Source organism: Leptospira broomii serovar Hurstbridge str. 5399 (genome assembly GCF_000243715.2).
GTDB classification, from domain to species: domain Bacteria; phylum Spirochaetota; class Leptospiria; order Leptospirales; family Leptospiraceae; genus Leptospira_B; species Leptospira_B broomii.
In genome coordinates, this window is sequence record NZ_AHMO02000011.1 from 401,630 (window position 1) to 516,972 (window position 115,343).

The following is a 115,343-nucleotide window of genomic DNA, read 5'->3' on the forward strand; positions in this document are numbered from 1 at the left end:
GATAACCGTATATCTGATGGCGAAAAACCGAATCCGCAAATCTTGCCGCAGTCTCGCGAACCCCGATTACTAGAACCCTTCTAAGATTATAACCTTTACGACGCAGATATCTTAGTAATTGCCTCGTAATGAAATGTAGAAAGCTAGTGGAAAAAATATTCGTTACGGCGAATGCTAAAACGAAATATCGGGAAAACCGTTCGCTTCCCAAATCTCCCCTGAAAAAGAAGAGAAGTGAGAGAACCAAAAGTAGATTCAGGAAGACTCCGCCAAAGATCGTCAGGAACTCGTCCGCAAAGGAAAGACCCCTACGAGGATGATATAAATCTATGGAAAGATAAACCAAGACCTGTGAAAGCGAAAGAAGTAATGAAAGTATAATATAGCTTTCCGTTTCGACGTACGCGCGGTCGGATCCGGTCGGATCTAAAATGTAAAATCGAAGAATGAACGCGAAAAGACAGCTCCCTAGGGAGAAAATTACGTCCAAAAAAACGAACAATAATTTGAAGGTTTGACTTCTTTCTTTCAACATACTTTACTCCGAATCGACCCCGTCCAAATAACCGGCTCTCAATGGTCGTTTTCTGAACCTGTAAATTCGCATTCTCGTCAATTGAGACGTATCCTCCGTACCGATCGTTAGGTCCGTCAAAGAAATGGAAAAGAAGATGGATTGATCGTAAAAAGTGACTTGGCTGGCGGCGTTAGTTCCTCCCGGAACCGAACGCAAATCACTACTTACGCCGAGTTTGAAATTCATCGTATGCAAATTATATTTCAGTACTCCCATTACTCGATTTATATTCAGAGCGGTATTTCTTTGAGCTTGGGTTCCGTTGATTCCCGTGCCATTAACTAAATCCTGAGCGATACTTGTAGAATTCATATTCATTGAGGTAAACGGAGCCGTAGGATCCTGACTGACTATATATCGTTGGTAATAGTAGTTATCGGTTTGATTCGTGTATCTCCAAGGTTCCGTTACTCGGGAATCTAACTCTGCTTCGAACCCCAATTCCCTGGTAATGTCTATATTGGCCTTTATAAAGAATCGATAACTGTCGATCATCTCCGCATAATATACATGGTACCAGGTACCGCCAGCTTCAAATTCCCGGATATAGCGCAAAAACGGAAGACGAAATCCGCCTAATTTATAAGAGACGGTCAGGTTATTCGAAAGAGGCCGATGCAACGGTGTATGATAAACGAAGTCATTATTAAAGAAAAGTCCGGTGTAAAAACTCCTTTTTCTCTCCAGCAAACTCCGTTTACGGCGACTAACCCCTTCTAAGAAATCAAAGTAACCGGCAAAACGGAATACCGTATAATACCATCTTTCCTGACTCGTCGGTTGAGGTTGATATCCTGAGGAAAAATTACGAAGATCCCGTACGGTCTTAAGAGAGATTTCGAAATTTTCCAATGCATAGCTTTCCAAAGAAAGTTCGAGCTCGTGCTGGCGATTCCTCATCAATACCGGGTCCTGCAAATCAGGCTTTTCAGCTTCCAATTTACGATAGGTCGTATTGAAAAAGAATACCGGAGCTCCTACACGTAAATTAGTATTCGTTCGAATGTACTGGTAACTATCGCGGGCTAAGCTTCTCTCTAATGCGGTAAATGTCGTCTGCGAAGTTTGGCTATTGGATGGTAACGCTGCGGATTGTTTTTTTGCTCCGTAATAAACATTCGGCGCCAAAGAAACGTAACTTCCGAAATTCATCGAAGTTCGAAAACCGGTTTCTCCCTGAATGAAAGTTTGGGTCCTTAAAAGATTCTCCTTATAGTCTCCGTTAGGGTCTTGATAATTTCCGTCGGGAGTCGGGATCTTCAGATTTTGTCGAACCGGAGCGCCGTAAAAGCGAAGTAAGGTGCTTGTTAAATATGTATCCCAATAAACGGGCGTCTCGAAATAAGGAAGCCTTCCTATCTCCGAGTTATTCTTAATCGTAACGGAAGGTAGGACGTCCACAGTCGGAAAATATGCGGATTTAGTTTGGGGAGCCAGGTTATAGAAGAGCATATTCCTCTTCATATTCACGTTTACGGACAAGTCCCCGCGATTTTCGGTGTAATCGGCCTTCCATTCTAAGTTGTTTCGAACATATCCGAATCGAACGTCGCGATACGTATATAACGATTGTAAACTATTGCTAGGTTGGTATCGGTTTCCATATTCGTATTCGAATAAGCGATTCGTAAAATTCTCATATTGAATGGAAAAATTTCTCGTTACGTCCTTCTCCGTATTATTCATTTTAGAATTCAGGAAAATTCTACCTTTTAACCAAGGTTCGCTTTTCTTTCCTACGTCGGGATACCCTGCCCAGTTCGTTCCTCTATCCACCTCGTTAGTAACGGCGGTCGTGCTTATATTAAAGCGATCTTGAAATCCCGAAGTGATTTGATAGTCCTTGTGATTCGCGTAACCGACGTCTATTAAATAGTTTAAAGCGCCGCTCTGCTTCCACATTTCCAATTGAACCGCTTGGCCGGTCTTTTCGTAAAAATCCGCACGAAGTTTATAACCCATCGGCGCCAAAACCCAGGTAGGTATCGTGGACCATTGATAGGAGTTCTGCATAAACAGACCCTGGGTATTATTCTTTCCCATTTGGGTCATCCAGCCGTTGCCTAAATTATTCGTATAGAAAGCAGGAAGCCAAAAAACGGTCGTGCCGCCTATCTTAAGTTTGACGTTCGTTGAGAAAGCGGTTCTATCTTCGTAGATAACGACTTTGTTAACTTCAAAAGAATAGTGTGGCTTTTCCGCATTGCAGGCGGTGAAGTACCCCATCTCGAGCATGTATCGCTTGTCGTCTAACTTCTTGAACTTTTCCCCAAAGAAGTATGCCGGTGCAAGAGTTCCTTTCGTTCGATAGACGACGCCTTTATCCAACTTATAGTCGTAGATAAACTTATCGCCCTCGACTTTCGCCCGACCATCGTCGTACCGAATTCCACCCTCCGCATATATCTCCTGGCGATCGGAATCTACCGAAATAGTCTCCGCTTCAAGACGACCGCTTCGAAGTTTAATCCGAACCCGTCCTCTCAAAACGAGAACTCCGTTCTTAGTTTTATCAACCCTAAGCAATTCGCCTTCGGCGGCGTTCTCAATAACCATCGGAGGTTCTTTCTTAGGACCTTGGGGAATCTGTAGGTTCTCGGGGGCGTTCATATCCTTCTCTTCCAGAGAAGCCTTGAGTCGCTGTCTTTTGGTATAGATGGAGCCTTCTCGCGATAAACCAAGATTCTCCAGCTGTTCGTCGACTTCACGTTCCGTTAAGGACTCGATAGATTTAGATAAGAGCTTATTACGCGTTTTAATTACTGATTTGGAGGAATCATCTTCGCCCGATGCGGTGGAATCAGACGCTTGAGGTAGGCGCGACGTGTCCACTCCCTGGGCCCAGGTAACCATGGGTAGAAAAAGCAACAGAACAAAGGTGCGGATCCAGAGGCGCATTCCAATCAAGGCCACAATCTACGGTCCGGCCAGGCCTGCATCAATTTAATTTATAGAATATGAGAACTGCCAAACCCAGAATAATCCGGTAAATCCCGAAGGCATCGAAGGAATGGGATTGTAAATATTTTAGAAACCAGCGAATAACCAATATGCAAAGTAGAAAAGAAGCTAAAAATCCGAAAGCAAGAATGGGCAACGTATCTCCGTTCAGAATATGGCGATATTTGTACAACTTATACGCACCGGCGCTTAATAGAACCGGGACAGCTAAGAAAAACGAAAATTCGGCGGAATGTCGGGCATCCTTCTTTAAAAACCTAGCGGTTACTATCGTTGCCGCCGAACGAGAAACTCCTGGTATCAAAGCAGCGCATTGAAAAATACCGATCAAAATGGCGTCTTTGAGGCGAACCGGCTCTGGGTTATGAATTTGAGAACTTTTACGGAACCAAATCTCGGAAAGCAGAATCAAGATGCCTCCAGAAATCCAGGCAGATCCGAGAATAAGCAGAAGATCCGATCTCGCTTTAATAACGTCCAATTTCCCCTTGAAAAGAAATCCGGCGACTAAGATCGGAATACAGCCTACAAGAATCTGACTTACAAAGAGAATTCCTTCCGGATTTTTCTCCTTACCGAGTAGATAGTTAACGCTTAGTTGTCCGTGCCGTAGAAAGCGATCGTGGTACAGAACGATTACGGATAAAATAGCTCCGCTCTGAATAAAGATATCAAACAGGTCGTCAAATTCTCCACCTTCCGAAAACGGAAAGAAGGAGGAGAAAAGGAATAGGTGTCCGGTAGAGGACACCGGTAAGAACTCCGTAACGGCTTCGATTATGCTACGGATTAATGCGTTGAGGAAAGATTCCAAATTTTACCGCGTGTCTAAAACACCCAGGAAAATTACTTAGCTTCGGAGGGCTCTTTATTCTCCGTTTTAGCAGCTTCCGGGAATACGATATTTTTGCTTAAGTAGTTTTCCAAATCAAACTTTTCGTTATGTTTGATCGTAACTCCTTCTTTCACTCTTTCTAAAACTTTAGGATATACTTCCATAGAACGGCGACTCTTAATTTGCGCTCTAGCTAAAAGTAGACAGCGATCAATCGGAAGGCTGTTCACTTCGGCGTTACGCTTACGTAACTCTGCGCATTCGGTCTGAGCTTCCTCTTCGGATATTTTTATCTTAGATTCGACCTGTTCCGCGATGTATAAGTTTGAGATCAATTGCATCTCTTGGAACTTTAGAATTTCCTTAATATCAGCACGCTTAGTAAAACCGCTCTTATCGGCGACCAGTTTGATCATAAGCATCTGGCGATAGCGTTCAAAAAATGTTTTCTTCTGGAACTCGTCGCGCAAAGGACGCATTTGTTCCGGAACTTCGGCCGCATCTTTTGTAATAAAGTCGATAATATTCTTTTTTTCTATGTTCTGCGTACGACTCAGAGTATCAATAGCAGTTTCGTAAGCGCTTTCAAAGCCGCCGACAGTGATCTTGGTCCCGTCTATGGACTCGATCACTTGGGTTCCGTCCCCGCAACCGGGAATCATGGTTAAAATAAAGAGTAAGTTAATGGAAGATAGTGTCCGTTTCATCGATGGAATTTCCTAAGCAAAAATTAGTGATCAGCATCTCCCCGTCTATTACTTTTTACCTGGCTGCATCTCCGTAAGGAGATAGACTAGATTAGATAGCTTCTCCTTTTGATTAGCCTTACCTGGACGAAAAAGTAAAACATTCGGCTCTCTAGGATTCATCGTTAAACCCATCTTCGCAGAAATTAAAGTTACGATCTTCTCATAACTACCGCGGAAATGCGCCCCGGATTTCATACGAATTTCTTCACCCACTTCGGCGACCGTTTCGAAACCGATGGCGGATGCGAGAGTCCGAATCTTCTCTAAGAGAAGGAAAGTCTTGGCTTCTTCGGGAGGCTCCCCGAAACGATCCACCATTTCGCTCGTAATTTCTTCGATCTCATCCAGATCCCGTGCGCCTTCGAATCTCTTATAAAATTCGATTTTCTGCCGAGTATCCGGAATATATGTTTCAGGAATGTAAAAATCGGTTTCTAAATTGATAGCGGTTCGAACTTCGATTGGAATTTCTTCTCCTTTAATCCTAGCGATCGCCTCTTCCAACATACGAACATATAAATCGAATCCGACTTCCATAATGTCGCCAGATTGTTCTTTACCTAGAAGATTTCCGGCGCCCCGAATTTCCAAATCCCTCATCGCAACTTTGAAGCCCGAGCCGAGTTCCTGATATTCGTAAATCGTATTTAGCCTCTTTTCGGCATCTTCGGTTACTACGCGATCTCTCGGGAGTAACAGGTAGGCGTAGGCTTTCCGATCGCTTCGTCCGACTCTCCCGCGAATTTGGTATAGTTGAGAAAGACCGAATAAATCCGCCCTCTTTACGATCAGAGTATTTACGTTCGGAATATCTATACCGGATTCAATGATCGTAGTGGTAACCAGAATGTCATACTTCTTCGCGTAAAAATCCACCAAGGTTTCTTCGATTTCATCTTCGGTCATCTGACCGTGCAGAACCCCGATGGACGCTTCCGGAACGATGTCGTTTAAATGTTTCGTTTCCCGCTCGATCGACTCTACGCGATTGTACAGATAAAAAACCTGACCTCCCCTCGCTAATTCCTTACGAATCGCTTCGCGTAATAAATCCTCATCTTCTTCCAAAACGTACGTTTCCACGCTTTGTCGATTCTTGGGCGGGGTTGCGATGATGGAAAGTTCCCGAATTCCCGTCAAAGCCATATGCAAAGTTCTCGGGATCGGTGTCGCGGTCAAAGTAAGTACATCCACCAAGTTTTTCAATTTCTTAATGGATTCCTTATGATTCACTCCGAATCTTTGCTCTTCGTCGATAATCAAAAGTCCTAAATTTTTAGGGTGAACGGAATTCGCGAGAATCGCATGCGTTCCGACGATCATGTCGACCTTTCCCGTCGAAAATCTTTTTAATACGTCGCGAGTTTCGGCGGCTGTTCGCAATCTGGATATCAATTCGATCGTAATAGGGTAATTTTCGAATCTCTTCTTAATCGTATTATAATGTTGTAAAGCTAAAATAGTGGTGGGTGCGAGCATTAAAATCTGCTTCCCAGCCATCGCAACCTTAAAAGCCGCCCGAATCGCAACTTCCGTTTTCCCGTATCCTACGTCTCCGCAAATGAGGCGATCCATAGGCCGAGGAGATTCTAGATCCTTTTTGACCGCTTCGATCGCGTCGATTTGATCCGGCGTTTCCTCATATTCGAACTCGGCCTCGAACTCCTCTTGATATACAGTGTCCGGTGGAAAGGAATAACCCTGTAACTTGATCCGATTCGAATACATTCTTACCAAATCTTCGGCAAGACCTTCGACGGCTTTTTGAACTCGATCCTTGGTCTTCTTCCAGGTGCTTTTACCCAAGCTATCGAGTCTGGGCTTCTCGGTGCCGCCTACAAAACGTTGCACTAGAGAGATCTGGTCCAATGGCACGAAGAGAGTATCTCCTCCTTGGTATTCCAGCTTTAAGAAATCCCTTTCTTTTCCGCCTGCATTCACCCGTTCTATTTTTAAGAAACGACCCACACCGTGATTAACGTGAACTATGAAGTCTCCTTCTTTTAAATCTAGAAAACTTTGAATGGCTTTACTATTTTGTTTTTTAAATCTAGTCTTCCGCTTATATTCCCTTCCGAATACGTCGTTTTCGGATAAAAGCAGAATTTTCTCTTCGTCCCACACGAATCCGTTTCTAAGTTCCGAAACGACTAGAAGTAAATCGGCCTTGTCATTCTTTGCGAATAGGATTTCTTTCGGTTCGGTCGATTCTGAATTTAAAAGTTCGATTCCTTCAGATTCGAATAAGCCTTGGAGACGCTTCGTTTGTGCCTCGAACGAAGATGTAAGCACTACCTTCCAACCTCCTTCTTCTCGAAGTTGGACGATTTTCTCGCGGACTTCTCGAATCTTTCCTTTAAATGCGGGGGCCTCTTTTAAAGGACAAACCAGATCGTTAGGTTTGGATGGAGGAAGTTGAGAAAAGGAAATGCCGGAAGCTTTTTCTACTGATTCATATTCAGGTCCGGCGGAAAGCAGGGCGGAAGGAGGGACGCAGAGAACTTCGTTACTTCGCTTTTCAAACAAGGATTCGTATTCCCGTTTCAGTTGCGCTAAACGTTCCTTTGAATCGTTTGCAGTAGGAAAAATCAAAATCGGGGATTTGGAAAAGTAGGAAAGAAATCCCACGTTTTCCCGTACGAGCGGGACTAACTCTTCAAAATAGGTTCCGCCGGAATCGTCAGGAATTTCCGGTAGATGTAAGGAAGAATCGGCTTCGGATATTACTCTGCGATATGCGACCTTTTGCTCTTCCGATAAGATATATTCATCGGCAGGAGGGATATAAGCTTCCTCCAATGAAACTAGGGACCGCTGGGTCTCAGGATCGAAGGTACGAATGGATTCCAATTCGTCTCCGAAAAAGTCGATTCGAATCGGTTCCCTGAAAAAGGAAGAAAAAACGTCAAGGATCCCGCCCTTTAGACTGAATTCACCGAAAGCTTCGCAGACGTCTTTTCGACTATAGCCTAACTGCGATAAATCGCGCAAAAGAGAATTCAATTCCAGCTCCTGCCCGACTTCCAAACGAATCGTTCTGCCTTTAAGTGCGGAAGGCGCAGGAAGGGTCTTTAGAAATCCGGCAACGGAGGTGAAAATTAGAACTTTCTCTCCGGAGAGAATTTGCGCTAATGCCTTGATGCGTTCTCGTTTCATTTCCTGCGGATAACGCATATACTCGTAAGGAAGAACTTCCTGGCCGGGAAAATAGTAGGATCTCCCTTCCTTTACGAAGCTCAACGATTCTCTATGAAGAAACTCCGCTTCGGTATTCGTAGCTACGACAACGATCACCGAATCCTTGCTTAGATCCGCAATGATACTAGCTAAAAGAGAATGTAAGGAGGAAGGAACCGAGCTTATTTTTGAAAGACCCTTCCAAGATTTTTGAATCAGCTGTGAAAGCGGTTGCTTCCAGTCCGTTAGAGATGTTTCGACTTTAGGCATAAGGAATTTTACGAGACCTGAACCGTAATATTGTCGATTAAGCGGACCGGGCCGAGGAAGGCAGCAATCGCAAGCAGGACTTCCCCTTTCAGTAGAGGAATCTCTCCTAGAGTAGTCGCATCCAAAACTTCCAAATAATCCACTCGAATACTAGCGGAAGAATCTAAAACATCCTGCATCACCGTCTTAATCTCCACCGGATCTTTTTCACCTTTTAAAATCAGACTTTCTGCAAGTTTCAAGGCTCTAGAAATAAGGAGAGCCTCTTCTTTATCGGAATCCGATAGTCGTGCATTGCGCGAGCTAAGTGCGAGGCCCTTGGGACTCCGAATCGTATCGACTCCGACGATTTCCATAGGGAATCCAAGCATTTTGGCGAATTCCTTCACGATCCGATACTGCTGATAATCCTTTTTACCGAAGTAGGAACGGTCCGCTTCGACCGCATGAAAAAAACGGGAAAGTACGAGTAAGACGCCTTCAAAATGGCCCGGACGAGTCGCCGCATCCAAATTCTTCATCAAACCCGGCACTCGTAATTCGATATCCGGAACTCCTCCAGGATATACCGTATCCGCATCGGGTAAATATACCAAATCGACACCAGATTTTTTGCATAATTCCAAATCGCGATCGGTGCTTACCGGATATTTTGCAAAATCTTCCGGATCGTTAAATTGTGCCGGATTTACGAAGATGGAAACGATCGTTTTATCATTTTCGGAGACGGAACGTTCGAATAATGCAGCGTGTCCCTCGTGCAAAAACCCCATTGTAGGGGCAAAGCCAATGCTCAAACCTTCCGACTTCCAATCTCTAATCGTTTTCCTGACTTCATTCGGATTTTTTAATACGATCATGTTTAGCTCTTATTCCGGAAGTCTAACTTTAACCGAATTTCCGTGTTCTTCGTCCAATCCTTCGAATTCGGATAAAACTTTCACGTGCGGATAAAGTTCCTTTAACGACGACCGATTTATTTCCTGGTATGTGATTCTTTTCAGGAAAGTCATTACTCCCAAAGAGGAAAAGATTCGGCTGCCTCCGGCCGTCGGTAAAATATGATTCGTTCCACTGATATAATCCCCCATTGCCACCGGAGAATACGGTCCTAAAAACACCGAACCCGCATGACGAATCCCTTCGAATAATTCAGGATAATTTCTAGTCTGAATCTCCAAATGTTCGGGAGCATACTGGTTGGAAAAATCGACGCAGAATTTCAAATTCGGAAAGACTAGTATCCAACTTTCATTTTGAATCGATGCCGTTTTCATTTCTCTTCGTTTAGGTCTTTCTACTAAAGCTTTATCTATTTCTGCGGAAACTTTCTTAGCAAACTCCATCGAATCGGTGCAGAGGATCGCAGCGGAGTCTTCGCCATGTTCAGCTTGGGATAAAAGATCCGCAGCAACCCAATTCGGGTTGGCGGAGTCATCCGCAATCACAAGTACTTCGCTTGGTCCCGCCGGACTATCGATTCCGATTCTACCCTGCCCGCTAAGAATGATCTTAGCTGCGGTAACGAATTTATTGCCGGGCCCGATGACGAATTCCGAACGAGGAATACTTTTCGTTCCGTACGCAACCGCAGCGATTCCTTGCGCTCCACCGGCGGTGATGATCGCATCCGCTCCCGCAATCTTTGCAGCGGCATACAATCCGTCTGGAATACCCCCGACTTGAGGAGGGGTTACGATTTGAATATGGGGAACTCCCGCTATCCTAGCCGGCAAAACCCCCATCAAAATGGTGGAAGGATAAAGAGCTTTCCCGCCAGGCGCGTAAACGGATACGGATTCGATCGGAGTATAACGAATTCCTAATCTATTTCCGGAAACTATCGTATCCAAGGAAGTTGGGAGTTGCGCCCTATGAAAGGTCTCAATATTCTGTTTCGCCTTTTCTAGAGCCGCTTGTAAGTCGGAAGGAATTGAACCTTTCCATTCGCCGACAGGATGGTAGAAAGTATCTATGTCTAATTTATCGAATTTATGCGTTAGCTCGCGCAGCGCCCGGTCACCATTATCCCGAACCGCTTCCAAAATCGGGGTGACCAAGGGCATAGTTTCGCCCAGGTCTTGCTTCGCGCGCTCTAGGATAGACTTTAAGGAGAAGCTTCCGTCAACTTCTCGGATTCGGATGCCCATACCGACCAGTTTTTTTCTTTGCCTCGAGTTCGCATCCCGAAAATCCTGGGCTACCCGAGCAACGAACATGAAACTTATCTGCTTAAACTGTAACGGTATTCGCTCCGCCTGGACCAAAGGCTTAGGAGATTTATTGAGTTCGGAACGTCCGGACTTTGTTTGTTTTCAGGAAACGAAGGCACAATCCGACCAACTTTCCGCCGAAATATGGGAGAAACTCGGATACAAAGCCTATTTTCACTCCGCGGAAAAGAAGGGATATTCTGGTGTAAGCCTTTGGGCCAAAAAGGAACCTAAAAAGATTACCTATGGAATCGGAGTGGAAGAATTCGACAGAGAAGGTAGAAGCGTTTTAGCGGATTACGGCGATTTTGCGATCTGGACAGTCTACTTCCCGTCCGGAACGACAGGCGATACTAGGCAAGCCGCAAAAATGCGATTCCTGGATGAGTTCCTAAAACTTTCCAAAAAAATTAGGAAGAAGCACCCTAATCTAATTCTTTGCGGTGATGTGAACATAGCGCATACGGAGAAGGACATCCATGATCCGAAAGGAAACGCCAAAAATAGCGGGTTTCTTCCGGAAGAAAGAGCCTGGTTAACCGAATTCCTCAAAACCGGATGGATCGATAGTTTTCGGGAATTATACCCCGAAAAACAGGAGTATTCTTGGTGGACCTTCCGAGCAGGCGCTCGAGGCAATAATAAAGGATGGAGAATCGATTATTTTTTCGTTCCGGAAGAATTGAAGAAGAAGTTGAAGCGATTAGAAATTCGCAAGGACCCGATTCTTTCCGATCACGCTGCCCTGATTCTAGAAATCTCTCTCTAACTGTAAGCCGAACAAAAATAGGTCCTGCTACGGACTTATTTTTGTTTCGGTTTCAGATCGAATTTAGGAAGATTCTTTTTAAGAAATTCAGTCAATTCGGATTCGAAAATCAATACCGTATCGGTAATCCTTTCCGAGGACTTAGAGCGAACGACTCTTTTCTGTAATAGTTTTCCGGAGAATAAAATCGGTTCTTTCCAAAACGGAACCCGTAACTCTATCGTCGCCGTTTGACCATCCGGCTCCGGATGGAAACGATCAAGAGTAAGGCTAAGAGAAGTACCTTCTATACCTTCCCAAGTTGCCGGAAAATTTCCGGATTTGGAATGTACTTTCACCGGTACCCTAACCGTCTGGAAGAACCTGTCTTTGAATTCTTGTACTATCTTGTCAAATACGGGAATTTCCACGAGCATTACGTCCCTTACCTTTTACTAACAAATAAGACTTGGTGCGGCGCAAACAAATTTCACTTTCTTTGGAAAAAAACCTGGTTTTCCTGCAATTTTAACCGGAAAATTGCATATTTTTTTCCGTTAAAGCCGTTTCCGGGAGTCGAAATCAAACCCCAACCCTAGGGCTTCTTACCTACTTGAACTAAATCGTTGGTTCGGTGAATCCAAAAGGAATTCACAAGCGTAAACACCTGATCGGGAGCCTCCAAAGGCAGAAAATGGCCCGCCTTCTGAATTTTAAAAAATTGAAAGGGGGCGGAGAATGCCGAATCCAATCCGGAAAAAGAAGATGGATGAATGCAACGATCCTTGTTACCGGATAATAAGATACTCGGGACTTGAATTTTACGAAATAATAATCTTCTACTTCGATTCCAATCCTTAAGAGATTCAGGCGTAATAAGACCGCGATAATAGCCGAGTGCGGTCCTTAAACGAATCGGATCCTTCAACGTTTGCAGTACTTCTTGAAATCTATCCTCCGGAAAATTCCATCCGGGACTCCAATCCCTCCAAAACTTTCGTAATAATCCCCCGTTCGGTTTCAGAATCGCTCGCTCCGGAATTCCGAACCTTAGTTGAAAGAATAGAATATACCAACTTCTCAATAATTGAGCCGGATGCATGAGTAGATTTCGAAGAAAAATCGGTAACGGAGGAACGGATAACGCTGCCAAAACGGAGATCGAATTAGGGGAAAGATTTGCTAAACCGTAAGCGGCGATCGATCCCCAATCGTGGCCGAGTAAAAGAGTTTGTTTCCACTGTCTCTCTTCGTGCAGTTTCAGTAAGATAGAACGTAAATCATCGGCTAATTCGAAAATAGAAACGGTTTTCTTATTTTCTTCCTTTACTGCAGGGGGAATAGATCCGTCACTATACCCCCTTAGATATGGAGCATAGCAGGTAAAACCTGTATTTGCGAACCTCTCCATAAGCGGAATCATGGATCCGGCGTCGTCAGGAAATCCGTGCACGAATAGACCCAGATTAGGGCCCGAACCGATTTGTATAAGAGTGAATTCCAATCCATTTGCCTGGAGCGTGCTTTGCTTCATATGAATTGGTTCTGATTTTTTTTAACACAACGGTTTGTCAAAGAAAAAGAAGAAAGCGAATTAAGAGGGGATTTGAGTAAAGGCTGTCGAAGTTCCTACACAATGCCAAAAAACGACGGAATTTCGGTACCCCAAAACAAAAAGCCCCCGAGAAAATTCATTCTCGAGGGCGTATCTTTCAGTTAGAACGATCGAAAGATTTTATTGGTTACTTTGTGCGTTAGACGCCATTGTTAAGAAATAACCGTTAGTGTCATACCAAGTTTGTCCGGTATACAAAGCGTTCGTAGCTTCTAAGTGATCCACGCCGGTCGTTAAGATTCCATAAGAAGGTCCGCCCATCCAAGTACCCCAGGATTGAGAAGAGGAAGGAACTACTCCGTCGTTCGCAATGCTCATTCCATAAAAAGGAGCACCGATCGCGCAGATAGGGAAAGTCAATCCCATCGCCGGATGCTGGATCAAGTCCGGAATCGTAATAATCGAACCGTAAGAAAAATATTTTACCCCGGGTGCATTCGGTGTAACGCTATTGAATGCGGCTAAACCGTCTGTAGTCAGCAATTTTAACCCAGCAATCGCGTTCTCATTCGATTCGCCGTAAACGACTCCTACAATCGCGTTCAAAATCGTAGCGACATATGGAAGCGCCCAATCGGGAATTACGTCTGCAACCACGTTTGCAACGGGGCTACCATAATGCGGAGTATTCAAGGTAGTCAAAGTGGCGACTCTACTTGACATTCCCAAATTTGAGACCATATATCGGGCATCTAGTCCACCCTGCGAATGGCCGATCACGTTAACTTTTCCTGAATAATTATTCGCAGCGAGTGCCGTGAGAATTGCAGTCTTCAAGAGAGCGGCACGATTTGCTGAAGAATCCATCGCGGTCACTGTAGGAGTTATGACCGTTGCCCCTTGGGATTGAAGGTAAGCTGCGTTACCGCCCCAATAATCGATAATTCCAGAATTTTGTCCCCATCCGAAAATACCATGAGCCAAAATAATCGGATAAGATCCACTTAGTGGTTGGTTAGACGAACCTCCTCCAGATGCCGACAACGCGCCTGAACCAAAACAGACCAATAACGCTAAAACCCAAATCCTCGCTGCACGAACCATTTTAAACCTCTTCAATTAACTATTCTCAAAAAGGTTTTCTCCCCTCGGACTCTTTATGTTTAGTGAGCCTTCGTTGGGACAGAAACCCTATCTCTCTTCAAGGTAACCCACCCGATTATAATCAGTATAAAATTTAGAACGTTCGGTATAAAAAAGGTTCTAAATTTTCAAGTCCGAGTTATATAATCCGGTCGAGTTAGCCAGGAAGGATATATATATAAAATGGATAATCTGTCAATATATTATCTGCCATAAGAATTCAAAATTGTCAGAATTTCGATTTTTATAAACCGATCGTTTGTTTTAAATTAAAGAATGCCAAGCAAAAGGACCGAATCATTTAAAAGCAGTAGTGTTTCCGTGACTTGCTTGAACTTGAGTCGGCCCGGAGGAAATCTAGAATGCTAGCAAGATTGCACCAATTCAAAAATGACGAATTTTACATCACCTCGAGAACTGGCTGAGAAAATCGCGAAGGCAACTATTGAATCTGCAATGCCCGGGCCGAAAGTGCGCGAAGCGATGCTAAAAATCGAGAAACCTGATTCCTGCATCGTCATCGCTGTCGGCAAGGCAGCTATACAAATGGCTGAAGGTGCTCGAGATATTTGGGGGGCTTCGATTAAAACCTCGATAGTTCTGACAAATTATCTCCCATCGGATCTTCCCCCATATCAGGAAGTTTTCCTAGGGAATCATCCGATTCCGAAATCGGAAAGTTTTCGGGCCAGTCGACTCATTTGGGAGAGGACTGCTTCCTTATCTAAAAAGGATACGGTCCTTTTTCTACTATCTGGTGGAGGTTCATCCTTATTCGAATTTCCTCGCGTTGGTTTAAGTGAAAATCTTTTAACCGATTGGTACAAGAGATTTCTTTCTTCCGGCGCATCCATCCGGGAAGTGAATTCCCTGCGCCCTCTTCTATCAGGCGTCAAAGCCGGTCGATTTCGCAAGCATTGCGAACCGTCCGCGATGATTCAATTGATCCTGTCCGACGTATTGGAGCCGGATCCGTTTTGGGTCTCGTCCGGACCCGCATTACCCTATCCGATTCAGCGGTCTGCGATAGAGAGAATACTCGATCGATACGGTTGGACCGAAGATTCTGAATTATTTTTAAAAGGAATCCCTCCTGATTTAAAAAAGGATCCAAGAGATCAAGTGATCGTGATCGGTAGCCTTGAGCTAGCGCTCCAGGCAGCAGAATCATTCGCGGTTAAAATGGGTTTGCACGTTGAGAGAATAAAAACCCCGATCATCGGCGAGGCAAAAGAAGCCGGTAAAACTTTAGCAGAGTTAGCAAAACGGAAGAAAACCGAAGGGCCTTTGATTTTGATAGGCGGAGGGGAAACGACCGTCACGCTAAAAGGTAACGGACGAGGCGGGAGAAATCAAGAGCTTGTATTATCCTTCGCAAGGGAAATCAGAGGCGAATCTAATTTGCTTTTGCTTTCCTTCGGAACGGACGGGATAGACGGGAATTCAAAAAATGCGGGAGGATTCGCGGATAGTTCAACTTGGAAGAATATTCTTTCCTCAGGAATCGATCCGGAATTTGCATTGGAAAACAACGATTCTGCAACGGCGTTAGAAGCCATCGGAAATACATTTATTACTCAGCCTACGGGAACCAACGTAAATGACGTTCAAATTCTCGTTATCACATGAATATCAATCGAATCGAAGAATTATTCCGAATAGTATGTTGATTGATTTCGACCGGACGCCTTAGATCTATACAGTGCCTGATCCGCTTTTTGGACGAGCTCTTCCCTCGTACCATTCGTTTTAGTGGACCTTTGGGTTGCCACTCCGATGCTAATTGAAACATTCGGAGACGCCACGGAACTTAGATGAGGAATATTCAATGCCATGACTTTGGTTCGAATATTCTCAGCAACAACGAGCGCGTTAGCCGAATCAGTTTCCGGAAGAATAACCGCAAATTCCTCCCCCCCGTATCTTGCCGGAAAATCTCCAGCGCGTCTGGCAGTTTCCTTTATTACGGCCGCAACCTTTCGAATACATTCGTCCCCTGCTTGGTGTCCGTAAGTATCGTTGAACTTTTTGAAAAAATCTATGTCGATTAATAATAATGAAATCGGTTTGCCCGAACGGCTTGCTCGTTTCCATTCCACATCCAAAATCTCGTCAAAGAAGCGACGATTCCAGATACCCGATAGACCGTCCGTTCTCGATACTCGTAGTAAGGTTTGGTATGCTTCAGAGAGTTTGTCCGTGATCTCTTCCAGATCTTTTTCTCTCTGGCGACGCTGGACCATTTCGTGCCTCAGACGTAATGCGGAGCGAACGCGGGCACGCAATTCGGTTGCGTCGAACGGCTTAGTCACATAATCGACTGCACCCGCTTCAAAGGCCGATTCTAAAGTCTGAGTATCATGGATGGCGGTGATAATAATAACGGGAAGATCCGCGAGCTCTTCCCGTCCAGCAAACTGCCGCAGCAAATCTAAACCGTTTTGTCCGCCCGGCAGCAGAATATCCAATAGTAATAAGGAAATTTTTTGTTTGTTTTTAGGATCGCCTTGAAGTCCTAACCATTCGAGTGCAGTTTCAGGTGTTTGAGTGGCGACTACATCCCCGTATCCGGCCTTTCTTAAAATTCGCTCAACCAGTAGGCAATTCTCGGGCGCATCGTCTAAAATCAAAATTCGATCCGTCCCTCCTGCCATAGAGTTCACGATATTCTTTTCATCGCTTGCCGGAGAATTCTGCATTAATGTATCTATTGGACGATCAATTCCTTTTTTCAACGCTAGTTTCAGTCGGAATTTCGATCAGGCTTCTGAAAAGTTCTGGCTATAACTTTTAACGGGTTCCAAATTATTCGCAAGGTAAAAAGTATGAAATCCAAACTGACAAGAACAGAATTTTTCAGTACCGCCGGAGCCACTCTCCTAACATTGGGTAGTCTCTCCGAGGTTTTTTCGAAAGAACACGATCATTCCCAAAAAAAAGGACAGGTAAAGAAGAAAATCGAAGGAAAATCGACTCAATTAACCTCGGCCATCTTGACGTCGGGAGAATGTGTCGTGCGCGGGGAACTCTGCATCGCTATGTGTATTGATGCACTGTCCTCGGGACAATCGGAAATGGCCGACTGCTTAAAAAGCGTCGAGGAAACTGTAGCTTTGTGTAATGCTTTCATAAAACTCGGAAGCTTAAATTCGACTTCTTCGAAAAAGGTTGCAGCGATTTGCCTGAATGTTTGCGAATCGTGTGCGAAACAATGCGATAAGCATGCCGATCATCACGAGGAATGTAAAGCGTGTGCAGAGGCTTGCAGAGCCTGCATAGTTGAATTTAAGAAATTAGCGGCATAAATACGCCGAAAACAAGATTCGTATCTTTTTCCCTTTGGAGACGATACGAATCTTTAAATCAAAATTAATCGACAGGGAATATTATAACAAAACCAGTTCCATTAGAATCGGTCGCTACGGACAAGGTTCCTTTTAATTGTTTGGATAAAATTCGGACAAGTTGCAGTCCCAACGTTTCTTTTTTTTCAATTTCATCCAAATTCGGAATTCCTACCCCATCATCTCCGATTTCCATTCGAATCGCCTTTCCTTCCTGGGCGGCCGAGATGAAGAACTTACCGAACGTTCGATTTTGGAACGCGTATTTTAACGAATTCGTCGCAATCTCGTTGAGGATCATACCGAGAGGAATAGCAGTATCCACTTCTAAGCTTAATTCGCCTACCTCAATCTGCCTTTCGATTTCAGCTCCCACTCCGTATACGTTCCAAAGATTGTCCAAAAGTTTGTCTATATACGATTTTAATTTTACGTCCGCAAGATTTTTAGAATTATAAAGTTCGTTATGTACCAACGACATCGAGTAGATTCTACTTTCAGTATCCTTTAATTCTCGGATTACCTCTTTGTTTTTAGCGTAATTCGTTTGCAGATTCAATAGACTAGCCATTATCTGAAGATTATTTTTGACTCTATGGTGTATTTCCTGAAGCAAGACCTCCTTATCTCGGAGCGACTCTCTCAGCGATTCCTCGGCCTGTTTCCATTTAGTAATATCGACTACGATCGCCAAAACTATTTCTCTTCCGCGCAATTTGAATTTGTAGGAAGTTACTTCGACTAAGATGAATTCTCCGCTTCGTCGCTTGTGCACGGTATTGACGGGGGGATTTTTCCCGCTTTTCAAAGCAACGTGCTCCGACATAGCTTTCTTTGCATCGGAAGCGAGCCTAACGTCGGAAATCGCTAATCTTCGAATTTCTTCCCAACTGTATCCGTAAAGCCTCTCCACCTCCTGATTAGCATCGATAACTTCCAGAGTTTCGTAGTCGTATACCCAAACGGCGAGAGGATTATTTTCAAAAAGTAACCGATATCTTTCTTCGCTTTCGCGAATAATGGAAGCTTGCTCGTTCAATTTAGAAAGTAAGTCGTTACGCTCTATTGCGTATAAAATGGATCGATTCAATAAGTGCGAGTCGAACTTACCTTTGATCAGGTAATCTTGCGCACCGGCCTTTAGAGCCTCGCTAGCGAGCCCCTCATCTTCCGAACCGGAACATATTACTATCGGGATTCTGGAAAACTCCAGACGTATCGCATCAAAACCGTCCAAGCCCAAACTATCCGGTAAGGAAAGATCTAGGACGATACATTCAATCTCTCCCGAACGAGAGCGAAGGATCTCGAGGCCTTCGGCGGCTGTATTTGCATAGGAGGTGCAGAGGGAATGACCTCCCGCTTCTTCTAAATAAAGACCGATCAATCTTGAATCGGCGGGATTATCTTCTATTACAAGTACTTGCTTGGCTTTGATCAGTGTTGAAATCATTTTTGCGCTCACCTTGACGGCAACCGAGTAGTTTGAAACCAGTAGACACGTAACGATCGCATAGCTTCTATAAAGCTCTCGAACTCCACAGGTTTCTGTATATAAGAGTTTGCATGTAAATTATAAGTTTGTAAAATATCCCGCTCAGAACCTGAAGTCGTCAGAACCACGACCGGAATCCTTCTCAGATCGGGATCTCCCTTTAGCTCCCTCAAAACGTCAAAACCGTTTTTTTTGGGAAGATTTAGGTCCAATAGAATCAGATCCGGTCTGGAATTTCCCAAATACAGACCTTCGCCTTTGACATAGTCCAAGGCTTCCTCACCGTCATTTACGACGATCAGATGCTTCGATTTAGGCACCTCGCCCAGGGCCTCCAAAGTCAATCGAACGTCTGCAGGGTTGTCTTCCACGAGTAAAATATCGAACGTTGCCTTAATTGTCGAATTCATCAGTTTCTCCGAATGGGAATCGCGAAGAAAAATTCGGATCCGACGCCGACGTTTGATTCGACCCAGATCTTTCCTCCGTGGTTTTCAACGATCTTTTTGCATATGGAAAGTCCGATTCCTGTGCCGGGAAATTCCGACTTAGAATGCAATTTTTGGAATATAATAAATATCTTCTCAAAGTATCGGGAATCCATACCGATTCCGTTATCTGCGATTCTAAATTCCCACTCGGCCTGAGTCTTGGAGGCTGAAATTACGATTTTAGGATTCCGCTCCTTACTGCGAAATTTTATGGAATTCGTTATTAAATTCTGGAATAATTGCCTTATCTGATCGGGTTCGCCTAGAATAACCGGCATCTCCCCTTCGATCTCGATGCGAACGTTCGCGTCGTTCAATATCGAAGCTAAGTCTTCCCGGAGATTTTCCAGTAGGGCCCTAATACTTATTTTTTCCCATCTGTCTTCTTTTACGCCCAACCGGGAATAACGAAGTAGCGACTCGATTAAACCCTGTTGCCGTTTAGCCGCTTCGATCGTAATTTGGATAAATTCTTTGGCTTCGGAAGGTAGTTCCGGAGAAAATTTTCTTTCTAAAAGTTGTAAGTAACTGGCGATGGTTCTTAACGGCTCTTGTAGATCGTGAGATGCAACGTAAGCGAATTGCTCCAATTCACGATTCGTCATCTCCAAATCGGATATCGCTTTTTTAAGAAATTCCCGGACGAACACTTTCTCCGCGATATCCCTATTCACCATGATCAAACCCGCGTTGTTTCCCCTTGGATCCGAAATTTTCTTGAAACTCATTTCGAGATGAATCCTCTTCCCCGATTTCAACGTATGGATTATCTCGGCATTTGCAAGTCCCTTAAGTTCGTATTCATCCATCGCTCGCCGACGGTTTCCTTCGGAAATCCAATCCTCCTGGAAAAGTTCCGTATAATGCTTTCCGATCAAACTAGGATCGGAAATTTCGTACATGCGCTCCGCCGGAAAATTATAATAAGTGATTCTAAACTCGGAATCCAATGCGATTACTGCGTCGCTAATTTGGGATAAAACTTGCAAATTAAATCTGTTCGCGGCTTCCGTTCGTACTCGTTGAGTTACATCCGAACCGGATACCAAAATACAATCCCGACCGGAAAACCGGAAATGTGTTAGAGCAATGTCTAAGTAAAAACGTTCCCCGTTTTTCTTCGTGTGGATAACTTCCGAAAAGAAATTAGGCCCAAGCGCCAAGTTTTGAATTTTATCTACGACCCAGGACCTGTCGTCGGCGGGATGAATGTCCAAGACGGTCTTTTCCAGAAATTCGGATTCGGAGTAGCCGCAAACCAGCTGAGCAGTCGCATTCGACTCCAGGATTCGAAAAGACCCCTGATCGAAAATATACATGACCTGAGGATTACTTTTAAATAAATTACGATAATTTAACTCATTTTCCTTTAATTTTTTATTTAAATATTCCCGCTCCGTGACGTCATAACCGATTCCTAAAATTTCGGTTATTCTGCCTAATCCGTCGAATCTCGGATATAACCAATTTTCAAAGACTTTATCTCTAACTCTAGATTGGTAAAAAGAATTGACTCCGCCGATCGCTTTTTGTATAGCCTGAGTCCTTTCGGTTTGATCCGGCTGTGAATCGAAAAAATTCTTGCCGATCACGTCCTGTAACGTTAAACCGAGTCGTTCGAATCCTTTTCCTTCCGCAAAAAGAATAATTCCATCCACATCGAAGGAAAAAACGATGATCGGGAGAACTTGAAGAGCCGTCCTAAAATCACCGACTTTCCTCTGAAAGGTCGCTTCCCTTGTTTTCGAATCGGTGATATCGACGCTTACGCCGATGAGTCCTTCGATTTCACCGTTAGTTCCGAAAATGGGAGAGAAACGGCTGGAGAACATTTTTCCCGCAAAACGGGTCTCGGCCTCGATCGTTCTTCCTTGAAAAACCGAACTGAAAATCGTCTCACGCGTTATCGATTGAAACTCGTCGTTCGAATCTCGTACCATGCCCGACCAATCTACCTCGAAAAAGGAAGTCCCAACCAAAGACTCAGGTTCGATTCCAATTCCGAATATTCCACAGCCCGCCACATATGTAAAAGTCCCATTTCTATCGGTAGAAAATAGAACGAGAGTTACGTTAGATAGAATATATTCTAATCGGTCTTTGTATACCAGTCCCTCGCTTAACACGAAGTCGGTGGTTGTGGATGGAATAGATTCGTTCGGGGTTACCATAATTAGGACTCTCTTTCAGTAAGCATCTGCTCACGAGAAAGAGGACCTAAAATATGGCGAAAATGAGGATTTTACAAGTCTTTTTCCACATCTTCTGGCTACTATTCGGCCAATTGGCCAAATAGTAGCTAATTATGTCTCAATTATTTCTAGGGTCTCGATGACCACAGGCTGAACCGGACGATCCCCAGGTCCAGTTTCCGTCTCGGAAATCCCGAGGACTATATCTTCCCCTTCTGTCACATGACCGAAGACTGCATGCCGATTATCTAAATAGAGATTGTCTCTAACGTTGATGAAAAACTGGGAACCTCCGGTATTTGGGCCGGCATTTGCCATGGAGATAGTAAATTTCTTGTTTTTTAAATCAGGATGGAACTCGTCCTTTATTTTATACCCCGGTCCACCGGTCCCTGTTCCACTCGGACACCCGCCCTGAATCATGAAATTTGGAATTATCCTATGAAAAATGAGTCCATTATAGAACCCCTTCTTGGCTAATTCGATAAAGTTTCCGGTAGTCACGGGAGCTTTCTCAATATCCAATAAAACAGAAAAAGTTCCTCGATTAGTAACGAATTTTGCGAAAGGCATTTGCTTCCTCCTAAGGGTCCAGAATTTCTCCTATCCCGGTGTTAGCAACCGTTTCCGGCTTTTGCTGGACTGGAACAAATTCCATTTCCCGTCAATTTGGCTAATCCCAATTCCGATAATTTAACAGAGGTACTTCAGAATATTCTTTCCGTTGCAAACAGGAAATTTTTTTCTTTATTTTAGGGGATAACCAGATCCGAAAGACTTTTCTTTCGATCGGACAAACGATGAACTCTTCGGCAAAATACATTCCCTTCGGGACAAACGGTTCAGTCGCTTTCTGGGAGCCTACCTCCTCCCATGCCCATCCTGATGGAAAACAGATTTCGGATTGGTCGGAACGCGGGATCAAAACCATCGTCTGCGTTTTCTCCGAAAGAGGCTCGTCCATAATTACCGATCTGGAAGAATCGCTTCACGGCGAAGATTGGAAACTCTATGCATTAGAAATTCCTTTAGGACCGGAAACTAACGAGTCCGTTTTCTTTTGCGCTTGGAAACTTCTTCAATCGATCGGAAAATCCAACATTCTATTTCTTGTCCCGGAAGAATTGAATGAAAGATGGGAGGTCCTACTCTCTAAAATGGTCCTTTCCTCCTTCCCGCATTTAGCTCCAGGAGAATTAGGAGCATGGTTCCCTTCTTTATCCGGTGATTCTGAACCGATATTATTAAACGACTTTAAAAGTTTCATTTCTAGAAGAAAACCTCCGAGAGAAATTCCGGAGGGAAACCGAGGTGAATTCTCCGTATTCTTGAGCGAATTACCTCTCTCTTTTCGAGAAATTAGTTTAGGCGGCTCTCACCCGGAAAACGGAACTAGTAACGACGTAAGAAACGGGAAAAACGGTAAGCCCGAAGAAAAACAGCAAATTAAAATTAAGGAATCTGAATCCGCTACGACTCCCGAATCCAACGGCAAATCGACTCCCGAAGCTTCCGAAGATTTTGCAAAGCCGGACGATCTCGATCTTCCCGTAGCATCGATAGAATCTATCACCGAATCGAACGAAAGCGCGGCTGATTCTAAATTAGAGGTCCCTCCTCCCAAAGAAACCAAAAAAGAAATCCAGGCTCCCGTAATCGCGACAATGTCGCCTGCGGATCAAACTAAGGCAAAATTTCCGCTTCAATTAAAATTAATGGGAGTCATCTCCCTATTAATGACCGTCACCGTTTCTACAGTCATCCTTTACGCTTCCAGCGAATTCAAAAAAAATTACGAAGTTCGGGTTTTAGAAACGAACTTCTCCTTGGTAAACATACTAGGTATTAAAGTTAAGTCCGATTTGAAGGATATCCGGGACAAAGGAAAATCTCTTACGGATAAATTAATCGATCCAAAAGGGCCGGGAGCCTACGCGGATCTATTTTTTCGAAATGAGCCGGACTTTCTATTAGTCGGAATTTATAAAGTCCAAGGACAATCCTTAAAAAAGGATGTGGTACTTCATAACGATTCGTATCTGGAAGGAATTTCTTCGAATCGTGAAGAGTTGGACTCGGCGATCAAAGGTAAAGAATCGACTTTTTTAAAAACTCTCAATTCGGACGGTCGAATCGATAATCTGACTCCGGATTTCAAAGAACCGGCCTTTGCCATCTCGGTAGCCGACGCTTCCAAAAGCAGAATTTTGATTTATGTTCTTAGATCGGAAAGACTTCTAAGTGCATTCCAAAAACAGGATATTAACGTTCCGTTTTTAATCAACGGAGACGGAGATCTAATCGCTCATTACGATCCGCAACTTCTCGCCTCTCAAACGAATTGGGCCGATTTACCCATCTTCGAAACCATGCTCTCTGCCGTCCGCGAAGATAGTCAGCAAACTCGCTATCAAGATTCTTCCGGGACTAGATACTACGGGTCGTTTCAAAAAGTGGGTTTCGGCGGAGCCGGAGTTATCGTCACTGTACCTGAAGAGAAAGTCTTCGAGATGGTTTACAGAATTCAGACAAAAAATCTTCTAATCATGGCGATCGCATTGTGTATGGCCTTGATAATCGTATTTTTCCTCGCGAGAAATATTACAATTCCCTTATTAGCTCTCCTAAACGCAACCGTCGAAATAGCGAAGGGAAATTTCCGGATCGGAATTAAATCCACGACGAAGGACGAAGTTGGCCTTTTGACCGATTACTTCGTAACCATGGGTAAGGGTCTCGAGGAGAGGGAAAAAGTGAAGGACGCCCTAGGTCGATTCGTTAACAAAGAGATCGCCGAAATGGTACTAAATCAAGAGTTGACCTTGGGCGGGGAAAGAAAGATGTGCGCGATCTTTTTTTCCGACATTCGATCCTTCACTGCAATCTCCGAAAAATTACAACCCGAAGAAGTCGTCGAATTCCTAAACGAATATATGACCGAAATGGTTCACTGTGTAAATCAGACTCACGGGATTGTGGATAAATTTATCGGCGATGCAATCATGGCGACTTGGGGTGCCTTGAAGTCTTCGGGGAATCAGGACGCCGAAAACGCCGTAAACGGCGCATTACTAATGCGTAAAGCTCTCCAGAAATTCAACGAAGGACGAGGCGGTGATAAAAGGCCGGTGATTCGGATCGGCTGTGGATTGAATTATGGACCGGTGATTGCCGGACAAATCGGTTCGGAAGAGCGACTCGAATACACCGTCATCGGTGATGCAGTAAACTTAGCCTCCAGAGTCGAAGCTTTAAATAAACCCTTCGGAACGGACGTGCTTATCACGCAGGATTTATACGATCACGTTCGGGACATCTTTGCGGTCGAAAAAATGCAATCTATCAAAGTGAAAGGGAAAGCGGAGCCTCAAGTAATCTATGCCGTATTAGGAAGAAAGGACGACCCTACAATCCCGGCCTCCGTCGCAGATCTACGAAAACTCATCGGGATCGAATTCGATGCTAAGAAAGCTAAGCATGATGGGGAGCCCGAAGAGGAAGTAAAATATGAGATTCTTGACTGACGCAAAATTCGTAGTCACTGGTCTCATACTGTTGATTATCTTTTTCTCGTCCTTACTTTATATGTATGCGAATGCGGGACCGAAGACGGGAAATAATAAGATCGTAGGCGAACTCAAATCCAAACAACTTAAGATTTTAAGAAAGTTGGATTCTGAAGTTGTTTGGGAAGAACTAGATCCGAGCGATCCGATTCGCTTTAGAGACACGATCCGTACTGAGGAGGGTTCGGTAGCCGTGCTTCTGTTTAAGGACGGAAATAACTCTACGGAAATTCAGATGGGTGAGCGAAGTATGATTCTTATCGAAGATACCGATAAGATTAGTTTCGTATCCGGTTCCCTATCCGCGACCAACAGCGGAGACGCAAGCAAGTTGCAGATTAGTTCCGGAGATACAAAGATATCTTTGGCTAACTCCAATGTAAAACTTTCTAAAGACGAAGGAAAGGCTTTAAATTTGGAAGTGAAGGAGGGACAGGCCAAAGTCGTCTCATCATCGGGAGAAAGCGTCCTAAACGGGAATCAAGCGGCTGAACTTAAAGGAAATACGTTAGAAGTTCGCACGTTAAAATTAGAGCAAATCGCTCCGGCAGACGGTGCAACAGTACCGGTAAAGGGAGAAACTTCAACGTTGCGTTTTGCCTGGAAACCCGAAGCGGGGGTAAAAAACTATTATTTAGAAATCGCGAAAGATCCATCCTTTCGTATCGGACTCAAACGAATTCCCTCGACCGGCTCGGAAGTTTCGGTTAACGTTTCTGTCGGAAATTACTTTTGGAAAGTTGTCGGTAAAAATCCGAAAACGGGTAAGGACGAATCCAGCTTGGCTAGAAATTTAAGGGTTCTTTCTTGGAACAGTCCTAGATTGCTCTCCCCCGCTGCAAAAGAGACATTTACTTTCACAACCGGTCTTCCCGTGATTCGTTTTCAATGGTCGGTCATGGATCCTACCGCCAAATACACTTTGGAGATCGCGGAAGATTCAGGCTTTAAACAAATTGCATTGAGATCCGAATCCAAATCTGGCTTCGCCAAATGGGAATCTAAGTCCGAAGGTAATTTTTTCGCACGCGTAAGAATGTATTCCGACCGAGAAGGATTTTCAGAGGAAGTATCTGCGGCGATACCGTTTTCCGTCAGGAAATTAGCCGAAGCGGAACCTCCCCGTTTGCACCGCCCGCTGTCCGAAGAAGAAATCGGATTAAGGATTTTCAAAACCGGAAATTCCTTTTTCAGTTGGTCGGCTAATCGGGAATTTCAATCCTATACTTTAGAAATATCTAATGAATCTGAATTTAAAAATATCCTTTTATCTCGTACCGTATCGGCTAATTTTCTCAAGCCGGAATTCGATTGGAAAGAGGGTGTTTATTTCTGGAAAGTACGGGGCAATTTGAAAGACGGCGGAAAGAGAGATTCCTTGCCTCAAAAATTCGTTCTTAAACATATCGATTTCGTAAAGCTATCTTCTCCGAAAGACGGCACGGAATCCGGACATCCTTCCGATGGAAAAATAATTCTTCGTTGGGACAGACCGGATCCAAGCGGGCTCTATAGAGTCGAATTAGCGAGAGATGCATCCTTCGAAACGAAACTCTCTGATTCCAAGGTGAGGTCGGGCGCTCTTTCGGTTACTTTACCGTCACCGGGTTCCTTCTATTGGAGGGTCAGCTTAGTGACTCCAAGCGGAGAAACTCTCGTTTCCAGTTCGGTGGCGAATTTTCGAACCACCGATTCTGCCCCGTTTGTAACTCCGGTATATCCGAGAGACCGGGATAAAATCGACTTAGACGAAAAAGAAAGCCTTTCTTTCTACTGGGAAACGCAGGGAACTCCCGAAATTTACGTTTTAGAATTACTCGAATCCCAAGGAAAAAACTGGAAACCGATCTTAAAAAAGGAAATTCGGGGAGAAACTTTCGAATTTCGAGAGTTGTATAAACTAAGGGAAGGAAAATATCAGTGGAGATTAAGCGCTAAATACAAGGACGACGCGGGAAAAATTAGGACTACAATTCCTTTATCAAGGGAATTCAACGTTCTTCTATCCGCAACGTTAAAGGCGCCTGAAGTTCTGACTCCGAAGGAAATTTATGTCGAATAGTCGTTTTACATCCCATCAAGTAATGCGCCTATTCATTATAGCGAGCTGCATACTTTTTTCTTTTTCCCTCTTTGCAAAAGACAAGGATGACGGAGTCAAATTGGAATGGAAAGCAATTCCGGATTCCGGCGGATACCTGGTCGAGATCAAGGATTCGAACGGAAGAATCATACGCGAAAAAACGTCTGCCACGCAAATCATCGTGGATTTAAAACCCGGAACCTACGAACACCGTATCGGAGTTTTGAACCGATATGGTCGAGTTTCTATTTTTTCATCTTGGATTCCGTTTGATGTTATTCTTTCTCGACCTCCCGTCCTAACCTCCTATACGAAAAATTCGTATTTGAGTCAAGATCTTCCGGAAACTTTCGAACTGAAAGGTAAGTATCTAACTGATGTTACGAAAGTTTCCCTAAGAGACTCTAACGGAGAGGAAGTTCAGATCATCAAGTCCATCGAATATAAGGAACCTGATACGATCCTAGTTTACTTCGATAAGAAGAAAGTCCCGGAAGGGATCCTTTCTTTGCGATTGGAAAACCCTCGGAACAAAATTACCGAAACGGAAGCCTTTTTACTCGTCGCCGATACTCCTGAGCGACTTGCAGCGTTACAGAAACGATCAACTCCGAAAGAACCGTTCCGTTTCGATTATGGTGCAATCGCAAGGTCGGCAGTACTTCCAGGGTGGGGGCAAATATATCAGGAAAAATCCAAAATCAGATCCTATGCGTTTCCGTTTTTGATCGCAGCCGCCGGGGCCTACACTTACTATAAAGGGGAGTCGTATCTTCATTCGGTGAAAGATTATGATGCCGCACGTAGAACGAACGCATTGTTAGGTTATAGCGTTGCTCAAACTGGGAATGTCGCCGTTTATCCTTTAGCAGTGGTTAATTATTTGCAAATTCCCGGCAAATACAGCATCGCCTCTTCTGCTTATCATCAAGTCGAACTTTCTATAGGTATATTAGCATTTCTTTATGCTCTCAATCTCGCGGATGCGGCCTTTTTTCCGGGCTCGAGACAAGTAAAGATTGAAGGGACGGATAAAACGGCAAGTTGGTCTCCTGTTATAAGAAACGAAAGAGACGGAGGCGGTTCCTCGTTCGCCTCTTCCAACCAACAATATTTACGCCAGAGAGTCGAAGTCGGGGTTCAATTTTCATGGTAGAAAATTGCCTTGCTGATTTTCGATTTAAGAACCGACTATTTTATATCGTATCACGATCTTTCGTTTTCCGGTCCGCTTTAATCTTATTGTTTTCGGTCTTTTTTACGGACTGTTATAAAAAGCCAGTGCAAGGTTCAGTAATGGATTTTCTCACGTTTAGTTCTGCGTCGGCCGTATCGACGACTCCTGTTCCGGTAAACGTCCAAGTTACCGGGTTGGGAGGAAATGCTTTAGTCGTAAGCAATAGTCTAAATGAATCGCTGACCTTCAACTCTGACGGTACGCTGACATTTCCGACTGCGGTCGCTGCCATAAATTCGTACAATGTGCAGATCGTATCAGGGCCTCCCGTGGCTAGCAATTTGTCATGTCGGATCAATAACCCGAATGGACCTATCACTTATCCGTCTACGTTAATCGTAATACAATGCGCCCAGGCCTTCAATAATTTGAACGTCACCGTTGTAGGAATTGCCTCGGGTAATACTTCTACTCTATTAATTCAAAATTCCACCGATACTCTTTCCTTTACGGGAAACGGAACCCAAATCTTCGCAAATCAAGTAGGAGCCGGTAACGCATATAATGTTCAAATCCTATCGGCGCCTACCGGGCATAATTGCGCCGTCACAACAATACCGAACCCCGGAACGATGCCAAACAGCGCGTTTACAATTAACATAAACTGTCTGAGTGCGATCGCATTTTCTCCCAATTCCATGCTAGTTCCCCAATCCAGTTCCGCATTTATTAAATTTTCCTCTCACGGTATTAATTCCTGCGTTATCAACGGCGCCGCAACTATTGCCGGAAGAACGAATATAGGATCAGGAAACGTCACCATTACCACATTAGCGGCGCCAAACGACGATATGATTCAGCTAACGCCAGGTCCCGCCGCTTACTGGGGAATCAGCGCCGGGCAAGTCTTCGTGAACTTAACCGGTTGCAAGGACGGAGCAGGAAATTCCGTAGTGAATCCGACAGGAGTTTGGTACAACTTTAACGTCACTTCAAACGTTATGTACGTTTCATTTACGGGAGGAAACGATTTAAATAACTGTAATTCGATCTCCACTGAATGCAGAACCATTCAAAGAGGGGTCAACGCCTGCAACGCAACCGGCACGGTATGCTACGTCCTGGTACAAGGAGGATCGACCTATCCTATCACCGTAACCGCTACCGATCAGATCGTATTAAATGCTAAAACTTCCGTCTTAGGCAGCTATGATGCGACCTTTACCGTTCAGGACGTAAAAAACAATCCTTCAATTATTTCAGACAATCAAGCTTGTGCGGGGGCTTATCCCGGAAGTATTTGCACTCCGGTTCTTATAACTACCGCCGCCCTAACTTTGGCCTCAGACTTCGTTCAATTTAGCGGGTTTGTCGTAAAAGCATTACCAAATGCGGACGCTTCCGCCGCAATTCTCATCGGAGGGACTGCAGGTCCCGGGCAGATACGAATCGGTGGGAATGTTTTGGACGGTGGCCAAGCAAGTGCTAATGCAGCTTTAGGAGGAAAAGTCGGAATCTATATAACGTCCAGCGCAAACGTCTTGGTCGGATTCAATTACATCTACGGAGGTTCCGGAAGAAATATATCTGCCGGCGTCGTAATCGATAGTTCCTCGGTAGTTTTAGCTTATAATCGGATCAATGGAATGCAATCAGCTCCGACCGGCTATAGCTCGGGAGTAATTGTCCAAAACTTCACTGCGGCGAATGTCTCTGCGATCACCAATAATGAAATTAACGGAATCCAATATTTGAACCAAGCGGCGATTCTTCCGGTTATCTCTTACGGAATTCAGGCTACGAGTTCTGCGGATCCGACGAATTTATATATCTTTAATAATAGTATTTACCTTGGAAATGCTACGTCGGGTGCGTTGGGCAATGCTACCGGAATCATAGCCCAAAGTCTCGCTGGACTTCCGTACAGCATTTATAACAATCAAATATTCGGACAATCAGGATCTCTTCCCAGTAACGGAGTGGGATTAGCGATCGGAAATTTGCCTGGAGCAGGATCGATAGTACGAGGTAATAATTTCTATACTAACATTCCTGCTATCATCGGAGGAGCGCAATATTCCGTTTGCAGTACTTTTACCCTTTCATCGACTATTTGTTCGGCGCCTACACTTCCGCCTACAGGTAATTTCACCAATTCGTATAACGCAAACCCGAATTTTATAGCCACCGCATCCGAAGATTTCGTTTTCTTCCCGAAATCACCCGGCGCGCTCGGAACTCCTTCTTCGTCAACAATGCCCTGCACTTCGATGTATGGGGGAGTTACACCTACGATTCCTGCAGCATATCTACCTTTATTCAATACGGACCTCGCTTTAACCACCAGAACCACGACACCATATATCCTACAGCCGTTAGGTTCGAATGCCGTATCCGTCGGAGCTTTTGAACTAAATTCGAATTGCCTCTAGACTTCCTTTGAAGCCAGGTCTTCCCATTGTTCGACTTTCCGGACAAGCTCTTCTTGGATTGTCGTTAATCTTTCTCCGGAGATCTTTGCCTTTTCCGGAGATGCGGTTCCTGACTGCAACGTCTCGACGAGAATTCGTTCTTCCGACTCCAACTCAGCGATCTCCTTTTCCAGCATTTCTAGCTTGCGCTTGTCTTGATAACCGAGCCCTTTCTTTTTTAAGGATGACGAGTCTTTGGAAGAAATCACAGGCTTTTGTTCCTCGCCTTCCGGATTTCTTTCTCGATAAAATTTATACTCGAGATATTCCGAATAGTTTCCGGGGAACCTTTCGATATTTCCCTTTCCGTCCATTATAAATATATAATCGACAACCCTATCCATAAAATAGCGGTCGTGCGACACCACCAAGACCACACCGGGAAAATCCTGTAAAAAATCCTCCAAGACCGAAAGAGTGGGAATATCCAAGTCGTTAGTAGGTTCGTCAAGAACGAGAAAATTAGGATTCTTCATCAATAGAACGACAAGATACAGTCTTCTTTTTTCCCCGCCGGAAAGTCTTTCGATCTTTGTCATTTGCAGTTGAGGCGGGAACAGGAACCTTTCCAAGAATTGAGACGCCGACCATAAGGATCCGTCCACCATTCTAACTGTAGGAGCTACTTCCTCTTTTAGATAATCCAAGACTCTTTTATCGCCGGGTAAATCGCGAGTAAGCTGATCAAAATATCCGAACGTAGTATTTACTCCCGAAGATACGTCCCCTGAATCCGGCTTTTCCCTACCGGTCACTATATTCAAAAAAGTAGTTTTCCCCGCCCCATTCGGACCAACGACTCCGATGCGCTCTCGACTTTTAAAGATGTAGGAAAAACCTCCGATAAGAGAGGAAGAATAGGATTTCTTAATATTTTTAAGTTCTAATATTTTTCCACCTAACCGCCTTCCTGACACCGAAATATCCAAAACAATGTCTTTCCCGCTTTTCTTACGATCCAAGACTTCCAATACTCTGTCGGTTCTCGCCTTTTGCTTAGTGCCTCGAGCCTTCGGTTGCCGTTTCAGCCACTCCAGCTCCGTTCGTAAAAACGATTTACGTTTGACTTCCTCTTTTTCCTCTACGATCTGCATCTCTACTTTCTTTTCCAGATACAGATCATAGTTTCCCGGAAAAATTCTAAACGTCCCTCTCTCGATTTCGAGAATTCTTCCGGCGACTTCCTCCAGGAAATAACGATCATGGGTCACCAATAAAACGGCTTTTTTAGTCTCTTTCAAATAATCCTGTAACCATAGAATTGCATCTATGTCCAAATGATTGGTCGGCTCGTCCAGTACCAAAAGATTAGATTCTTCCGTTAAAGCCTGGGCCAAGGCGACTTTTTTTACCATTCCGCCGGATAACTCGCCCATTCTTCTTGAAAAATCAGGAATATTTAATTCTCTTAACAGATTCTTTAAATCCGATTCAAGCCCCCACGCTTCTTTCAAATCCATCTCCGCCATTGCTTCCTGATATTCTTTTTCAGCCTCGGTTCCCCCTTTTTCGAGCAAGATGCAGGCATTTTCGTATCGACGGATGGTCTCCATTAACGGACCGACTCCGGAGAGTATATGCTCTAAGATCGTGTAATTGGAATCGTAAGAAGGAAACTGCGGGAGGTAGGAAATTTTCAAAATCCGATTTCGGATTACTTTTCCCTGATCGGGTTCTTCCGTTCCTAAGAGAATACGCAGGAGTGTCGACTTCCCGGAGCCGTTAATTCCGAGAAGACCGGTTTTTTCCCCCTCGTCAATGCCGAAGCTGACGTCTCGAAATAGACTCTTTTCACCGATGGTTTTAGAGATGCGATCGACAGAAATTAAGTTCACTAACTCTACAAGCTTTCTATAGATACCGGGCAAGCAACCCTTTTACCGATCTATGTAAGATCGGGGAGCTCTATTCGATAATGAACGCCGGTGTCTGACGGGACCAAATTCCAATCCGCCTTAAGCTTTCCGAGCAACATTCCTACCAGTTGCAGACCGAGACTTTCCGATTCTTTGATATTGAACCCGGTAGGCAGGCCGATTCCGTCGTCCTTAACTTCGATAATTAAAGTTCTTGCGGTTCGGGCAATTCCTATATTGATATTTCCGGTTCTTTCTCCGGGAAAGGCATATTTCAAGCTGTTTGAAACAAGCTCGTTTAGCACCAGAGCTAATGGAATCGCAAAATCTAAATTTAATTTCAATTCATCCGATTCGACGGCGTATTTGACCTTACGACTCGCACCGAACGACTGAACCAGCGCAACTAAAAGATTATTAAGGTATTCCTGAAAATCCGCGTCCGCAATCGATTCGTTTTGATATAACTCTTTATGTATGAGCGCCATCGATTGAATACGTCGTTCGCATTCCTTAATAATCGAAACCAGTTTCGGATCGTCCGTAAATTCGGTTTGCAGGCTTAGTAGACTTGAAACGACCTGCAGATTATTTTTTACCCTATGGTGAATTTCCTTAAGCATCACTTCCTTATCAGTGAGCGACCTCCGTAAAGTTTCTTCGTATTGATAACGCTCGGTTACGTCACGAATAACCTGCGCGGCCCCTATTAAATTATGGCTAAAATCCCTGATAGAACTATAGTTTATTTCAAGAACGATATTTTCGTTCACTAGGCCGGAAATTCTTCGTTCGACCCTAAATACTTCTCCCCGTAAGGCGCGACTCCAATTTTCTATGATCGTATTCCGTTCTTTAGGATCGGTCAAAAAAACTTCGGAAATACGATCTCCTTCGCTGATCCTCTTTCCATAAAGTTTCCAGACCAAAAGTTCGAAAGAACTATTGCATGCCATCACCCGCATATCCATATCGACTGCACAAATAGAATCTTTTACGCCTTCAATTATTGCCCGAAGTCTATCATTGGCTAACATGATTTTTTTTCGCAATTCTTGCAGTTCTTGCTGTGCCTTTTTTCGTTCGGAGATATCCCGAAAAATGACCTGCATAAACTTACTGTCTCTCTGTTGAAATGCGATGCCGGTGACTTCGACCTGGATCTCGCTGCCGTCTTTCATGAGAAATTTCTCTTCGATGGGGGCCAACGGCATTTCAAATTTAAGAGCACGTAGCATTCTATCCGAAACCACTTTTTGAGAATCGGGATGAACGAAATCGAAAACCGATCTGCCTTCTATTTCCTCCAAGGATGAATATCCTAATATTCGCAAGCCCGCTTCATTCAAATAAAGTAATTTTCCTTCGGAATGGAGCCCGATTCCGTCAGGGCATACTTCCACCAATTTCCGATATTTTTCTTCGCTCGCTAACAAGGCGGTCTCCCAGACCGTTCTCAAAGTCACGTCCTTTAAAAAAATGACGGCTTCTTTTATCATACCTTCCTTCTGTAAAGGTGCGAACGAAACTTCCAATTCGGAATTCATTTCAGTCGGAAACAATCGACTAAAATGCCATTTTCCTTTTTCTCCGGCAAAGGCTTTCTCGAGTTGCGAATTGAATATCTCCCGGTGTTCCGGGGAAAGCAAAGAAGAAAGATTAATTCCTTTATGGAGAGATAATCCGAATTGGTTTTTGACTTCTTGTCTACCGGAGGAATTTACGTATTGAATGAGACCTATCTGATTTAATTGGATAACCCATTCGTCCGTACTATCCAATAAAATCTGAATATAGTCCAATTGGTCTCGAAGTATGATTTCATTTTTCTTTCGTAAAGTGATATCTTGAATGGACCCGTAAATTTGAATCACCCGGCGAGTTTCCGGATTTAGGATCGGTTTTCCATGATCACGAATCCAAAGTATCTCTCCTTTTTCGTTTAAAATTCTATATTCTTGAACTGACGGTTTTCCGGTGAGGAGAGTCTTGACCTTGTCGGAAACTAACCCCTTATCTTCGGGATGAACGTTTAATAAACGGTCGATCGGAAGCCTATTTTTTTTATTGAACGGTTTTTTTCCGAAGAACCGCCAAAAACTTTCATTCGCCCAACCGACTTGAAATTGATAATCATCCGATACATCCAAACGATAAATAAAATCGTAAGTGACTTCCGGTAAAAAGGAGCGCATCTCCTCGTAGGATTCTTTTCCAAAGAAACGTTTCGTAGACCAGTTTCGAAGCCAAGCAAACGTCATTTTAATTCCAAGAGAGCGTAAAAGCTTTCGCCCTTCCATTCTGGCCAGGTTACTAAATCCTCCCCTATTTCCTCGATTGATTTTTGCAACGCTTAGCGAATATGCACAATTTGAGGTGTAATATTCCATAGTTTAGACATTACTTAATTCTCGCAAAGGGGAAGATAACGGCGTCCTATATAGAAAGAATGTGTTCTATTCCAAATTGAAAAAGAGATTTGTGGGGAAGCAAATTCAATTACTGCACTAAACAAAGTATGAATCCAACTCAGGGAAACGGAACTTCAACGACGATTCAAACGATTAGAATTCTCATTGCCGAAGACGATCATATCAACCAGATCATTGCAAAAAGAATGTTTCAGAAATCAGGGTACGAAGTCGAAATCGTAAATAACGGACTGGAAGTATTAACCGCAATTCGTCGAAGTAAATACGATATCATCTATCTAGACCTCATTATGCCGGAATTGGGTGGATTCGAAACCGCTCGAAGATTGCGGGAGGAATTCAAAGAATCTGCGGAACCTCCATGGATAGTCGCTTTAACTGCAATGTCCTTAGCGGATGAATTCGAAGAGTATCTGGAATCCGGAATGGACTCCTTCATTTCAAAGCCTTATAAATTAGAAGATATTCGCAATTCTATAGATGATTATTTCGTAAGAAAATCCAAATAGATATTAGCAACTTCAACCGGTTTTTCCAACATAGGAACATGTCCGACATCCTTTAAAATCACCTTCGCAGAATGGGATATTCCTTTTTCCAATACTTCCGCTCCGGATACGCTAAGAACACGGTCAGTATCCCCCCAAAGAATTAATGTCTTCGATTTTATCGATTTCATATTTTCTTGAAGTGGAAATCCCTTGCGAATATCCTTAAATACGATTTTATTAAACTCGGCGTTTTTAACCGCTCTTTCCGCAAAATACCCTTTTAGAATCGAAGGAACCTTAGGCGGATTTACGAATACGAACTTCATCAATTCTTCGAACTCGTCCGCGTTGGTGACGATGAGATTATTTTTCCCATTCTCCATATTTTTGGAGAGCTCGCTTTTTATCGGGCTATTGATTCCGCTTGGAGCAAATAATCCGAGAGAAAGGATTTTTTCGGGGTGTTTAGCGGCAAAAACTCCGGAAATGCATCCGCCCATGGAATTTCCGACTATATGAAATTTATCCCAACCGATTGCCTTCGTAAATTGATCCAATCGCTCCACTTGTTGATCGATCGAATATCCTTGGTCGGTTAATTTTTCGTTCTCTCCGAAGCCGGGCAAATCCACGGCGATAATGTCGTATTTCTTGGTTAACCCTCCGGCAAACCTAGTCCAATTGTCCTTATCTCCGCCGAAGCCGTGGACCATTAGAATTTTTTCTTTGCCGCTTCCACCTTCCAAGTAAACCCAATTCCAGGGAGCTTGTTTTAGCTCCTTCTTCTCGACGTTAGACTTCCAACGCTCATATCCGAATCCGAATCGGACTAGCGTTCCCGAGCAAGAAACGAATGTTAAGCTAAATAACAAAAACGGAAGAACGATACGGGTCAAAGCGGTTTTCATCGGGGTTTCTCGCGGCTAAATTTTAAGAATAACGTTTTTTAAGTTCTCTGGCATAAGCGAGATCGTGCGTGAGTAGTCTCATCCTTTTTACAAGGTAAGTAGTAATGCTTTTATAGAATTTTAGCGCCAATTCCTTATCTTCATCCAAAGTTTTTTGGAGATGCTCAAAAGGAATTTCCAGCAATTCGCAACGTTCCATCGCTTCTACCGTTCCTGCACGCTTCCCTTGGTCCAAAAATGGAAACTCTCCAAAATGATCTCCCGTCGCAATCGTGGTCACATTTACGTCGGTTCCTTTTTCGGTCGAAGTTATAATTTTAAGAGTTCCGTACATAACGACGTAAAATGCCTTTGCTTCGTTTCCCTCTTGATACACCGATTCGCCCTGCTCTAGAACCTTGTATTTTGTTTTTTCAGCAAGCTTAGAGAGATCGTCCTTGGAGAAGCTGGAAAAAAGATAAATGCCTTGCAGAATTTCTTCGATTGAATGTTGCATAGAATTTCCTTATGAAAAACCGAGTCTGGCTTCCGGAAAAAAACCTTCAAGCTACTTTCCTGGTCGACTACCGAGAATTCAGCCATCCGAATTTCATCTCCGAAGCGTTCGGAAATTTCAATAGGAATAAAAACGTCCGAAAAATACGCCTAAAGCGGTTTCACTATTAACGGGAACGATGGGATTTCATTCCGGAATCCGAAGCGTAAACTTTATCCCATCATCCGTTTTAAAGTCCGACTTTGCACGTAATTGTCTCGTCAAGATATCGATTAATTGCAAACCGATCGAACCCGATTTTTCCAAGAAGTTACGATCGTAGGAAAAACCGTTGTCTTCGTACTTTAGTAGTAATCCGTGCTCGTCCGTTTCGAGTCGAATCCTGATTTTTCCGGTATGATCTCCCGGAAATCCATATTTAATGGAATTTGTTAAAAGCTCATTTAAGATCAATCCTAACGGTATGGCCTTTTCTACCGTTACTTTCGAAGGAAGAATCTCGAGATCCAACATGATTCTCTGCGACGCTTCGTACGTCCGAATCAAATTGAAAGAAAGAGAGCCGAAGTAATTCTTTAAATCGACATCCGTAAAATTATCGGATCGGTACAAATCGGAGTGTACTAACGCCATGGACTTTACCCGACTTTCACTTTCTAACAATACGCTCCTTAATGTCGGATCCTCGTAATTTTCATATTGTAGACCGAGTAAGCTTGCGATAACCTGCAGATTGTTTTTCACCCGATGGTGAATTTCCCGGAGCATGACCTCTTTTTCCGCGAGTGATTTTTCCAACTCCTTGGTGATCCGATTTCGTTCGGTAACGTCTCGAACGATTCCCATTGCTTTGTCGGAATCCAATAAGACTGCATTGACTTCGCAATCGATAAGAATTCCCTCTTTAGATTTAAACTTTCTTTGCAAGGTAACCGGCTTACCTACAATCAAATTAGGCATAATCTTCAATGTCTCCTGCCAACTATTCGAATCCAATACGTGCTCTAACGTGAATGAAAGAAGTTCTTCTTTCGAATAATTCAACAATTCTTCAAAACGCCGATTTACTTCAAGTAGCCGAGCCCCTCGATCGGTGATGACGATCGCGTCGGACGCATTTTCAACGATGGATCGATATTTCTTTTCGCTTTCCTCCAGCTTTTTTACCGCCTCCACTCGGTCCGTAACATCATAAAGTATCGAAAAAACCAATACCTTATCGTTCAGCCGAATCGGGCCCGTATATATCTCCATTTCCCTGATCTCGCCGTTTTTCAATCGATGCTTGAATAAAGAATAGTGACGCGACTCTAATGCGGCGCCATGCACCGCCTCGTAAACCAACTCTTGGGAGAGGATATTAATGTCGGTAATTTTCATACTCAAGAGTTCTTCTCTCGAATACCCGTAAAAAAGGCTCGCTGCTTCGTTTGCATAAACGATCTTGCCGGTCTCGGGATCCAAAATCCATTTGATGGCTTGATTCGTTTCAAAGACTTGGCGAAAGGGAAAGTCATTGGAAAATAGTTCTTTGAGCAAATTTTCCGGATATGCCTCGGAATCGGACGCGGTAGTAAGTTCCAACCAATATTGATCCTGTATTCTCTTCCATTTTGCGACCATATCCGACTCGATCGAAGTCATGGATACAAACTCGGGTTTACAACGTAAAGTCGCGCTTCCGGATTCCCCTATAACCGCTTCAGCGCCATCGAATAAATCTTCCATCGTTTTCCCTTTCCATCGGGCTTCGGGCAGGTTCATCGCAAGAATGAGACCTTCCAAACTGTGCAGAATAATCCATTGATTCATGAAGAAAAGAACGCGAGTAAATCTTGGGAAGCTGGAAAGAACAACATATTCCTAAGAGAGAGTAGTTTCACCGATAGCCTTTTTTAGAAAAGTTTTTACTTCGGGGAATTTCAGAAAAAGAACTTGCAGCCCATTCCCTCGAACGGGACTTTGCAAAAGAGTCCGCTATTATAGCGGTCGCTACAGGAATTGAAAACATGGATTTATCCTTCTTCAGCCAAAATAAAGAGCTAATCGGCATTATCATGATGCCATTCACCTATGGATTCGTCGGGTGGTTTACTAACGTAGTCGCACTGAAGATGACCTTCTATCCTCTAGAATTCGTCGGAATCCCGCCTTATCTAGGATGGCAAGGAATCGTTCCGAAGAAAGCCCAAAAGCTGGCTCTAAAATCCGTGAATATTATGACCGAGAGATTGATCAAAGTAGAGGATTTTTTTTCGAAAGTAGATCCTGAGCAACTTGAAAAGGAATTTCAGCCTGTTCTAGACGGTTTGGTGCCTTCTGCCACAAAGGAAATCATTCATCATATCAATCCGGATATGCGGAAACATCTCGAAAACGGCCATGAACAGGAAATCATAAACGCCGTTCAGGAAAAATGCGCTCATACCGTGAGGAATATCATGGTTCAGGTTAAGGAAAATGTCTCCTCCGTTTTTAATTTCCGATCTTTAGTTCTTCGCAAGCTCACGGGTCCGAATGTAAAAAGGATTGTGGATATCTTCGAGGAGGTAGGTTCAAAGGAATTTACTTTCATAGAAAGATGCGGTTGGTATCTTGGGGGGGCTTTAGGAATCCTTCAAGCCGTTCTTTGGGAATTCTTCCCCGTTTGGTGGACTCTTCCCATCCAAGGGATCATTGTAGGATATATTACGAACTGGGTCGCTTTGACCATGATCTTCCGGCCTTTGTACGAGAAACGCTTCGGCCCGATCAAATACCGTGGGCTCTTTTTAGCTAGGCAGGAAGAAGTATCTCGAAAGTATTCGAACGTGTTCGCAACGCAGGTATTGACCGCAAGAAACGTTCTGGAGGAAATCCTCTACAAAAGAGCTGCGAGAACTTTAGTAGAAACCATTCAAGAGGAAGCCGTAACTGCCGCTCATAAATTACATTTAAACGGAAATTTAGATTCCGACGACGGCAAAGGCGAAGACTCCGATTTTGAAACTACTAAGAAAGAGGTGATTCGTAATGTGAGTGATACTCTGGCGAATAGCTCCAGCAAATTAGAAAGTTATATGGGTCGAGCAATGAGCATAGAGAATAATATGTTCAAGAGAATGAAAGATCTCCCTCCGGAAGAGTTCGAGCCTATCCTTCGTTCAGCATTCCAGGAAGACGAATACGTATTGATTCTGATCGGCTCCGTGTTAGGTGCGATCGTAGGTCTCTTCCAGGGACTCTACATGCTCTACGTCGCTTAATCGTATGAAAGAAATTCGAGTCAAAGAACAGGATCCTGAAAGTTTTCTCAGAAAGCTGAGAAAGGCGGTCGCCGCCGGAGAGTTAGGGACTCTGACTAGCTTCGACCTGGAAGGGGATGATTTTTGCATCCGATTTTCCGGACTAGGGGAATCTCGGATTTGGTACAAATTGGAAAGAGTCGGCGAAGGTTTTTCCGCCACCAGACGTAAAGAAAAGATCGCTTTACTTCATCAGGCCTTTCGAGGAGAGATGGAAAAGAATCTAGGAAATATTCTGCGCCGACTCGGTGCGGATATTTCATGATTATTACAAATGTCACAGTCGCATAGGGAACCCAAGATCGCCCTACTTCCTTCCGGAATCCGGCTAGCTTACGATAAATTCCCGGGAAAATACAAGATTCCTCTTTTCTGCATTCACGGCCTCACCGGCAATTTACGGAATTTTGAACCGATCGCGCATACCCTTTCCAAGAAAGGGATCACAGTCATCACCTATGATTTGCGCGGGAGAGGCCATTCGGATAAACCCGAAGGAGAATACTCGGCAAAAATACACGCTCAGGATTTGAAAGATCTTGCCGGAGTTTTGGGATACAAACGCATTGCGGTATTGTCCCACTCCTTAGGTTGCTGGGTTACTTTACGATTGGCAGAGCTTGCTCCACAGTTCTTGAAAAAGGCAGTATTAGTCGACGGTGGCGGAGCATTATCTCCGCTGCGAAAGTTTTCGAATCTTCTAATGATTCGTTCTTCTTTGGCGAGGCTCGGCAGGATCGTCCCTAGCAAAGAGATATATCTTGCAGAAGCGAAAAAATCGCCGATTCTCTCCTCATGGAACGAGGATATTCGAAATTTCCTGCAATACGAACTCGAACCGATCGGAACACTTTCCAAATATCTAGGTCCTAACGACGAATCCGGACCGTTCGGTCCCGTTCAATGCTCGCTTCCTCCTCGAGTGGCTGAATCCGAATTACAAAGTATGGGCGGTTCCTTACACCCTATCGGAATTTTTCGCAGATTTTTAAAAAATCCGATTTCAAGCTTTCGAATATTACAAGAAAATAATCGACTTCCCTATTCCGCGATGACTTGTCCGGTATTAGTGGTTAGAGCCGGGAAACCGAATTTCAAACCGGGAGACGAATTGCTCCCCGATAGTGCGATTGAAAAAATGCGGAGAGAAATGCGGGATTTTCGGGTCTTGGAAGTTCCGGATAAAAACCATTACGAAGTGGTTTTACTCGAAGATAAATTAAGAGATAAAGAAATTTATAATTTCCTAATTCGCTAAAACGGCAGTCCGGAATCGATATCGGCGGTAATTTTTCCCTTGGTTTGAAATAAAAAATACACTAGGGCCAGGATTGCCAGAAGCACGATCCCTGCAAACCCTCGATTGTATTCTTCCTTGGAAAAAATCTCTCCCTCCCCCACGACCGGCCTGGTCTTCGGGCGCAAAGGAAATCCGTATTTCTTGGCAAGTTCTTCGATTTCAGTCAAATGAATCACCGGCACATCTTCCAATAGAAATCGAGTCATCACTGAATCGATTTTTGCCGCGCCTGGCGGAAGTGTTTTGTTAAGCCCCGGCTTAAAACTCAGCTTACCCGCCTTTGTTCCTACCGAAATGGTCCCGCCTCCTACATTGATATAAGCTTGAAACGATTCACCTTTTGCCCCGTTCGTAAATCGTCGCATCCTCTCGTCCAAGCTTGAAGTAAAAGAATCTCCGGTTAGTAGAGGAAGGGAATTACGTCTTACCGATTCGTCCAAAAGTCGTTTACCTTCAGGAGAAATACCTAGAGCCCGATCTTCCAATCCTCCGTAACTCAAAGCTATGGATCGATACGGAAAGATTTTCTCCTTGAACAACTCCCTTTCCATATCCGCCCAAAGAAATTCCGGATCGTTTGCTCCCCATTGCGAGGAGGACAAACTGGAAATCGAGACAAGCTTTAGATTCAAGGATTTTGCTGCGGCATACACACAAACATTCAGCGCGGGAAAGGAGCCGGATAAGCCGACTGCAACCGTTCCTCCGTCTTCTACACCTGCCTTCTTTAATAGATCCACGAGCAATCCCGCAAAATTCGGATTCACCGAAGTTTGCTTAGCCGTAATAATTCCGGTATTGCTTGTAACAGCCGTCAAAAAAGATCCGATCAAACCCGAGCGAGCCGGATCGAATTCCGGATCGGGAACCTGACCCCTCTCGATTCTCATATTTCGAATAAGAGTAAACGCCTCGTCCGCAGTTTTAGAGGCTTCCATTTTTTGTTCATAGAACGGCTGCCTCTGCTGAATCTTAAATGTTTCTACCAAAAATAATCCAAAGACCGAGATTCCGGCGATCAATAAATAAGTTTTCACGGAGGCGGAAGTGGGTCGCCAATAGATTTTCTTCAAGGCTGAAATTCCCCGCCTAGCATTAAAATCAAAGCCAATCTTACAATGACCGCTCCTGTCAGAAGTACACTGACGGTTTCCCAAACTCCTTGGCGGTCCATCCAAAGCGCGATCAAGCCGGGGATAATATGTCCTACGACTTTTGCTTCATCGGTAAAATGTAAAGGGGCGATCGAAATCGAAGTAAAATGATTACGTCGAAGAAACTCCTGAAACAGTGCGCCCAAAACAAATCCTGCCAGAAGTAAAAACGCGGTTTTACGTTTTCCATAAAGGATCGTAACCCCGGAAACGAGTTTCCCGAGTCCGAAAGTAAGCGCACCTAATCCGATCGTTACGAGAATGTCCAGAGGGTGATGCAATTGCAAAGCGATATAACCGGGGACTACCAATCCACCTGCCGCAATTCCGAAGAACTCTGCAAACGCGAGGCTGACAAACAAACCGATCCCGATTGCTAATGTTAATAAATCCATCATCTCAGTCCTATCGGTTCACTGCGATTTTTAAAAGTCCGAACCAAAGAGAGTCCCAATCCTCCGATGTTTCCGATACCTACGAATAATGTCGTTTTACTACCTAGAGCAAGTGCCATTTCAAAAATTTCCATTTCCGAAACATCCTCGGCAAAATGCAATTTAGAAGCAGGAACTCCTGCGTCAAGGGCGCCCTTTCCAAAAATATGAGTCCCGGTTCCGACGATTAGATATGCATTCGGTGAATTTTCGCCCCAAGAACCTACCTCGGTCCCGAGTTGCAAAGATCGATCAGGACGATCGGGTCTGCAATTCACGATCGCAATTTTACTTTGGACTTCCGGAAAAGCCAATCTTGCCAGTTCCCAAACTCGTTTGGAAGAGGCGGGATCGTTTGCGGCAAATCCGTTTACAAAGTAGATCTGCCTACCGAAAAAATCCATTTTATAAGCGGCAGTTGCGCCTAGATCCGGAATTGCTTTCTGCATTCCCCTAAGCGCCGTTTGTCGATCGACTCCGATGGAGTCGCAAACTCTGAGAGCTAAATTCACGTTTTCGCGATGTTCGTAATAAGAGAACCCGCGTAAATCCTCGTCCGTTACGACCTCGGTTTCATTCAGAACGGAAGCAATCAATTCGGTCCCTCGGTCCAGGCATATCTTTTTTAGAATGTGTAAAAATTCCCTTTCCGAAGTGAATAATTTCCGATTGGGCGGAATTGTTGCACCTAACGCAAGAGCTACGTCTTCCTTTTTCGGTCCCATAATCTCCAGATGGTCCTCTCCGATATTGGTGATAACCATATGTGTGGCCTGAACGATTCTATTCTCCGAGATCCATTGATTCTGAGGATCTAAGGCCATACATTCCAAAACGACGGCTTCTACGGATTGCTGAGCTGCGAGTCTCAGTATCTTAGTTTGTTCCAGTATATTCGCTCTGCCCGCACGGTACACCGACTTCTCATCACCGTCGGGAAATACGACTCTAGGAAGCGTTCCGGTTGTTTTTGCCAGGGTTCGGATACCGGCCTCCCTCAATCCTGCGGAGATTAATCGGGTCACCGAACTTTTTCCTCTTGTTCCGTTAACGTGAATACGAATCGGAATTTTTTTAAGAATTTGTCTATGGCTGCGATACTCCCACCAACCGTAAAATATTAAAACGGCTATAAGGAGGGATAACACTTCGGTTTCAATCACGATGGGGAATAACCTTCCGGATACGTCGAGCCAAATAAGTCATATTACGAAAGATTAATGGAAATCAAGGTTATATCGTCCTGAGGGTCTTTATTGCCTAGATGCGCTTTCATGTCCTTTATGAGTCGATCGTGCAACGATTTCCCTTTCAAACCCGAGGTCTGATAAATAAGTTCGATACGTTCTTCTCCGAACGGATTCTGATGGGAATCGAACTCTTCGAAAATTCCGTCGGTAATCATCAGAATGGAATCTCCCGGCCGATACTTACGATCTTCCTCGGTAAAAACCATTGCGGTATTAAGACCGACTAGAGATCCGGTACGTTCCAGCAATTCGATTTTATCCTTAGATTTCCAAAACAATGCAGGGTGTCCGGCCGAAGCGAATTTGAATTCTTTTTTCTGAGTATCTATATCCAGGATAAAACAGGAAAAGTACATTTGTAAACTTTTGAAATTCCTGCAATAATCGAAATTTATCCCGGCAAGTAATTCCATTGGAGAATTCGCCACATACTTTATCGGTTCGTAAACGCCTTTAATGGTCATAGTCACTAAGGCAGCCTGTACCCCGTGTCCCGTAGCATCCGCAAGAAGAATCCTTAATACGCCGGGCCGTACTTCGAATACGTCGTACCAATCCCCACCTACGTCCATGACCGGTAAATAAGTTACGAACGTGGAAGCTCCCGGAATGGATGCGTCGATCGGAGGAAGAAGGCTATTTTGTACCCTCTTGGCGAGATTTAACTCCTCCTTCATCGACGTGTAAAATCGAGAGAGCTCTTTCGATCTAGCCCGAACCTGAGCTTCAAGATTATGAAGAAGATGATTACGTTCTCTATCAACCTGCCTTAATTCCTCGACAGTGTTTCTGAGTTTGCGGCCGGTTCGAATTCTTTCGGTAATATTTCTTACGATTATAGTAAAACCTTCCCCCGAAGAAGTTTTCATCCTGGAAATCGCGGCTTCCAAAAGAGGTTCGCTACCGTCTTTTCTCCTTCCTCTAAAAGGACCGAAAATTCCTTTTTCGGGTATCTGCGCTAACTTCTCTAATACCCGGCTCCCCCATTTTTTATGCCTATCCGGAAGAAGAAATTCGATATGTCGGTTCATCACTTCCCAACTTCTATAGGAAAATAATTCTTCCGCAGCAGGATTCATGAGTACGATTTCCATTGCTGCGTTAAGCGAAAGGATCGGCTCTAAGGAAGTGCGAACAAGCTCGGAAAGTCTTTCCTCTGATTCCCTCAATTTGACTTCGCCTAATTTTCTAGACGTGACATCTCTGAAATAGACTGCGAGGTCCTCGATGGACGGAAAAATTCGAACCTCGTACCAGGTACCGTCGGTTGGATCCAATAATTCCAAATCCTTTGGCAGTCCGGACCTCTTACAATCGATGATCGTAGGAAAGAGCAATGTGTCAGAAAATTGAGGTAAAATTTCGGCTATTCTCTTTCCGACTAGATTTTCCCGGATTACATCCAAAAGCCGTTCCGCTTCGAAATTGGCGTAAATAATTCTGAGTTCCGGGTCTAGGGAGAGAAACGCATCGGTGATACGTTCGAGGATACGTATTACGTCCTTTCTGGAGGCGGAACGAAACGCCGTTTTTGAAGTCGTCGGATCTTTATTTGGCTCGGAGGACATAGGCGCGACACTAACGTTGCTTCCTTAATTAAGGTTGGTCAAGAAATCTTTTCCGCAACCGGTAGGATTACATGAAAGCGCGCATATTCCCGTTCTTCCGTTTCGAACTCGATTTCTCCGCCTAAGTCTTTGACTATATCGTAACTAATTGAAAGACCAAGTCCGGTTCCGACAGAGGTTGGTTTAGTCGTAAAGAATGGATCAAAGATCCTCGTTAAATTTTCCTTTTTGATTCCTGTTCCGGCATCTTCCACCGTAATCTTTACGGAACGAACTCCGTCCTTCAAAATTATGGATTGCGAAAAACGAAGTTTCTTTCGTACATCGGCAGACGGATATTTTTCGTTGAGGGAATCTCGTGCATTAGTGATTAAATTCAAAAAAACTTGCTTTAATCTTTGTGGCTCGGCAAATACGTAAGGGATCTCGTTCTGAACATCGATTAGACTAGAAAGGTTTTCCACCGAAATTCCGTCCTTTAAGAGAAAAGGCAAAAGAAGCTGGACCGAAAAATACAGAGAATCTCCCGCCTTGACATGAAGTTTTTCCCCTTCCTCTTTATGCACAAATCCTAATAGACTTTTTACGATTCCGGAAATCCTTTCACTCTCGCGGATGATAACGTCTAGATTTTTTCGTAAAGGTTCGTTCATTCCTAATTGGTCTTTAACGATTTCGGCATAGTTTAATATTCCTGTGAGCGGATTATTAATCTCGTGAGCAACCCCGGCGGCGAGCGTTCCAAGCGCTTCTAATTTTTGACGATGCCTTTCCGATTCCATTCTTTTAAGACGATCGGAATCCGATTCCTTTTGTTCAGTCGTATCCGTGATAAGCGCAACGATGGCATGAACTTCACCTTGTTTGCTAACAGGAGAGATTCTAACGAAGTAATGTCGCCGTTTTCCGGTAAAGTTACTCCAGAGTTCCCATGAATTCGGTTTACGTGATTTGATGACTCGGTTCATTAAAATTTTGAACTTACGATTTTCGTGAGGCGAAAACAAATCATAGGCACTTTTTCCGATATAGTTCTCCGTTGCGATTCCCGTTATGGTTTTGCTGAGAAAAAGGATGTTTCCGTATAGATCCAGAACCGCAATCGAATCCATTCCTTCCACAAGAATCGATTTCCATCGACAATCCGGGTCCGGTAAATCGTAGTCTCTCAGTAGTCCCTCTTCGTCTAGTTCTTGAAGCTGGACGAGAATCTCGCCTTTTCCATCCACACCTCTTAAATCGTTGGTATGGACGCATACGCTTCGATAATCGTCTGCGGTTTTCAGTCTAGTACGAAGTTTGGAAGAATTACTTTTCTGTTTCTTAGGAAGATTTAAAAACTGCTCCATTAAGCTTTCGCGATCGTCCGGATGAGCGAATTCGGCCCAATGAAATCGATTTTCAACATCCTCTTTTTTGCAACCCGATAGAAGTTCGAACTGGCGATTCGCCAATCGGATCAATCCGGTTTGATCGATCAATAAGGATGCTATCGGCAAATCGTCAAATAGATCGTCGGGTTGTTTATAAGGAGATTCTAATAAATCAAAATTTTCTTTCACTACCCGATCCCTGTTCGAGGAAATTTTCCCCTACTACATTCGAAGATCGTTATGGAAGAAATATTACAAAATCGATAAAAATTAAAGAAATAGGGCCGGCGGATTCATGTGACCGTCATCCGCCGGTTTGACACAAAGATGTCAGTAGACCTTCAGAAGTTCTACTTCAAAGATTAAAGTTGAATTGGGAGGAATATCCGCGCCTGCCCCTCTACTTCCGTATCCTAGATCGGGTGGAATAGTAAGTTTTCTTATTCCGCCTTCTTTCATTCCTTGAACGCCTTTATCCCAGCCTCGTATTACTTGTCCGGATCCGAGATCGAAACTAAACGGTTTTCCCCTGTCTTTGGAACTGTCGAATTTCTTTCCATTGGTAAGCCAGCCGGTATAATGAACGGTTACATTAGATCCGTTGAAAGCTTCCTTACCGGTGCCTTTCTTGATTTCCTTTATAATCAAACCCGGCGCTTGCGCAAAGAGCAGGCCTGCTCCTGCAAGGCAGATCATGAATGTAACGATTAAGATTGTTTTTTTTGAGTTGATTCCTTTTTTTATCATTTTCCTCTACCTCCTGTCCGTCGTATGCCGGATCCGGAGAATCCGCCTTTAGTTTGGCTACCAAGAACTTTCGTTCCACCGGCTCCGCCTTTTACTGAATTCTTTTTATCGAACTCTTTCTTCCATTCTTCGGAATCCACAACGGCCAGGGCTTTTCCGGCGATTTCCTTTTTATTCAAAGCTTCCAAAGCCTTTTTAGCGGCTTCGTCTTCCAATTCCAAAGAGCCGTAGCCTAAAGAACGTCCTGTCAGTTTGTCCTTTTTAATCAGGACATGCTGAACTTCCCCGTATTGGGAAAAAAGTTTCTTTAAGTCTTCTTCAGACCATTCCTGGGGAAGGTTTCCCACGGAAATTTTCATACCGCCTCCTTATTCATTTTTTACGACGAATTAATCCGCTCCCGACCCTTATACGGTCGCTGAAACGGCTTTAGTAAATCCATTCTCTAGAATCGGAAGGAATCCGAAACTCGAATTCGAGTTCCCTTCCCTGAAAAAAGAGACATCTAATCGTTTAGGGATCTTGGTCCGAGATGATTTCCAAAACGCTTACTATAAGATCGGGAAATTTAGGTTGAGGTTGCCTGATTGCCTGAAAAAGTTCAAAAAACAGCGATTCAGGGTTAGTTTCCCCTGACTGATAAGGTATATATTATATGGATATTTTTCTAATCATCGTAGGGGTGATGGCCATCCTTGGGGTCATGGACCTTCTTGTCGGTGTTTCGAACGACGCGGTAAATTTTACCAATTCCGCCGTCGGTGCGAGAGCGGCTTCCAGGCGATTGATTCTAATTATTTCTGCAGTCGGAATTCTATTCGGAGCTTTAAGTTCCAGCGGAATGATGGAAGTGGCGAGAAAAGGAATTTTCCATCCCGAATACTTCAGCCTCGGCGAGCTCATGTTTCTGTTCTTAGCTGTAATGGTAGCCGACATTATTCTTTTGGACCTCTACAATACTCTCGGCTTACCGACGTCTACGACGGTCTCCTTGGTATTTGAATTATTGGGTGCGTCGCTCGCGATGGCGATTTTAAAAACGGAAACCGTTAACGACGCATTTCGCATAATCAATTCGGAGAGTGCATTAAAAATTATCTTCGGTATCGTATTTTCCGTAATCTTCGCCTTTTTTGCCGGATTATTTTTGATGTTCGTTTTCCGGCTCATATTCAGCTTCAGACTGGAAAAAACGATTCGTTTGTTTGGAGGATTATTTGCCGGTTTAGCGACCACAATCGTAATCTTCTTTGTTCTACTGACCGCAATGAAAGGCTCCACGCTCATCGACAAGGACCTGCTAAAATGGATCGGCGATAACTTTCGGCAAATCATTATAACTTCCTTAATCGGCTTTTCGGTCTTCTTTCAGATCCTCGTATTTTCCGGCGTGAATGTACTCAAATTCGTCGTGCTCTTGGGGACCGCATCCTTGGCCATGGCCTTCGCGAGTAATGACTTGGTGAATTTTATCGGTGTTCCGATTGCGAGTCTCCAGACTCATGAGTTGATCAAGCTATCGAACTGGAATACAAATACTTTAGCGGTAGGATTGGCTGGAGAAGTCCCCACGCCTAACCTGCTTCTTTTAGGCGCCGCATTGATAATGATCTTTTCCCTTTTCCGTTCAAAGAAGGCGGAAACTGTTACTCAAACCGAAGTGAGCCTCGGTTCTCAGGGTGAAACGATCGAAAGTTTTCAAAGCAGCCTTGTCGCAAGAGTCTTTGTTCAAATTGCATTAGGAATTTACCGACCGATCAAAATTATTCTTCCGAAAGGAATCAGAACCTGGATCGGCGAAAGATTCTCCAACACTGCTTCCAAGGAAATCGTTAAGATCCATGAGAACGACGCGTTCGACTTACTCCGAGCTTCGGTAAATATCCTCATCGCTTCCGGATTGATCTTGATCGGAACAATTCAAAAGCTCCCGCTATCAACGACCTTCGTAACCTTTATGGTCGCGATGGGAACCTCTTTAGCGGACGGCGCTTGGCAAAAGGAAAACGCAGTCAATCGTGTCAGTGGAGTTCTGACCGTAATAGGCGGATGGTTTATGACCGCAATCTTTGCCTCCATGATGGGCGCAGTGATAGCGACCACTTTCTTTTACTTCGGCTTTCCCGCGGTAGTAGCAGTACTCGCAGGAACTCTTTTTCTTGTCTTACTTTTCAATAGAATACACGGACAACGGAAGGCAGCTTACGACGAAAATATCGAAAAACTAGTCAATATCAACCGGCATCCCGAAAAGGCCCTCGCAAAGACCGTATCTTCCATTCTGGGCAGTTTAATCATCGCCAAAAAAGCGATGAATAATGTTTATTCCGGTTTCATAAACGGAAAGAAGAAGGATTTTAAGCAAACCGGAAAATTACTTAAAAACATCAAGAAGATGTATGAGAATTCGATATCCAACTTCTTAACTTTGGCGAACAAGCATTTCGACGAAAGAGAATTCCAATCCATTCATCCCGTGACGAACGCTCTCGGATATATCGACCGAATTGCCGAAAATATTACGAATATCTTAAGAAGTAGCTCCAATAATATAGATTCTTTCCGTTCGGGACTCAGCAAGGACGAACGCGAAGATTTAAAAGATCTACGGAAACTTGCGGAAGAAGGATTTGAACTCCTAGTGGATTCCGATAAAATTCCTAGCCTTTTGGATAAGGCCAGATCCAAAAAGAAGGTCAAAGAACTCTCCGATATCAAAATTCGTATTTATAAGAATCAAATGAGACGGATCAGAAAGGGGGACAGTAGACTCAAATCGAGCACTTCTTATTTCGTGGTCGTGGAAGAACTAGTCGATATTAACGAAAACCTGATGGGCCTCGCAGAAGAACTCCACCATGTCCTGCCCTGGGCCGAAGAAATGAGAAAACAATTACAAAAACCCAATAATGTTTCCAACGGACGCCATGCAATCCTCCCCTTCGAAGAGAAGAAAGAAAAAGGCAAAAAAAGGAAGAAAAAGAAACTAAAGGCTGAATGACCCGCGCATAAGTATAATCTATACAAAAGCAAAAACCTAACCATAAATTAAAAGGCTAGGTTTTTGGTCTTTATTCATCAAAGAATATGATCGGTACGATCTCTTTCTTTGAGAGATGCGATTCTTTAACCGAAAAGAATAGGTCCGAATGCGGTCACTATCAGAGTAAGTAAGAGTACAACGATCGGAATGATGATATGCTCATGTCTTGCGATAAATCCTTTTCCGGTCAACGATTCGTCTTTTACAAGAAGGTCTCTAACTACGTGTTTGGTAAGCAAATGATTTAAGGCGACCGGTGGCGTCAAATATCCCAATTCAAACGAGACCAAAGCCGTCATCCAGAAATTCAACGGATGAATCCCATTTGCCTTTGCGATTGGATATAGCGTAACCGATACGAGAATGACCGCTCCATACGGATCCATAAGCATTCCGATAATCACCAGAGCAATCGTAAGGACTATCATCGCAGATATGGGCGAACCTAACTGAGTAGGAAACAAATCGACGACTTCCGAACGTTCGAAGACACCGCCCATACATGCCGAAAGTCCCATTAGTAGAAGAAGCGCTCCTAAATGCGATCCGGCATCGTAAGAAGTTCTAGAAAGTTTCACTGCCTCTCTGGCCGGCTCGGTAATCGGATGAGACGATTTGGAAAGTTTATAGTCGATCGATAGAAGCGCTAGCATCGCTAGAGGCAGAATATAGGGGGCAGTATGCTCGTCGAAATGCGTTCCCAAACCGAGAACGATGATTAATACGATGGATACGGAAACCAACATATAGATGCTAAACGGTTTAAATGCTTTCCAAGTTTGAGCCCAGGCGTCGGTCGCCGGGCGAATTTTCCAGGACTCCTTACGAGTAAACCAACTAACGATGAGGAAAAAGCTGGACGAAACTGCAAAAACTCTCCACCCCCAATAGAATAACTCGTCCGTAGTGACGTCTAGATTTAAGGACGCAACGATCACTACAAGTAAACATGGCGGAAGGACCACTCCCAAACTTCCGGACATCGCTGTCGCGGCCAATGCTCGTTCCTGAGTCGCACCGGCCCTCCTTAATTCGGTAAAGATTGTCGCCCCTAACGCCAAAACTACGATTCCGGAGGCACCGCTATATGCAGTCGGTAAGGCCGCGACAACCACAATGATCACCGCCATTAATTCGGAAGGCAGATGCCACGGATTCAGTAAATCGAAGAATCGACGGCCAAGAGAAGTATCTCGTAATAAAATTCCCGTCCAAACATACAAACCGATCTGGATATAAAGGGTAGCATGAGCCGTTAACTTTTGTAAGTAAATGGCCAAACCAGGAGGATGATGTTCCAGCAGGAAGAAATACAATCCGCAAACAAAAGCCATCCAACAGTACAAAGGAATACACAGTAGAATATTCGTCAGATTCGAATTCTGTCTTCCCTCGCCCGACTTAAAAACCGGATGAAACAAATTATGAAGATTTAAATAAGAAAGGAAAGCAAGACCCACGATCCACAAAACCTGGATCTGAGCTTCGACTCCCTTCTGCAAAGGAAGCATAAACGCTGCGGAAACCAAAACGATTAAATTCGCAACGATCTGACTGATCTCCGTTACGATTTCTTCCCTAGAATTTTCCGGATTCCGAAGGGCGATATGGTATCGCCTGGTCGTGGAGACGGTTCCTGCGACCAGAAGTAAAACCACCATGGTCATCGGAATGTAATCGGTTGCAAAAATCGTAATCCAAGAAAGTCTGCGTTCCACTCCGCAATAAAGAGCCTGAGTCCAGGTTAGATTTGCCGCTAGCTTGACTAACTCTAGCTGAGTTTCCGTAGGTCCGGTTTTAACCGGAGCCTCTCCCGAGGAACCGAGATCCAATTCTTCCAACAATGCAGAATCGGATTCGCTGACTTCGGCCCTTTTATCTCCGGCGCTGCCCAGACCGGAAACGCAAACGTTGCGGATCATTGCGTATTCCGGCCAAATACTTCCTCCTAACCCAAGCAATCTCGCTTGAACAAGCTGTGCTCCACTTTGAATCAAAGGTACAAAAAGGAAAAACAATACAGACCAGGAAACGATCTTTCTCCACATAAACTCTATCCTCTGGATTTTGCGGCTGAGAATAAATCACGGAAAGAAATCTTTCCGTGATTTATTCTTTATTTCTATTTTTTAAACTGAAAATTCGATTATTCTAAATTATCGGAACATTCTGCAGCACCTGGCTCGGATTTGCAACGAACGCCCTTCATTAATTTAAGAATCGCCGGGTGATATACTTTTTTATCGCGAAGTTTAATGCGAACTTCCCGAAATTTTTCAAAATAGCTATTTGCAAGTTCTTTAGGTACTTCCAACCAAAACTTCGAGGGGATCTCCTGCTCGGCTCGTTTCGTGAGGGCAAGCATGGAGTCGAATTGGGCCGCTGCCCAGTTCCTGGAAGTATTTCCAAAATTCTCCGGAAAATCTTTTTGCCTAGCGACGATTTGAAAAGTAAGCTGACCGATCGGAAAGCGGACGATACCGCCGTTGGGGGAAATCCCCTTCATCAATTCCAGAGGTTTAATTCCTATCGCGGGAGAATAGCAGGCGTCCGCTCTTCCGTTATTGAAAATCCCGGCAAAGGTCGCTATTTCAGCAGGTACCATGGAAGCCCCGACGATATCGACCATTGTGGTTGCCGCCTGATCGTAGGTCAAAGTTGCGATTTTCTTCCCGGCGAGATCCTTGATGTCTTTTAGATTCTTGTCGCGAAGAAGAAGATATACCGCACCGCCCGGAAACATCGCCATAGTCTCATAATCGCCGTCCACATTCAATTTGCGCGCTTTAGGATTCGCTAATACTTCAATGGTTCTGTGTAAAAGATCGTAACTCGGCAAGGCTCCGATCGCTTCAATGGAACCGGACTGAGGAACATATCCTCTGACTCGGAGGGACGTTAAAAATGCCATGTGGCATTTTCCGGCCTTGAAGTCGCTATTAGCCACCACCTCGTCGGTATACGCCTTGAGATCCAAACGAATTCCCCAGGTTAATGCCTGCGCTTGGTATCTTTGCGCGGATTTAAATACATCCCCATGGGCGCCGGACGGATCAAACACGCACATAGTGCGATCCACCGCCTCTGCAGCGTCTATAGTGCGGATCCCGATCGGGTTTCCGAACGCGAATAATAGAGCGACCGAAACTAGATATTTTTTCATTTTCATTTTCTCCTGCCTTTCGAGGTTCCGCTTCGAATCACGAAAGTTTATAAGTCCTTTAGTAAATCATCATCTTCTTTATTATTCTTTTTTCTTCCGCCGGGAAAACTTCCGAAATGAATCGGACCGCGATGTCCTGTTTCCTTGACCCAAATTTTATCGGATTCATGGCGGGAAAGGCTTTCCGCAAACGTCTCTAAAAGCCTATATTCTTTTTTAGCGGGAGAATGATGCACTGCCTTTGCATGATCTTGGATGAGTTTTTTCATCAGCTCGACGTTGCCCCGTCCGGCGACACCCTGAAGCTGGAACGCCCTGGCCAGTCGAACACCCGCTTGGTCTCCTAGTTTTACCGCTTCATCCAAATGCTTGAACGGATCCTTTCCTTCCGGAGTGGCTCCCGGAACGGAAAGCCAGACCACGGCTTCGAAAGCCAAAGGAGTTCCCCACCATTTTTTCGCATCCAGACATTTGGAAGCCTGAGAGACGACCGAAGGAATTTCAGTCGTAATCCCGGCAAACCCCTGGGCGGCGCGGTCGTGTAAAATCGCGAGTAGACCGGAAGCCAGACCGACCATAAAATAAAACTGTTCTTCATCGTCCATGGATGGACATTTGCCCTTCCATTCCCCGAAATATTGCAGAAACCGATTATAAGATTCCCCATACCGCTTTGCCGCAATCCCGTGATGGCGAATCTGCACGGCTTGGAAATCGGAAGCTTCTTCCCCTCGTCCCTTACGAACGGCGGCAAGATATAACAGTTCAGCCTCTTGTGCTTTTCGTTCGGCACAAATGCCGGCTCCCATCTGGGCCACCATTACCGGTAATTCCACGGAGGAGCCGACTCTCTCGAATGATGCGACCAACGGTCCTAACGCGGTTCCGCCGACGCAAACCGAATCCAGATCGTCGGAGGCTAATAAATAGGGGACCAAATTGTCCTGAGCATAGGAATTCAGGGTACGACCGGTTACCCTATATACGATGGAACAATTCAAAAGATTTATTGTAACAATCGTTACAAAAAAGGTTGTCAGTTTATTCATAGGAGGCTGGAGAAGCTTTTCCACTTAAAGTTTGGCGAACTCTGGAAAAACTATTGAAAGGACAAAGTTACGTCCAACTATTTTTTTTCTAATGATCGTTTTATTCTAAATTTAAATGTCGCCGGAGTAAATCGAACGAATGAAACGAATTAATCTGCAATTTTGCCGGATTTTTAGGCAACCGAAGAACTGGCACGAATCCTCTCTATCAATGCTATCGTATCCGCTTCCGGCTCCACTCCCAATTCTTTCTTCAAAATCTTTTTGAGATCTTCAAATTTACGCAGGGCTTCATTTTTCCGATCCAATTGTTGCAATGCCTCAAAATGATATCTCCATGCGCGCTCATCCAAATCATCCAAGCGAATCCAGCTTTCCGAATCCAAAAACAAGGCATCAAAATCACCCCTTTTTTGGGAGAATTCGCATAGAATCCTATATGTTTCGATCAGATTCTTGCGTAAATATTCCCGTTTAAGATCCGATTCGGGGAAATACAGATCGAATTCGAAAAAGTCCCCGCGGTAGTAATCTTGGGCCTTCTTAAAATTCTGAACTGCTTCCTCTTCTTTTTTGTTTCTAAGTAATCTATGAGCTTGTTCCAGTTCCCGCTCGAATTCTGAGAAGTCTGCGACCACGAGATCGGGGTGAAAATAAAGCCGGTCCTCAGCAAAAACCAGAGCGTCCGGATTTCCCAAAATCTTGCGGAGACGGAATAGCAAAGCATGAAGGCTATTTAAGGCGTTCTTTTCCGACATTCCCGGCCAAAGATTCTCTAAAAGTTCTTCCTTATGAATTCCTTTTCCGTATCGAACGACTAGAAGTTTAATCAATTTAAGCAACTTCTTCTTACTCGAGTATTCGGAAGCGGAGATTTTTTTGCCGTCAAGCTCCAGCTCCAACGGACCCATAGCTTTTACTTTTAGAATCAGCTGGTTAGGAGCCTTTTTACGGCTCAACGGAGAAGGCCGCATCCCCCCTACTTCTTTCGAGCCTGATCCGGGGTCGAGTTTCTGTTCTAGAATTTTTTCAGACTGGGCGATACTTCCGTGCAACCATTTAGCTATCGATTCCTTAAATTCCAGCCGTACTTCCCTTTCCGATTTGTTCACGGTAAGAAAACTATCTACGGAGAACATTAGTACTAGAAAACTAAAATGCGAAGTATATGGAATCGGTAGGACATCCGTCGCCACTAGAATATCCAGAATCATTGATGTAAAAAATAGAATCAGACCGAATAAAAGGAACGGATTTCGAAAATGATTTCTAAGGAATTGGTTCGTCACTTTGAACAAAGTCCAAAAGATCATCAACATTCCCGATAAGTATAGATACTGAACGATGATCGGTTGTTTCGTCTCGTAGATCACGATTCCCAAATAAGGAAAACTTCTAGGGTGAGAAAGTTCGATCGTATACGCGTTCGGATCCGTTATTAAAATTCCGGAGAGAAGAAGGTTTAGGAAAATATAGAGGTAGGTAAAATCCCGACTGAATATCCTACGATAGCTGTTTACAAAAAGCACAAGGAAGGTTCCGAAAAAAGGAACCGCCGTGTTTTCCAATCTCTCCCAAAACAAAGCCTTTTCGATGCTTTCCGAATTAATTGTCTGAATAAAAAAGAATAAATAAGCTCCGTATGAAATTTGCAAAAAAGCAAAATGAAGCAAATATACCTGCTTTCGGTTCCGAATGAAAAGAACCAAATTATGGACAGTTCGGTAAACTAATACCGTGACTACCAGATAGCAGGAGAGTTGATAGTACGTCATGATCGACTTTCCTTTCCTATCTCATAAGGATTACTGCAACCCATTTCCTAGAATACGACAAATTTTGTGAACAAATGCTCACAAAAATAAAATTCGTACGAACTTGCTCGGATGCACAGGGTCCTCTCCCGATTAATCTCTCAGCAGTTACGAAAGTTTGCAGGCAACGAGAATAGAGGAAGATAGAATTCTAATCCAGCACAAAGAATACGAAAATATTCTTTCGGGCAAAAAACCGGAGTTATTTTCCTCCGGCTTTTCGACTAAATGAACGGCGATTATTCCTTTCGAATTCAGCGCTATCGAATTTTTTACGGGCAGACGATCAATGAGGCAGGATCGGTGACCGCTTGCCCAACAAAACGCATTCCTCCTAAAAGATACGGGTCGCTCGTCTGCGGCGTATTCAATGTAAAGAATTGCACTTTATCACTTGTTGCACTAATTGCACATGCCGTAGAAAGATTTAAGGGTGAAGAAGTAGCTGCAGGATTTCTAAGTTTCGGGAACGTGATCGTGGAAGGCATCGGTATCTCTTTCATGATGCTGTTTACCATAGGAACGATCAATGTAGTGACTAAGGGAGAAATGACTGCCTTGACTCCTTCCGGATCCAATCCGAAAGGATTGTTTGTTGATCCTTCCAAAACTTCTACTGCATAATCCAAATTATTTGCAGGATCCAGGATTACCTGCAGCGCGTTTAGATTGGCTAAATTCGGATTGCCGGTCGGGTTAGAGAAGGTTTTAAAACGAAAATCAGCATCGGACGCAAAACTAATTCGAACGGTTCCCAAGGTCTGTTGAGATCCGGATGGACGCGTATCGGTTGAGCAATCGGCTAAATCGTCGCTCGATAATCCGGCACAAGAACTCGGTTTTATAGCGATAATCTGAAGTTGCATTTCCGTAAAATACAGGCGCATTTTAGGCACGCTTGTGGAAGTCATCGGTTTGAATTTCACATTCGGCGCAAGTATGGGAGACATGACCATATTAATGTCGTCGTACGATTTTACCGGAGGTGCCAACTGGTTGGAAGAATTCAGACCTTGTAATTTAGTTCTTCCCGGAACTAATATCGTCACCAAGGGCGAAGCCTTCAAGAATGAGGTAGTCAGTGCAAACAAAGGATCGGATCCGGCAAACGAATTCATTCCGTTGATGAACTGCTGATTCAGTACGATATCGAGTCCTCTTCTTTTCCAGAGATGGAAGGCAGCCTGCGAAATCGTATCCGTGTGCATTGAGATTAGAAATCCGGGATTGCTAGCGGACTGAGTAAACTGATAACCTGAAGGCGGCGGATTAGCGGCGGTCCAAGCCCTCGTCGATACCATTCCGGATTTTCCCGATTGAGTGCGAAGTCCTGCAGCCGGACTATAACTGCTGGTAAACGCAAAATCAAGCGAGGTAACTAAGCCTTTATTCGTTCCGTCGTGCTTAATGATCGCATCCGTATTTAATTTAAATCTCACGTTTAACGGAAAATTACCCAGCGGTGCAGGCAAATAATCGGGAAGAGTAATCGTTACTCCGGTATCGCGCAAATCAGCTACAACCGAATTGAGAACATTCGGTGCGATCCTAGTTACGATGTCCTTTAACATGTACTGAGTGATAATTTGCTTCACGAGAGGGACAGTAGTTCCCGCCATATCTTGAATGGATTGGCTTCCTACGATAGCTGCAATGACCGTTCCAAATTGCTCGCTACCCCCCAAATAGGTCATCGGAGACGTCCACATAAAGTCGGATGTATCCTCGCCCGGATACAAGCCGGACATAGATAAATGGTTCGGGTTAGACCAAGGTAGAACGAAGAAATTATTAAGATTCGAAACTATATCGGCCGCACTCGGATTATCGGGGAAATACGAATCGTTAACGGTAAACGGAGTGCGGACGTTCATCGTAATCAGTCCGTCGCTTCCTACACTGAGAGTATTTCTTGCTCTTGCGGTAGCCAGTCTCGGCTTGGACAGTTGAACGTTTTGCCAATCGTAGCCAGCCCCATTAAGCGCACCTTCGACCGCCGGATCCCAATTCAATTTTGCGGTTGTAGTAAAAATCAATTGAGCCCCCGGACCCATAAAGGTTCCGAACCAATCTTCAAAGCGAGAAACTACCAACAAATCCACCTCGACGTATCTGGATTTTAGGTCGAGCCCCAACCCCGGAGCTACCGCCCCCGCACCTGGATTTACTTTTAAGTCGGCGACAACGTTACCTAGTTGAGTTCCGACACCTGCACTACATCCGTAAGTGGCATTATTGGATCCGCAACGAACCGCTCTAGGTAGACGCATGTCGGTGACATACACGTCCATATTCACTGCCGCGCTACCGTTTGCGATTCCTTGATTTGTAATATTCAATGTCGCACTATACTTGGAAAACGGTCCGGGTGATACTGCACTCACATCCCCGAAGGTTTTAAGGCAAGATATCCAACTAACCGCATTATCGATATCTACCGTATCGTCGCACATCGTTGAAATCTTACCCTTGGGTCTTCCAAAGGGAGAAAAAGCCGTCGCAGTGTAGCCGTCATATTGTTTTACGTCGGTAGGATAATGACAGTAACTCCAAGCAGGCTCGTTCCAATGGGTGATCGCCTGACATTTAGCTGTGTTTCCAGATTGGCATGCATTGTAATCACTCCAATTCCAACTACTATTAGGGTGGAATGGAGGACCGTAATCGTTAGGCCCCCCGTTATCCGTGGGACCGCAGGAAGCGGGTCGGACCCAGCAATATCCTTTGCCCTCCGCTCCGGGCTTGGATCCAAAAACGGATATATAGGAATAATTTTGGAAATTAGATAAGTTTGCGTTCCCGGACATGAGTCCGTCCGGTTTCATGCAAGCCTCACCGATCGTCCATTGTCCGTTTTCATAAAATTGACGCTTAGGATAATTCGGTAATCCGAGAAGAAAGTCTTGGAAGGTTCTCGGAACACCCGTCGAATCTAAAACCTTGAACGCACCTGTCGTAAATTTCTGAATCGCCTTTCCTAAAAACGGAAGCATTTGTGCTTCGTCCATGATACCGTCAGCAACGTACGGAAGTAGATTATCAGGATTTTCTAATCTTCCGTAGTTAAAGCTGAAATATTTGCGAAACGTTTTTCCGTTCGTTGCCTTGATTTCGTAATAATAAGTGTTTCCTCCAACCGTCGGAGGAATCTGGGAAGTATCAAGAGTCAGGGTAATAGGAGAACTCATGGAGCAAGGAGGAGAATTGCAAATAGTTTGAGAATTCGTGGAACCTACCTTATTAAGCGTAATTCCCTGGATATAATTATTTGCCACCACCGGATTTTGAAATGTAGAAGCTAATTGCAGCGCGGCGGATTGATCGAAGGTAATATCGTTATTACCGTTCAAAGTATACTGACTTCCCTGAGTGATTTTATTCGTTAAGCTATAATCGACTGCCGTTCTGAATTGAACGGAATAATCTTGGAGAGCGGTTCCTGAGATCGTCAACGCCGCAGAGGTGATCGCTAACGTATAATTTTCAGCCGGTCTAAATTCACGATAAGACTTGAACCGAAGTTTTTGGCTGCTCATCCAGTAAAACTCTCCGCCGGGATTCGGTCCTAAAAGCGGCCCGCTCGTTCCCACTATGGAAAAATTAGCCTGAGTAATCGTCTTATTCATCGGGTGAGAGAAACGGATTTCCAATTCCTTATAACGATCCACATTGTCCAAAGAATTGATAAATAGAACCGCTTGCGGACTCGTTGCACCGAAATCCACGGGTAGCTGGGCTACACTATTATCTACGCTATTATACGGCTGCAGATTCGGATCCGAGCCGGAGCCTTTTCCAAAGGAAAAGAAACCTATATCGAATATATCCGAAAAGTCCAGACTGCTCCCGTTCTTAGGTTTACAAAAACCGAATGAAGCTACTATTACAAGCACGCAAATAAATCGAACGAAAAATTGATTAGCGCTTTTGCCCAAATTGAATGTCTTTCTATTCTTCATTTTCTTAATCGATCCTTGTTCGGTTTTTGGGAAAGTATTACGTTTGATTCGATTCGTATTCATTGTTCATGCCTCATCGAGTGAAGATCGTGGTAAATCGGTTCCAATAGGTATCCGAATTTTCGTCCTGATTAAATCTGTCATAGAAGGTAAAACCGCCCGGCATTTCCTTGCGACCGCCTGCCGCCATGTCGGCGAAAATTCCAGTTAACACTCCCATGGTATACAATAAGGAGCTAGGATCCTGTTGCGGAGTCTGAACCATATCGGATACGAGCAGGCGTTTAGTATCCGTAAAGATTGCCTTTAGCGGAAATGGAGTACTCATATCAGCTTCGAGGTAGGAATAAAATTCTCCGTTCTTGACGAGTCCCATCATAACACCGACAATGCTCCTTCCGTTTGGAGACGCGATATCGATTAGATCGGGAGTGTCTCCGCTTAGTAAATTCGATATGAGGTAATCCTGATTTCCGTCCGAATTGCGAAACAAGGAACCCAGAAGATTTAGAATACCTTGAATCTCCGTTGCACTTGGGACATTATCGATCACCATGTCGAGAGAGAAGTCGATAGTCGGAATCAAACTGTAGACGGATCCCGCTGAGAAATAATCGCGGAGGCGAACTGCCCAGGCCCCCACTTTATCCCAATCCGGATCATATACGTTGGATGATCTCGTTCCCGGATAGGCCGCCAACATATCGCGTACCGATTCCAAATACGTTTGTAAATTGTATTGGATCGCAGTAGGAGATTCGTTCGTAAGTTTTATTTCTCCTAACAGAGTAGCTAAAGATTGAAACGTGAGAACGGCGCCGGATGCTCTTTCCGGTCTTCCCATCTCGGCCATCATTTGCACAAACGTCGATAGAAGTTCCGTGCGAGACATTAAATTCAATAATCCGTCCTGGTAGCGTCTGTCGTTTTCCGAAAGAATGGAGATAGGAGATCGAATAGGTTTTTGAGTGACCGGATCTAGATACCGAAATAAATATTCATCTGGACCAGCCGAATTACTTCGTACACTCGAATCCGAGTTCACGATTTTTACGACATCGATCTGTCTTCCGCCCGAGCTCGGCTCAGTATCCGTGATTCTTCCCAACAGAGGACGAGTTAAACTTCCGCTGAGACCCGTTAGAATTTGAAACGGATTTTTGCCGTGAACCGAATCCGCCTGATCGTCCAAAGTTTGCGCGAGAGCAACGATTAGCGGGAGCAAACGATTTCGTTGATCCCAGGAGGCATCGACCGAGCTTCCAAGAGTCGGATCGGAGGGTGACGAGGCCAATACACGAGTAGAAGTCAGGAAGGAAAGTCTTTCCATAACTGTGAAATTTGCCGCGATTACTTGTGGAATCACTCCGTAAGAAGAAGTCGGAGGATAGAAAATGCTATAGACGCTCGTATCGCCTAAACTGTTAAATGTTAACGGACTGGAACCGGTCGTACCATAGTCCCATGCCTCCAAGTAAAACATGCTGTCTCCCGGAATATCGGAAAAATTCGCCTGAAGGACCGGAATACCCGGCTGCCTGAAATTAGGCTGAGTAGAAGACGCGCAACCGGGTTTTAGAAAAGTCTGTTTTACTCTCCAAATACCGTTGATTTTGTCAGTGCAGTTAGTTCCGTCCTGTAAGATCGGAGTCGCGCCCATTAGACCGTTCAATCCGTTCGCGATCAGAGTAACGTACGCGGCCATTTTATACGGCACACCCGCACCCAAGGAAGCTCGAAGAGGAATGACTGCGACCATCCGCTTTTCATGCAAAAGCCATTGGAAATTCTTATAGAGAGCTTCTTCATCGGAACTCACGGCTCTTTGGGTTTGGTCGTCTTTCGCGATTTCCCAAACAGGAATGCTCCAGCCTTTCGCACCGGAAGCGTTAGTTCCTGAAGCGACAGGAGTAAAGGAGTTATTCGCGTAATTAGCGTTAGTTTCCATTCCTCCTGGCCCGACCCAGCGGCAAAGGCTAGTACTGTTACAAGCGCCGCTGGCAGTATTAGAGACTTTAATTCTATAGTCCGACGTGTTCCAACTTGATTTATAAATCAAGTCGACGCCGTTCGAATCTTTGTACATCTTTCCATCGATCGTGTAAATTGCGCCTGAGGCATCGGTTCTGTTCCGATTATAGTAGGGTCCACCTCCTGAAAGAAGAACATTCCTAATCAATTTCATAATGAACGGAATCGTTTTCGTATAAACGGTATCATTAGCCGACGGAAGTATGCTCGGATCTGGAGCCTCGAGTAAAGTTAATGTTGGCGTATTAATCGAAATCGTAAACGGTGAAGGAGTATTTGCATCTCCGTTTCTGAAAACGGCACCGTCCACCGAACTTTGATTCATAAATGATTTTATCCCGATGCTTCCCGTCATCGTCGATCCGAGCGAGTATATGCTATCTCCTACGGTAAGAACACCGCCGGTCATAGGACCTCCGTTTACCGACCCGTTCGGTTCCAAGCGCATCATCGAGGTATCCGCAGGATTCTCCCACCGAAAACCGAACTTATCCGAAAGCGTTAATATGAACATGAGAGATTCAAGTGCGCTAACCGGACTACTATTAGTATCGTTAACCCTATCCCTCCCGAGAGCATCCATACGAATCAGTTCATGAAGTGAAAAATCCACACCGGATATGTTTCTAGAAAAATCAAAATTAGCCACATTCTGCGCCAATTTTAAAGAAAGAATAACGTTCGGATCCGAAGTGTAACTTCCGCCGAAAGAGAGCATGGGTCTCAGATAACGAAAGGCTTCGGTTAAAAGTATGGAAAATTCCGAAGGGTAAGTAGCGTCCGTGTAATCCGTCAAAGTCGGATCAGAATAGATCGAACCTCCCAACGTATAATATTTCTCCAAATTAATAATTAATTCCTTTAGGACGGTGTCCGAAGATTTAAAATCGCTGAAGCCCGCCCTTTGGTTAAACGAATTTCCGATGGAAGAAATAATCTGAATTAATTTTTGCTTCATTACTTTATCCGCAATGAGTGAAGGATCAACCATTCCTTCTAACAGACCTTGGACTGCAGCCTTGGCATTTGCATTCTGATTCAGCGCCTTGTCTAATACGTCTTCGAGTTCCACGAATAGAATTTTAATTTCCGGATCTCTCAAAACCGCTGCAAGTTCATGGAATTTTCCGTTCATCGTGTCTTTGGAATACGTTGCGTACATGTATGCCAATGCCGTCTGGCTTATCGGAGATAGATTTCGTAAAACCGGCTTTTGGTAGACTCTTAACTTTTCTAACCAAGGCTGTAGAGTATCGAAAGCTTGATTAGGTGCATTATCGATTCGATCTAAAAGATCATGGACTTTTAATAAAGATTGTCTGACGTGAGCGTTCGGATTAAGAAGCATATCACTCGAAGAACGTAAAAACCCTACAATGTCTTCTCGATACGGGATGGTCATAGAACTTTCAAGACGGTCATTAAAAGGAATCGGTTGGAGACTTTGGAATCCCGCTTTCAAGGATGGATAATTATCAAGAAGGTTAAAGAGCCTAAGCCCGGTACCTTGAATATTATCGTAAAAACTAGCGGGTGCTATCGCATCGTTCTTAGGTTTGCAACACAAGAACAGTAAGAGGATAAAGCCGATCCAAAGACGATTCTTAATCATTTTCGCTATTCCCATCCGCTTTCAATGAAAGCAAGCACAGCATAGCGAACGCTACATAGAGCCGTCTTATATAGCCCTTATATTTTAACCTGGTATTCAAAAAAAAATAATTTTAGAAAAAAAAAGGTCTAGATGAAAAATGAAATCATTTTGCATAACAATTGTTATCTATAACACTGACCTGGCCTGAGGCAGTCCCAAAAGATCATTTGAGACTTTTTTAGAACAATCCCTATTTCTTAACTGGTGGCCCAGAAACTACGATACATAATTGTAATGATTGGATTCAATAAATAACAGTCGTTATTTATTAGTTCGTTAAAGTAGTGCCCTTAAGCCCTGTAGGAACTCCTACAGGCTCGCTAAGAGAAAAAGAGTTGTTCAAGAATGCAATTCTGTGAAATGAGGCATTCCGACGCGTACCACCGCACCGGCCCCCACCCAGGAAGGGTGGGGATTCTCCGACCCAGGCGCCAGAAATGGAATTCCTTGACAGCATGGCAAAGTTGCCGGATCTTCCTCGGCATGCCAAACTCGGCCTATTTATTAGGAAACCAACCTGAAATCGGTCCTTGGTTGGCGATTCTCTGGTGGATGGTTCACTTCGGTATTTCTTTAGGATTCCTTATGAGTCTAGGGCAAATCGTTATTGAACGAAAAACCGCCCTTAATAGATTACTTACCTTACTTTTTGCCTCCATTGGGATTTTCCAGGCTTGCTCGGTATCCATTCTTTCAGGTTTTTATCAGGCAATACCGCTTCTATCTCTCGCCTATTTACCGACTTTAGGTTCCGTGGGTCCCATCCTCTATGGAATTCACCAAGTAAGTGTAGAAAGAGAAACCGAATCGTTTGGATATCTTGGTCTGAGTAAAATCCATCTATTTCTTCCCATTACACTTTGGGTTATCTATCTGCTGGGCATTTTTGTTTCCGAAGAACTGATCAAGATTTCCATCGCCACATTCGTCTCACAGCCGGGAATCCGGATCAGCGAGATGATTCTGTTTGTCCCCCTGACCTTGCTATTAGGATATGTGATAGCGATTCTGACAAAGAGCTCGGATCTTTTTCGTCCGGAAATTTTACGGCAAGAATGGACGACCCGCATCCTTCTTTTCTTGGTCTTGGCGACGCTCTGGAATTTGGTCTTAGGCGCGATCTACCTACTTACCCGCAATCCGTTGTATCTACTGGAAAACTCCGCAATGATGAGCTGTAGCCTCTGTCTTGCGTATTTGATCGGCCATAAACGTCCTGAATTTTTTCGAGCTTTGCAAGAAGTAGCGCAGGCTACGCGGCAGAAATATTCACGTTCCCTATTGCAGGGATTAAACAGAGCGGCTCTCAAAGAGAACCTTTTGCAAATTATGGAAAAAGAACGACTCTATCGAGACGATGAGTTAAGCTTGGCCGATCTAGCCGACGAACTGGCTCTCTCAACTCATCAAGTGTCCGAATTAATCAACCAAGAACTTGGAAAAAACTTCGCTGCGTTCGTAAACGATTTTAGGATTCGGGACGCCTGTCAACTTTTACGAACGGATCGGAATCGATCCGTTCTCGATATTGCCTTCGAAGTAGGATTTCGGACAAAATCATCCTTCCACAGGGCATTTCAAAAGCACACCGGTAAGACTCCTTCGGAATACCGGGCCTCGGGAGAGTCGTAATTTATAGTTTAGGACAAAACATCGAGTGGCATTCGATCTATTGAGACGACGGTAGAGGAAAAATCGGTTAAATTTGATTCAACCGAAAAGATGAAGAGGACACCGATGACTGCAATCGCACAAATAATGGTTCCAACCAAACCGAGTCTAAAACTTTCCGATAAAGAAAGAAGTAAAAGGATCATGAAATGGATTCGATTCCGAGATAAGCAACTACGGAGAAAATTCCCTTTTTTAAAGAACCAAGACCGATTGGGAATGGGAATCACCGTCGGTTCCGCCGCCGGAATGCTGCTATTTGCCGGCTTATATATTGCCGGATTCATTCCCGCCTGGACCTGCATCCTCGCAAACGGAATTTTAGCGTCTTTATTACATGAAATCGAACACGATTTGATTCATAACCTTTACTATAAGGATAACCTAAAAAAGCAAAACTTTATGTTTTGGGTCGTCTGGATCTTTAGGGGAAATACCGTCAGTCCCTGGTACAGACGAATGATCCATACCCTGCATCACAAGGTCTCCGGTCATAAAGAGGATATTGAAGAGAGATTGATCGGAAACGGAATGAACTTCGGCCTAAAACGGCTCTTGACGATGATCGACGGAAATCTATCCTTTCTCTTTCAAGCGCATAAGCTTAGAAAGGAAGCCCCCAAATTCAAGCGAAGAGAAATTACTCGATCTAGTTGGCCTTACCTGGTGATCTTTTATCATCTATGGTATAATTTCCTATTCTTGAATGCCTTTTACATCATTAACGACTACTTAGGAAAGCCTATTAACGAACCAGCTTGGCTGGACGGAATCCGTACGTTTCTAAATACGTCGGCGGTCGTATACTTATTGCCTAACTGGATCCGCCAAACAAGCATTCAGATCGTCTCGTCCAATATGCATTATTACGGGGACGTAAAGGGATTATACGACCAAACTCAGGTTCTAAACTCCTGGCTTCTCCTTCCGTTACATCTCTTCTGCTTTAATTTCGGCAGTACCCACGGAATTCATCACTTTGTGGTAAATCAGCCTTTCTATCTTCGGCAAGCAGTAGCACCCTTTGTTCATCCGGCGATGAAGCGATACGGAATTAGATTTAACGATTTTGGCAGCATTTTCCGAGCCAATCGCCTCGGAAAGGAAACCCCTTCAACGATCGCACAAATTGCATAATCACGTTCGTTAAGGGAATTATTACATCCGCTTTAAAAAGGAAATCTTCGTGAGGGATTTCCTTTTCTTTTCCTATGGTATTCCAAAACTAGACGAACTTCCATGGAAGAAAGTCGTCTCCGGACCTATTTAGAATTCCAAATCTCCCAATTAATTATTAGCGGGAACGTACTTTTCGCTCATCTCCTTCCCTACTCGCCTTCCGTCATCACTTGGGGGAGAACTTTATTTTCCAGTCTTCTCCTTGGGTCTCTTCTTTATTTAAGAAAAAGACCGATCCTTTTTTCATCCAAACGCGACAACCTGATCTCTTTCGGATTAGGAGTTCTTCTTGCCGTTCACTGGGTGACATTTTTCTCGTCCGCACAAATTTCCAGTGTAGCGATAGCGGTGCTAACCTTATTCACTCATCCGATTTGGACGGTTTTACTCGAACCTTTCTATTTCAAAGTAAAACTGAAAGCTTCCGATATCGCTATGGCAGGCTTCGTATGTATCGGTATGTGGTTTTTAGTACCGGAATTTACTTTTGCCAACGAATATTTTGTCGGTGTGATGATAGGGCTTATATCCGCTCTCACACTAGCGTTACGAAATTTACTTACGAAAAAATATCTATCCGGGCACGGCTCCTCTCAGGTGATGTTTCATCAGAGCGTGGCCACATGTGTAATACTGTCTCCCGTCCTATTTTTCGAAGAAACCTTCAAAAACGGACAAGATTGGGCCCTGGTATTTCTATTAGGAACCTTCTTCACGGCGATCGGACATACTATGTATGTTAAGGCGGTATTCAAAATGAAAGTAAAGACTGTCGGTTTACTTTCGACGATACAACCGGTCTATTCCGCAATTCTTGCTTGGCTGATTCTGGGAGAATTTCCAAGAAAGGAAGAATTCATCGGAGGAACTTTAATTTTAGTCGCCGCCTTCGTAGAATCCTTCAGATACAATCGCAATTCCGAATAAACCCATGTCTCAAAAATTTTTAACGATCGTAGACACCTCCGCCCCTTTTTTCTTAGAGCACGCAAAAGGAACGGTAAATTGGTCCAAGGCCCCGCTGGTCTCCTTGGAAAAAAATAAATCCTCCTTCCCTTCCAAAAAAAAACATAAACGCGTTCGTGAGTCCTTCCGCACTTATACGAAAAGAGTATCCAAACTCGGATTCAATGCCGTTACGATAGACGAACTTTGTTACCTAGTGCCTCATTCTTTTTATTCCCAGGAACTAAACCGGAAAATTTCCTCCTATCGAAAGAAATATAAGAAATTATTCAAGATCGCTTCCGAAGCGAATTTGAAAATATTCCTCACGACGGATTTCTTCACTTCCAATAAAAATCTCGAAGAGAAAACGAAGGGGAATCTAGAGCATTCCACCGAGATTTTCATGACCGGTCTGGAATCTTTCTTTCAGGATTTCCCGGAGGTCAATGGAATCGTTCTTCGAATCGGAGAATCGGACGGGGTGGATGTCAGGGGCGACTTTCGAAGTAAACTTTTATTGAGAACCACTGAACAAGCAAATAGGTTTTTAAACCAAATTCTACCCATTTTCGAAAAACATAATAAAAAATTAATATTTAGAACCTGGACGTTAGGAGCTTACGAGATCGGAGACCTGATTTGGAATCCGGAGACCTATCGGGACGTTTTCAGAAATATCCGTAGCCAATCATTGATCATCTCGATGAAATACGGAGAGGGAGATTTTTTTCGGTATCTTCCGCTAAACCCGCTATTTCTGGAGGACGACCGTCCCAAGCTGATAGAACTGCAGGCTCGAAGAGAATACGAGGGATTCGGCGAATTTCCCTCCTTTATCGGATGGTCCTATGATCGATACAGAAACCAGCTTAAGAATGCCAAAAACATGGTCGGCCTCAGCGTTTGGACTCAAACAGGCGGCTGGTCTTCTTTCCGAAACTTTACCTTTCTAAAGCATTCTTCTTACTGGAATGAATTGAATACATTCGTTGCACTAAAACTTTTTACTAAGGATTGGTCGGTTGAAAAATGTGTTCGTAGATTTTTCGGAAATTCCAATTCGGACGAATTTCTTCATTTTCTAAAACTCAGCGACCGGGTTATAGAGGACCTACTTTACGATCCTGAATTTGCGCGAAACACATACTACCTTCATCGAGTCAGGATCCCTCCTCTATTGCATGTGACCTGGGACAGGGTTACTATTTCCGATCCATTCAGATTCCTTTATTCGGCGCTTTCAAAAAACGGAATGTATTCGATACGACAGGGAGAAGCCGCCTTTCTCTTATTGGAAGAAATGCGGCAAATTGCCGAGGCGCTAAAACTACCTTATGAATTCGAATTTCAGCGGGACACGTTTTATTTGCTCTTGCTTTGTCGCCGTCTATTATACCTGACCGATCCGAGACAGAGCGACCCGATTTTTCAAGAGGCGATAGAGACTGCAAAGGTTTACGCTCGGCAATATTCGAACGCTTATCAGTTCCATATACTTGCGCAGAGGAAAAAGATCGGTTTCTTTGCCCGCACAATGCTCAAACTTTTTGTCCGCCGACAAAGTTCGTATCGGATCTTGGATAAATTGCTGTTTCATCCCGCGCTTCGATTCGTTTATTATTTGATTTATTTGAGAATTCGTAGGCGACTTCCAAGTTTTTTAAATCAGCAGGCGATGCCCGTAAGGGAACTTCTGCGCTGATTTCCGATTGACGAAACCTAAATTAGATCGCAAAATTTCAATCATGCTCGCTTTTCCACTCCGATCGATTTCAATACTGTTCTGCACATTATGTTTGTTTGTTTGGATCAACTGCTCAAGCGCCCCGGACACGAAGGAACCGTCTTCTAGTCGGGAAGTTCCCGAAAATTCCTCGTCATCTGATACCGCAAAATCCGATTCTCGTTCGATGAATCTTTCGGACGAAACTTCGGAAGACGGTCGTTGTGAACAGGGAGATTGCGAAAACGGTTCCGGAATTTACGTATATGCTACGGGAGATAAATACGTAGGAAATTTTAAGAACGGGACGAGAGAAGGAACCGGTAAATTCGAGTATAAAAACGGAGATCAATTTAGCGGGAATTTTTCCGGAGATCAAAAACAGGGCCCCGGAACGTATACCTTCTCGACGGGAACGATCGTGGAAGGGAATTTTTCTGACGGCATCCTGAAAGGAAAGGCCACTGTCTCCTTTCCTGACGGAGGAGTGCTGGAAGCGGATTTTATCGACGGAAACAATTCTTCGCCGGGAAAGTTTACACGTGCCGACGGAAGCCAGGCAGACTGTGCGTTTCAATCCAAAGCTCTCTACTGCCAAAGCAATTAATTAATATTTCGTATAACGATCGTTAATACGCGAAGGGAATATTCGCAATTAATCCTCCGGTATTGATCGAGATCTTGACGATTCCCATTCCTTGGCTTGGAAAGGATCCACTCTGACCAAGGTGTGAGTGATTGAAAATTCCTCGCTTGCCCAATTCGGCATCGTTCGCAACTCGACGATTCTATACCAAACATTTCCCGATTCCACTTTAAATAGGTGGTTTACGCATAAACATTTGAATTTGAATCCGAAACCGAATTCGGGCGGCGTAACAGAATGCGGAGCCGCGAAGAAAAATAAATCCTCTTTGGTATCATTCTTATAGACTAACGCAAACCGTCGGAGTTCCCCCGGTGAAAGAAGTAAAGTCGAGGCTTCGATCGGAGTCGAGATCGGCGCCTGTTCCAAAGATGCGACCGACTTAGTATCCCAGAGTTGAACCGGTTTTTGGGCTGCCAATTCGTACAGCTCCATCTTTCCAGGCACACCTTTACGAATCCATTCGATCCGGACCGGTATTGCGCCTTTCTTACCCTTTAGATTAAGCGAAAACTCATCTCGTTTTTCCTCTTTTCCGCAAGTATGGAAAAAGGAAAAAACGAGTAAGACCAAACAAAGACGATTCAAAAATAGCAATCTTACTCCTGACTCATTTCAAGAGATTTAAAATGAAATACCTTATCCGGGTTTTCGTTTTGAACATAAATCTTATCGCCGACTTTACGAATTCGAATCGTCTCTTGAAATATTTTTTCGGAATTATTCGGATCCGATTCTCCCATATTGCAATCTCTTCCGCACCCGTTACAATCCCCTCCGAAATACTCCTCTTCGCTTGTCCTCTGGCGAACGAGTCCGAAAATTCTAAGCTTTAAACCGTCGGGTTTCGCTTCTTTCACTTCATAATTTCCTAACGCGAAGAAACTTCGATTCGTTTTGCTTCCCTCGCCTTCGTCGGCTGTATTTCCTTCCAAAAACATACTTCCGTCCGAGCGAAGTCGAAGAGTCCAATTGGAAGATACAAGATACTTATCCGAAACCTGCTCCTGAGGAGGCTGATCTACGGAAGATTCGGGAGCCGGAGGAGAAGTCTCTTCCGTAGACGAGGAATTGACCGGAATTTCTCCTGAATATTCGCCGCCCACATAACTCCAGTTTAAAACATTATTAATATTAGCGGCGGCAAACTGAAGGGCGTTCTCTTTAGCGATTTTCCGGACTTGTTCGATCGGGTTGGGTAAAATCCAATCGTCACCGTCGGAAAAGCGAAGTTCGCTAATGATGAGTCCCTTATATCCCTTTCCGTTATAAATAGAATCGACCGTTAAGCGAAGTTTCTTTCCTTCGAAGGGCTTAGACAGAGTGATCGTTTGGGGACCGAGTATATCCTGAACTTCGATCTTAGAACTATAGCCGTTGTCTCCGGTCAATGTCGCAGTCTTTAAACGCCCATTGGTCTGACAGTGGCGTTCGGAACGTTGGTATCCGTTCCAAATTTTAAGAGACTTTATTTTCTGCTTTTCTTTGAAATCGAAATCCAAGGTGACGCCTGCACCTTTTTTATCCGACGCCCAAGCGTACTCGTAGCGAGAATCGAATAGGTTCATCACATCGTAAGAAAGGAAAGGCTTTGCAGTTTCGGAGGCCTTCACCGAGGCCTCAATTACTTTCGGAAATTTCCAACCTAATTTGGATCCCTTTTCATCGTAGAAAACGACTTTGTCTACGCAGATATCCGTATTTTTATGAAAATTGAATGTAACAGAGCGAGCGCTACGAGGAGCGGAAAATTGCACCGTCGCAGTGGCACCTCCGCCGGTCAAATCCTGACTATATTCATCAAAATTAATGTATGCCGTAATCGAGTCTGCAAACGAACCGTTACACGATTCGATTTCGATCTTAGAGAGTAAGAACGATTCGTCGGGATAAACGTGAAGCTTCACGAAATTCGCGCCTTTTTCAGGCCTCCACTTCTTCCCTTCCAGGATGTCGAACGGTAGTCCGGTTTCCATGGAGGTCGCAGTTATCATGGAAACCGGAAGTTTTTTCCCACATGCAGATAACGTAAGAAAGAATGAGACAATTATGAAAAGCTTCGAACGCATATTCGGAATTCTCCAGGCAGAATGATCAACGAGTAGAAATAATATTTTTCCTATCCTATCTTTGCAAATCCAAAATGAAAATTCTCCCGGGAAAAAGAGATGCAGCGAAGGGTTCGGATTCGTGTCCTTTTTATACCAAAATTCTCCTTGCTTTCTTAAGTGTTATTAGTAAGGCTTTTGATTAGGTAGTCGCTCCCATGTCCATTCCAAGCAGATACTCCATCGCCATCCATGTCCTATCCCTGATAGAGTTGGAAAATTCGGCGGAAATCACTTCTCAATTGATGGCGAGTAGCATAGGAACAAATCCGGTCGTCGTGCGGGGAATCCTGGGAAAGCTAAAGAAGGCAGGCTTGGTTGTTACTCGCCAGGGTGTTCCAGGGGCTAGTTTAGCCAAGACTCCGGCGGAAATCCGTCTTTTGGAAGTGTACAAGGCGGTCGAATCGACTGAGGAATTATTTTCCATGCATGCCCACGCCAATCCAAAATGTCCCGTAGGAAAGAGAATTCAAGGAGCGCTGGTAGGAATTTTCCAAGAAGCCCAGAAAGCTTTAGAAGATAAATTGAATGACTTTTCGCTTGCGGACGTCCTTCTTAATATAGAACAAGAAAGTAAAAAGCGAGCCTGAACTTAGGCTGGGCAATACTTCGATTCGGTTCAAAATCGAAATCATGAGCATCCTCGAAATTTCGAGAAATAAAATATAAGTCTTAGACTTACGAGTTCCCTTAACATCACCTCTTTTAAACCGCATGGCGCTAGCGGGGGAAAATTCTAATTTCATAAAATGGATTTATAATCTCGCCAGAAAAATTCTCTGAAATTACTTGTAATAATAATTATTACAAGTAATTATGGCTAAAAGTTCCTAATTTCATTCGGAGGAAATAAATGAGAATAATCGTATACGGCGCCACGGGGATGATCGGTCAAAGAATAGTAGACGAGGCTCTTTCCAGGGGGCACGAAGTGGTTGCAGTTTCTCGAAATCCTTCGGCCCTAAAATTAGAGCATCCCAAGCTATCAAAGCGGTCGGGAAACATTACTGATCCTAAATCGGTGGAAATCCTCTCCAACGATGCCGACGTTATTATCAGCGCAATCGGGCCGGACAAAGGTGGAAATCCATCAACGTTAAGCGACGCAGCTCGCTCTATTTTAGAAGGAACGTCAAAGTCAGGTAATAAGCCATTTTATTTTGTCGGAGGCGCAGGAAGTTTGGAAATCGCACCTCATTTACAATTAGTCGATACTCCGACTTTCCCGGAGGCCTATAAGTCCGCAGCTCTAGCGCATCGGGAAGCTCTACGCATTTTCCAAAATTCTTCCTCTAAGCATTGGACATACCTGAGTCCCGCAGCGATGATAGCCCCGGGGGAACGAACCGGAAAATATAGGTTAGGCGGAGATCAACTAGTGCTCGATTCGGAAGGCAATAGTAAAATCTCGGCGGAGGATTATGCCGTAGCCCTGCTGGACGAAATAGAATCTCCGAAGCATACCGGAAAAAGATTCACTCTAGCCTATTAATATTCTCCTTCTTAACTCAATGAAAATCTGCATTTCGAATTATCCTTCAAATGCGGATTTAAGAATAGGGCGATTTTTAAAATGACGAAAAGTTCTTTTCGTATTTTTCTTAGTCGATATTTTTCTTAAAATGTTTCTATCATACTTTCTAGTTGCTATCGGTGGAGCGGCCGGAAGCGTTTTACGTTACGTCGTTCAGATAAGTGCAATACGGCACGGAGCTGCAACATTTCCGACCGGAACATTCATCGTAAACATTACTGGCAGCGTTTTAATCGGATTAATATATGCAATCTCCGAAAGAGAAAATTTTGTTTCTCCCGAAATAAGAATATTATTGGCATCAGGATTTTGCGGAGGGTTCACAACCTTCTCGACGTTTAGCCACGAATCTCTAGCTCTATTGCGGGCAAATCAAATTCCCCTATTTTTACTCTATTCCCTCGGAAGCTTCTTTCTTTGTATTCTCGCCGCCGCCTTAGGTTCTTGGCTCGGTTCACTTAGCAGATATTTCTGACTCACAATTGGCAAGGGTTACGATGCAAAAAGCTTGCCTTAACGAGGCATCGAGATAGATTTCGTGAAACTTATTTCTCCAGGAAGAACCTTTGAAACGTTCGATTAAATTTTCCTTGGCTACCGTTCTTATAATCGTAGCCGCATATACTGGCGTTTATTATTCGACTCTGCCTTCTTACCAGTATAAAGAACATGCTCTACCCTCCGACTTCGATAGTTATTACCGAATTAAATTGGCTGAAACTAAAGCCAAGGGCGGCCGTATCGGCAATGAAGAAAAACTTATTCGTTTCTCCCGTGGGAAAACGCCGGTGGCCATTCTGTACGTCCACGGATTCGGAGCTTCCCGCGCCGAAGGAGAAGAATCTATGGATAAAATAGCGGCAAAACTCAAGGCCAATATTTACTATCTACGCTTGCCCGGACACGGGACAAACAACGAAGATCATAGAGATACCGACTTCCGAGAATATCTTACGACTGCCGAAGAAAGTCTTTTGATGATGGATAAACTCGGTGATAAAATCGTATTGGTCGGGACCAGCATGGGCGGACTAATATCCACATATCTTGCGTCCAAATATCCCGATAAAATTCACGCATTAATCTTACTATCTCCTTTCTTCGATTTTACGGTACCGATCGCCAAATTATTCTATCTCCCCGGAGGTACCTCTTTAGCGGAAATGATCAACGGTAAAATAAGAAAATCTCCGCCCAGAGTCGAGGGAGATGGAATCGGCGAAAAATATTACGAGTATTGGTACAAAGACCAGTATCTATCATCGGTGCAGCATGTTTCTAACGTCAAAAAGTTCATAGCTTCGAACGAGAAGTTTGCTAATATTCATAGTCCTTCTTTATTAATATATTATTATAAAGATAAGGATCATCAGGATAAAGTAGCGAGCGTGTCCGCCATGTTGGAGGCATTTTCTAAATTCGGAGGAGATCATCCAAACCCTCTGAACACTAAAGTTGCAATAGAACAAGGACATCATGTTCTCACTTCGAAACATGTGTCGACGGACAAGGAAAAAATCGAATTATCGATATTGGATTTTTTATCCAGGACCGGCATTCAATGACGCGTTCGTACTCGAAAATTCGATAATGTGACTACGCTCTATACGGTCATTTTGTATTGAAACCCGATGCAGCAGCAGCGATTTCTTCCATCAATAAGGAAAGACCGGGACGGATGAATTTACGATGACAGAGAAAGAATTTTCTTTCCGCCGTTAATTCGGGCAAATCGATCTTTCGCAAACGATCGTTAAGCGAATATTCGGATAGAAATCCTATTCCTAATCCGGCCTCAAGAGATTTTATCACGGACTCCACGCTTCGAAGTTCCATGGAAATACGCGGTCGAAAGCTTTTACCCAAGGTTCGGATTTTCTTCTCGACTGCCCTTCTGACCGCGGATGCCGGATGGAAGAAAACGAACGAAGTATCGTTCAGATCGGTTAGGCGGATTTTTTTTCTTTTGAAAATCTCATGCTCTTTGGCTGCGACCGCGACGATTCTATCGGAAAGAAATTCCCTTTCCACCAACCCGGGTTCAGCCACGGGACCGGTAAGAATGCCTAAATCCGCTTCCCCTCTAAGTAAGGCTTCCTTAGTTTCTTGCGCGTCCCCTTCTCTAACCGACAATACGAGTCCAGGATTATCTATCATAATTTTCTTAAGTATTTTCGGCAAAATCCAAGCCGACACCGTTCCGCCGGCCGAGATCGAAAACGTTCCCGATAATTCCTTGCCCGGCTCCTTCATACCGTCTTTTAGCTCTTCCCAGAGAGTATTCATTTTATCGGCATAACCTAAAAAGATCTCCCCTTCGTGCGTAAGACTAATTTCTCTCGGTCCTCGTTCCATAAGCGGTTTTCCGATTTCCCGCTCGAGCAGGGCCATCTGCCTGGATAACGCAGGTTGGGTCAGGCCGAGCCCTTCCGCAGCCCTCTGAAAGGTTCCGATTTTGACGATTTCCAAGAAATATCGAATCTGCCTAAATTCCATAAAAACCTTACTCGCATAAGTATAACTTTTACTTATACTGTCAATAAATTCTATTTATTTGCATTATATTAAGAATATTGATACTCTACGGATGTCGGAGGAAAAAATGAACCCCAGAACCTTATACGATAAAATTTGGGAACAACACCTGATAGTTTCCGGAAAAGACGAGGAATCCTTGCTCTTTGTGGACAGGCATTTGCTGCATGAAGTGACTTCCGCGCAAGCATTCGAGGCGTTACGCAATAAGGGAAGAAAAGTAAAATTCCCGAAGCTAACCCTTGCAGTGATCGACCATAATATTTCTACGAAAGACAGGCGAAATAAAGACGCTGCCGGTCCGGTTTCTAGGATTCAAATGGATACGATCGAAAACAACTGCCGGGAATTCGGAATCGAGTTATTCGGTTGGGAAAATCCCGATCAAGGGATCGTTCACGTTCTTGCTCCGGAGCTCGGCTTTACGTTACCCGGAACTGTAGTCGTTTGCGGCGATTCTCATACTGCTACGCACGGAGCCTTTGGAGCCCTCGCGTTTGGTATCGGAACCAGCGAGGTGGAGCACGTCTTGGTCACGCAAACTTTAAGGCAAAGAAAAGCCAAATCGATGCTGGTAAAACTTAACGGTAAATTGGGTAAAGGTATTACCTCCAAGGATATCGTACTAGCCCTCATCGGCAAAATCGGAACAAACGGAGGACAAGGTTACGTCTTGGAATATTCCGGAAACGCGGTAAAGGAACTTTCGATGGATGCGAGAATGACTCTTTGCAATATGAGCATCGAAGCCGGAGCCCGTGCAGGTTTAATCGCGCCGGACGATACAACATTCGAATATTTGAATGGAAAGGATTTCTCTCCTAAAGGCGACGCGTTCGTACAAGCACTTGAATACTGGAAAACCCTATATTCCGATTCGGAGGAAGCCTTCGATAAAATCGTAGAGATGAATGTTTCGCAAATCGAGCCTCAAGTCACTTGGGGAACGAATCCTTCTCAAACGGCCTCCATCTCCGGCGTCGTTCCGAATCCGAATTCCTTCACGGATATTAACCGAAAAGAAACGGCAGAGAAAGCGATTCAGTATATGGGTTTGAGTCCCGAAATGAAAATTAATGAAATCCAAATCGATAAAGTTTTTATCGGCTCTTGCACCAATTCTAGAATCGAAGACCTTAGGGCGGCCGCAATATTGGCGAAAGGCAGAACTGTCCACCCTACGGTGAAAGCGATCGTAGTTCCGGGATCGGGGCGAGTAAAGCGTCAAGCGGAGTCCGAAGGTTTGGATCAAATTTTCTTAGCCGCCGGTTTTGAATGGAGAGAACCGGGTTGCTCTCTTTGCTTAGCGATGAACGACGACATCCTGCAAGAAGGAGAACGATGTGCATCCACATCAAATCGAAATTTCGAAGGAAGACAAGGTCGAGGAGGACGCACGCATCTTGTTAGTCCGACGATGGCGGTCGGTGCCGCAGTCACCGGAAAATTTACGGACGTTCGGGAGTGGAAAGAAATATGAAGGCATGGACTAAACATACCGGGATAATCGCGCCTCTTTATAGAGCCGATATCGATACGGATCAAATTTTACCGAAACAATTCATGAAGAAGATAGAGCGAACGGGTTTCGGACGACACCTTTTTCACGATTGGAGATATTCGGATCCGAACGGTGAAATTCCGAACGGAGAATTCATATTAAATAAATCTGATTATGCAGAGGCAAGTATTCTACTTACCGGGCCGAATTTCGGGTGCGGCTCCAGTAGAGAGCATGCACCGTGGGCATTGTCGGATTTCGGAATTCGAGTGATTGTTGCTCCCTCGTTTGCGGATATTTTCTCCATAAATTGTCCGAAAAACGGAATCGCTTTAGTAATGTTAACGGAACGGGAAATTGCACTATTGCAAAAATGGGTGCAATCCGTTCCTAAAGCGACTGCGAGCGTAGACCTTTTCGAAAGAAAGATCATATTCGGCGAAACTGAAGCAGGATTTTCCTTGGATGAAAATTCGGTACAGAGAATTCGAAACGGATGGGATGATATCGATCTAACTCTGAAAGATTCCCGACTTCTTTCAAAGTTTGAGGATCGGTATTTTCAGGAACGTTCCTATTTGACTCCTTTCCGTTAAAGCCACTCAATTCGAACGAATTTACGGAAGATACAATAAGAAATCGAACAAAGTTCGGTTTCTTATTGTTGTATCGTTTTCTTGCTATTTCTCATGCGAACAGCCTGGAATTAATGCTGGTAGAGAAATCCGCAAAAATTATACTATCCGTCTACTCTTCCTAACTGTATCTACCTAGTTGCCGGAGTGAACCAGGAATGAAACCAACCCTTTCTCTTGAACCAAGAATTAAAAAACCTATGTTGACCATTCCTGACGAAGCGGTTCGCAGCGGAGTCTTTCATTTAAACAGAGACTCACTGGGATCTCCAATCCGGCTTCGAGACGGAGTAACTATTCAATACGAGACGCCCCCGGATCGAAAGAGATCTATTTTGGATCGAGTCCTGTTTCGTAGCGATCTCGCTTTTCTAATCGGATACTTTCGCGAGATCTTTGCCAGCAGGAAGCAATGTTTAAAAAATGAATATACCGACGAAGTTTGGTTGGAATCTTCCGGAAGAATCTTGGACGTCATCGAAGGATGCGAAGGAAAGTTCAAAATCGAGGGAATAGAGCACGTCATCTCTCCTCAAGGGCCGGTAGTCTTTGCGGGAAATCATATGAGCGTCCTGGAGACCTTCGTCTTTCCTTACTTTTTAGTGGCTCATCGACCCGTAACCTACGTTGTTAAGGAAAGTCTTGTGAACGGAAAAGTTTTCGGGCCGATCATGCGATCTCGAAACCCGATAGCAGTCGGGCGGACGAACCCGCGCGAAGATCTTGTGAAGGTGTTGGAGGAAGGAACTGCCATCCTCAAGGGAGGAACTTCGATTGTCGTATTTCCGCAAAGTACTCGGACTAGGACATTCGATCCGAGCGAATTTAATTCTATTGCGGTGAAACTGGCATCTAGGGCCGGAGTTCCTGTCGTTCCCTTTGCAGTAAAAACGGACTTTTGGCAAAACGGAAAGTTACTGAAAGATATCGGCAGCCTAGTCAGGAATCGAATGATCCATATGAAATTCGGCACTCCCCTTTCCGTAGCCACAGACTCCAGAAAAAATCAGGAAATTCTTTTGCAATTCGTTCTAAAGAATCTCAAAGAATGGGGAGTCGAAATCAAAAACTCTACCGTTTAAAAAAAGCGAATCTTAGTATCCGCCTCCTCCTCCACCGCCTGAACCGGATCCACCGCTACAGGCTCCTATAACTATAAGATATTGATTGTTACAATTCGCTGCGTATGCCGCTCCGCCATTCATATTTAAGCAAGCAAGATACAATGCGGAAGCTTCCTTGCAATTATTATCCTTATTATGATTGTTTTTTCCCGTTCCGTACAAGTTGTTCGTATTGTTATTACACGATACAAACAACAAGAACAGCAGTACTGCACCGATTCGAATATACAAATTCATTTTATTGTACCAATTCCAGATTCAGGTTCTAAGCGAAAGAGAGAATTCTTTCGAAGAATACCTTCACTCGATAAAGTTATGACTAATATTGCTAAATCAACGTTTTTCTGATACGAATTCGAATACTCGGAACGAACGATAAACGAACAGGAACTAAGCGGTTTTCGAAAGCAAAGAATTCATATCCGAATGTAGCGGATCTGTAATACGCTTTCGACATAAACAAGTTAAATAATACTGAAATTGGGAGGGCCGAGTAATATGGAAAATGAAGAATTGCTCGATCGGGAAGAAAACAATCCAACTAGATTTAGCCGGAATATTGCAAGCTGGAAGCCGGGGATTACTGTGCGAATTTTACGAAAAATACACGGATACTCACGCAAAGAACTAGCGGAAAAGTTAGGGGGAGTAGAAGTCGAATACGTGACATCCATAGAAAAAGGAAAATTGACGATCGGAAAGAATCTAGCCCGTAAGCTTGCGGAAATATTCGAAATATCGGCGGAAATATTCGTTTAAAATTATCTTCCTGAGAAGTCAATTTTCTGCTCGGACCCATCCTATGGGTTAGGTTCCGATATTCATTCCCGAACGCCTAGCGCGATCTAATCCTTCTATTCCATTCAAGAATCAGACTTAAATTAATAATTTTCAGGAGCACTATTGCCTTACCCCCCTGTCTATGTTACTGTATTCAAGATGAACCGATTAAGCCTGAGGATAGTAGTAGGAACCTTTTTTTTATTAGCGGTTTCTTTCTTTCTACTGCATAATTCGGATTATTCATTCCAAAACGGAATTTCATCTTCGGTACAACTTGCTTGCTTTGCGACTATTTTCCTAGTTCTGGGATTCTTATCGACTACTGTAGTTTCCTCTTACCTAGATCGCGAGAAGGCAGGATTTTCTAGTCGCTCCGAATTAAGAAGAGCGGTACAAGAAAGAGAAAGAGCCGAAGCGTTACTGCAAATTTTATTCGACGAACTTCCTCGATCGACACCGTTACATTCCCTATTAAATAAATTACTTACGACAATCGAAAAATTCTCTCCCGAAATGCAGACTTCGATCATGCTACTAAACAAAGAACGTGATCGGATTGAGACTGGAATCTCTCCCAGCCTTCCGAAATCTTATCTAAAATCCCTCGAAGGAATTAAAATTGGCCCCGAGGCAGGCTCTTGCGGAACTTCCGCTTATAAGGGAAAGTTAGTCATCGTTTCGGACATTCTCACAGATCCATTATGGAAAGATTATAGATACTTGACGATGAGTTACGGACTGAGAGCTTGCTGGTCTCAACCCATCTATTCTCCGGAAGGAGACGTTTTAGGCACGTTTGCCATCTACTATAAGAAAGTTCATAAACCTGAAGATCGCGACTTGCGACTAATTTTCTTCGCAGCCTATATTGTACGCTTAGCCATCCAGTACCAAACATTTGAGGAAGGAAGAAGTAAGAGTGAGAGCAAATATAGGGACTTGGTCGAAAATGCCTCCGACGGAATTTTCGTCGCTAACACGGACGGCAAGCTTTTGGAAATTAATCCGAGCGGAAGCAAAATGCTCGGTTATACTAGAGAAGAATTATTAACACTGAATATAAAGGATTTGATCCAGCCGGAAGATCTCGCCGCCACACCTTTAAGAGGCTTCACTCTTCAAGATCGCAAATCGATGATACTGGAACGTAAACTGATCAGAAAGGACAAGAAATTAATTTCCGTCGAAATAAGCGCACGATATCTTGATTCCGGGCATTTACAGGGTATCGTTAGAGACATTTCCGAGCGAACGGCTGCGGAACGCACTCTTAGACAAGCACAGAAAATGGAAAGTATAGGTTTGCTGGCAGGTGGAATAGCTCACGATTTCAACAACCTGCTCACGATGATTCTCGGAACTGCAGACGTCATTCGACAGATTTGTAAATCGGACCCTTCTCTAAGGAAACATGCCAATAGAATTATAGAAGCTTCGGAGCGTGGAAAAGCGATTACGAGACAACTTCTATTATTTGCAAGCCCGGGTTCGACCGAAATGAAACCTATTTCAATTGCTCCTTTGTTAAAGGAAGTCACGGATATGATGCGATTCTCACTGCCTAAAAATATTCGCCTTGAAACCGATTTCCGGTCTCTCAACGGAATCATTTTAGGCGACTCCGGTCATTTGCATCAGGCGGTTCTCAATCTCATACTGAATGCCAAAGACGCAATGCCCGACGGCGGAAGCGTTTGTGTCGGAGGAGGAATCATAGACGGGAAAACGCTTCGATCCAAATTTCCGGAAGCGAATGTGGAGAATTATATCGAAGTCGATATTACGGACACCGGAATCGGAATGAAGGCGGAAAATAAGGAAAGAATTTTCGAACCATTTTTTACGACGAAGGGCAACAACGGGACCGGACTCGGATTATCGATCGTAAGAGGTATCGTAACCGAACACTCAGGATTTATCGAGGTGGAATCAGAGGAGGAAAAAGGAACTAAATTTTCCCTCTTTTTTCCCGTGATCAGAACAACCGTCAACACGATTCGAAAAGACGAGGATTATTCAAAAAAAATAAATCTCAATGTTCTAATAGTCGACGACGAAGAATTGGTTCTGGAAGTTCTTCGGGAAATATTGACTCTCTCCGGCTCGAATGTTTGGACACGAAAAACCGGCGAAGGAGCTCTTGCATTTTATAAGGAAGCACCCGAAAAATTCGACGTAATCATCACTGATTTAGGAATGCCGGGAATGGGGGGAGAAACATTAATCGATCTGCTCCTACAATTTAATCCGAATGTGAATATTATTGTAATTTCGGGGAACCTCGAAAAAGACAAAAAAGAAATTTTAAAAATGAAAGGAATTAAATCCTTTTTAGATAAACCTTATAAAGCTTCGGAAGTCTACTCGGCCCTGCAGGAGATTCAGAAAAGCGATTCTCTATCGAGTTAGCGAAAACTTTTCCTAATTTCGGAAATAAAATTACGAACGAGGTGGTCTCACCGATTAGAGTCAGGAGGAAATTCTATGAAACTCTCCTTGGTTACGACTTTAATTCGACTGAGTGGACTCGGATTAACGCTACTTTTCCTGAGCGGATGCGCCACTTTTCCAAACCAGTACGACGGATCCAACGGCCAAAACACAAATAACTGTAACGGAAACTCTGCATATTCCTGCAATCGATCCTATTATCCGTATCGGTACGGAAATTATTATGGGAATCAAAACATGAATTCTTATAATCAAGGATCTCGCGGCTCCGGTCATAACCCTTTCTTCGTTCCGGGAGGTCGATACCATAATATCGGTCGGCCTTCGCATTGGAGATTATAGTAAAGTCCGATCTCGATAGTTGATATAGCGGTTAACTTGATTCCGAACCGCTGTATCAACTCCGACGAAATGAAAAAATCCGATCAACGCAATTCTTTTACTAACTCCTTCCAGCATTCATCGAGTGACCTCTTTACCGAAAATAAATCGGAGCTAGGTTTAGAAGCGTTTTCTCTAATTGGAATTCCTTTTTCCATTATACTTTCAACGAAAGAAGTTTTGCCCGACGGAAAATACCAATCTACTATAAACCAATCGCTCGGATATTTAGCTAAAAATCGTTTTTGACACCGAAAGGATTCTATCCCGGGACCTTTCTCCTTATCATAGATGGACATACTAACGCGAATTGAAGCATCCAGTCTCCGATGTCCTTCTTTCGAATCCGGTTCTATTCCAGCTCTAGTAAAGACGGGCGGATCGTTTTGAAGGAAGATTAATATTTGAAGTGAACCTTCTTTAGAGTCTTCCGAGGAAAACTCGAGAGGCAATCCGTTGGACTTCGCTACTTTTGTGGCTACCTCTGCCGCTTTATCCGAATAATTTTTTCCTAAATTAGCGGATAGCAACGTCTCGGGAGGCTGGGCAATCGGAGCCGCTTGAAGCTTCCCTCCGTCCAAAAGATTGACTTTCTTGTCCAAACCTTGCAACTCCGTCTTATGCACATAGATCAACTTCAACTGCTTCTCCAAAAGAGAATCATCCAGAGATTCGTCGAAGTTCGGAATTCCGTCGACACCATATATGCTAACCTTCCACTTCGCTTTCTTTTCCCGATCGGATTTGAAATACGCTTTTGCGGTGTTACCGACTACGGCCGCGAATTTTTTCGTAGGGGAATCGAATTCTTTCGCCCCGCTGCGCACCGACCCTTGACAGGATAAAATCGAAAATACTCCGACCCATATGAGCACAATTATGACTTCATTTCTCATTCTCTCTTCTCTCCTTTTTTATCCAAGTTTCCATTTAACGTACGGTCACGCAGATACATGATTTTGTTGCTTATCCGAATCAACTTTTCCATCCACTAAATGGATCTGCCGACCCGCTAGTGCCGCATAATCAGGATCATGTGTTACGTACAAAATGGTGGTTTTATTCTCTCTATTAATTCTTCTGAAAATTTCCATCGCCTTATCGCCGTTAACCGTATCTAAATTTCCCGTCGGTTCGTCCGCAAAAAGAAAGCTCGGATTCATTATCAATGATCTGGCAATCGCGGTTCGCTGTTGTTCCCCGCCGGACATTTGGGCGGGAAATTTATCCCTACAAGATTCCAATTCAAACTCCCGAAATAACTGTCTAGCGTATTCCTTCTTCTTACCGTGTTGATCCGTTTTTCTGGCCGGCATCAAAACATTCTCGATAGCGGTTAATTCGGGTAGAAGGTAGTGAAATTGGAATACAAAACCGATATGCTGGTTTCTAAACCGATGGGATTCAACGCTTCCCATTCCAAAAAGATCGATCCCGTCCAAAAAAACTCTCCCTTTACTAGGTTGATCCAACCCGCTCAACATATATAGTAATGTCGATTTACCCGAGCCCGATCTTCCGGTAAGAGATACGAATTCTCCTTTCTTCAGATTGAAATTGATTTTACTCACAACCTCGATCGGCGGTTCTCCGAAACTTTTACTTAAATCGGTACAAAGTATTGAAATATCGTTATTGCTATTCATGCTGTTCCTTACGTACTACCGCGAATAATTTCCACCGGGGAAAGTTTAGAGGCCGACCTTGCGGGAATATAAGCCGCCACTGCGGCGGAAATCTGAGCGATCGAGAATGCTTTGATATAGATAAGAGGATTCCAGGAAATCCGCATAACGCTAGACATCATCGCACCTTTTGAACCCGAAGCACCTCCGATGGGATAACCGTCCAAATAGTAGCAGGCCGTCGCACCAACCAATAACCCGCTAATCGCACCTAAAAAACCGAGAAGTAATCCTTGGATAACGAATAGCACGATCGTATCCTTTTCGTCGAATCCGATGGAACGGAGGATTGCGATCTCCCTCTTTTTCTGATTCACCACCATATTCAGAATATTATATATTCCGAATGCAACTACGAGCATAATCGTAAATGTGGTCGTATTGCGGACTATATTCTGAGTATTGAATACGGCCAGAATATTTTCGTATGCTTGATCCCAGCTTTGCACTTTATCTCTGGTAAAGAAAGACCATTCGGTGGCTACGTCCGCTGCCTGAGATAAGTCTTTAAGTCGTATAGCGATCTCCGAAACGACACCGTTTGCCTGAGTAATCCTTTGGACTGTCCGAAGAGAGGCATAAACCGCCGTATCATCGATCATCTTATTACCTACGCGAATTACTCCGCCGACTTTTACATGGGCTACATTCCCTTGTGCGGTTACGACCTGTACAGTGTCCCCCAGACTAGCGCCTAGCTTCTCCAGCAGGCCGGAACCGACAAAGATCATATCCCCGCCTCGATCCAAGTCTCTAAAGTTCCCTTGCTCGACGTAGTTACCTATCGTGGTCACCTTCATTTGTCGTACTGGATCGACGCCCTGCAGTTTTCCGGGTAGAGTTTGTTTACCGAATTTAAAAATCAATTGTTGATTCAACTGAGGCGCGTATGCCTCGACACGATCGTCCTCGTCCAGTTTTAAAAACCAGCCATTGGCATTCGTTAATTGGTTCGAATCGGTTTTACCCGAAGGAGGTTTTATCCAACGAACTGCAACCGACTCCGGAAAAAAAACTCCTCGAAAGGTTTCTACTTTTAGAACGTCGTCCCGAGGAGAAATTCGAATCTGCGCATCGTTATTCACTAATTGATCTGTGATATATTCTTGAAACCCGATCATGATTCCCGAAAAAGAACAGTATGCCGCCGTTCCTAATAAAATACCTAGAAAAGTCAAAAACGTTTGCTGGGGTCGACTCAATAGTTGTCGAATTGCTAAGAATAGCATAACTCTTTCATCTCCCTTCTTGAATGTATACGGTATCGGTCGGTAGAATTGAATTCTCCAATACTTCGCACCACTCTCCGTCTACGGCTCCGACCTTTGCGGGTATCCAAAACGTTTTACCGTCTCGTTTGATCTGAATCCTACCTTTTTCAATGGAGCTTATCGGAATGAGTAACACGTTCGTTTTTCGATCCACTTCCACCGCCACGTCTGCGGTCATTTCCGGAAGAACTCCCGCAGGCATTGAATCCACTTCTATTCTCACAAAGAATTGTCCGTCGGAAGGATACACTTTCGTCACTTTACCGTGCAATTTCATTCCTCGCAGAGTTTCAAAACTTAATTCCGCAGGCTGGCCGACCCGAAGGCGCAGCATGGAATCTTGGTCTAAAGACAGGAGTACGTAAATCTTCTTGAGATCCATCATGGTTAAAACGGAAATTCCCGGCATGACGACTTCGGCTTCCTGGTAGGATAAAGTTGTCACCGTTCCGTCAAACGGAGCCCGGAATATTGCAGCGGAATCCGAAACTAACAATTCGGTTCCGGCTTTTAAAATATCGCCTTCTTTGACGAATAGTTTCTTAATCTCGGAGGCGATCCCGAACTTCATATGATAAATTCGATCGGATTTTACCGTTCCCAAAGCATAAACGAGTTCCACGATCGGACCGTTTCGAGGAGACATCGATCTTTTACCGAAACCGATCTTAGCGATCAGAAAGACGCTTAGAAAAAAAAGACCTAATCCCACTATGACGATCGCAATCTTTCCTCTTCGGGATGAGTAAAGAAATCGAAAAAAAACTAGTAACTTATTCATTCACAACCTTTGAGAGGAATTCCTCTTTTGAAATTTTGTCAAAATCGGCGTCATTCCGATAAAGTGCTTCAATAATTCATAATTCGATTATCGAAACAAATAAATATTTTTTATTTCCAAAATATTCTATTAATGAATTTTTATTCGATTAACAAATCGGATCGGCACGCCGCTCTTTCTTTTTGATATACGGAATATGAATTCAAAAAAAGGTCAAACGCAAAGTAAAATAAGTAAATATACCATTGACAATTGTCTATTTACTGATAAAAATAAGGAGCAAAATTTAAATTTAACAATCGTGCTAATACCTTGTGAAAAGAAAATAAGAGTGATGGAAAACCTTAAAAGCGAATATTGCAAAATCGACTTTGGTCGCCCTGTCTTTTTTTATCTTCAACAAGCAGTCCATTTGAATCAAGCCATAGGACCTATGAAATCGGCGTCGAAACCGAGGGCGGCAAAACTTTACCAAGAACCCTAAATTGATGAATAAATTATGAGTGATGCGAATTTCTATAATCGAATTTTCGAAAACGGATCGGGAATCCCGAGCGTTTTAGAAAACATTCCGGTCCTGATCATGGCTGTGGATGACTCCTCTAGAATTGTTTTCTGGAACCGGGAATTAGAGAAAATAACCGGCTATTCATTTAAGGAAGTCTCTGAAGATACTGAACATTTTTTTACCCTTCTATTACCCAATAAAGAATACCGCCGATCGGTTACGGACGTCCTATTAAGATCTGACAATCACTTTGAAAATTGGGAGATCGAGCTAAAAACCAAAACGAACGAAACGAGAACGGTTTCCTGGTCGAGAGTTCCGGCAGAATCCTCGAATTTGAAGCAGAACAATTGGACTATCGGGATTGACGTCACTCAGAGAGTGGATGTAGAACGAAATCTCCAAAAATCAGTAAAGATCCTTTCGGATTTTCAGACCGCTCTCAATGCAGTATCCATCGTTGCCATCACCGACAAACGCGGAACGATTATTTATTCTAACGACAATTTTTGCAAAATTAGCGGATACTCAAAAGACGAGCTATTAGGTCAAAACCACCGAATCATAAATTCGGGCTATCACGATGCTGAATTTTTCCTAAACCTTTGGCAGACCATATCGAGGGGAAAAATCTGGCGAGGGGAAATACGCAATAAAGCTAAAGACGGACGCTTTTATTGGGTTGATACGACTATTTCCCCTATTTTCGACGATAAAGGAAAGCCGTTTCAATATTTAGTAATACGAAACGAAATCACCGAAAGAAAAGAGGCGGAAGAAAAGGCGAGATTGGCCGAGCATACCCTCAAGACATTCCAAGACCGCATGAGTCCTCACTTTCTATTCAATACGCTCAGTATTATTCATTCTTATTTAGAAACGAATTCGGCCCTGGCGGATTCCGCGATTTTAATGTTGGCCGAAAACTATCGTTTTCTCATCGATAACGCCAGTAAACAATTGGTTCCATTCGATATAGAATGGCAATTTATGGAAAATTACATTAATCTATTGAAGTTACGCTTCCAAGATTTTATGGACGTGGAAATTTCCAAAGAAGGCGATTTTCGAAAAAGCGTCCTCCCGCCTTTAATTCTGCAACCCTTGGTGGAAAATTCGTATATCCATGGAATTCGGGATAGAAACGGAAGAGGTAAAATTTGGGTTCATGCACAAATCGTCGGAGAGAGAACTACCATAACGATTCGAGATAACGGAGAAGGAATTAAGTCCTCCGTAAATCATTCCAGAACCCTGGGAAATATATCGGAAAGATTAAAGTATTTCCTTTTCGGATCGGAGTTGAAAATCGATAACCATCCGGCAGGCGGAGCAATAGTTACGGTCGCATTCGATAAGCCAAAAAACTGACTATTTCATAATGGGATAAAATGGAAACTGGTAAAAAAGAGTTAAAAATCTTAATCGTGGAAGACGAGGCTCCTACCCGGGATTTGCTCGTCAGTTACTGCCTCAGCCGTTCAGAATTAAAGCTATCCGGTATCGCGAAGGACGGAGAAGAAGCGTTAGAAAATCTGCAATCCAACGAATTTGATCTAGTCTTTCTGGACATTAATCTACCTAAACTTTCCGGTTTGGAAGTCTTGGAAAAGCTGGAAAAAACCCCTTACATCATATTTATAACTTCTCTCAGAGATAAGGCAATCGAAGCGTTCGAATTCGGGGCCTTAGACTATTTGTTAAAACCTTTTTCCAGAGACCGATTCAATAAAGCGGTGGATCGAGCCTTGGAATACATCAGCCGAGAAGGAAAATTGGGAAACAGCTCCTTTAACGAACACGGGTTGTTTATTCTTGAAAAGGAAAATTATTTCTTAATCCCATATAAGGATATCGCGTACATATCTTCCAGAGATAATTTCAGCGTTATCCATACCGACGAAAAAGAATACGTAACCTACAAGTCTCTTAAAAACTTGGAGACCAAACTGCCTCCTAATAAATTTTTACGAATCTTCAAACAATACATCATTCACCTGGAATATCTAATCAGACTCCAAAGCGACAATTCCGGAAATTACACCGTTTTCCTGAAAGACGAGGACGAAACCCAACTTCCGGTCGGACGAAAATACATCTCCAAAATTAAGGAGCTTTTGTAGGCTTTTCGCCCTGTAGTTTCGTCGAAAACCCGTCCGTTCCGACGAATGACACCCACCCCATTGACTATCGCTCGAATCCGGGTTAAATACCTATTTGTAAGAATTAAATCGAGGTATTTAATATGGCATCGGCTCTGGCATACCAAGTAACAGAAGAAAGAACTCCGCTCTCGGCCATTTGGTCCACGTTTCCGGCTTGTTCAAAGGATTTGTACGAATCTCTTTTGCATCCACGTTTTGGAAAACGCACCTTCAAGTTTCCCAAAAAAAGTATCCTCTTTAACGAGGGTAAGCCTACAACCGGATTTTACCTTGTTCTTCAAGGTACCGTTAGGACATTTAAAGATTCTCCCAACGGCCAAAGACAACAGACTCTCAAAATCTACTCTCCGGAAAGTTGGGTAGGACTTAGGGACGCAATTTCGGAAGACTACTACAACAAAACTGCGGAATGTCTGGAAGATACCGTCGCAGTATATATCGATAAGGAAGAAATGAAAAACGCGTTTAACCAAGACTTTTCCTTCCAATCTGCGATCACCAAGTACATTGCGACCGAATGTCGTGCCGCGGAAAATAGAATCTATTCGATGGGAACCAGACAAGTCCATTCTAAACTCGCGGAATTCCTCCTGTCCCTGAAAGAAAAATATGGATCTGAAATTAACGTAAAATTCAGCCGTGAAGTGATGGCAACTATGATCGGATCCAAAACGGAAACGTTAGTGCGGGCATTAACCGATCTAAAGGGAAAAGGTTGGATAGAAATCGATAAGAATATGATCTCCATTAGGAACGAAGAAGCTCTATTAAAGTTAATGGAGACCTAAAATTAGTTATCCCAATGGGTCAATTATCCATAATGATACCTAAACCAAAAATCGAATCGACGAGTCTGTCCATTCCCGTCCATCTCGTAAGTTTGGATGCAAATCTCGACATTCCTGACGGAGCGACGAAACTAACCCTGCTCGTAGAAGGCGCGACAGAAAAGTTAGGAACCCGCTCCGGAATGCATTTTCATAGACTTCGAAATAAATTGCATTTGAACAATATCGCGACCTTATCCTTGGACAGTCTTTTGACAGTCCAAGAAAGATCGATCTCCTTAAACGAGGTGGATACGAATCTTTTGAAGGATCGATTATTGACGGTTGCAAACTGGATTCGCGGATACGATAAGACAAAAAAATTAAAACTGTTTTGTTGCGTTTCCTACGATGCGGCGACGTATGTATTGAAGGCTGCGATCGAAAATCATCTTAAGATCGAAGGAATCATTTCCATTTCCGGGGATTTGGACGGATTCGCCGAAAAAAGTAAAGTAGCGAAACTCGACATACCGATGCTTTTGATATTTGGAGGGTTTGACTTTTCCAGAATAGAAAAAAACAAGCAGCTCTTTATAGAAGCCGAAAAACAAAAACGCGAGATGGAGATAGTACAACTTTCTTCCGGACTTTTTACTGAGGAAAAGAAATGGGATGAAGCGATGGACAAAATCTCACGTTGGTTGAATACCATCCGTTCCTAGAACATTTCCCCTCATTCGAATCCCTAGAATGCCATCCTTACTAGCTTATCGTTTCGAACTGGAATTTCTATATTCTACCGGCGACATCCCGGTAAAACTTTTAAAAGCGGAATGAAAGGATGATTTGGAATTAAATCCGACCGATAAAGCGATCGATAATACGGATCTATCTTTCTGTTCGAGTAACAGCTCGCAAGCCTCTTTAATCCTATATCCGTTCACATATTGATTGAAATTCTTCTTATACTCGGAGTTGATGAATTCCGATAATTGTTCCGGGGTAATTTTCGGTCCTTCAAAAGATACGAGAGAAGCCAACGTGCTTAAAGTCAAATCCTCCGTAGTAAAAACTCTTTCAGTTTCCATACATATTTGCAATCGCGAATCAACCGCGATCCGATCCAAGCCCGTTAACCTGGACTTTTTTGCTCCGGTCGAAGATTTGGAAAATTCGAAGCCTAAAGGGAATCGTTGCGCATAAAAATAAATTCCGCAAATGCTTAGGGTCACTATCATTGCACCGTACCCGTGAAGATCGCTTTTCAAGCGACCCAGCCATTGAGCGTACATGCTGAGTCCCGCACCGGATCCTCCGAGAATCGACAGAAGTATAATGCTCGCGCGACGTCTCGGCCAATCTGCATCCTGTCCGGTGGCAAAACTCGCGTATGCTACGAGCAGACCGGAAATCAAAATCGATAGGAATCTTGGCCCGTACGAAAAGAAACTGAGAAGCAAAGGCGGTGTAAAATTTTCATTCGGATCGGCCCAGACGGCAAGCGCCAATTCTTTCCAGGACAGATTTTTCTGATTTGCCCAGTAGCCTAAATAATATAACTCGAGCAAAAGAGAAGCAAGTCCCAGAAGTAACGAAATGAATCCCCATCTTCTAGTTTCAAAATCCTGCTTGGACAATTTCCGCCCGAACGCGTAAAAAAGAGGAACGAACGCGTACGCTGCAGGAAGGTTTAAAAGGGAATAAGGAGCGAGAATTTCCGAAGGCGAATCCAAGAGATTGAGAGCGGTTTGACCCTGCCAAATTCCCAATAAGAAAAGCATTCCGGCTAATAACCAATGAATAGACGTTTTTCCTTTCTTAAATATCTGACCTATTGCAAGTAGCCAGGCAAGACTTGCGCCGAACAGAACGGAAAAGCCGAGAATTCTATTCATACTAGAATAGAATTCCATGATTCATTCTCCGAGCAATTACTATACTCAAATAAATTTCCCTCTTCGTTAGTCCGAAATCTTGATTCAGGACGACAATACGCGAAAAATCCAGTATGATTCGTTCGGATAAGAGCTGGAACGGTTTATGCCCTCTAAACTAAAGAGTAAAAATTGGAAGATTCCAAAGAGATGAATAATATGGAGAGAATATGAGAATATTTATTACGGGAGCTTCCGGCTTCGTTGGAGGAGCGATTGCAAAACGATTGAAGGAGAATCATTCCGTCTTGGCGCTTTCGCGATCCGCTGAAAGTGATGCAATTCTGAAAAAGGCAGGACTAGAAGTCTTTCGGGGAAAGCTGGGAGCGATTCCTTCCGACGCATTGCGGGAAATAGATATAGTCGTTCATTGTGCGGCCTTCGTCGGACCTTGGGGAAATCGAAAGGATTTTTGGGAAGCTAATGTGGATGGAACGAGTCAACTTTTGGAAGCGGCAAAAGCCGCAGGAGTAAAACGTTTCATTCACATGGGGACGGAGGCGGCCTTGTTCCACGGGCAAGATATGATTAAAATCGACGAAACCTACCCGTACCCGAATCAAACGCCTTACCTCTATAGCGAAACTAAAGCGGAAGCTGAAAAACGCGTTTTAGCTGCGAACTCCGAAAAGTTTAAAACGATCTCGTTAAGACCTAGATTGGTCTGGGGCCCGGGCGATACTTCCGTTTTGCCCGTCTTAAAGAAAATGGTATCGGAAGGAAAATTTCTGTGGATTAACGGAGGAAAAGCCCGAACCTCCACTACTTATATTCAAAATCTAGCATATGCTGCCGAGCTTGCCTTAACTCAAGGAATCGGAGGGCAATCGTATTTTATTACCGATGACGAAGATCAAACCTTCCGATCGTTCTTATTGTCTATGATGAAAACCCAAGGCATAGATTTACCGAACGGATCGGTCCCGAGTTTCTTAGCTCGTAGTCTTGCGTTTATAGTCGAGAGTGTTTGGAATCTTTTCGGGATTCAAAGCGAACCTCCATTAATGCGATTCGCAACCGATATCATGGCCAAAGAATGTACGATTAAGATCGATAAAGCAAAACGCGAATTAGGTTATGCACCGAAAATTTCGGTCGCACAGGGCCTAATCGCGATGAAAGAATTCGGATAAAATTCTATATTAAAAGAAGCGATCGAAACTTTCGATCACTTCTGGTGATCTCCACCGGCTACAAGAGATTGGTGCCCCGGATGCACTTTAATTCCGGGAAACTTGGCTGCGATTTCCTTAAGAAAGTCCAAACTTTCTCTATTCAGATCCTGATTCTCGGTATATTCTCCTGGAGTAACGGAATGTTCCCATCCCCAGCGAGTATGGCAGGTATCTCCTGTGAGTAATTGAAGTCCCGAAGTACTCTTCACTACAAACGCCAAACTTCCGGCGGTATGACCCGGAACCTGTATAACATAAAACGACTGGTCTCCGAAGAAATCCAACACCCTTGCAGAATTTCCATCTCCTTCGGTAAAGGTAAGCTCTTCTAAGGCAGGCGCAGGACCTAAAATCTTATCCGTTGTTCCCTGGATAAAGAGATTCAAAAAATTACGCTTCGAGGCCTCTCTTTTACCGGTATAAATAGGAGTTCCCGCAGGGAAATCAAGAGTTCCCAAAATATGGTCTAAATGAAGATGAGTTAATAGGATTCCCTTGACGGGTTTAGACTCCTTTTTTAACCATTCGTCGGCTGTAAGATGAATCTTTAAATCGTTGGCATTCATGGCTGACGCAACAAGCGCCGAAATCGGCCATTCTTTAGGATCTTTACGAAAAACATCCGCGATTCCGGTATCGATGATATAGCGACCGAACTTCGGATGATCTATCACGTAAAAATAAATCTGAATCGGCTCCTTTCCGGACTCGAGCTTCGCTTCTTTAACTTTCGGGTCTTTTAAATTAATTAAACCGGATCTTTCCGCCGCCCAATCCGCAGCTAGAACTTTTTGAAAAACGATCGCCCCCTTTTCTGAAGCAGTACTAGTTTGAAGGGTTCCGGGTTTTCCTCTTGTTACTTGTAAAGCAGTATGGGAAGTAACCGAACAGGATAAAAATAACATTACGCATAACAAAGATAAGAATTTCATACGAACAGATTCGACGTACAGTAAAAGAAATCAAGGGATTTTCTGGACCTAATTCGAGGGAATAGTTCTTTGTAACCGTTAACCGAAGCCGAACTCCGAAACGAAACATTTCTTTTATAGTCTGTCTTTTTTTCAATTATTGAGTCTTGGGCGGCGCACTAATTAGATAAATTACAAATTCGCATCGAACCCAATTAAATTAGATTTCCTGAAATTTTTTCGTAGGTTCGGTTTCGGATACATTGATGATCGTTGTGCAGCGCTCCTTCATCGATCATTTTTATTTTTTTGAATCAACGTTTCTCCACCTAATCAATACAAACGTTTTAAATAAAAACATTGTTTTCCATTTATTAATTATTTATTGACGGTGGTATATCCTTGATTAGAATAGCGGAAATTTTGAAACACTTCTCGAGGAGCGCTTTCAAAACGTTAGTCTTGTTATCGACAATAAAAGACAGATCCGAATCATAACTCACTTTCTCCGAAGGATTGAACCGATGCTCTCACAGGAACAAAGTTTCCAGAAATTCATTTGGACTCTGGAGAAGAAATGGATTCAGATTGTTTGCGTCCTCGGCTTTACGCTTGTTCCTATTTTTGGCGGTTTGGATTATTTCATTATTCCTAGAGAATATCTGGATCAGAACTTAACCTACTTTCTGACTCTAAGAGCCGTCGCAAGCATCATCGTTCTCATACAATTTATTATTCTGAAATATTCCAGCCCGAATCCTTGGAACGCGATTCATGCTTACGTGTTTACTTTTGTAGTCGGCGGAATCATTTCGCTTATGACAACTCGACTCGGGGGGTTTGAATCTTCCTACTATGCGGGATTAAACCTAGTTTTGATCGCCGTAAATCTATTCTTACCCTGGAACGCTCTAAAAGGAAGCTTAAACAGTATGATCATCGTGGTTCAATACGTGATATTGAACCTTATTTTTGACAAAGAATACCAGGTCATTTCGATCATTAACAATCTATATTTTATGTTGGGGACGATCATCATTTCGGTTACGATCGCCCACTTTAAATTCACATTAACCAAATCCGAATTCGAGAAGATGGATTTAATCAGTAATCTAAAGTCCCAGCAGGACGGGGATTATTTTTTGACTTCCTTAGTCTTGCAGCCTTTGAGTTTAAACTTAGCAAAAAGCGAATCGATTCATATAGAATTTTATACTAGTCAAAAGAAGAAATTCGTCTTTAAAACATGGAAGCAAGAAATCGGAGGAGATATCTGCGTTTCCAACGTTATTACTCTAAAGGGAAGAACCTACATCGTCTTTGTGAATGCGGATGCAATGGGAAAATCCCTACAAGGTGCGGGCGGTGCGATCGTTTTCGGCGCAGTTTTCCATGCTATGGTGCAAAGAACCAAAATGATGGAGGTCCTACAGAGTCAATATCCGGAAAGATGGCTTAAGAACGCTGTGATCGAACTTCAGAAGACCTTCGAAAGCTTTGACGGAGCGATGATGATCTCGATGGTCATCGGTCTTGCGGACGAAGAGTTAGGTTTAGTATATTATATCAATGCCGAGCATCCCTTCCCTGTTTTGTACAGAGACGGAAAAGCGATCTTCTTGGATTCCCAGATGTATTTTAGAAAAGTCGGAATGTTAGAGCTGAAGAGCAAACTTTTCGTCAGCCTCTTCCAAATGGAACCGGGTGATTCGATTATCCTAGGTTCGGACGGTAGAGAAGATTTGATGGTATTTGATCCCGGAATTAATTCCAAAACCATGGTGGAAGACGAAAATTTCTTTTTAGATAAAGTCGAGAAGGGAAAAGGAGAACTGGAAGGGATCGTTTCGGAATTGCAGAACTCCGGAGATATTATCGACGACCTATCTCTTTTAAAAATAACTTATCAACCAAAGCATTCCTCCGTCGGAATCGGCAATCAAAATGGAAACGGAAAATCGTCGGAGAATTTTTCATCAACCGACAACGGCCATAGTTCCGAAAAAACTCTGGATTCCCTGAAACATATCGTGTCGGACAATCTAAAAGACGGAAATCTTTCCAGGGCGATTCAAGCCGCTAAAGAAATCGTTCAGATCTCACCGATCGAATCGAACTATCTTTATTTTCTCGCAAAAAATCTAAATAAGACTAAAAATTACAAGGACTCCATCGAATACGGGGAGCGATTCAGATATCGAAACCCGAGTCACGTCAACAATCTGATAGTATTATCTGATTCTTATAGAAGAACCGGAGATACAAAGCGATCGGAACTTTTATTAAGAGACGTCTTTTCTCACGAACCTGATAATGCTATCGCATTGAATCTTTTAGGAAGGCTAAAAACTCACAATGGAAAAAACGTCGTCTAACCAAATAGCAGAAGCGATTGAAAAACAACTTCCTAAAGAAGAGGTCTTTACTCCGGCTTATCGTTGTCAGTATAAAATACATTCCTTAAACGGAAGCGAATGTACGATCGAATCGTTTCTAAAAGATATATCCAAACACGGCACTCGAATCTATAACCCGGAATCCTTGCCCGGAGAAGAGAGAGTCGGTTCGGCCCTCGAAATGAGCATCTATACCGACGTCCTGCAGTATAGCAGAAAACTAAGCGGAGTGATTCGGTGGGAGAAACGTACGGACACGGGATGGGAATACGGAGTACAATTCGACGAGCCAATCCATTTGGAATTATTTCGTTCCGTTCATGATTCCCTTTTAGGAATCAAAAATAAAGTGGAATCGAACGAACCCAAAACTCCGCATAACGGATCGCTTTCCATCGTATTTCAGGCAAAGGAAAAAATTCAGTCTATACTGCCTCTTCTTACTCAAATGGAATCCAGCCTAAACGAATATGAATTTGCGGTCGGATACAACTTAAAGGAGGAAATCTATAAAGCCACTTATATGCTATTGACTCCGATTTACGAATTTCTAAAGATAAAGTCGAACGAATTGTACCATGAGCTTCCGCCTAACGAGATCCAATATAATTTCCAATATATTCGCCAGGAATTAAAAGACTTTTTATTTTTGGATCCTTTCGTGAAACGAGCTACGCTTAAACCGCTCGGTTATGCGGGAGACTTTGAGATGATGGATGCAATCTATAGAAATACCAGCGAGGGTACGAACTTACTAGGGAAAAGCTTACATAGGTGTACTCTAAATCTCAAATCGGCGCAAGCGGTCTTTCATAGACAAAACTTCTTTTATAGGACGATTCTTGACAGATTAAAGAAAACCGACGGAAGAATTTTCGTTTTATCGGTAGCCTGTGGTCCCGCCCGTGAAGTCGTAACCCTCGTCCGAAACGCGGATCAATCCCTACTTGACAAGCTTAGTATTTATCTACTCGATCAGGATCCGAGGGCCATAACCGAAGCAAAACACGGAATTAGAATCGCGCTACTCAGAAGTAAGAAGCAATTGGACTTCCATTGTTTAAACGTCGAAATCGCGAGATTCTCCGCTAATCCGAGAAAATACGTTTCCAACTCGGAAGTGGATTTGATTTATTCGGCAGGATTATTCGATTATATTAAAACTAGAACCGCTCAAAAAATCTGTTCTCACTTATACTCTCTCTTGAACCCGACCGGAGAAATTTTCTTAGGGAATTTTTCCGCCGACTCGGATGAAATCGGAATCATGGAAGTGATGGATTGGAGCCTAATATACAGAACGGATGAGGAGCTGCTTAGTTTTGCGGATACGATCTCAGGTCCAAAAACCCTAGGAGTAATCGACGACACTCTTCCCCAAAAATTCTTTTACCTTACGAAAAGTTCTCCGAGCGAAAATTGAGATTACTTGAATTTTAAAAGAATCGCATCGGAAGACTAAAATTTGCCTCCCGACGCGAAGTTCGAAATTATCTTATTTTCTTCCGTATTTAGCGGTTAGTTTTCCATCGGCTAACTTCATCGAATTTATATAGAATCCGACTAAGGCGCCGGAGGCGTCTTGGTCTAGCGGAATCTTATCTTTCAAAGCGATTACTCTGAAAATATATTTGTGAGGTTTGTCTCCGGCAGGAGGACAAGGACCTCCGTATCCTGGCTTTCCGAAATCGGTACGACTTTGGATTGCACCTTTCGGCAGAGTTCCTCTTTCATTTCCCGCCTTTGATTCAAGGCTCGTCACATCGGCAGGAATATTGAAGATTACCCAATGCCACCAACCGCTTCCGGTAGGTGCATCCGGATCATAGACGGTTACGGCAAAGAATTTGGTGTCTTTAGGCGCACCAGTCCATTGGAGATCCGGTGAAACGTTGTCTCCGGAGCAACCGAATCCATTAAAAACTTGAGCGTTTGTTATGACTCCGCCTTCTTTAATGGAACTACTGCTAACTTTCAAATCGGCGGCAAACGCGGAACTCGCGGAAAGCGCAAAAAGTAGTGCTGCCACCTTAATATTGAATCGCATGATAAAAACCTCCCAGTTCTTAACGCAATCCAAAGCGTAGAGTTAACTTAAAACTTGGCATTCCAATTTTCTTTGAAAACCGCCGGAGCTGTCAAACTCGATCAAAGGCTGTGCCGATCCGCTCATTCTGCACTATACTTCTCCGAAAATCGGCGGGAGAATGACCGAACCTCTCCCTAAATCGAACCGCAAAGCGAGACGGAGATTCGTATCCGACTTCCTTGGCGATCTCACCTATCGATAAATCCGTCGATTGCAATAATGACAAGGCGCGAGACATTCGCACGTCTATTAACAATTCGGAAAAAGATACGCTCTCCGACGCCAGCTTTCTACGTAAAGTCGCCTCGCTGATCTTCATTTGATTCGCGATATTCGCGGCTGACCAATCGTTTGCAGGATCGGAATTAAGCACTGATCTTACTTTGTGGGCTAACTTGGTATGTGAGGAAATTTGAAATCGTTTTCCGTATTCGCCTAACCAAAGTAAGACTTCGCTTACTCGATGAGCGGCAATGCCTGAAGGAATACTTCGACTGGTTGTTATGGATTCGATCGCGAGTTCGAAGGCTTCTAAAAATCCCGATTTTAGGGACGTCATTGTAAACGCTATTTCAATCGGCGTGAAAGAATATTGCATTTCACTGAATTGCTTAATTATATCCGGATGAAACGCCAACCATGAAGCTTCGAATTCTCCGTTCTCGGGTGCATTGACGACGTCGAAAGACTGTCCCCCTGCTATGGCAACGGCTTCCCCTTCCCTTACTATATATTCAACGCCCTCTCGCCGCATTATTTTTGTTCCTTTCTTAACGAAAACGAGAGTCGGCAACTCCGTTACCACCCTTGAAAGGTATAATTCGAATTTCTGCCTAACGGAGGCAGTGATCCCGACACCGTCGCGCGAAGTTATCGTTCGTTTCATTCGTTCCTCCGAAAAGCACCCGCTAGCAAAATTCGGAGCTCATTTATATCGCTTATAAAATAAGACTCGGGGAATCGACGAGCGTAAGACACAAAAACTTTGTAGCATAGAATCTCGGACCTGCATCGAAATTTTTTGTTCTTCTCCGATAAAATTCGATCACACGGAACGAACGGTTCGAAGTCGAATATGAATAGAATCAAATGAGTCATAAATTCACTCGGGTTTAGATGAAATCCGAATAGAACGACGTTCGCTAAGAAATTCGGGAAAACTATTTAACCGTTTAAGATTCTTTTCTTCTTTTCCAAACATTCGGTAAGTATATCGTTAGGCGCGAATCAAAAACTTACTTTCCAAAACTTTGTCATGGAGAATTTCAATGAGTCAGCAAACCGTTCTTACACATGTTCTTCCCGTAAAAAATGGAAACATTTTCGAAATTATCATCAATCGTCCGGAGGTCCATAATTGCGTAAACGGGGAAACTGCAGAACTTCTTCTCGCCGCATGGAAACGGTTCCGAGACGATACCGATCTAACGGTAGCAATCCTGCGAGGAAACGGCGAAAAATCGTTTTGTGCCGGCGCAGATCTGAACGCCTTGGAAACTCTTATGGATATCAACGGAACAAACGATGAAATTCGGCATTGGGTAAAAAATTCGACGGGTCCGATGGGCGGCTCTAGAGTCGTGCAACGAAAACCGGTCATAACGGTTTCACAAGGCTATACATATGCCGGCGGGCTCGAATTATTTTGCCATGGACATATCCGAATTGCGGAAAAGCAGGCAATGTTTTCCGTAGCGTGCCGACGTTGGGGGGTTCCCCTTGCAGACGGCGGAACGGTTTATCTCCCCTGGTTAATAGGGCCTGGATCCGCTTTGCCTTTAATTATTACCGGCCAACGAATTCGAGCGGAAAGAGCGCAGGCAATCGGGCTTGTATGGGAAATTGTTCCCAAGGGGAAAGGAATCGAAAGAGCAAGACGCTACGCCGAACAAATTTGCTCCGTTCCTAGAGACGCGTTAATGGCGGATTTATCCTCCGCAATAGACGGATATGGACGGCCGATAGAGGAAGCTTTGGAAATAGAGGCGAGAGGTATTTATCCTGTGGTAACGAGCGATTCATTCCGCGAGGGTGTTTCTAACTTTCAAAAGGGGGAACGTTTTTGGTTTCGATAATCGACCTGGATATGATTTTAAGATCCGAGTAAATCATAAGAGAACGAAAGAAGCATACGATTTAGGAAAAGAAGAAGACGACAATGCATAAACAAGTATTGGATTTCTTAAAGAATCTATCCAAGAATAATAATAGGGATTGGTTCAAGAAAAATGAAATAATTTATCGCTCCTCATTAAACGAATTTTATGAATTTGTGGAAGATCTGATTCTTGGAATACAAACTTTCGATCCGAGTATCCGAAATCGAAGCGCGAAAGAATGCGTGTTCCGAATCTATAAGGATGTAAGATTTTCGAAGGACAAATCGCCCTATAAAACCAATTTCGGAGCCTGGATCGGTACTGCAGGTAAAAAGGAAGCTTCGGCGGGTTATTATATTCACGTAGCTCCGGGAGAGTCGATGGTCGCCGGAGGACTATATCTCCCGCCCTCTCCGGCATTACTTTCCGTTCGAAACGCAATCGCATCGGATTCAAAGGAGCTCCGAAGTATAATCGGAGCAAAGAGTTTTAAAAATCAATTTAAGGAACTTGAAGGGGAACGATTAAACTCCGCCCCGAAAGGATTTTCGAAAGATCACCCCGATATCGATTTACTCCGCTTGAAAAGCTTCATCGCGATCCGCAAATTCAGCGATAAAGAAGTGTTAGACGACCATTTCGTTAAACTTTGCCTAAAATCTTTCGAACAAATGCTTCCACTCAATCGATTTTTAAACAAAGCCATAAAACTCTGACCGAAATACGGCCTGTTCCGAGTAAGATATCCGCTTTTTGGAATCATATCGGAACAGCCGCTTCAAAACGGTATTCAGATCTTCAAATGGTGATCGTGATAGTATTCCTTGGCAGACTTAATGATCTCCGGAGCGGTCGGATGGTCCATCGTAACGACTCCGACTACTTTCTTTGCCAGTTCGGGCATATGCGTCTCTAAATACGATTTGAAATGATTTTTTGCCATACCGGGTCCGGCAATAAGCAGATCGCTCGCCGTTCCTAGCTTTTGCGAAACCTCATGGAAGAAATGCTTTATTTCCTCGTTATGAATTTGATCAATTCTATCCAAATGATTATCATGATGTTTCGGCTTAATCCTATCTAAGTCGGTATTCATTTCAAACGAATCTTTCGTAAAAACGAATCCTTTTGCCTGTTCTGAATCTATCCAAAGAATTGAATGTTGCATATTTCTCCCCAATAAGTCCTTCCATTATAGCTCAAATTGTATTTATTATAAAATAATTAATATCTGTTCTATGAATGCTTTTTGTCAACGGCTCGCATTGAGCGCTCCAATCGGACGTTCGTCATTCGGCGGAAACCTGAAAGATAAATCATAGCCGTATTTTCACCCGGTATATTACTCGATTTCCTTTTATTTAAGCGGATTGCCACCCCGCTAGTTGCTTAATTCTAAAAATATAGTATTACTTATCATTGTTAAAAGACATGAAGACCGAGCAATAGTCGTGAACAATATCGATCTAAAAGATACGCCTCCAAAAAATATATTCATGCTAGGATGGGAATACCCTCCTCATATCGCAGGAGGGCTTGGCGTTGCCTGCAAAGGAATCGTGAATTCCTTATCGAAATTAGGGCACACCATATTCTTGCTGGTTCCTAAACTCTATGGAGACGAGGAGCAAATCGACGGCGTCAATTTACTAGACATAAATTCTGGATGGGAACTTCTTAATCAAGAAGACCAAAACGAATTAATTCAAGCCCATTCCTTCAATGCTCAGCAAACCAGCGATACTCTAAATTTCTCGCCTTATAGCACGTTTATCGGCGGAAACGATCAAACTCGGCTATATTCGGAAACTTTCGAAAGAACCTCGGGCAAAGATAAGATAGAAATAAAGAAGAACTCCGCTACCGCAGCTCTTCCGATACACATATCCGGCGGTTACGGTCCGGTCATATTTCAGGATATCCATAAATATGCGGATTTTGCAGCCAAAGTTGCAAGCGTATTGCAGCCGGATATAATTCATGCTCACGATTGGATGACATTTCCTGCGGCTAAAAAAATCCAAACCAAACTGACGGCAGAAACAATATTACATTTTCATGCCACTGAATACGACAGATCCGGCGAAAATCAAAACGATTACATAAAGCTTATAGAAAAGGATGCCTGCGAATTCTCCGATAAAATCATAACTGTAAGCGATTACACTAAGAGCTTATTACAAGAAAGATACGAGGCTGATCCCGCAAAAATTTTCGTCGCCCATAATGGAGTATCCGAAAACTCGGAATCGGAACACGTCGAGGATCCGGAGATGATTATCGACGATGCCATCGTACTATTTTTAGGACGCATTACATATCAAAAAGGTCCGGATTACTTTATTCAAGCCGCGGCGAAAATCATTCGCGAAGTGCCGAATGTCCGGTTTGTCATGGCAGGCACCGGAGATCTTCATCATAGAATGATCGAGTTGTCCGCCGATTTAGGAATCGGAAAGCATTTTCACTATACAGGATATTTAAATAAAGAAAGCGCGCACCGGCTTTATGAGATAAGCGACCTTTATATCATGCCTTCGGTTTCAGAGCCGTTCGGCTTAACCGCCTTGGAGGCAATGTCGCATAATCTTCCTGTTATATTATCAAACCAATCCGGAGTAAGCGAAGTCGTCAATCAATGCTTAAAAGTTAACTTTTGGGACACTGATGAACTGGCGGCTAAAACGATAGCTTTACTCAAAAGTAGAACGTTAAGAGACCATATGGGGCACGAAGCCAAGAAAGATGCCTCAAAACTCACCTGGCATAAGAATGCAAAAAGAATCGAAGAAGTGTATAGGAGTAAAGTATGATATCAGTATGTTTTTATTTCGAGGTCCATCAACCGTTTCGCCTAAAGCCGTACGGGTTTTTCCAAATAGGAAAGGACGATACCTATTTCGATGATGAAAAGAATTCCGTGATTTTAAGGAAGGTTGCCGAAAAATGCTACTTACCGACCACGCAATTACTTCTGGATTTGATTCGCGAACACAAGGATGAGTTCAATTTTACGTTTTCAATTTCCGGAACTGCTATTGAACAGTTTAAGAAATGGTGCCCGGCAGTCCTGGACCAATTCAAACGGCTGGCGGATACCGGTAATGTAGAATTTCTTGCGGAAACGTATTACCACTCGCTCTCAAGTCTATTCTCTGAAAGGGAGTTTTATAGACACGTTCAAAAACACAGAAAGACGATTAAACGCGAACTTGGAGTTTTGCCGGAAGCATTCCGCAATACGGAATTAATATATTCCAATCGGATCGGAAGTTTAGTAAGAAATATGGGATATTCAGTGATGCTGATGGAAGGCGTTGATAGACTTCTGGATTGGAGAAGTCCTAATTTCCTTTATAAAGCTAAATACGAACCTGGCTTAAACTTAATGCTAAAAAATTATCGTTTAAGCGACGATATCGCGTTTCGTTTTTCCGAAAGAAGCTGGAGCGCTTATCCGTTGAAAGCGGACAAATTTTCGAATTGGGTTCATTCGGTCGCGGGAAACGGAGAATGTGTTAATCTGTTCATGGACTTTGAAACATTCGGCGAACATCAGTGGGCGGATTCCGGAATCTTCGAATTCCTTAAACTGTTGCCGTCGGAGATAAAAAAACATCCCGATTTTAAATTCAACACAGTCTCGAGAGCGGCGGAGAATTATTATCCGATCGGCGATATCGATACTCATGAGCCCGTTTCCTGGGCAGATATGGAGAGAGATACTTCTGCTTGGTTAGGCAACTCGATGCAGCGCCAAGCCCTAGAAGCCGTATACGAGCTTGAGGATAAGGTCTATAGTTTCGGAGACGAAGAGCTGCTGGATACCTACGGAAAATTACAAACCTCGGATCATTTTTATTATATGTGCACCAAGTATTTTAACGACGGCGATGTACATAAATATTTTAGTCCGTATTCTTCTCCGTACGATGCATATATCTATTATATGAACGTTTTACAGGATTTTCGTCAGAAACTTAAAAGAAGGACCTCTGCCCCGGCGCCGAAAGCAAAACTCCTACAGGAAGCTTGAGCATCATGAAAGGTTAATTTCATCAATGCCTTCGATCAAAATACGAAGTCGTCAATTGACGACTTCGTATACTTGACTAGATTTGGATTTACCCTTAACGATTACTTTACCGAGTTTATTAAACGAATATTTCTTTCTATTATGGAGTTTCTTATAAGTATCCTCGCTTAATAAAAGAGTCGCATGAAGTTCCTTAGTCAAACCTTCGATGCGCGAGGCAAGATTAACTGCATCCGAAATCACAGTCCCGTCCATCCGCTCTTCCTCACCTATCGTTCCTAGCATGAGCGTTCCCGTATGCAAACCTATACCGATCCGAATTGGCTCGTATTTTCGCTCCTTCCTAGATAGGTTCAAATTTTCCAGTTCCTTTAACATTTCCATTGCAGCCTGCAAAGCGTCGTCCGGGCTGTTCGGAAACAAAGCCATGATCCCGTCCCCTAAGTATTTATCCACAAATCCTTTATTCTTACGTATAACCGGTCCCATTCTTCTCATATAGGAATTCAAGAAATCAAAGTTGTCTTTCGGACTCATTTTTTCGGACAAATGGGTAAAATCCCGGATATCGGAGAAAAGTATCGTCATTTCTCTTTGCACTTGGTTCCCGAGTCCTATCTCCGTTATGTTTTCCTTATTAAGGAATTTCAAAAATTCCAAAGGAACAAATCGACTATAGGCTCGGTTAACTTCCAGTAAATTGTCCGATAAACGCTCTATATACAAAAATGCCTGCGAAAAGCGGAACGAAAGCAGATAGGATTGTGCGAAAATGAAGGCAAAAAGACCGAACGGCAGATAATAACCCGTATTGATCAACGCCTGCGAATAAAGTATATCGTTAACCGAACTAATTGTCAATGCGAGCATTCCGCCTAAAGCGGTCAACGCTCCCTCGGAACCTCGATAAAGTAGTCTAGAAAGAACGAATATAATCCAGGCGATATGGATTAGCATCAATAGTTCGAAAGGAATCATTGTATGCGAATATATTCTTGCCGGCGTCAAAACGACCGTAATTGCAAGTAACGCGTGAAACCAAAAGCTAGCTTTCCTAGCTTTCGATGAGAAGACTCCCGGAAATAATGCGTCCATATAACTAACGAAAAACGGAACGGCCAAATATATGGATAAATACTCCGCTTTATTCCATAGTTCCCATGGAAGATCGGGGAACTTGCGAATTAAAAATCGTTCTCCTGTTACAACTAAGCGCAAACTAATGGCTAGGCAAAAACACCCGAAGAAAAGTCCGCTTAAATCTCTCCTGCGCAATGAGAACAATCCGAAATGATAAAACGCCATAATGATGATACTTCCGAAAAGTATCATCTCGTTGCTAGATCGATTTTCCCGAAAGGTCTGCATATCGGACTCAGTGCCGACTCGAATCGATTCCCAAAGACCTCCCTTAAAATGATGGAAGTTCGAAACTTCCACTCGAATCGTAAATTCTTGCTTAGGCAGGGATAAGTAGGCGTATTGCGGAAGATACTGCGGCCTGGAAGAATTTGAATCCACACCTACGACTCCATTTCTAACGATTTTCTTTCCGTCAATGAAGACCGAGGCAGCCGTCCCGGCGTCTTGAAATCTTAACATAAGCCGCGGAGAGTTAGGTCCGAGAAGAACTTTCAAGGAATAAGTTCCATAACCGTAGGCTTGCAATGAATTCATTCCAACCAAATTCGGTATTTGATTCCAGTTCCCGGGAACCGAAACGATTTTGGGCTCCCCCTCCTTTGCGTCGGATTTCGGACGAGAAAGTGGGAGCTCCTTCCAAAGGAACTTCCATTCGCCGTCCAATTTTACGATACCATCTTCGGGAAAATTCCACTCTCGCAAATCGAGTACTCCCTTTTCGGCTACCGGGGATATTTTCGCCGAGACTGTACGGGAGCATGAGGAAACTGAAAAAAACAGTACGCTGCAAATTCCAAAGAACAATCCGAATTTCACAGTTTTTATCATTTTCCAGCGTCCTGATCAAATAATTTCTATCGATTGCGAAGGGGCTAAATTGAAATCGCAGGAATACGATCTTCGCTTAGCAATATTAAGTTTTTTTTCTGCGAAAATCACAGATTTAAATGACGTTTAGAAAGCAAACATAGTTACCGTAAAAAAGTAGAAATCCTAAAATTACTTCAAACGCATTCATCCAATCGGGAAGTCATTAGCTTTTTGCTTTGATCTTATATGAATCGATGACTCTTGCCGAATATGTAACCGCCGCCTCCGCATTTACCTCAATGGCAACTCCTAAAGCCTCGGTTATTTTCTCCTGACTTGCTGGCCGCGTCCGTGTTGAGCCGCAATACATCCGTCGCATTGCCTTGTAATTGTGACAGCCAAGATAATCAGCTCCCGAGTTTTACCGTCTAAGAAAGCCCTCTTCGCTAAGTCCTCTATACCCTCGAAGAATTTTGGGGCTAATCCTTCCGATCTCGGCAATAGCCGTTTGTAGCTGTCCCTGATATTCATTCCAATCGAGCATCATAAACGGTTAGCTCTCTAAAAAGATCTAATTTTAAATAAGGTGAATTCGAAGTAAAGATACTTTACCTGTTTTTCGTCATTGTCAATATTGTTTTTTCAAAGAAAATGAATATTGAGTAAATGAATTCCGGAGGTAATTATACGGAAGAAATTAAAAGACATGAATCCATTCTATAAAAATGTTATATAAATATAATATTATTATTTGATATTACATTTTTTTCAAAATAGTCGTCCGTAAAAATTCGAATATGGAACCGATCGCCGTTCGTCCTGCATTTACGATAAATAATTCCTGCTTCTATTATTCTGTCGGTCGTTAGCCCGCTTCTTAAGGTCGCTTAAATTCCGCTCGAGTTCTCGGGCAGAAGTGTCGATTCATAATTAACGTTTTAAATCTTGTCTAACATTCAGTTATTTCTTTCCGGACTCTGACGAGTTTCCTTAAACAAATCGATGGATAAATACTCGCCAAGATACCGTTCGACTCGGATACTCCGTCGCCGGGGAAAAATCCGAATAATTTAATGACAAACACGATCCTTTTGAGAAATTCAAAGCCTATAATTCGTGCATCTCCTACGAAACTCTTAATCGATAAAAGCGATCGCCTATGCGTAAAAACACAAAAAATAAACCTAAAGCGAGACCAAAAAGGTCTAATACTGCGATCAAATCAGGCAAGAAATTTATCGAATCGTTAATGTCGGGTCGATTTATCGAGAATCGGCGAAACTACAATTGTTTAATTAACGGCCAGCGTTACGTCAAATCGATAGGCAAAGTATGAATGTAAAACAGCTTCTCTATTTTCTAATTTCCTCGATACTCTACTTCCATATCTCGACTCCAGTCTCAGCGTTCGGAACGTTTTCGGAAGGTTGGATGGTCGCCAAGCTGATTCAATTTGAAAGTAGAGGGATAATCTATGAATCGTACGAAGGTATTCTGGAATTAACTTACTTTGAACCGTTGGAAGATTGTGAAGCCGCAAAAGACGAGTGCTTTACGCCGGTAAAAAAGAAGGCGGCATTTAGCGTCCGACCTGAAAATGCAAATCTCGTAAACTTCCTTAGCAAGAATCTAAACCAAACCATATTGGTCCAATATAGAATTCACCGCATCAAAGCGATCTCATTGTCTACGGATAGAGAAGTTGTCGATGCTCAATTTCAGGAAAATATCTTGCCAAAAACATCCAAAGCGCGGGATCCGAAAGAGCGCCTTACGGTGTGGATCCACGCAAACGAAGATGCTTCGGTGGACAAGTTCGTAGACCGAAAAACTGGCGGAAAAAGAAATTTTTCAGTCGTCGGAAGAATACTCAGTCTCGAGTATAAAGGAACATTAGTTGGAACGTATGAAGGACTCTATCTCGATGAATCCAGGGGTAAAGTTCATCCCTTTTCCGTAACATCCGAGGAAATGGCAGGCTTCGCATTGAAAGCTCTCAAATATAATGGAAAATATTATTTAGGAATTTCAGTCGCATATGTAAGCGGATTGCGAGAATCCGATTATGATCTTTTCGAAATCAATTTCAAGGCCCCGGCCGGCGCATTGGAAGGCGCTCAATTCAAATGATCCTTATAAAGCGAGTAATGGAATCATAAATATTCGATCATACGGAACGATAAACTAATGGCTTTAGTTTAATACGTTGTTCCTAACTCAACTCCCGATATCACTTTGAATTTATTGTTGAATTTATAATGCATTTAATCGCGGGAGAAATTATCCCTGTACGAAATTCAACTTTCAATTGATTTATTAACCGAATAAAATTTTTTTGAACGACTCTCTTCCGAAGATTTTTTGCTCTCCTCAGCTAAACCCAACTTCCTTAACTCTCCGTTTAAACATCAAGTCAGGGGCTCCAATTCAGGAGTATTACTTAAGCCGTAGACAAGTAAGAGTTTTGTTTTTGTTTTGATACCAGATTGAAATCCTAAAATAAATGCGGAGTAAGTTTTCGTCTTGACGTTTGTTTTTGGAAATAGTCTTTCGAAGCAAGGTTTAACAAATGCCTCTTTTGCGAAGCAGAATGAATCGAAGTGCTAAATTCGGACGAATGACAGTCCTTTTAGTAATACTTTATTCAGTATCAATGGATGCGATCATTGATACGATCGACATTTGTAACGGAAATTGGACAGGTTTTTCGCAAACAATTCTTCGAGTCAAACCCATCAGGCATAATCTCAAAGATCATGACGGTCTTTTTTCAGGATCTTATTTCGAAGCTCAGGCGCCATTTGATCTTCAAAACAAATTCCTCCCAAAATCGGGATTCGATCTAGTATCAGTTAACCGAATTTCCGTTTTTTTGGATCAGCTTAAATCTTCTAGTTCTCCGCAATTATTAATTCAATTACTTATATCTCTTCCACCGCCTACCGCTTAATTCGACGGAGAATGCATATCCGTCCTGATCAAAGGAAAACTTTCACGACTCCCTTCTTTATATCGTAGATATGATTCGGATCGAGTGAACGGCAATTATTTTGACTGACTAAATCAAAATGAGACGTTTCGAATTTTTTTCTAACGATGCTCAAGCTCTGATTTAAAGCGGAATAAAGCACAGCATTCAAAGGATAGGACCATTTCTAAAAAAACGAACGAAAGACGGAATTCGAAAGGTAGATTAGGATCGTTCTTTACAATATTATGATAAAATATATCGCTATTTTAATACAATTCGTCAATCTGTTAACGTCCTGCTCTGGCGATAGCCTGGCCGAGGAAACCGACCCGATAAAATATCGGGAAAAAACCGTAGTGGATTACTTCTTTCGCCTACCTAAGGAATTTCTAGGTTTCGGATTAAAGACTGATGAACAGCGTATCGCTGCGTTGCTTAATTTTAAGAATCATTATGACACGAGAGGGATGGAAAAATACGCGTTAATCGAATCCTCGCCGAATACTCTCCAATTACGTGCGGGTTTACTGGAAGGAACATCGGATATCGTATTGGCGTCCTGGAAGAATGCAGAACATTCGGATATCATCGGAATCATACGCACATATTCGGACACCGATTCTTCGGAGACCTTATCGCTTAAATTTTATAAAAACGAAAGTAATTCCTGGAAAGAGATTACGGATCAAATTTTCCCCGGAATAAAAGCTAAATATTTCGAACCAATTAACTTGAAGCATCTTCCTAAAGATTCGATTCCTGCCCACATACATTGTTCCTTGATCGGGAACTACAACGACATCGCCTGTCGTTTTTCTTTAGTCGGAGAGAATCCCGAAGATTACTATAAAAAGCCCTCGATCGTCTATCATTGGGAAAAAAATCGTTTTGTATTATTAAACGAATAAAATACGGCAAAACCGAAATGCCGGAGGAATCGGGCTATTTCTTACAAATAGTCACGCCGAATCCTATAGAGATAAGATTGAAGTAAAAAACACAGTCGGGTCGAGGTTGCACATTTATCGTATATTTTAAACGGTGAAAATTTGAGTCCGACTTACAGTTTCAAATAAACTCAAATGGATTATTTGGTTTCTAAACAGCGGGTTTTCCAGAATAGTAATCCAGTTTGATCCGAATCGATTGCGGCCTTGCACTCTTGTGCAGAATTGTAACTTCCCAGCTGAACGTTCCCCCGAACCGAATAAAGCCACAAAATCCATAGACTAGTTAATAGAATAAATTTATTCATTGTTTAAATTCCCCCAAATTTCAAATCCGCTTACTTATCCGCTCGTCGATCTAAACTTAAATTGGGTAGCCCGATCTTCACTAACGCAAATCTTACTTTTTCTTTATATTCTAATAGACGAATAAATCTTATCTATTACGTATCAATTTTTACTGATAAATATCTATAAAGTCTCGAAGCTAAAATTCACGAAATCCGATGAAATATACGATTTGCATTCTTCGCAAAAAGAGTTTGGCTTTAATTTAATGATTCGGAGAAGAGAAGACAAATCATAGTGAGTATATGTCTGGTTCCCTGAATCTGCAACTCTTAGATTGCAGACGGTGTCTTGAAATTTCGGTCTATTTTCTTTAAAGACCAAGACGGATTCCAAAATATGGAATTGCTTCGTTTCTTGATCCATATAGATGGCATAAATTTTATCAAAATCCTTCATCTCTCTTCCCAAAATAAGATTTTCGATTTGCTAGATTCGATTGAATCTTCCAACGAATATTTCGTTTACCTTCAACGGCAGCAGAGACACGAATTCAGATTCAGTTAATATTCTCTATCAAGCGATATCTGATTGAAGAACTTGCTTAATAATATCCAAAAATTGAATCGGACGAAATGGTTTTACAATCCAGCCGTTCGCTCCGGCCGCTGCGCCGCTTCGCTTCATGCTTTCTTCGGACTCGGTTGTGAGCGTAAGAATAGGAACTTTTGTATCGATTTTTCTAAGTTCACGTATGAATGTAATTCCGTCCATCACGGGCATATTGATATCGGTGATCACAAGATCGAACGGACCTTCTCCGAACTTTTCGATCCCTTCCTTACCGTCAGAAGCCAAAAGAACGTCGTATCCGCCCATTCCCAAAGTTTGCTGCACTAAACTTCGCATGGTCGCAGAATCATCCACCGCGAGAATTCTAACCGTACCCATATTATATCTCCTTTAAAATAATGTTACACTTGTCGAATTAATTTCATAGTAACGACAAAGTCCGAATTCTCGAATAATGAAATTATTCGAGAAACCTGAAATTGATTCCGCCGAGCCTAATATTAGAAAACTGTCATGATTCATCGATTTATAGATTTTCCCGAACAAATTTGCTCGTTCCTTCATATCGAAATAGTAGGAAACGTTTCGACAAAGAACGAGGTCAAAACCGGAAGGAAAATCAGGAGAAATCAAATTGTGTTGTTCGAATTCCACGATCGATTTAATTTCATCCTTTATTTTAAATTTTCCGTCTTCCGCTTTGTCGAAATAACGATCCGTATGATATTCTTCCAATCCGCGACCGATTTCAAAAGGAGAATAGCATCCTATTCTTGCTTTTTCGATTGTTTCCTTTGCGATATCCGTAGCGAGAATTCGAACATTCTTATATAAATGCGGCAATCTTTCTTTGATTGCTATAGCTATTGAATACGGCTCCTGTCCGGTGGAACAAGCGGCGCACCATATTCGAATTTTCTGATCTTTTAATTCGTTAGAGCGCTCTTCCATCCGTTCGACTATTTCGGGAAGTATCCTTTCTGTAATTGCTTCGAACATGCTTGTATCGCGAAAGAATTTCGTTTCATGAGTAGTAATTCTCTCGATGACTTGGTCTCTAAAATCTTCCTCATGGTTGTTTTCAAATTTCTTTGAAAAATCTAGAAAAGAACTGATTTGATGGTCGGTCATCATATCCGATAATCTGCTCTCCAAGAGATATAACTTTTCCTCGCTCAGATAGATTCCGGTCGCTTTTTGCAGGACGTTTACAAAGTGTATCATCTCTTCTTTCATTTAATCTATCCTCTTCCCATGGAATCGGATATTTTATCCGCTATACCTTGAATATCGAGCACTTCGTCTACTAGACCATCCTTAATCGGTTTATTAGGCATTCCGAATACGACACAACTTTCCTGGCTTTGAGCCAATAATAGGCTTCCGGACTTTTTCATTTCTTTCATTCCAATATATCCATCCTCGCCCATCCCCGTCATAATGACGCCGATCGATTCGTTTGGAAAATTGCTCGCGATGGAGTTGAATAATATATTTACGGAGGGTTTACACAGTTCTTCCAAAGGACCGTCGAATACTTTTGCTATCGGACCTTTTTGGCTTTGGAAAATCTCAAGTTGCTTACCGCCGGGAGCGATATACGCTGATCCACTTTCTAGGATCTCGCCATTTTCCACTTCTTTAACTTTTAATTTTGTAACTTGGGAGATGTTTTCGGCGAGGTAGCTGGTAAAAAGCGGAGGCATATGCTGAGCAACGACTATACTTCCTTCTATCTCGGTCGAAATTCTAGAAAACAAATCTCGCAACGATTGGGGACCTCCGGTCGATATGCCGATGGCACAAATCGCATATTTCCGTTTGAAAGAACTTTTTGGAATTCTACGAATCGAATCTATTTTTACGATATTCTTAGCTTTACTGTAATTCTGCGCGTGGATTGCTTTAATCTTAGCCGTTAACTGCTCCAACGCCTCTCCGATTCTTTCGGCAGATTCGGAAAGACCATCCGGTTTGGATACGAAATCTAGAGCACCCATCTCCATCGCCTTTATCGTGACCTTAGCTCCCTCCATTGTGAGAGAACTAAGCATGATCACATTCGTGGCCGGATAGTTTGCTTTAATTTCGCGTAAGGTTTCAATTCCGTTCATCTCGGGCATTTCTACATCCAAGATTACGAAATCCGGTTTAAGATGCGCGATCTTAGGTAAAGCGTATTTACCGTCTATCGCGGCTCCGAGGAATTCGATCTCAGGGTCTTGAGAGAACGCGGCCCTGAGTAGGTTTCTATAAACGAGAGAATCATCTACGGCCAAAACCGAAATTTTCTTTATATCTCCCGTCAATTCCATAGGGTGCCCCATCGTAATTCCTCTTCCTTTAATCCTTCATTAAATCTTAAACTGGTTTACCAACGAGGTAAGACCCGCCGCTAATTCCTGCAACGATTGTGAAAGTTTAGATACGCGACCAGAATCTTTTGCACCATCCACGGAAGCGGTCGATATGCCGTTAATATTTTTAGTTACGTCGTTCGAGGTTAAGGCCGTCTGGCT

At 43.4% G+C, this 115,343-nt stretch carries 94 protein-coding genes (2 of these 94 running past the window's edge); 42 read left to right on the forward strand and 52 right to left on the reverse strand.

The window, feature by feature from the left end; genetic code table 11:
- The 7 genes in view from LEP1GSC050_RS19270 to hisD are tightly spaced (at most 48 nt apart) and all read right to left on the reverse strand, a layout consistent with a single transcriptional unit that may run on beyond the window.
- Positions 1-535: the start of an undecaprenyl-phosphate glucose phosphotransferase gene (locus LEP1GSC050_RS19270; RefSeq protein WP_010569985.1), read on the reverse strand. Its footprint begins 881 nt before the window's first position; the window shows 535 of its 1,416 coding nt (coding positions 1-535); its start codon is at positions 533-535; its stop codon lies beyond the left edge, outside the window.
- Between the two features lie 3 nt (positions 536-538).
- Positions 539-3,481, reverse strand: coding sequence for an LPS-assembly protein LptD (locus tag LEP1GSC050_RS19275; RefSeq protein WP_040912001.1), 2,943 nt, complete (start codon positions 3,479-3,481; stop codon positions 539-541).
- Positions 3,482-3,515: 34 nt separating this feature from the next.
- Positions 3,516-4,352, reverse strand: a complete 837-nt coding sequence (locus LEP1GSC050_RS19280; protein WP_010569987.1) for an undecaprenyl-diphosphate phosphatase — start codon at positions 4,350-4,352, stop codon at positions 3,516-3,518.
- A gap of 32 nt (positions 4,353-4,384) precedes the next feature.
- Entirely contained in the window at positions 4,385-5,080 is a 696-nt protein-coding gene (locus LEP1GSC050_RS19285) for a lipoprotein LipL31 (protein WP_010569988.1), read from the reverse strand.
- 48 nt (positions 5,081-5,128) lie between these two features.
- Complete coding sequence (gene mfd / locus LEP1GSC050_RS19290) at positions 5,129-8,569, reverse strand: transcription-repair coupling factor (protein WP_010569989.1); 3,441 nt, start codon at positions 8,567-8,569, stop codon at positions 5,129-5,131.
- 8 nt (positions 8,570-8,577) lie between these two features.
- Positions 8,578-9,429 (reverse strand): pantoate--beta-alanine ligase, encoded by an 852-nt coding sequence (panC, locus tag LEP1GSC050_RS19295; protein ID WP_010569990.1) that lies wholly within the window; start codon positions 9,427-9,429, stop codon positions 8,578-8,580.
- Positions 9,430-9,438: 9 nt separating this feature from the next.
- The gene (hisD, locus tag LEP1GSC050_RS19300) at positions 9,439-10,719 is read right to left on the reverse strand and encodes a histidinol dehydrogenase (RefSeq protein WP_040912003.1); all 1,281 of its coding nucleotides are present in this window, start codon (positions 10,717-10,719) and stop codon (positions 9,439-9,441) included.
- A gap of 67 nt (positions 10,720-10,786) precedes the next feature.
- Here hisD and LEP1GSC050_RS19305 point away from each other — a divergent pair, with 67 nt between their 5' ends.
- Entirely contained in the window at positions 10,787-11,551 is a 765-nt protein-coding gene (locus LEP1GSC050_RS19305; RefSeq protein ID WP_010569992.1) for an exodeoxyribonuclease III, read from the forward strand.
- Positions 11,552-11,586: 35 nt separating this feature from the next.
- Here the strand turns inward: LEP1GSC050_RS19305 and LEP1GSC050_RS19310 are convergent, their stop codons facing one another.
- The 3 genes from LEP1GSC050_RS19310 to LEP1GSC050_RS19320 all read right to left on the reverse strand — a co-directional run bounded on the left by LEP1GSC050_RS19310 (position 11,587) and on the right by LEP1GSC050_RS19320 (position 14,189).
- On the reverse strand, positions 11,587-11,967 hold the full coding sequence (locus tag LEP1GSC050_RS19310) for a hypothetical protein (protein ID WP_010569993.1): 381 nt from the start codon (positions 11,965-11,967) through the stop codon (positions 11,587-11,589).
- A 158-nt stretch (positions 11,968-12,125) separates the two neighbouring features.
- Positions 12,126-13,064 carry an alpha/beta fold hydrolase gene (locus LEP1GSC050_RS19315; RefSeq protein ID WP_010569994.1) on the reverse strand — a complete coding sequence of 313 codons (939 nt, stop codon included), beginning with the start codon at positions 13,062-13,064 and terminating at the stop codon, positions 12,126-12,128.
- A 201-nt stretch (positions 13,065-13,265) separates the two neighbouring features.
- A complete protein-coding gene (locus LEP1GSC050_RS19320; RefSeq protein WP_010569995.1) occupies positions 13,266-14,189 on the reverse strand; it encodes an esterase/lipase family protein in 924 nt (307 codons plus the stop codon).
- 429 nt (positions 14,190-14,618) lie between these two features.
- Here LEP1GSC050_RS19320 and LEP1GSC050_RS19325 point away from each other — a divergent pair, with 429 nt between their 5' ends.
- Positions 14,619-15,857: a glycerate kinase type-2 family protein gene (locus LEP1GSC050_RS19325; protein WP_010569996.1), complete on the forward strand. Its 1,239-nt coding sequence runs from the start codon at positions 14,619-14,621 to the stop codon at positions 15,855-15,857.
- Positions 15,858-15,877: 20 nt separating this feature from the next.
- Here the strand turns inward: LEP1GSC050_RS19325 and LEP1GSC050_RS19330 are convergent, their stop codons facing one another.
- A complete protein-coding gene (locus tag LEP1GSC050_RS19330; protein WP_040912008.1) occupies positions 15,878-16,882 on the reverse strand; it encodes a diguanylate cyclase in 1,005 nt (334 codons plus the stop codon).
- Positions 16,883-17,053: 171 nt separating this feature from the next.
- Here LEP1GSC050_RS19330 and LEP1GSC050_RS19335 point away from each other — a divergent pair, with 171 nt between their 5' ends.
- On the forward strand, positions 17,054-17,533 hold the full coding sequence (locus LEP1GSC050_RS19335) for a four-helix bundle copper-binding protein (protein WP_010569998.1): 480 nt from the start codon (positions 17,054-17,056) through the stop codon (positions 17,531-17,533).
- Positions 17,534-17,597: 64 nt separating this feature from the next.
- On the opposite strand, the gene LEP1GSC050_RS19340 is transcribed toward LEP1GSC050_RS19335, so the two are convergent.
- The 4 genes from LEP1GSC050_RS19340 to LEP1GSC050_RS19355 all read right to left on the reverse strand — a co-directional run bounded on the left by LEP1GSC050_RS19340 (position 17,598) and on the right by LEP1GSC050_RS19355 (position 22,323).
- Positions 17,598-19,025 (reverse strand): sensor histidine kinase, encoded by a 1,428-nt coding sequence (locus LEP1GSC050_RS19340; protein WP_010569999.1) that lies wholly within the window; start codon positions 19,023-19,025, stop codon positions 17,598-17,600.
- An 8-nt stretch (positions 19,026-19,033) separates the two neighbouring features.
- On the reverse strand, positions 19,034-19,477 hold the full coding sequence (locus tag LEP1GSC050_RS19345; RefSeq protein ID WP_010570000.1) for a response regulator: 444 nt from the start codon (positions 19,475-19,477) through the stop codon (positions 19,034-19,036).
- Positions 19,477-21,729: a PAS domain-containing sensor histidine kinase gene (locus LEP1GSC050_RS20440; protein ID WP_010570001.1), complete on the reverse strand. Its 2,253-nt coding sequence runs from the start codon at positions 21,727-21,729 to the stop codon at positions 19,477-19,479. The genes LEP1GSC050_RS19345 and LEP1GSC050_RS20440 overlap by 1 nt, the downstream gene beginning before the upstream one ends.
- A 132-nt stretch (positions 21,730-21,861) precedes the next feature.
- Entirely contained in the window at positions 21,862-22,323 is a 462-nt protein-coding gene (locus LEP1GSC050_RS19355) for a peptidylprolyl isomerase (RefSeq protein WP_010570002.1), read from the reverse strand.
- A gap of 227 nt (positions 22,324-22,550) precedes the next feature.
- Between LEP1GSC050_RS19355 and LEP1GSC050_RS19360 the strand changes: the two genes are divergently transcribed.
- From LEP1GSC050_RS19360 to LEP1GSC050_RS20900, 4 genes are all read left to right on the forward strand, one after another.
- A complete protein-coding gene (locus tag LEP1GSC050_RS19360; RefSeq protein ID WP_010570003.1) occupies positions 22,551-25,274 on the forward strand; it encodes an adenylate/guanylate cyclase domain-containing protein in 2,724 nt (907 codons plus the stop codon).
- Positions 25,258-27,378 carry a FecR domain-containing protein gene (locus LEP1GSC050_RS19365; protein WP_010570004.1) on the forward strand — a complete coding sequence of 707 codons (2,121 nt, stop codon included), beginning with the start codon at positions 25,258-25,260 and terminating at the stop codon, positions 27,376-27,378. Before LEP1GSC050_RS19360 ends, LEP1GSC050_RS19365 begins: the two co-directional genes overlap by 17 nt.
- The gene (locus tag LEP1GSC050_RS19370) at positions 27,368-28,555 is read left to right on the forward strand and encodes an LIC11435 family protein (RefSeq protein ID WP_010570005.1); all 1,188 of its coding nucleotides are present in this window, start codon (positions 27,368-27,370) and stop codon (positions 28,553-28,555) included. Before LEP1GSC050_RS19365 ends, LEP1GSC050_RS19370 begins: the two co-directional genes overlap by 11 nt.
- Before the next feature lie 125 nt (positions 28,556-28,680).
- The gene (locus tag LEP1GSC050_RS20900; RefSeq protein ID WP_156896036.1) at positions 28,681-31,008 is read left to right on the forward strand and encodes a hypothetical protein; all 2,328 of its coding nucleotides are present in this window, start codon (positions 28,681-28,683) and stop codon (positions 31,006-31,008) included.
- On the opposite strand, the gene LEP1GSC050_RS19380 is transcribed toward LEP1GSC050_RS20900, so the two are convergent.
- Positions 31,005-32,882 carry an ABC-F family ATP-binding cassette domain-containing protein gene (locus LEP1GSC050_RS19380; RefSeq protein WP_040912011.1) on the reverse strand — a complete coding sequence of 626 codons (1,878 nt, stop codon included), beginning with the start codon at positions 32,880-32,882 and terminating at the stop codon, positions 31,005-31,007. The two genes, LEP1GSC050_RS20900 and LEP1GSC050_RS19380, sit on opposite strands and share 4 nt — an antisense overlap.
- 50 nt (positions 32,883-32,932) lie before the next feature.
- Entirely contained in the window at positions 32,933-35,293 is a 2,361-nt protein-coding gene (locus LEP1GSC050_RS19385; protein WP_020987923.1) for a PAS domain-containing sensor histidine kinase, read from the reverse strand.
- Between the two features lie 128 nt (positions 35,294-35,421).
- On the opposite strand from LEP1GSC050_RS19385, the gene LEP1GSC050_RS19390 reads away from it, so the two are divergent.
- Entirely contained in the window at positions 35,422-35,844 is a 423-nt protein-coding gene (locus tag LEP1GSC050_RS19390) for a response regulator (protein WP_010570011.1), read from the forward strand.
- Here the strand turns inward: LEP1GSC050_RS19390 and LEP1GSC050_RS19395 are convergent.
- From LEP1GSC050_RS19395 to LEP1GSC050_RS19405, 3 genes are all read right to left on the reverse strand, one after another.
- On the reverse strand, positions 35,820-36,734 hold the full coding sequence (locus LEP1GSC050_RS19395) for an alpha/beta fold hydrolase (RefSeq protein ID WP_010570012.1): 915 nt from the start codon (positions 36,732-36,734) through the stop codon (positions 35,820-35,822). The two genes, LEP1GSC050_RS19390 and LEP1GSC050_RS19395, sit on opposite strands and share 25 nt — an antisense overlap.
- A gap of 22 nt (positions 36,735-36,756) precedes the next feature.
- A complete protein-coding gene (locus LEP1GSC050_RS19400) occupies positions 36,757-37,230 on the reverse strand; it encodes a cyclic nucleotide-binding domain-containing protein (RefSeq protein WP_010570013.1) in 474 nt (157 codons plus the stop codon).
- Between the two features lie 186 nt (positions 37,231-37,416).
- Complete coding sequence (locus LEP1GSC050_RS19405) at positions 37,417-39,042, reverse strand: sensor histidine kinase (protein WP_010570014.1); 1,626 nt, start codon at positions 39,040-39,042, stop codon at positions 37,417-37,419.
- Positions 39,043-39,239: 197 nt separating this feature from the next.
- Between LEP1GSC050_RS19405 and LEP1GSC050_RS19410 the strand changes: the two genes are divergently transcribed.
- The 3 genes from LEP1GSC050_RS19410 to LEP1GSC050_RS19420 are packed head-to-tail and all read left to right on the forward strand — an operon-like array spanning position 39,240 to position 41,772.
- Complete coding sequence (locus tag LEP1GSC050_RS19410) at positions 39,240-40,475, forward strand: DUF445 domain-containing protein (protein ID WP_010570015.1); 1,236 nt, start codon at positions 39,240-39,242, stop codon at positions 40,473-40,475.
- 4 nt (positions 40,476-40,479) lie between these two features.
- Positions 40,480-40,779, forward strand: a complete 300-nt coding sequence (locus tag LEP1GSC050_RS19415) for a hypothetical protein (RefSeq protein WP_010570016.1) — start codon at positions 40,480-40,482, stop codon at positions 40,777-40,779.
- A 9-nt stretch (positions 40,780-40,788) separates the two neighbouring features.
- Positions 40,789-41,772, forward strand: a complete 984-nt coding sequence (locus LEP1GSC050_RS19420; protein ID WP_010570017.1) for an alpha/beta fold hydrolase — start codon at positions 40,789-40,791, stop codon at positions 41,770-41,772.
- Here the strand turns inward: LEP1GSC050_RS19420 and pgsW are convergent.
- The 7 genes from pgsW to LEP1GSC050_RS19455 form a co-directional block, all read right to left on the reverse strand.
- Positions 41,769-42,887, reverse strand: a complete 1,119-nt coding sequence (gene pgsW / locus LEP1GSC050_RS19425; RefSeq protein WP_010570018.1) for a poly-gamma-glutamate system protein — start codon at positions 42,885-42,887, stop codon at positions 41,769-41,771. The genes LEP1GSC050_RS19420 and pgsW overlap by 4 nt on opposite strands.
- Positions 42,884-43,363: a poly-gamma-glutamate biosynthesis protein PgsC gene (gene pgsC, locus LEP1GSC050_RS19430; RefSeq protein WP_010570019.1), complete on the reverse strand. Its 480-nt coding sequence runs from the start codon at positions 43,361-43,363 to the stop codon at positions 42,884-42,886. Before pgsC ends, pgsW begins: the two co-directional genes overlap by 4 nt.
- Positions 43,363-44,565 (reverse strand): poly-gamma-glutamate synthase PgsB, encoded by a 1,203-nt coding sequence (pgsB, locus tag LEP1GSC050_RS19435; protein WP_010570020.1) that lies wholly within the window; start codon positions 44,563-44,565, stop codon positions 43,363-43,365. The genes pgsC and pgsB overlap by 1 nt, the downstream gene beginning before the upstream one ends.
- 44 nt (positions 44,566-44,609) lie before the next feature.
- A complete protein-coding gene (locus tag LEP1GSC050_RS19440) occupies positions 44,610-46,220 on the reverse strand; it encodes a SpoIIE family protein phosphatase (RefSeq protein ID WP_010570021.1) in 1,611 nt (536 codons plus the stop codon).
- 38 nt (positions 46,221-46,258) lie between these two features.
- A complete protein-coding gene (locus LEP1GSC050_RS19445) occupies positions 46,259-47,782 on the reverse strand; it encodes a PAS domain-containing sensor histidine kinase (RefSeq protein WP_010570022.1) in 1,524 nt (507 codons plus the stop codon).
- Positions 47,783-47,923: 141 nt separating this feature from the next.
- Entirely contained in the window at positions 47,924-48,340 is a 417-nt protein-coding gene (locus LEP1GSC050_RS19450; protein WP_010570023.1) for an FKBP-type peptidyl-prolyl cis-trans isomerase, read from the reverse strand.
- The gene (locus LEP1GSC050_RS19455; RefSeq protein ID WP_010570024.1) at positions 48,337-48,699 is read right to left on the reverse strand and encodes an RNA recognition motif domain-containing protein; all 363 of its coding nucleotides are present in this window, start codon (positions 48,697-48,699) and stop codon (positions 48,337-48,339) included. The genes LEP1GSC050_RS19450 and LEP1GSC050_RS19455 overlap by 4 nt, the downstream gene beginning before the upstream one ends.
- Before the next feature lie 296 nt (positions 48,700-48,995).
- On the opposite strand from LEP1GSC050_RS19455, the gene LEP1GSC050_RS19460 reads away from it, so the two are divergent.
- On the forward strand, positions 48,996-51,341 hold the full coding sequence (locus LEP1GSC050_RS19460) for an inorganic phosphate transporter (protein WP_010570025.1): 2,346 nt from the start codon (positions 48,996-48,998) through the stop codon (positions 51,339-51,341).
- A gap of 125 nt (positions 51,342-51,466) precedes the next feature.
- Here LEP1GSC050_RS19460 and LEP1GSC050_RS19465 read toward each other — a convergent pair whose 3' ends face one another.
- From LEP1GSC050_RS19465 to LEP1GSC050_RS19490, 6 genes are all read right to left on the reverse strand, one after another.
- Positions 51,467-53,431 carry a TRAP transporter large permease subunit gene (locus LEP1GSC050_RS19465; protein WP_010570026.1) on the reverse strand — a complete coding sequence of 655 codons (1,965 nt, stop codon included), beginning with the start codon at positions 53,429-53,431 and terminating at the stop codon, positions 51,467-51,469.
- Between the two features lie 98 nt (positions 53,432-53,529).
- Positions 53,530-54,552: a putative solute-binding protein gene (locus LEP1GSC050_RS19470; protein WP_010570027.1), complete on the reverse strand. Its 1,023-nt coding sequence runs from the start codon at positions 54,550-54,552 to the stop codon at positions 53,530-53,532.
- Positions 54,553-54,593: 41 nt separating this feature from the next.
- Positions 54,594-55,619 carry a hypothetical protein gene (locus tag LEP1GSC050_RS19475; protein ID WP_232225836.1) on the reverse strand — a complete coding sequence of 342 codons (1,026 nt, stop codon included), beginning with the start codon at positions 55,617-55,619 and terminating at the stop codon, positions 54,594-54,596.
- Between the two features lie 149 nt (positions 55,620-55,768).
- Positions 55,769-57,370: a BTAD domain-containing putative transcriptional regulator gene (locus LEP1GSC050_RS19480; RefSeq protein ID WP_010570029.1), complete on the reverse strand. Its 1,602-nt coding sequence runs from the start codon at positions 57,368-57,370 to the stop codon at positions 55,769-55,771.
- Positions 57,371-57,681: 311 nt separating this feature from the next.
- Positions 57,682-61,431 carry a hypothetical protein gene (locus LEP1GSC050_RS19485; RefSeq protein WP_020987867.1) on the reverse strand — a complete coding sequence of 1,250 codons (3,750 nt, stop codon included), beginning with the start codon at positions 61,429-61,431 and terminating at the stop codon, positions 57,682-57,684.
- Positions 61,432-61,441: 10 nt separating this feature from the next.
- Positions 61,442-65,011: a hypothetical protein gene (locus tag LEP1GSC050_RS19490; protein WP_010570031.1), complete on the reverse strand. Its 3,570-nt coding sequence runs from the start codon at positions 65,009-65,011 to the stop codon at positions 61,442-61,444.
- A 525-nt stretch (positions 65,012-65,536) separates the two neighbouring features.
- Here LEP1GSC050_RS19490 and LEP1GSC050_RS19495 point away from each other — a divergent pair.
- The 5 genes from LEP1GSC050_RS19495 (at position 65,537) to LEP1GSC050_RS19515 (ending at position 71,181) form a co-directional block, all read left to right on the forward strand.
- Entirely contained in the window at positions 65,537-66,685 is a 1,149-nt protein-coding gene (locus tag LEP1GSC050_RS19495) for a helix-turn-helix domain-containing protein (protein WP_010570032.1), read from the forward strand.
- A gap of 105 nt (positions 66,686-66,790) precedes the next feature.
- Entirely contained in the window at positions 66,791-67,861 is a 1,071-nt protein-coding gene (locus tag LEP1GSC050_RS19500; RefSeq protein WP_020987854.1) for a fatty acid desaturase, read from the forward strand.
- A gap of 102 nt (positions 67,862-67,963) precedes the next feature.
- The gene (locus tag LEP1GSC050_RS19505; protein WP_010570034.1) at positions 67,964-68,830 is read left to right on the forward strand and encodes a DMT family transporter; all 867 of its coding nucleotides are present in this window, start codon (positions 67,964-67,966) and stop codon (positions 68,828-68,830) included.
- Positions 68,831-68,834: 4 nt separating this feature from the next.
- The gene (locus LEP1GSC050_RS19510; protein WP_020987890.1) at positions 68,835-70,553 is read left to right on the forward strand and encodes a hypothetical protein; all 1,719 of its coding nucleotides are present in this window, start codon (positions 68,835-68,837) and stop codon (positions 70,551-70,553) included.
- A 208-nt stretch (positions 70,554-70,761) separates the two neighbouring features.
- A complete protein-coding gene (locus tag LEP1GSC050_RS19515; RefSeq protein ID WP_020987969.1) occupies positions 70,762-71,181 on the forward strand; it encodes an MORN repeat-containing protein in 420 nt (139 codons plus the stop codon).
- 48 nt (positions 71,182-71,229) lie between these two features.
- On the opposite strand, the gene lsa20 is transcribed toward LEP1GSC050_RS19515, so the two are convergent.
- Together lsa20 and LEP1GSC050_RS19525 are read right to left on the reverse strand one after the other, a co-directional pair.
- Entirely contained in the window at positions 71,230-71,817 is a 588-nt protein-coding gene (gene lsa20, locus LEP1GSC050_RS19520; protein WP_010570038.1) for an LIC11469 family lipoprotein adhesin Lsa20, read from the reverse strand.
- A gap of 2 nt (positions 71,818-71,819) precedes the next feature.
- Positions 71,820-73,289, reverse strand: coding sequence for a discoidin domain-containing protein (locus LEP1GSC050_RS19525; protein WP_040911948.1), 1,470 nt, complete (start codon positions 73,287-73,289; stop codon positions 71,820-71,822).
- A gap of 197 nt (positions 73,290-73,486) precedes the next feature.
- Here LEP1GSC050_RS19525 and LEP1GSC050_RS19530 point away from each other — a divergent pair, with 197 nt between their 5' ends.
- The 4 genes from LEP1GSC050_RS19530 to LEP1GSC050_RS19545 all read left to right on the forward strand — a co-directional run bounded on the left by LEP1GSC050_RS19530 (position 73,487) and on the right by LEP1GSC050_RS19545 (position 76,427).
- Entirely contained in the window at positions 73,487-73,918 is a 432-nt protein-coding gene (locus LEP1GSC050_RS19530) for an Rrf2 family transcriptional regulator (RefSeq protein WP_010570040.1), read from the forward strand.
- A 263-nt stretch (positions 73,919-74,181) separates the two neighbouring features.
- Positions 74,182-74,820, forward strand: a complete 639-nt coding sequence (locus LEP1GSC050_RS19535; RefSeq protein WP_010570041.1) for an NAD(P)-dependent oxidoreductase — start codon at positions 74,182-74,184, stop codon at positions 74,818-74,820.
- 130 nt (positions 74,821-74,950) lie between these two features.
- Positions 74,951-75,337, forward strand: coding sequence for a fluoride efflux transporter CrcB (gene crcB / locus LEP1GSC050_RS19540; RefSeq protein WP_010570042.1), 387 nt, complete (start codon positions 74,951-74,953; stop codon positions 75,335-75,337).
- Positions 75,338-75,428: 91 nt separating this feature from the next.
- Complete coding sequence (locus LEP1GSC050_RS19545) at positions 75,429-76,427, forward strand: alpha/beta hydrolase (protein ID WP_010570043.1); 999 nt, start codon at positions 75,429-75,431, stop codon at positions 76,425-76,427.
- Between the two features lie 46 nt (positions 76,428-76,473).
- Here LEP1GSC050_RS19545 and LEP1GSC050_RS19550 read toward each other — a convergent pair whose 3' ends face one another.
- Entirely contained in the window at positions 76,474-77,358 is an 885-nt protein-coding gene (locus LEP1GSC050_RS19550; protein WP_020987818.1) for a LysR family transcriptional regulator, read from the reverse strand.
- A gap of 106 nt (positions 77,359-77,464) precedes the next feature.
- Here LEP1GSC050_RS19550 and leuC point away from each other — a divergent pair, with 106 nt between their 5' ends.
- The 3 genes from leuC (at position 77,465) to LEP1GSC050_RS19565 (ending at position 80,615) form a co-directional block, all read left to right on the forward strand.
- Positions 77,465-78,877: a 3-isopropylmalate dehydratase large subunit gene (gene leuC / locus LEP1GSC050_RS19555; protein WP_010570044.1), complete on the forward strand. Its 1,413-nt coding sequence runs from the start codon at positions 77,465-77,467 to the stop codon at positions 78,875-78,877.
- The gene (gene leuD, locus LEP1GSC050_RS19560; protein ID WP_020987863.1) at positions 78,874-79,494 is read left to right on the forward strand and encodes a 3-isopropylmalate dehydratase small subunit; all 621 of its coding nucleotides are present in this window, start codon (positions 78,874-78,876) and stop codon (positions 79,492-79,494) included. Before leuC ends, leuD begins: the two co-directional genes overlap by 4 nt.
- Positions 79,495-79,691: 197 nt before the next feature.
- On the forward strand, positions 79,692-80,615 hold the full coding sequence (locus LEP1GSC050_RS19565) for a lysophospholipid acyltransferase family protein (RefSeq protein WP_010570046.1): 924 nt from the start codon (positions 79,692-79,694) through the stop codon (positions 80,613-80,615).
- Positions 80,616-80,627: 12 nt separating this feature from the next.
- Here LEP1GSC050_RS19565 and LEP1GSC050_RS19570 read toward each other — a convergent pair whose 3' ends face one another.
- Positions 80,628-80,894: a hypothetical protein gene (locus tag LEP1GSC050_RS19570; protein ID WP_010570047.1), complete on the reverse strand. Its 267-nt coding sequence runs from the start codon at positions 80,892-80,894 to the stop codon at positions 80,628-80,630.
- Between the two features lie 261 nt (positions 80,895-81,155).
- Between LEP1GSC050_RS19570 and LEP1GSC050_RS19575 the strand changes: the two genes are divergently transcribed.
- The 3 genes from LEP1GSC050_RS19575 to LEP1GSC050_RS19585 all read left to right on the forward strand — a co-directional run bounded on the left by LEP1GSC050_RS19575 (position 81,156) and on the right by LEP1GSC050_RS19585 (position 84,233).
- Entirely contained in the window at positions 81,156-81,416 is a 261-nt protein-coding gene (locus LEP1GSC050_RS19575) for a helix-turn-helix transcriptional regulator (protein WP_010570048.1), read from the forward strand.
- A gap of 144 nt (positions 81,417-81,560) precedes the next feature.
- Positions 81,561-83,849 carry a hybrid sensor histidine kinase/response regulator gene (locus LEP1GSC050_RS19580; protein WP_040911952.1) on the forward strand — a complete coding sequence of 763 codons (2,289 nt, stop codon included), beginning with the start codon at positions 81,561-81,563 and terminating at the stop codon, positions 83,847-83,849.
- A 75-nt stretch (positions 83,850-83,924) separates the two neighbouring features.
- Positions 83,925-84,233 carry a hypothetical protein gene (locus LEP1GSC050_RS19585; RefSeq protein ID WP_010570051.1) on the forward strand — a complete coding sequence of 103 codons (309 nt, stop codon included), beginning with the start codon at positions 83,925-83,927 and terminating at the stop codon, positions 84,231-84,233.
- Between the two features lie 83 nt (positions 84,234-84,316).
- Here LEP1GSC050_RS19585 and LEP1GSC050_RS19590 read toward each other — a convergent pair whose 3' ends face one another.
- Genes LEP1GSC050_RS19590 through LEP1GSC050_RS19605 form a run of 4 tightly spaced genes read right to left on the reverse strand, consistent with a single transcriptional unit; the run spans position 84,317 to position 88,009 of the window.
- Positions 84,317-85,168, reverse strand: a complete 852-nt coding sequence (locus LEP1GSC050_RS19590; protein ID WP_010570052.1) for a hypothetical protein — start codon at positions 85,166-85,168, stop codon at positions 84,317-84,319.
- Between the two features lie 45 nt (positions 85,169-85,213).
- On the reverse strand, positions 85,214-85,918 hold the full coding sequence (locus LEP1GSC050_RS19595; protein ID WP_010570053.1) for an ABC transporter ATP-binding protein: 705 nt from the start codon (positions 85,916-85,918) through the stop codon (positions 85,214-85,216).
- A gap of 8 nt (positions 85,919-85,926) precedes the next feature.
- Complete coding sequence (locus LEP1GSC050_RS19600) at positions 85,927-87,186, reverse strand: ABC transporter permease (protein ID WP_010570054.1); 1,260 nt, start codon at positions 87,184-87,186, stop codon at positions 85,927-85,929.
- 7 nt (positions 87,187-87,193) lie between these two features.
- On the reverse strand, positions 87,194-88,009 hold the full coding sequence (locus LEP1GSC050_RS19605; protein WP_020987889.1) for an efflux RND transporter periplasmic adaptor subunit: 816 nt from the start codon (positions 88,007-88,009) through the stop codon (positions 87,194-87,196).
- A 196-nt stretch (positions 88,010-88,205) separates the two neighbouring features.
- On the opposite strand from LEP1GSC050_RS19605, the gene LEP1GSC050_RS19610 reads away from it, so the two are divergent.
- From LEP1GSC050_RS19610 to LEP1GSC050_RS19630, 5 genes are all read left to right on the forward strand, one after another.
- On the forward strand, positions 88,206-88,493 hold the full coding sequence (locus LEP1GSC050_RS19610; RefSeq protein WP_010570056.1) for a hypothetical protein: 288 nt from the start codon (positions 88,206-88,208) through the stop codon (positions 88,491-88,493).
- Between the two features lie 15 nt (positions 88,494-88,508).
- The gene (locus LEP1GSC050_RS19615) at positions 88,509-89,888 is read left to right on the forward strand and encodes a PAS domain S-box protein (protein WP_010570057.1); all 1,380 of its coding nucleotides are present in this window, start codon (positions 88,509-88,511) and stop codon (positions 89,886-89,888) included.
- Between the two features lie 20 nt (positions 89,889-89,908).
- On the forward strand, positions 89,909-90,640 hold the full coding sequence (locus tag LEP1GSC050_RS19620) for a LytR/AlgR family response regulator transcription factor (protein ID WP_010570058.1): 732 nt from the start codon (positions 89,909-89,911) through the stop codon (positions 90,638-90,640).
- Positions 90,641-90,762: 122 nt separating this feature from the next.
- On the forward strand, positions 90,763-91,470 hold the full coding sequence (locus LEP1GSC050_RS19625) for a Crp/Fnr family transcriptional regulator (protein ID WP_010570059.1): 708 nt from the start codon (positions 90,763-90,765) through the stop codon (positions 91,468-91,470).
- Positions 91,471-91,502: 32 nt separating this feature from the next.
- Positions 91,503-92,174, forward strand: coding sequence for a hypothetical protein (locus LEP1GSC050_RS19630; RefSeq protein ID WP_020987843.1), 672 nt, complete (start codon positions 91,503-91,505; stop codon positions 92,172-92,174).
- 45 nt (positions 92,175-92,219) lie between these two features.
- On the opposite strand, the gene LEP1GSC050_RS19635 is transcribed toward LEP1GSC050_RS19630, so the two are convergent.
- Positions 92,220-93,365 carry a helix-turn-helix domain-containing protein gene (locus LEP1GSC050_RS19635; protein WP_010570061.1) on the reverse strand — a complete coding sequence of 382 codons (1,146 nt, stop codon included), beginning with the start codon at positions 93,363-93,365 and terminating at the stop codon, positions 92,220-92,222.
- A gap of 191 nt (positions 93,366-93,556) precedes the next feature.
- Between LEP1GSC050_RS19635 and LEP1GSC050_RS19640 the strand changes: the two genes are divergently transcribed.
- Entirely contained in the window at positions 93,557-94,519 is a 963-nt protein-coding gene (locus LEP1GSC050_RS19640) for an NAD-dependent epimerase/dehydratase family protein (protein ID WP_010570062.1), read from the forward strand.
- A gap of 35 nt (positions 94,520-94,554) precedes the next feature.
- Here LEP1GSC050_RS19640 and LEP1GSC050_RS19645 read toward each other — a convergent pair whose 3' ends face one another.
- A complete protein-coding gene (locus LEP1GSC050_RS19645) occupies positions 94,555-95,493 on the reverse strand; it encodes an MBL fold metallo-hydrolase (RefSeq protein ID WP_020987914.1) in 939 nt (312 codons plus the stop codon).
- Between the two features lie 503 nt (positions 95,494-95,996).
- On the opposite strand from LEP1GSC050_RS19645, the gene LEP1GSC050_RS19650 reads away from it, so the two are divergent.
- Both LEP1GSC050_RS19650 and LEP1GSC050_RS19655 read left to right on the forward strand, forming a co-directional pair.
- Positions 95,997-97,847 (forward strand): PP2C family protein-serine/threonine phosphatase, encoded by a 1,851-nt coding sequence (locus LEP1GSC050_RS19650; RefSeq protein ID WP_010570064.1) that lies wholly within the window; start codon positions 95,997-95,999, stop codon positions 97,845-97,847.
- Entirely contained in the window at positions 97,828-99,291 is a 1,464-nt protein-coding gene (locus LEP1GSC050_RS19655) for a PilZ domain-containing protein (RefSeq protein ID WP_010570065.1), read from the forward strand. The genes LEP1GSC050_RS19650 and LEP1GSC050_RS19655 overlap by 20 nt, the downstream gene beginning before the upstream one ends.
- A 72-nt stretch (positions 99,292-99,363) precedes the next feature.
- Here the strand turns inward: LEP1GSC050_RS19655 and LEP1GSC050_RS19660 are convergent, their stop codons facing one another.
- Entirely contained in the window at positions 99,364-99,915 is a 552-nt protein-coding gene (locus LEP1GSC050_RS19660; protein ID WP_010570066.1) for a YbhB/YbcL family Raf kinase inhibitor-like protein, read from the reverse strand.
- A 91-nt stretch (positions 99,916-100,006) separates the two neighbouring features.
- Positions 100,007-100,843: a helix-turn-helix transcriptional regulator gene (locus tag LEP1GSC050_RS19665; protein WP_010570067.1), complete on the reverse strand. Its 837-nt coding sequence runs from the start codon at positions 100,841-100,843 to the stop codon at positions 100,007-100,009.
- 382 nt (positions 100,844-101,225) lie between these two features.
- Between LEP1GSC050_RS19665 and LEP1GSC050_RS19675 the strand changes: the two genes are divergently transcribed.
- Together LEP1GSC050_RS19675 and LEP1GSC050_RS19680 are read left to right on the forward strand one after the other, a co-directional pair.
- Positions 101,226-102,032 carry an enoyl-CoA hydratase-related protein gene (locus LEP1GSC050_RS19675; protein ID WP_010570069.1) on the forward strand — a complete coding sequence of 269 codons (807 nt, stop codon included), beginning with the start codon at positions 101,226-101,228 and terminating at the stop codon, positions 102,030-102,032.
- Positions 102,033-102,115: 83 nt separating this feature from the next.
- Entirely contained in the window at positions 102,116-102,772 is a 657-nt protein-coding gene (locus LEP1GSC050_RS19680; protein ID WP_010570070.1) for a DUF2461 domain-containing protein, read from the forward strand.
- Positions 102,773-102,846: 74 nt separating this feature from the next.
- On the opposite strand, the gene LEP1GSC050_RS19685 is transcribed toward LEP1GSC050_RS19680, so the two are convergent.
- Positions 102,847-103,224: a hypothetical protein gene (locus tag LEP1GSC050_RS19685; RefSeq protein ID WP_010570071.1), complete on the reverse strand. Its 378-nt coding sequence runs from the start codon at positions 103,222-103,224 to the stop codon at positions 102,847-102,849.
- 283 nt (positions 103,225-103,507) lie between these two features.
- Between LEP1GSC050_RS19685 and LEP1GSC050_RS19690 the strand changes: the two genes are divergently transcribed.
- A complete protein-coding gene (locus LEP1GSC050_RS19690; protein ID WP_020987870.1) occupies positions 103,508-104,869 on the forward strand; it encodes a glycosyltransferase in 1,362 nt (453 codons plus the stop codon).
- On the forward strand, positions 104,866-106,092 hold the full coding sequence (locus tag LEP1GSC050_RS19695; protein ID WP_010570073.1) for a glycoside hydrolase family 57 protein: 1,227 nt from the start codon (positions 104,866-104,868) through the stop codon (positions 106,090-106,092). The genes LEP1GSC050_RS19690 and LEP1GSC050_RS19695 overlap by 4 nt, the downstream gene beginning before the upstream one ends.
- A 51-nt stretch (positions 106,093-106,143) precedes the next feature.
- Here LEP1GSC050_RS19695 and LEP1GSC050_RS19700 read toward each other — a convergent pair whose 3' ends face one another.
- Positions 106,144-108,063, reverse strand: a complete 1,920-nt coding sequence (locus LEP1GSC050_RS19700) for a 7TM diverse intracellular signaling domain-containing protein (RefSeq protein ID WP_010570074.1) — start codon at positions 108,061-108,063, stop codon at positions 106,144-106,146.
- A 303-nt stretch (positions 108,064-108,366) separates the two neighbouring features.
- Positions 108,367-108,576: a carboxymuconolactone decarboxylase family protein gene (locus LEP1GSC050_RS21340; protein ID WP_408605412.1), complete on the reverse strand. Its 210-nt coding sequence runs from the start codon at positions 108,574-108,576 to the stop codon at positions 108,367-108,369.
- 801 nt (positions 108,577-109,377) lie between these two features.
- Between LEP1GSC050_RS21340 and lsa26 the strand changes: the two genes are divergently transcribed.
- The 3 genes from lsa26 (at position 109,378) to LEP1GSC050_RS19720 (ending at position 111,924) form a co-directional block, all read left to right on the forward strand.
- On the forward strand, positions 109,378-110,175 hold the full coding sequence (lsa26, locus tag LEP1GSC050_RS19710; RefSeq protein WP_010570076.1) for a surface adhesion protein Lsa26: 798 nt from the start codon (positions 109,378-109,380) through the stop codon (positions 110,173-110,175).
- Positions 110,176-110,662: 487 nt separating this feature from the next.
- Complete coding sequence (locus LEP1GSC050_RS19715; RefSeq protein ID WP_232225842.1) at positions 110,663-110,995, forward strand: hypothetical protein; 333 nt, start codon at positions 110,663-110,665, stop codon at positions 110,993-110,995.
- A 266-nt stretch (positions 110,996-111,261) separates the two neighbouring features.
- Positions 111,262-111,924, forward strand: coding sequence for a hypothetical protein (locus LEP1GSC050_RS19720; RefSeq protein ID WP_010570078.1), 663 nt, complete (start codon positions 111,262-111,264; stop codon positions 111,922-111,924).
- A gap of 903 nt (positions 111,925-112,827) precedes the next feature.
- Here LEP1GSC050_RS19720 and LEP1GSC050_RS19730 read toward each other — a convergent pair.
- The 4 genes in view from LEP1GSC050_RS19730 to LEP1GSC050_RS19745 are tightly spaced (at most 27 nt apart) and all read right to left on the reverse strand, a layout consistent with a single transcriptional unit that may run on beyond the window.
- Entirely contained in the window at positions 112,828-113,202 is a 375-nt protein-coding gene (locus LEP1GSC050_RS19730; protein WP_010570080.1) for a response regulator, read from the reverse strand.
- 12 nt (positions 113,203-113,214) lie between these two features.
- Entirely contained in the window at positions 113,215-114,060 is an 846-nt protein-coding gene (locus LEP1GSC050_RS19735) for a CheR family methyltransferase (protein WP_010570081.1), read from the reverse strand.
- Between the two features lie 5 nt (positions 114,061-114,065).
- A complete protein-coding gene (cheB, locus tag LEP1GSC050_RS19740; protein WP_020987906.1) occupies positions 114,066-115,151 on the reverse strand; it encodes a chemotaxis-specific protein-glutamate methyltransferase CheB in 1,086 nt (361 codons plus the stop codon).
- A gap of 27 nt (positions 115,152-115,178) precedes the next feature.
- Positions 115,179-115,343 carry the end of a methyl-accepting chemotaxis protein gene (locus LEP1GSC050_RS19745; RefSeq protein WP_010570083.1) on the reverse strand. Its footprint extends 1,431 nt past the window's final position, so 165 of the gene's 1,596 nt are visible here — the last part of the coding sequence; its start codon lies beyond the right edge, outside the window; its stop codon occupies positions 115,179-115,181.

Excerpts from the sequence above, each read along its gene's own strand:
- LEP1GSC050_RS19465 (WP_010570026.1), bottom strand. The coding sequence starts at position 53,431 with ATGTGGAGAAAGATCGTTTCCTGGTCTGTATTGTTTTTCCTTTTTGTA.
- LEP1GSC050_RS19390 (WP_010570011.1), top strand. The coding sequence starts at position 35,422 with ATGAATCCAACTCAGGGAAACGGAACTTCAACGACGATTCAAACGATT.
- LEP1GSC050_RS19455 (WP_010570024.1), bottom strand. The coding sequence starts at position 48,699 with ATGAAAATTTCCGTGGGAAACCTTCCCCAGGAATGGTCTGAAGAAGAC.
- lsa26 (WP_010570076.1), top strand. The coding sequence starts at position 109,378 with ATGAATGTAAAACAGCTTCTCTATTTTCTAATTTCCTCGATACTCTAC.
- LEP1GSC050_RS19415 (WP_010570016.1), top strand. The coding sequence starts at position 40,480 with ATGAAAGAAATTCGAGTCAAAGAACAGGATCCTGAAAGTTTTCTCAGA.
- LEP1GSC050_RS19385 (WP_020987923.1), bottom strand. The coding sequence starts at position 35,293 with ATGGAATATTACACCTCAAATTGTGCATATTCGCTAAGCGTTGCAAAA.
- mfd (WP_010569989.1), bottom strand. The coding sequence starts at position 8,569 with ATGCCTAAAGTCGAAACATCTCTAACGGACTGGAAGCAACCGCTTTCA.
- LEP1GSC050_RS19640 (WP_010570062.1), top strand. The coding sequence starts at position 93,557 with ATGAGAATATTTATTACGGGAGCTTCCGGCTTCGTTGGAGGAGCGATT.
- leuD (WP_020987863.1), top strand. The coding sequence starts at position 78,874 with ATGAAGGCATGGACTAAACATACCGGGATAATCGCGCCTCTTTATAGA.
- LEP1GSC050_RS19505 (WP_010570034.1), top strand. The coding sequence starts at position 67,964 with ATGGAAGAAAGTCGTCTCCGGACCTATTTAGAATTCCAAATCTCCCAA.
- LEP1GSC050_RS19590 (WP_010570052.1), bottom strand. The coding sequence starts at position 85,168 with ATGAGAAATGAAGTCATAATTGTGCTCATATGGGTCGGAGTATTTTCG.
- LEP1GSC050_RS19575 (WP_010570048.1), top strand. The coding sequence starts at position 81,156 with ATGGAAAATGAAGAATTGCTCGATCGGGAAGAAAACAATCCAACTAGA.
- LEP1GSC050_RS19325 (WP_010569996.1), top strand. The coding sequence starts at position 14,619 with ATGACGAATTTTACATCACCTCGAGAACTGGCTGAGAAAATCGCGAAG.
- LEP1GSC050_RS19650 (WP_010570064.1), top strand. The coding sequence starts at position 95,997 with ATGCTCTCACAGGAACAAAGTTTCCAGAAATTCATTTGGACTCTGGAG.
- LEP1GSC050_RS19600 (WP_010570054.1), bottom strand. The coding sequence starts at position 87,186 with ATGCTATTCTTAGCAATTCGACAACTATTGAGTCGACCCCAGCAAACG.
- LEP1GSC050_RS19500 (WP_020987854.1), top strand. The coding sequence starts at position 66,791 with ATGACTGCAATCGCACAAATAATGGTTCCAACCAAACCGAGTCTAAAA.
- LEP1GSC050_RS19395 (WP_010570012.1), bottom strand. The coding sequence starts at position 36,734 with ATGAAAACCGCTTTGACCCGTATCGTTCTTCCGTTTTTGTTATTTAGC.
- LEP1GSC050_RS19320 (WP_010569995.1), bottom strand. The coding sequence starts at position 14,189 with ATGGTTCGTGCAGCGAGGATTTGGGTTTTAGCGTTATTGGTCTGTTTT.
- LEP1GSC050_RS19365 (WP_010570004.1), top strand. The coding sequence starts at position 25,258 with ATGAGATTCTTGACTGACGCAAAATTCGTAGTCACTGGTCTCATACTG.
- LEP1GSC050_RS19370 (WP_010570005.1), top strand. The coding sequence starts at position 27,368 with ATGTCGAATAGTCGTTTTACATCCCATCAAGTAATGCGCCTATTCATT.
- LEP1GSC050_RS19665 (WP_010570067.1), bottom strand. The coding sequence starts at position 100,843 with ATGAAACGAACGATAACTTCGCGCGACGGTGTCGGGATCACTGCCTCC.
- LEP1GSC050_RS19285 (WP_010569988.1), bottom strand. The coding sequence starts at position 5,080 with ATGAAACGGACACTATCTTCCATTAACTTACTCTTTATTTTAACCATG.
- LEP1GSC050_RS19550 (WP_020987818.1), bottom strand. The coding sequence starts at position 77,358 with ATGGAATTTAGGCAGATTCGATATTTCTTGGAAATCGTCAAAATCGGA.
- LEP1GSC050_RS19625 (WP_010570059.1), top strand. The coding sequence starts at position 90,763 with ATGGCATCGGCTCTGGCATACCAAGTAACAGAAGAAAGAACTCCGCTC.
- LEP1GSC050_RS19525 (WP_040911948.1), bottom strand. The coding sequence starts at position 73,289 with ATGCGTTCGAAGCTTTTCATAATTGTCTCATTCTTTCTTACGTTATCT.
- LEP1GSC050_RS19565 (WP_010570046.1), top strand. The coding sequence starts at position 79,692 with ATGAAACCAACCCTTTCTCTTGAACCAAGAATTAAAAAACCTATGTTG.
- LEP1GSC050_RS19405 (WP_010570014.1), bottom strand. The coding sequence starts at position 39,042 with ATGAATCAATGGATTATTCTGCACAGTTTGGAAGGTCTCATTCTTGCG.
- LEP1GSC050_RS19735 (WP_010570081.1), bottom strand. The coding sequence starts at position 114,060 with ATGAAAGAAGAGATGATACACTTTGTAAACGTCCTGCAAAAAGCGACC.
- LEP1GSC050_RS19510 (WP_020987890.1), top strand. The coding sequence starts at position 68,835 with ATGTCTCAAAAATTTTTAACGATCGTAGACACCTCCGCCCCTTTTTTC.
- LEP1GSC050_RS19440 (WP_010570021.1), bottom strand. The coding sequence starts at position 46,220 with ATGTCCTCCGAGCCAAATAAAGATCCGACGACTTCAAAAACGGCGTTT.
- LEP1GSC050_RS19635 (WP_010570061.1), bottom strand. The coding sequence starts at position 93,365 with ATGGAATTCTATTCTAGTATGAATAGAATTCTCGGCTTTTCCGTTCTG.
- cheB (WP_020987906.1), bottom strand. The coding sequence starts at position 115,151 with ATGGGGCACCCTATGGAATTGACGGGAGATATAAAGAAAATTTCGGTT.
- leuC (WP_010570044.1), top strand. The coding sequence starts at position 77,465 with ATGAACCCCAGAACCTTATACGATAAAATTTGGGAACAACACCTGATA.
- LEP1GSC050_RS19680 (WP_010570070.1), top strand. The coding sequence starts at position 102,116 with ATGCATAAACAAGTATTGGATTTCTTAAAGAATCTATCCAAGAATAAT.
- LEP1GSC050_RS19315 (WP_010569994.1), bottom strand. The coding sequence starts at position 13,064 with ATGAAGCAAAGCACGCTCCAGGCAAATGGATTGGAATTCACTCTTATA.
- LEP1GSC050_RS19310 (WP_010569993.1), bottom strand. The coding sequence starts at position 11,967 with ATGCTCGTGGAAATTCCCGTATTTGACAAGATAGTACAAGAATTCAAA.
- LEP1GSC050_RS19660 (WP_010570066.1), bottom strand. The coding sequence starts at position 99,915 with ATGCGATTCAATATTAAGGTGGCAGCACTACTTTTTGCGCTTTCCGCG.
- LEP1GSC050_RS19450 (WP_010570023.1), bottom strand. The coding sequence starts at position 48,340 with ATGATAAAAAAAGGAATCAACTCAAAAAAAACAATCTTAATCGTTACA.
- LEP1GSC050_RS19610 (WP_010570056.1), top strand. The coding sequence starts at position 88,206 with ATGAATTCAAAAAAAGGTCAAACGCAAAGTAAAATAAGTAAATATACC.
- LEP1GSC050_RS19535 (WP_010570041.1), top strand. The coding sequence starts at position 74,182 with ATGAGAATAATCGTATACGGCGCCACGGGGATGATCGGTCAAAGAATA.
- LEP1GSC050_RS19410 (WP_010570015.1), top strand. The coding sequence starts at position 39,240 with ATGGATTTATCCTTCTTCAGCCAAAATAAAGAGCTAATCGGCATTATC.
- crcB (WP_010570042.1), top strand. The coding sequence starts at position 74,951 with ATGTTTCTATCATACTTTCTAGTTGCTATCGGTGGAGCGGCCGGAAGC.
- LEP1GSC050_RS19420 (WP_010570017.1), top strand. The coding sequence starts at position 40,789 with ATGTCACAGTCGCATAGGGAACCCAAGATCGCCCTACTTCCTTCCGGA.
- LEP1GSC050_RS19530 (WP_010570040.1), top strand. The coding sequence starts at position 73,487 with ATGTCCATTCCAAGCAGATACTCCATCGCCATCCATGTCCTATCCCTG.
- LEP1GSC050_RS19460 (WP_010570025.1), top strand. The coding sequence starts at position 48,996 with ATGGATATTTTTCTAATCATCGTAGGGGTGATGGCCATCCTTGGGGTC.
- LEP1GSC050_RS19485 (WP_020987867.1), bottom strand. The coding sequence starts at position 61,431 with ATGAATACGAATCGAATCAAACGTAATACTTTCCCAAAAACCGAACAA.
- LEP1GSC050_RS19570 (WP_010570047.1), bottom strand. The coding sequence starts at position 80,894 with ATGAATTTGTATATTCGAATCGGTGCAGTACTGCTGTTCTTGTTGTTT.
- LEP1GSC050_RS19730 (WP_010570080.1), bottom strand. The coding sequence starts at position 113,202 with ATGGGTACGGTTAGAATTCTCGCGGTGGATGATTCTGCGACCATGCGA.
- LEP1GSC050_RS19675 (WP_010570069.1), top strand. The coding sequence starts at position 101,226 with ATGAGTCAGCAAACCGTTCTTACACATGTTCTTCCCGTAAAAAATGGA.
- LEP1GSC050_RS19715 (WP_232225842.1), top strand. The coding sequence starts at position 110,663 with ATGACAGTCCTTTTAGTAATACTTTATTCAGTATCAATGGATGCGATC.
- LEP1GSC050_RS19400 (WP_010570013.1), bottom strand. The coding sequence starts at position 37,230 with ATGCAACATTCAATCGAAGAAATTCTGCAAGGCATTTATCTTTTTTCC.
- hisD (WP_040912003.1), bottom strand. The coding sequence starts at position 10,719 with ATGGGCATCCGAATCCGAGAAGTTGACGGAAGCTTCTCCTTAAAGTCT.
- LEP1GSC050_RS19645 (WP_020987914.1), bottom strand. The coding sequence starts at position 95,493 with ATGAAATTCTTATCTTTGTTATGCGTAATGTTATTTTTATCCTGTTCG.
- LEP1GSC050_RS19480 (WP_010570029.1), bottom strand. The coding sequence starts at position 57,370 with ATGACGTACTATCAACTCTCCTGCTATCTGGTAGTCACGGTATTAGTT.
- LEP1GSC050_RS21340 (WP_408605412.1), bottom strand. The coding sequence starts at position 108,576 with ATGAATATCAGGGACAGCTACAAACGGCTATTGCCGAGATCGGAAGGA.
- LEP1GSC050_RS19305 (WP_010569992.1), top strand. The coding sequence starts at position 10,787 with ATGAAACTTATCTGCTTAAACTGTAACGGTATTCGCTCCGCCTGGACC.
- LEP1GSC050_RS19330 (WP_040912008.1), bottom strand. The coding sequence starts at position 16,882 with ATGGCAGGAGGGACGGATCGAATTTTGATTTTAGACGATGCGCCCGAG.
- LEP1GSC050_RS19515 (WP_020987969.1), top strand. The coding sequence starts at position 70,762 with ATGAATCTTTCGGACGAAACTTCGGAAGACGGTCGTTGTGAACAGGGA.
- LEP1GSC050_RS19605 (WP_020987889.1), bottom strand. The coding sequence starts at position 88,009 with ATGAATAAGTTACTAGTTTTTTTTCGATTTCTTTACTCATCCCGAAGA.
- LEP1GSC050_RS19360 (WP_010570003.1), top strand. The coding sequence starts at position 22,551 with ATGAACTCTTCGGCAAAATACATTCCCTTCGGGACAAACGGTTCAGTC.
- LEP1GSC050_RS19620 (WP_010570058.1), top strand. The coding sequence starts at position 89,909 with ATGGAAACTGGTAAAAAAGAGTTAAAAATCTTAATCGTGGAAGACGAG.
- panC (WP_010569990.1), bottom strand. The coding sequence starts at position 9,429 with ATGATCGTATTAAAAAATCCGAATGAAGTCAGGAAAACGATTAGAGAT.
- LEP1GSC050_RS19490 (WP_010570031.1), bottom strand. The coding sequence starts at position 65,011 with ATGATTAAGAATCGTCTTTGGATCGGCTTTATCCTCTTACTGTTCTTG.
- LEP1GSC050_RS19595 (WP_010570053.1), bottom strand. The coding sequence starts at position 85,918 with ATGAATAGCAATAACGATATTTCAATACTTTGTACCGATTTAAGTAAA.
- LEP1GSC050_RS19335 (WP_010569998.1), top strand. The coding sequence starts at position 17,054 with ATGAAATCCAAACTGACAAGAACAGAATTTTTCAGTACCGCCGGAGCC.
- LEP1GSC050_RS19585 (WP_010570051.1), top strand. The coding sequence starts at position 83,925 with ATGAAACTCTCCTTGGTTACGACTTTAATTCGACTGAGTGGACTCGGA.
- LEP1GSC050_RS19700 (WP_010570074.1), bottom strand. The coding sequence starts at position 108,063 with ATGATAAAAACTGTGAAATTCGGATTGTTCTTTGGAATTTGCAGCGTA.
- LEP1GSC050_RS19630 (WP_020987843.1), top strand. The coding sequence starts at position 91,503 with ATGATACCTAAACCAAAAATCGAATCGACGAGTCTGTCCATTCCCGTC.
- LEP1GSC050_RS19495 (WP_010570032.1), top strand. The coding sequence starts at position 65,537 with ATGCCAAACTCGGCCTATTTATTAGGAAACCAACCTGAAATCGGTCCT.
- LEP1GSC050_RS19340 (WP_010569999.1), bottom strand. The coding sequence starts at position 19,025 with ATGATTTCAACACTGATCAAAGCCAAGCAAGTACTTGTAATAGAAGAT.
- LEP1GSC050_RS19720 (WP_010570078.1), top strand. The coding sequence starts at position 111,262 with ATGATAAAATATATCGCTATTTTAATACAATTCGTCAATCTGTTAACG.
- LEP1GSC050_RS19355 (WP_010570002.1), bottom strand. The coding sequence starts at position 22,323 with ATGCCTTTCGCAAAATTCGTTACTAATCGAGGAACTTTTTCTGTTTTA.
- LEP1GSC050_RS19695 (WP_010570073.1), top strand. The coding sequence starts at position 104,866 with ATGATATCAGTATGTTTTTATTTCGAGGTCCATCAACCGTTTCGCCTA.
- LEP1GSC050_RS19655 (WP_010570065.1), top strand. The coding sequence starts at position 97,828 with ATGGAAAAAACGTCGTCTAACCAAATAGCAGAAGCGATTGAAAAACAA.
- pgsC (WP_010570019.1), bottom strand. The coding sequence starts at position 43,363 with ATGGATTTATTAACATTAGCAATCGGGATCGGTTTGTTTGTCAGCCTC.
- LEP1GSC050_RS19685 (WP_010570071.1), bottom strand. The coding sequence starts at position 103,224 with ATGCAACATTCAATTCTTTGGATAGATTCAGAACAGGCAAAAGGATTC.
- LEP1GSC050_RS19345 (WP_010570000.1), bottom strand. The coding sequence starts at position 19,477 with ATGAATTCGACAATTAAGGCAACGTTCGATATTTTACTCGTGGAAGAC.
- LEP1GSC050_RS19470 (WP_010570027.1), bottom strand. The coding sequence starts at position 54,552 with ATGAAAATGAAAAAATATCTAGTTTCGGTCGCTCTATTATTCGCGTTC.
- LEP1GSC050_RS20440 (WP_010570001.1), bottom strand. The coding sequence starts at position 21,729 with ATGGTAACCCCGAACGAATCTATTCCATCCACAACCACCGACTTCGTG.
- LEP1GSC050_RS19615 (WP_010570057.1), top strand. The coding sequence starts at position 88,509 with ATGAGTGATGCGAATTTCTATAATCGAATTTTCGAAAACGGATCGGGA.